Annotated in this window: 97 protein-coding genes and 6 pseudogenes (1 of these 103 running past the window's edge); 47 read left to right on the plus strand and 56 right to left on the minus strand. The window is 58.1% G+C overall.

Annotated features, from left to right (window positions below):
- Positions 1–322 carry the 3' portion of a fumarylacetoacetase gene (gene fahA, locus NG898_RS16880; RefSeq protein WP_252693523.1) on the plus strand. Its footprint begins 950 nt before the window's first position, so 322 of the gene's 1,272 nt are visible here — the last part of the coding sequence; the start codon falls outside the window, past its left edge; the stop codon is at positions 320–322.
- Between the two features lie 39 nt (positions 323–361).
- On the opposite strand, the gene NG898_RS16885 is transcribed toward fahA, so the two are convergent.
- Together NG898_RS16885 and NG898_RS16890 are read right to left on the minus strand one after the other, a co-directional pair.
- Complete coding sequence (locus tag NG898_RS16885; RefSeq protein ID WP_252693524.1) at positions 362–1,000, minus strand: FMN-binding negative transcriptional regulator; 639 nt, start codon at positions 998–1,000, stop codon at positions 362–364.
- Positions 1,001–1,104: 104 nt separating this feature from the next.
- The gene (locus NG898_RS16890; protein WP_252693525.1) at positions 1,105–2,262 is read right to left on the minus strand and encodes an acyl-CoA dehydrogenase family protein; all 1,158 of its coding nucleotides are present in this window, start codon (positions 2,260–2,262) and stop codon (positions 1,105–1,107) included.
- Positions 2,263–2,375: 113 nt separating this feature from the next.
- Between NG898_RS16890 and NG898_RS16895 the strand changes: the two genes are divergently transcribed.
- The gene (locus tag NG898_RS16895; RefSeq protein WP_252693526.1) at positions 2,376–3,296 is read left to right on the plus strand and encodes a LysR family transcriptional regulator; all 921 of its coding nucleotides are present in this window, start codon (positions 2,376–2,378) and stop codon (positions 3,294–3,296) included.
- On the opposite strand, the gene NG898_RS16900 is transcribed toward NG898_RS16895, so the two are convergent.
- A complete protein-coding gene (locus NG898_RS16900; protein ID WP_027680114.1) occupies positions 3,297–4,214 on the minus strand; it encodes a LysR family transcriptional regulator in 918 nt (305 codons plus the stop codon).
- A 124-nt stretch (positions 4,215–4,338) separates the two neighbouring features.
- On the opposite strand from NG898_RS16900, the gene metE reads away from it, so the two are divergent.
- Positions 4,339–6,660, plus strand: coding sequence for a 5-methyltetrahydropteroyltriglutamate--homocysteine S-methyltransferase (metE, locus tag NG898_RS16905; RefSeq protein WP_252693527.1), 2,322 nt, complete (start codon positions 4,339–4,341; stop codon positions 6,658–6,660).
- A 464-nt stretch (positions 6,661–7,124) separates the two neighbouring features.
- The gene (locus tag NG898_RS16910; protein WP_252693528.1) at positions 7,125–9,155 is read left to right on the plus strand and encodes an ankyrin repeat domain-containing protein; all 2,031 of its coding nucleotides are present in this window, start codon (positions 7,125–7,127) and stop codon (positions 9,153–9,155) included.
- Positions 9,156–9,209: 54 nt separating this feature from the next.
- Here the strand turns inward: NG898_RS16910 and NG898_RS16915 are convergent, their stop codons facing one another.
- The 5 genes from NG898_RS16915 to yddG form a co-directional block, all read right to left on the minus strand.
- A complete protein-coding gene (locus NG898_RS16915) occupies positions 9,210–12,305 on the minus strand; it encodes an efflux RND transporter permease subunit (protein ID WP_252693529.1) in 3,096 nt (1,031 codons plus the stop codon).
- Positions 12,302–13,450 (minus strand): efflux RND transporter periplasmic adaptor subunit, encoded by a 1,149-nt coding sequence (locus tag NG898_RS16920; RefSeq protein WP_252693530.1) that lies wholly within the window; start codon positions 13,448–13,450, stop codon positions 12,302–12,304. Before NG898_RS16920 ends, NG898_RS16915 begins: the two co-directional genes overlap by 4 nt.
- Positions 13,447–15,006 carry an efflux transporter outer membrane subunit gene (locus NG898_RS16925; protein ID WP_252693531.1) on the minus strand — a complete coding sequence of 520 codons (1,560 nt, stop codon included), beginning with the start codon at positions 15,004–15,006 and terminating at the stop codon, positions 13,447–13,449. The genes NG898_RS16920 and NG898_RS16925 overlap by 4 nt, the downstream gene beginning before the upstream one ends.
- 142 nt (positions 15,007–15,148) lie before the next feature.
- A complete protein-coding gene (locus tag NG898_RS16930; RefSeq protein ID WP_004634893.1) occupies positions 15,149–15,304 on the minus strand; it encodes a DUF3309 family protein in 156 nt (51 codons plus the stop codon).
- 172 nt (positions 15,305–15,476) lie between these two features.
- Complete coding sequence (yddG, locus tag NG898_RS16935; RefSeq protein ID WP_252693532.1) at positions 15,477–16,397, minus strand: aromatic amino acid DMT transporter YddG; 921 nt, start codon at positions 16,395–16,397, stop codon at positions 15,477–15,479.
- A gap of 177 nt (positions 16,398–16,574) precedes the next feature.
- Here yddG and NG898_RS16940 point away from each other — a divergent pair, with 177 nt between their 5' ends.
- Both NG898_RS16940 and NG898_RS16945 read left to right on the plus strand, forming a co-directional pair.
- A complete protein-coding gene (locus NG898_RS16940; protein WP_252693533.1) occupies positions 16,575–17,453 on the plus strand; it encodes a Rossmann-like and DUF2520 domain-containing protein in 879 nt (292 codons plus the stop codon).
- 93 nt (positions 17,454–17,546) lie between these two features.
- On the plus strand, positions 17,547–18,773 hold the full coding sequence (locus tag NG898_RS16945) for a CynX/NimT family MFS transporter (RefSeq protein ID WP_252693534.1): 1,227 nt from the start codon (positions 17,547–17,549) through the stop codon (positions 18,771–18,773).
- Positions 18,774–18,795: 22 nt separating this feature from the next.
- Here NG898_RS16945 and NG898_RS16950 read toward each other — a convergent pair whose 3' ends face one another.
- From NG898_RS16950 to NG898_RS16975, 6 genes are all read right to left on the minus strand, one after another.
- On the minus strand, positions 18,796–19,341 hold the full coding sequence (locus tag NG898_RS16950) for an NADPH-dependent FMN reductase (RefSeq protein WP_252693535.1): 546 nt from the start codon (positions 19,339–19,341) through the stop codon (positions 18,796–18,798).
- 73 nt (positions 19,342–19,414) lie between these two features.
- Positions 19,415–19,972, minus strand: a complete 558-nt coding sequence (locus tag NG898_RS16955; RefSeq protein WP_252693536.1) for a DNA-3-methyladenine glycosylase I — start codon at positions 19,970–19,972, stop codon at positions 19,415–19,417.
- A gap of 10 nt (positions 19,973–19,982) precedes the next feature.
- Complete coding sequence (locus NG898_RS16960) at positions 19,983–20,954, minus strand: magnesium and cobalt transport protein CorA (RefSeq protein ID WP_252693537.1); 972 nt, start codon at positions 20,952–20,954, stop codon at positions 19,983–19,985.
- A 29-nt stretch (positions 20,955–20,983) separates the two neighbouring features.
- Positions 20,984–21,481: a MarR family winged helix-turn-helix transcriptional regulator gene (locus NG898_RS16965; protein ID WP_252693538.1), complete on the minus strand. Its 498-nt coding sequence runs from the start codon at positions 21,479–21,481 to the stop codon at positions 20,984–20,986.
- Positions 21,482–21,551: 70 nt separating this feature from the next.
- Positions 21,552–23,144: an MFS transporter gene (locus tag NG898_RS16970; RefSeq protein ID WP_252693539.1), complete on the minus strand. Its 1,593-nt coding sequence runs from the start codon at positions 23,142–23,144 to the stop codon at positions 21,552–21,554.
- Positions 23,145–23,408: 264 nt separating this feature from the next.
- A complete protein-coding gene (locus tag NG898_RS16975) occupies positions 23,409–23,618 on the minus strand; it encodes a type 2 periplasmic-binding domain-containing protein (RefSeq protein ID WP_252693540.1) in 210 nt (69 codons plus the stop codon).
- Positions 23,619–23,698: 80 nt separating this feature from the next.
- On the opposite strand from NG898_RS16975, the pseudogene NG898_RS16980 reads away from it, so the two are divergent.
- Positions 23,699–23,845: pseudogene (locus NG898_RS16980) on the plus strand (MFS transporter); the annotation flags it as partial.
- A 261-nt stretch (positions 23,846–24,106) separates the two neighbouring features.
- Here NG898_RS16980 and NG898_RS16985 read toward each other — a convergent pair.
- The 3 genes and pseudogenes from NG898_RS16985 to NG898_RS16995 all read right to left on the minus strand — a co-directional run bounded on the left by NG898_RS16985 (position 24,107) and on the right by NG898_RS16995 (position 26,603).
- Positions 24,107–24,328 (minus strand): hypothetical protein, encoded by a 222-nt coding sequence (locus NG898_RS16985; RefSeq protein WP_252693541.1) that lies wholly within the window; start codon positions 24,326–24,328, stop codon positions 24,107–24,109.
- Between the two features lie 245 nt (positions 24,329–24,573).
- Positions 24,574–26,129, minus strand: a pseudogene (locus tag NG898_RS16990) (hypothetical protein).
- 33 nt (positions 26,130–26,162) lie between these two features.
- Positions 26,163–26,603: a type III secretion system chaperone family protein gene (locus NG898_RS16995; protein ID WP_252693543.1), complete on the minus strand. Its 441-nt coding sequence runs from the start codon at positions 26,601–26,603 to the stop codon at positions 26,163–26,165.
- Between the two features lie 133 nt (positions 26,604–26,736).
- Between NG898_RS16995 and NG898_RS17000 the strand changes: the two genes are divergently transcribed.
- Together NG898_RS17000 and NG898_RS17005 are read left to right on the plus strand one after the other, a co-directional pair.
- Complete coding sequence (locus NG898_RS17000; RefSeq protein ID WP_252693544.1) at positions 26,737–26,982, plus strand: hypothetical protein; 246 nt, start codon at positions 26,737–26,739, stop codon at positions 26,980–26,982.
- Between the two features lie 18 nt (positions 26,983–27,000).
- Positions 27,001–27,290: pseudogene (locus NG898_RS17005) on the plus strand (transposase); the annotation flags it as partial.
- Here the strand turns inward: NG898_RS17005 and NG898_RS17010 are convergent.
- Together NG898_RS17010 and NG898_RS17015 are read right to left on the minus strand one after the other, a co-directional pair.
- A complete protein-coding gene (locus NG898_RS17010; protein ID WP_252693545.1) occupies positions 27,261–27,671 on the minus strand; it encodes a LysR substrate-binding domain-containing protein in 411 nt (136 codons plus the stop codon). The pseudogene NG898_RS17005 and the gene NG898_RS17010 overlap by 30 nt on opposite strands.
- A 281-nt stretch (positions 27,672–27,952) precedes the next feature.
- Complete coding sequence (locus NG898_RS17015; protein ID WP_252693546.1) at positions 27,953–28,240, minus strand: H-NS histone family protein; 288 nt, start codon at positions 28,238–28,240, stop codon at positions 27,953–27,955.
- A gap of 24 nt (positions 28,241–28,264) precedes the next feature.
- Between NG898_RS17015 and NG898_RS17020 the strand changes: the two are divergent.
- From NG898_RS17020 to NG898_RS17030, 3 genes and pseudogenes are all read left to right on the plus strand, one after another.
- Positions 28,265–28,594, plus strand: a pseudogene (locus NG898_RS17020) (integrase core domain-containing protein); the annotation flags it as partial.
- A gap of 466 nt (positions 28,595–29,060) precedes the next feature.
- On the plus strand, positions 29,061–29,729 hold the full coding sequence (locus NG898_RS17025) for a prolyl hydroxylase family protein (protein ID WP_252693547.1): 669 nt from the start codon (positions 29,061–29,063) through the stop codon (positions 29,727–29,729).
- Entirely contained in the window at positions 29,722–30,336 is a 615-nt protein-coding gene (locus tag NG898_RS17030) for a hypothetical protein (RefSeq protein WP_252693548.1), read from the plus strand. The genes NG898_RS17025 and NG898_RS17030 overlap by 8 nt, the downstream gene beginning before the upstream one ends.
- Before the next feature lie 1,880 nt (positions 30,337–32,216).
- Here the strand turns inward: NG898_RS17030 and NG898_RS17035 are convergent.
- From NG898_RS17035 to NG898_RS17085, 11 genes are all read right to left on the minus strand, one after another.
- The gene (locus tag NG898_RS17035; protein ID WP_252693549.1) at positions 32,217–32,759 is read right to left on the minus strand and encodes a hypothetical protein; all 543 of its coding nucleotides are present in this window, start codon (positions 32,757–32,759) and stop codon (positions 32,217–32,219) included.
- Positions 32,760–32,769: 10 nt separating this feature from the next.
- A complete protein-coding gene (locus NG898_RS17040) occupies positions 32,770–33,279 on the minus strand; it encodes a hypothetical protein (RefSeq protein WP_252693550.1) in 510 nt (169 codons plus the stop codon).
- 686 nt (positions 33,280–33,965) lie between these two features.
- Positions 33,966–37,316, minus strand: coding sequence for an ATP-binding protein (locus tag NG898_RS17045; RefSeq protein ID WP_252693551.1), 3,351 nt, complete (start codon positions 37,314–37,316; stop codon positions 33,966–33,968).
- Positions 37,313–37,984 carry a response regulator gene (locus tag NG898_RS17050; RefSeq protein ID WP_252693552.1) on the minus strand — a complete coding sequence of 224 codons (672 nt, stop codon included), beginning with the start codon at positions 37,982–37,984 and terminating at the stop codon, positions 37,313–37,315. The genes NG898_RS17045 and NG898_RS17050 overlap by 4 nt, the downstream gene beginning before the upstream one ends.
- A gap of 453 nt (positions 37,985–38,437) precedes the next feature.
- A complete protein-coding gene (locus NG898_RS17055; protein WP_252693553.1) occupies positions 38,438–39,028 on the minus strand; it encodes a disulfide bond formation protein B in 591 nt (196 codons plus the stop codon).
- An 11-nt stretch (positions 39,029–39,039) separates the two neighbouring features.
- The gene (locus NG898_RS17060) at positions 39,040–39,384 is read right to left on the minus strand and encodes a DUF5993 family protein (RefSeq protein ID WP_252693554.1); all 345 of its coding nucleotides are present in this window, start codon (positions 39,382–39,384) and stop codon (positions 39,040–39,042) included.
- A 66-nt stretch (positions 39,385–39,450) separates the two neighbouring features.
- Positions 39,451–40,227 (minus strand): hypothetical protein, encoded by a 777-nt coding sequence (locus tag NG898_RS17065; protein ID WP_252693555.1) that lies wholly within the window; start codon positions 40,225–40,227, stop codon positions 39,451–39,453.
- A gap of 261 nt (positions 40,228–40,488) precedes the next feature.
- Positions 40,489–41,790: a hypothetical protein gene (locus NG898_RS17070; RefSeq protein ID WP_252693556.1), complete on the minus strand. Its 1,302-nt coding sequence runs from the start codon at positions 41,788–41,790 to the stop codon at positions 40,489–40,491.
- Entirely contained in the window at positions 41,777–44,278 is a 2,502-nt protein-coding gene (locus NG898_RS17075) for a TcfC E-set like domain-containing protein (protein WP_252693557.1), read from the minus strand. Before NG898_RS17075 ends, NG898_RS17070 begins: the two co-directional genes overlap by 14 nt.
- Positions 44,279–44,706: 428 nt before the next feature.
- The gene (locus NG898_RS17080; RefSeq protein WP_252693558.1) at positions 44,707–45,261 is read right to left on the minus strand and encodes a hypothetical protein; all 555 of its coding nucleotides are present in this window, start codon (positions 45,259–45,261) and stop codon (positions 44,707–44,709) included.
- A gap of 2 nt (positions 45,262–45,263) precedes the next feature.
- On the minus strand, positions 45,264–45,782 hold the full coding sequence (locus tag NG898_RS17085; protein WP_252693559.1) for a hypothetical protein: 519 nt from the start codon (positions 45,780–45,782) through the stop codon (positions 45,264–45,266).
- A 584-nt stretch (positions 45,783–46,366) separates the two neighbouring features.
- Here NG898_RS17085 and NG898_RS17090 point away from each other — a divergent pair.
- Positions 46,367–47,074 (plus strand): integrase core domain-containing protein, encoded by a 708-nt coding sequence (locus NG898_RS17090; RefSeq protein ID WP_252693560.1) that lies wholly within the window; start codon positions 46,367–46,369, stop codon positions 47,072–47,074.
- A 171-nt stretch (positions 47,075–47,245) separates the two neighbouring features.
- Here NG898_RS17090 and NG898_RS17095 read toward each other — a convergent pair whose 3' ends face one another.
- Entirely contained in the window at positions 47,246–51,154 is a 3,909-nt protein-coding gene (locus NG898_RS17095) for a M85 family metallopeptidase (protein ID WP_252693561.1), read from the minus strand.
- A 325-nt stretch (positions 51,155–51,479) separates the two neighbouring features.
- Positions 51,480–51,617 (minus strand): annotated as a pseudogene (locus NG898_RS17100) (IS3 family transposase); the annotation flags it as partial.
- Between the two features lie 281 nt (positions 51,618–51,898).
- Here NG898_RS17100 and NG898_RS17105 point away from each other — a divergent pair.
- On the plus strand, positions 51,899–52,387 hold the full coding sequence (locus NG898_RS17105; protein ID WP_252693562.1) for a hypothetical protein: 489 nt from the start codon (positions 51,899–51,901) through the stop codon (positions 52,385–52,387).
- 804 nt (positions 52,388–53,191) lie between these two features.
- On the opposite strand, the gene NG898_RS17110 is transcribed toward NG898_RS17105, so the two are convergent.
- From NG898_RS17110 to NG898_RS17135, 6 genes are all read right to left on the minus strand, one after another.
- The gene (locus NG898_RS17110) at positions 53,192–53,776 is read right to left on the minus strand and encodes a lytic transglycosylase domain-containing protein (protein ID WP_315862500.1); all 585 of its coding nucleotides are present in this window, start codon (positions 53,774–53,776) and stop codon (positions 53,192–53,194) included.
- Complete coding sequence (locus tag NG898_RS17115) at positions 53,773–54,012, minus strand: acyl carrier protein (RefSeq protein ID WP_252693563.1); 240 nt, start codon at positions 54,010–54,012, stop codon at positions 53,773–53,775. Before NG898_RS17115 ends, NG898_RS17110 begins: the two co-directional genes overlap by 4 nt.
- Positions 54,013–54,083: 71 nt before the next feature.
- Positions 54,084–57,290 (minus strand): hypothetical protein, encoded by a 3,207-nt coding sequence (locus NG898_RS17120; RefSeq protein WP_252693564.1) that lies wholly within the window; start codon positions 57,288–57,290, stop codon positions 54,084–54,086.
- Between the two features lie 248 nt (positions 57,291–57,538).
- The gene (locus tag NG898_RS17125; protein WP_252693565.1) at positions 57,539–58,396 is read right to left on the minus strand and encodes a hypothetical protein; all 858 of its coding nucleotides are present in this window, start codon (positions 58,394–58,396) and stop codon (positions 57,539–57,541) included.
- Positions 58,397–58,436: 40 nt separating this feature from the next.
- Entirely contained in the window at positions 58,437–59,711 is a 1,275-nt protein-coding gene (sctE, locus tag NG898_RS17130; RefSeq protein WP_252693566.1) for a type III secretion system translocon subunit SseC family protein, read from the minus strand.
- Between the two features lie 125 nt (positions 59,712–59,836).
- Positions 59,837–60,370, minus strand: coding sequence for a SycD/LcrH family type III secretion system chaperone (locus tag NG898_RS17135; protein WP_289813055.1), 534 nt, complete (start codon positions 60,368–60,370; stop codon positions 59,837–59,839).
- 183 nt (positions 60,371–60,553) lie between these two features.
- Between NG898_RS17135 and NG898_RS17140 the strand changes: the two genes are divergently transcribed.
- Positions 60,554–61,543 carry a hypothetical protein gene (locus NG898_RS17140; protein WP_252693567.1) on the plus strand — a complete coding sequence of 330 codons (990 nt, stop codon included), beginning with the start codon at positions 60,554–60,556 and terminating at the stop codon, positions 61,541–61,543.
- A 64-nt stretch (positions 61,544–61,607) separates the two neighbouring features.
- Here NG898_RS17140 and NG898_RS17145 read toward each other — a convergent pair whose 3' ends face one another.
- From NG898_RS17145 to NG898_RS17170, 6 genes are all read right to left on the minus strand, one after another.
- Positions 61,608–62,306: a hypothetical protein gene (locus NG898_RS17145; RefSeq protein ID WP_252693568.1), complete on the minus strand. Its 699-nt coding sequence runs from the start codon at positions 62,304–62,306 to the stop codon at positions 61,608–61,610.
- On the minus strand, positions 62,290–62,892 hold the full coding sequence (locus NG898_RS17150) for a hypothetical protein (protein ID WP_252693569.1): 603 nt from the start codon (positions 62,890–62,892) through the stop codon (positions 62,290–62,292). The genes NG898_RS17145 and NG898_RS17150 overlap by 17 nt, the downstream gene beginning before the upstream one ends.
- Complete coding sequence (gene sctJ, locus NG898_RS17155) at positions 62,889–63,629, minus strand: type III secretion system inner membrane ring lipoprotein SctJ (protein ID WP_252693570.1); 741 nt, start codon at positions 63,627–63,629, stop codon at positions 62,889–62,891. The genes NG898_RS17150 and sctJ overlap by 4 nt, the downstream gene beginning before the upstream one ends.
- Positions 63,629–63,958, minus strand: coding sequence for a type III secretion system inner rod subunit SctI (sctI, locus tag NG898_RS17160; RefSeq protein ID WP_252693571.1), 330 nt, complete (start codon positions 63,956–63,958; stop codon positions 63,629–63,631). Before sctI ends, sctJ begins: the two co-directional genes overlap by 1 nt.
- 135 nt (positions 63,959–64,093) lie before the next feature.
- Positions 64,094–64,387, minus strand: coding sequence for an EscF/YscF/HrpA family type III secretion system needle major subunit (locus tag NG898_RS17165; RefSeq protein WP_252693572.1), 294 nt, complete (start codon positions 64,385–64,387; stop codon positions 64,094–64,096).
- A gap of 128 nt (positions 64,388–64,515) precedes the next feature.
- Positions 64,516–65,631: a PrgH/EprH family type III secretion apparatus protein gene (locus NG898_RS17170; protein WP_252693573.1), complete on the minus strand. Its 1,116-nt coding sequence runs from the start codon at positions 65,629–65,631 to the stop codon at positions 64,516–64,518.
- 249 nt (positions 65,632–65,880) lie between these two features.
- On the opposite strand from NG898_RS17170, the gene NG898_RS17175 reads away from it, so the two are divergent.
- From NG898_RS17175 to NG898_RS17245, 15 genes are all read left to right on the plus strand, one after another.
- A complete protein-coding gene (locus NG898_RS17175) occupies positions 65,881–66,207 on the plus strand; it encodes a hypothetical protein (RefSeq protein WP_252693574.1) in 327 nt (108 codons plus the stop codon).
- Positions 66,186–66,974, plus strand: coding sequence for a helix-turn-helix domain-containing protein (locus NG898_RS17180; protein WP_252693575.1), 789 nt, complete (start codon positions 66,186–66,188; stop codon positions 66,972–66,974). The genes NG898_RS17175 and NG898_RS17180 overlap by 22 nt, the downstream gene beginning before the upstream one ends.
- Before the next feature lie 360 nt (positions 66,975–67,334).
- Positions 67,335–69,047, plus strand: a complete 1,713-nt coding sequence (gene sctC / locus NG898_RS17185) for a type III secretion system outer membrane ring subunit SctC (protein ID WP_252693576.1) — start codon at positions 67,335–67,337, stop codon at positions 69,045–69,047.
- 85 nt (positions 69,048–69,132) lie between these two features.
- Positions 69,133–70,155 carry an HrpJ domain-containing protein gene (locus tag NG898_RS17190; protein WP_252693577.1) on the plus strand — a complete coding sequence of 341 codons (1,023 nt, stop codon included), beginning with the start codon at positions 69,133–69,135 and terminating at the stop codon, positions 70,153–70,155.
- Complete coding sequence (locus NG898_RS17195) at positions 70,148–70,453, plus strand: hypothetical protein (protein ID WP_252693578.1); 306 nt, start codon at positions 70,148–70,150, stop codon at positions 70,451–70,453. The genes NG898_RS17190 and NG898_RS17195 overlap by 8 nt, the downstream gene beginning before the upstream one ends.
- A 27-nt stretch (positions 70,454–70,480) precedes the next feature.
- Positions 70,481–72,556 carry an EscV/YscV/HrcV family type III secretion system export apparatus protein gene (locus tag NG898_RS17200; RefSeq protein WP_252693579.1) on the plus strand — a complete coding sequence of 692 codons (2,076 nt, stop codon included), beginning with the start codon at positions 70,481–70,483 and terminating at the stop codon, positions 72,554–72,556.
- Positions 72,557–72,564: 8 nt separating this feature from the next.
- On the plus strand, positions 72,565–72,969 hold the full coding sequence (locus tag NG898_RS17205) for an InvB/SpaK family type III secretion system chaperone (protein WP_252693580.1): 405 nt from the start codon (positions 72,565–72,567) through the stop codon (positions 72,967–72,969).
- The gene (locus NG898_RS17210; protein ID WP_252693581.1) at positions 72,966–74,273 is read left to right on the plus strand and encodes a FliI/YscN family ATPase; all 1,308 of its coding nucleotides are present in this window, start codon (positions 72,966–72,968) and stop codon (positions 74,271–74,273) included. Before NG898_RS17205 ends, NG898_RS17210 begins: the two co-directional genes overlap by 4 nt.
- Positions 74,257–74,718, plus strand: a complete 462-nt coding sequence (locus NG898_RS17215; RefSeq protein WP_252693582.1) for a hypothetical protein — start codon at positions 74,257–74,259, stop codon at positions 74,716–74,718. Before NG898_RS17210 ends, NG898_RS17215 begins: the two co-directional genes overlap by 17 nt.
- Positions 74,715–75,923, plus strand: coding sequence for a SpaN/EivJ family type III secretion system needle length determinant (locus tag NG898_RS17220; RefSeq protein WP_252693583.1), 1,209 nt, complete (start codon positions 74,715–74,717; stop codon positions 75,921–75,923). Before NG898_RS17215 ends, NG898_RS17220 begins: the two co-directional genes overlap by 4 nt.
- Positions 75,920–76,837: a FliM/FliN family flagellar motor switch protein gene (locus NG898_RS17225; RefSeq protein ID WP_252693584.1), complete on the plus strand. Its 918-nt coding sequence runs from the start codon at positions 75,920–75,922 to the stop codon at positions 76,835–76,837. Before NG898_RS17220 ends, NG898_RS17225 begins: the two co-directional genes overlap by 4 nt.
- Entirely contained in the window at positions 76,834–77,529 is a 696-nt protein-coding gene (locus NG898_RS17230) for an EscR/YscR/HrcR family type III secretion system export apparatus protein (RefSeq protein ID WP_252693585.1), read from the plus strand. Before NG898_RS17225 ends, NG898_RS17230 begins: the two co-directional genes overlap by 4 nt.
- Positions 77,530–77,533: 4 nt before the next feature.
- On the plus strand, positions 77,534–77,788 hold the full coding sequence (sctS, locus tag NG898_RS17235) for a type III secretion system export apparatus subunit SctS (protein ID WP_252693586.1): 255 nt from the start codon (positions 77,534–77,536) through the stop codon (positions 77,786–77,788).
- A gap of 14 nt (positions 77,789–77,802) precedes the next feature.
- The gene (gene sctT, locus NG898_RS17240) at positions 77,803–78,570 is read left to right on the plus strand and encodes a type III secretion system export apparatus subunit SctT (RefSeq protein WP_252694156.1); all 768 of its coding nucleotides are present in this window, start codon (positions 77,803–77,805) and stop codon (positions 78,568–78,570) included.
- A complete protein-coding gene (locus NG898_RS17245) occupies positions 78,567–79,691 on the plus strand; it encodes an EscU/YscU/HrcU family type III secretion system export apparatus switch protein (protein ID WP_252693587.1) in 1,125 nt (374 codons plus the stop codon). The genes sctT and NG898_RS17245 overlap by 4 nt, the downstream gene beginning before the upstream one ends.
- A gap of 34 nt (positions 79,692–79,725) precedes the next feature.
- On the opposite strand, the gene NG898_RS17250 is transcribed toward NG898_RS17245, so the two are convergent.
- The 3 genes from NG898_RS17250 to NG898_RS17260 form a co-directional block, all read right to left on the minus strand.
- Positions 79,726–80,319 (minus strand): hypothetical protein, encoded by a 594-nt coding sequence (locus NG898_RS17250; protein ID WP_252693588.1) that lies wholly within the window; start codon positions 80,317–80,319, stop codon positions 79,726–79,728.
- A gap of 148 nt (positions 80,320–80,467) precedes the next feature.
- Positions 80,468–80,668 (minus strand): carbonic anhydrase family protein, encoded by a 201-nt coding sequence (locus tag NG898_RS17255; protein WP_252693589.1) that lies wholly within the window; start codon positions 80,666–80,668, stop codon positions 80,468–80,470.
- A 118-nt stretch (positions 80,669–80,786) separates the two neighbouring features.
- Positions 80,787–81,473 carry a hypothetical protein gene (locus NG898_RS17260; RefSeq protein ID WP_252693590.1) on the minus strand — a complete coding sequence of 229 codons (687 nt, stop codon included), beginning with the start codon at positions 81,471–81,473 and terminating at the stop codon, positions 80,787–80,789.
- Positions 81,474–82,045: 572 nt separating this feature from the next.
- On the opposite strand from NG898_RS17260, the gene NG898_RS17265 reads away from it, so the two are divergent.
- Entirely contained in the window at positions 82,046–83,323 is a 1,278-nt protein-coding gene (locus tag NG898_RS17265) for a hypothetical protein (protein ID WP_252693591.1), read from the plus strand.
- Positions 83,324–84,077: 754 nt separating this feature from the next.
- On the opposite strand, the gene NG898_RS17270 is transcribed toward NG898_RS17265, so the two are convergent.
- The 3 genes and pseudogenes from NG898_RS17270 to NG898_RS17280 all read right to left on the minus strand — a co-directional run.
- Positions 84,078–84,515 (minus strand): hypothetical protein, encoded by a 438-nt coding sequence (locus NG898_RS17270; protein WP_252693592.1) that lies wholly within the window; start codon positions 84,513–84,515, stop codon positions 84,078–84,080.
- A gap of 434 nt (positions 84,516–84,949) precedes the next feature.
- Positions 84,950–85,402: a hypothetical protein gene (locus NG898_RS17275; RefSeq protein WP_252693593.1), complete on the minus strand. Its 453-nt coding sequence runs from the start codon at positions 85,400–85,402 to the stop codon at positions 84,950–84,952.
- A gap of 587 nt (positions 85,403–85,989) precedes the next feature.
- Positions 85,990–86,172 (minus strand): annotated as a pseudogene (locus NG898_RS17280) (ATP-binding protein); the annotation flags it as partial.
- Positions 86,173–86,673: 501 nt separating this feature from the next.
- On the opposite strand from NG898_RS17280, the gene NG898_RS17285 reads away from it, so the two are divergent.
- Positions 86,674–87,431, plus strand: a protein-coding gene (locus NG898_RS17285) for an IS5 family transposase (RefSeq protein WP_252693594.1) whose coding sequence is annotated in 2 segments (ribosomal slippage) — positions 86,674–86,995 and positions 86,995–87,431 — 759 coding nt in all. Because the reading frame shifts where the segments join, the coding sequence is not laid out codon by codon here.
- A gap of 111 nt (positions 87,432–87,542) precedes the next feature.
- Here the strand turns inward: NG898_RS17285 and NG898_RS17290 are convergent.
- Positions 87,543–88,730, minus strand: coding sequence for a TniQ family protein (locus NG898_RS17290; RefSeq protein ID WP_252693595.1), 1,188 nt, complete (start codon positions 88,728–88,730; stop codon positions 87,543–87,545).
- A 935-nt stretch (positions 88,731–89,665) separates the two neighbouring features.
- On the opposite strand from NG898_RS17290, the gene NG898_RS17295 reads away from it, so the two are divergent.
- Genes NG898_RS17295 through NG898_RS17310 form a run of 4 tightly spaced genes read left to right on the plus strand, consistent with a single transcriptional unit; the run spans position 89,666 to position 95,011 of the window.
- Positions 89,666–90,685 (plus strand): PDDEXK family nuclease, encoded by a 1,020-nt coding sequence (locus NG898_RS17295; RefSeq protein ID WP_252693596.1) that lies wholly within the window; start codon positions 89,666–89,668, stop codon positions 90,683–90,685.
- Positions 90,685–92,703, plus strand: coding sequence for a hypothetical protein (locus NG898_RS17300; RefSeq protein ID WP_252693597.1), 2,019 nt, complete (start codon positions 90,685–90,687; stop codon positions 92,701–92,703). The genes NG898_RS17295 and NG898_RS17300 overlap by 1 nt, the downstream gene beginning before the upstream one ends.
- On the plus strand, positions 92,700–94,052 hold the full coding sequence (locus NG898_RS17305) for an ATP-binding protein (protein WP_252693598.1): 1,353 nt from the start codon (positions 92,700–92,702) through the stop codon (positions 94,050–94,052). The genes NG898_RS17300 and NG898_RS17305 overlap by 4 nt, the downstream gene beginning before the upstream one ends.
- A 56-nt stretch (positions 94,053–94,108) precedes the next feature.
- The gene (locus NG898_RS17310; RefSeq protein ID WP_252693599.1) at positions 94,109–95,011 is read left to right on the plus strand and encodes a Fic family protein; all 903 of its coding nucleotides are present in this window, start codon (positions 94,109–94,111) and stop codon (positions 95,009–95,011) included.
- Positions 95,012–95,156: 145 nt separating this feature from the next.
- Here the strand turns inward: NG898_RS17310 and NG898_RS26245 are convergent, their stop codons facing one another.
- On the minus strand, positions 95,157–96,224 hold the full coding sequence (locus tag NG898_RS26245; RefSeq protein ID WP_420803702.1) for a TniQ family protein: 1,068 nt from the start codon (positions 96,222–96,224) through the stop codon (positions 95,157–95,159).
- 242 nt (positions 96,225–96,466) lie between these two features.
- Here NG898_RS26245 and NG898_RS17315 point away from each other — a divergent pair, with 242 nt between their 5' ends.
- The gene (locus NG898_RS17315; protein ID WP_252693600.1) at positions 96,467–96,793 is read left to right on the plus strand and encodes a hypothetical protein; all 327 of its coding nucleotides are present in this window, start codon (positions 96,467–96,469) and stop codon (positions 96,791–96,793) included.
- Between the two features lie 708 nt (positions 96,794–97,501).
- Entirely contained in the window at positions 97,502–97,846 is a 345-nt protein-coding gene (locus NG898_RS17320) for a hypothetical protein (protein ID WP_252693601.1), read from the plus strand.
- 317 nt (positions 97,847–98,163) lie between these two features.
- Here NG898_RS17320 and NG898_RS17325 read toward each other — a convergent pair whose 3' ends face one another.
- Complete coding sequence (locus NG898_RS17325; protein ID WP_252693602.1) at positions 98,164–99,066, minus strand: hypothetical protein; 903 nt, start codon at positions 99,064–99,066, stop codon at positions 98,164–98,166.
- A gap of 344 nt (positions 99,067–99,410) precedes the next feature.
- Between NG898_RS17325 and NG898_RS17330 the strand changes: the two genes are divergently transcribed.
- The 6 genes from NG898_RS17330 (at position 99,411) to NG898_RS17355 (ending at position 106,574) form a co-directional block, all read left to right on the plus strand.
- Positions 99,411–99,911, plus strand: a complete 501-nt coding sequence (locus NG898_RS17330; protein WP_252693603.1) for a hypothetical protein — start codon at positions 99,411–99,413, stop codon at positions 99,909–99,911.
- A gap of 557 nt (positions 99,912–100,468) precedes the next feature.
- Positions 100,469–101,683, plus strand: coding sequence for an ABC-three component system protein (locus tag NG898_RS17335; RefSeq protein ID WP_252693604.1), 1,215 nt, complete (start codon positions 100,469–100,471; stop codon positions 101,681–101,683).
- Positions 101,683–102,195 (plus strand): three component ABC system middle component, encoded by a 513-nt coding sequence (locus tag NG898_RS17340; RefSeq protein WP_252693605.1) that lies wholly within the window; start codon positions 101,683–101,685, stop codon positions 102,193–102,195. Before NG898_RS17335 ends, NG898_RS17340 begins: the two co-directional genes overlap by 1 nt.
- Positions 102,192–104,138, plus strand: coding sequence for a DUF3732 domain-containing protein (locus NG898_RS17345; protein WP_252693606.1), 1,947 nt, complete (start codon positions 102,192–102,194; stop codon positions 104,136–104,138). Before NG898_RS17340 ends, NG898_RS17345 begins: the two co-directional genes overlap by 4 nt.
- An 85-nt stretch (positions 104,139–104,223) precedes the next feature.
- The gene (locus tag NG898_RS17350) at positions 104,224–105,192 is read left to right on the plus strand and encodes a bacteriophage abortive infection AbiH family protein (protein ID WP_252693607.1); all 969 of its coding nucleotides are present in this window, start codon (positions 104,224–104,226) and stop codon (positions 105,190–105,192) included.
- 56 nt (positions 105,193–105,248) lie between these two features.
- Complete coding sequence (locus NG898_RS17355; protein WP_252693608.1) at positions 105,249–106,574, plus strand: hypothetical protein; 1,326 nt, start codon at positions 105,249–105,251, stop codon at positions 106,572–106,574.
- A gap of 459 nt (positions 106,575–107,033) precedes the next feature.
- On the opposite strand, the gene NG898_RS17360 is transcribed toward NG898_RS17355, so the two are convergent.
- The gene (locus tag NG898_RS17360) at positions 107,034–107,975 is read right to left on the minus strand and encodes a LysR family transcriptional regulator (protein ID WP_252693609.1); all 942 of its coding nucleotides are present in this window, start codon (positions 107,973–107,975) and stop codon (positions 107,034–107,036) included.
- A 177-nt stretch (positions 107,976–108,152) separates the two neighbouring features.
- Here NG898_RS17360 and NG898_RS17365 point away from each other — a divergent pair, with 177 nt between their 5' ends.
- The 3 genes from NG898_RS17365 to NG898_RS17375 all read left to right on the plus strand — a co-directional run bounded on the left by NG898_RS17365 (position 108,153) and on the right by NG898_RS17375 (position 112,006).
- Complete coding sequence (locus tag NG898_RS17365; RefSeq protein ID WP_252693610.1) at positions 108,153–109,109, plus strand: dihydrodipicolinate synthase family protein; 957 nt, start codon at positions 108,153–108,155, stop codon at positions 109,107–109,109.
- A 195-nt stretch (positions 109,110–109,304) separates the two neighbouring features.
- On the plus strand, positions 109,305–110,747 hold the full coding sequence (locus NG898_RS17370; RefSeq protein ID WP_282562275.1) for an MFS transporter: 1,443 nt from the start codon (positions 109,305–109,307) through the stop codon (positions 110,745–110,747).
- A gap of 155 nt (positions 110,748–110,902) precedes the next feature.
- Positions 110,903–112,006, plus strand: a complete 1,104-nt coding sequence (locus tag NG898_RS17375) for a porin (protein ID WP_252693611.1) — start codon at positions 110,903–110,905, stop codon at positions 112,004–112,006.
- 263 nt (positions 112,007–112,269) lie between these two features.
- On the opposite strand, the gene NG898_RS17380 is transcribed toward NG898_RS17375, so the two are convergent.
- Together NG898_RS17380 and NG898_RS17385 are read right to left on the minus strand one after the other, a co-directional pair.
- A complete protein-coding gene (locus NG898_RS17380) occupies positions 112,270–113,742 on the minus strand; it encodes an APC family permease (RefSeq protein WP_252693612.1) in 1,473 nt (490 codons plus the stop codon).
- Between the two features lie 270 nt (positions 113,743–114,012).
- Positions 114,013–114,975 (minus strand): helix-turn-helix domain-containing protein, encoded by a 963-nt coding sequence (locus NG898_RS17385; protein ID WP_252693613.1) that lies wholly within the window; start codon positions 114,973–114,975, stop codon positions 114,013–114,015.
- Positions 114,976–115,343 lie beyond the last annotated feature (368 nt).

Here is a 115,343-nt window from a genome sequence, read left to right on the forward strand (position 1 = left end):
CATCGCCCGCACAAACTTCCGCGCGATGTACTGGACGATGGCGCAGCAGCTCGCGCACCACACCGTATCCGGCTGCAACGTGCGTGTGGGTGATCTGATGGGTTCCGGCACCATCAGCGGCACGACACCGGATTCCTACGGCAGCCTGCTGGAGCTGACCGTCAACGGCAAGCAGCCGCTGGACCTCGGCAACGGCACCACGCGCGCCTTCCTGGAAGACGGCGACGAAGTCACCATGACCGGCTGGTGCCAGGGCGATGGCTATCGCGTGGGCTTTGGGGAAGTGCGCGGCGAGATTCTGCCGGCACGCAATGTGAAGTAAGGCAGTGCGGAGCGACGGATTAACAGTCCGCCGCTCCCATCATTCGGTCTTTGCCGCCAGCGCAGCGAGCATCGCGTCGCCAACGACATGCGCACCGTTTGCCTTGAGCGCCTCGCCCGCGCCGCGTGCATCGCGCGCTTCCCGGTTCTGGCCGAGCTTGAGCTTGCCCTCAAGGCGCGTGATCTCGATCTCGATGCCCACGATCATCTTCAGCAAGTCATCGATGTAGTCGGCCGGGGCGTCGGACATCTTCCACGGCGTGGGTTGCGATGCCTCATGTGTGCGCGTCAGGCGTGCCACCACGCCGCGCACAAAACGCTCGTCGTCACGCACGGTGATACGACCATGCGCATGCACGACGCGGTAGTTCCATGTCGGCACCTGCCGGTGGGCTTCGTGCTTGCTCGGATACCACGTTGGCGAGATATACGCATCGCCCGCTCGGAAGATGACCAGCACCTCGTCGCCATTCGCCACGTCTTTCCAGACCGGATTGGCGCGTGCCACGTGGGCATGCAGCGCACCAAGCTTGCCCTCTTCCGGCAGCAGCAAAAACGGAATGTGGTTTGCGTCCAGCCCATGCTCGCCATGCGTGACAAGCGTCCCGAACGGGTTCTGCGCGATCAGGTCGTGCAGCGCGTCAGGGCGCGATTCTTCAAAGTGGGCGGGAACGTACATGGCAACTCCGGCAGCAACCGTGCAATCGAACAGGAATGCGCCCATTCTGAACCAGAACGTGGCTCCAAAATAGAGCCAGATTCGAGCAGATTGTTAGGGCCAGCCTAGTCGCGCAGCAGGTTCTTGGCGATGATGAGCTGCTGGATCTGCGTGGTGCCCTCGTACAGACGCAGCAGGCGCACATCGCGATAGAAACGCTCGGCCTTGTATTCGGCAATGTAGCCCGCGCCACCGTGAATCTGCACAGCACGGTCCGCTACTCGGCCGACCATCTCCGTGCAGAACATCTTGGTGCACGAGGCCAGCATGCTGACTTCGTGGTCCTGTTTGCCGACGGGCTTGGCGTCGTACCGGCGCGCGCAGTCGCGCACCATCGACATGCCGGCGTACAGCTCCGCCTGGCTGTCGGCCAGCATGGCCTGGATCAACTGGAAGTCTGCGATGGGCTGGCCGAACTGCTTGCGCTCCTTGGCATAGGCCACCGCGTCGGTCAGCAGCCGGTGCGCCATGCCGCATGCCAGCGCCGAGATGTGCAGGCGGCCGCGGTCCAGCACCTTCATCGCCGTCTTGAAGCCCTGCCCCGCCACGCCGCCAATGATGTTGGCCGCTGGCACGCGCACGTTATCGAGCATCACATCGCAGGTCTTGGTGCCACGCTGTCCCATCTTCTTGTCGGGCTTGCCGAGCGTGATGCCTGGCGTGTCGGCCGGCACGATAAAGGCTGAGATGCCGCCCGCGCCTTCGTCGCCCGTGCGCGCCATCAGCGTGAACGCCCCGGCGCGTGGCGCGTTGGTGATGAAACGCTTGGTCCCGTTGATGACGTAGTGATCGCCGTCCAGCGTGGCGCGCGTCTGCAGCGATGCAGCATCCGACCCCGCGTTCGGTTCCGTGAGTGCAAACGAGATGATCAGCTCGCCGCTGGCAATGCGCGGCAGGTAGTTGGCCTTTTGCGCATCGGTGCCGTCCATCAGGATGCCCTGCGAGCCGATGCCGACGTTGGTGCCAAACACCGAGCGGAAAGCCAGCGCCGTGTGCCCAAGGTCGTACGCCACCTCGCACTCTTGCGCCATCGCCAGGCCAATCCCGCCGTGCTCTTCGGGAATCGACAGGCCGAAGAGACCCATCTCCTTCATGTCGGCAACGATGTCGGCGGGCACGTCATCCTCTTCCTCGAGAATGTTTTCCGCCGGCACAAGCCGTTCCTGGATGAAACGCTGCACCGATTGCTGCAGCAGGCCGAAGGATTCGTCGTCGAGCGCCATGTCGCTGGTTCCTGTGGGATGTTCCGGCTGATGTTACCGAGTTGGGACGTTTTGACAATCCGGGCCAGCATCAACAGAATGTCGATTCCTATTCACCAATCTCGCTGGCCGCCATGGATCTCAACGCGCTCAAGCTGTTCGTGGAAATCGTCGATGCGGGCAACCTGTCGGCGGCGGCGCGCCGCCTGCAGACCACGCGTTCCAACGTAAGCCACCGGCTAAAGGCGTTCGAGCGCGCGCTGGGCGTGCAACTGCTCCGTCGGACCACGCGCCGCGTAGAACCCACCGAGGTGGGCGCCGGCATTTATGAACATGGCCGCAGCATCCTGCGCGAAATGGCCGCTGCCGATGCGCTCGTCTCTTCGCTGGGCAAGTCGCTGCAAGGCAGCGTGCGCCTGTCGGTGCCGACGGGGCTGGGGCACCTGCTGGTGTCGCCGCTGCTGGTGGCGTTCAAGCGGGCGTATCCGGACATCCGTCTCGATGTGCGGTTCGACAACCGCGTGTCCGACCTGATTGGCGAAGATGTGGATGTGGCGCTGCGCATCGTCTCGAACCCGCCAGAATCGCTCGTCGCCACGCTGCTCGATGAGGTTGACTGGGTGCTGTGCGCGGCGCCGGATTACTTGGCCGCGCATGGCATGCCAAAAACCCTCGACGCGCTGGGCGAACACACCATCGTCAGCGCGCCTGCGGTCGGGCAACCGCTGCGACTATCGGCGCAACTGGGCGATGAGCGAACGCTCGTGACGCTCGACCCCGGCGTCTCGTCCGACAACTATCTGTTCCTGCAAGCCGCCGTGCGCTCTGGCAATGGCCTGGGGATCCTGCCCTATTACGCCGCTGCTGATGATCTGCGCGAAGGGCACGTCAAACGCGTGCTGCCTGGGTACCGGTTTAGCGTATTTGGCAGCCGCCTTTACATGCTGGCGATGCCCAGCCGATACCGGACGCTGGCCACTCGGCATTTGCTGGACTTCCTCAAGGAGGGGCTGCAAGGCAAGCTGCCACGCCTGCCCCAGAAGGAACGCGCCTGATTACGCCTCCAGCGGCATCAGCCCCGGCAACTGCGCAAAGCAGATCGACTTGGCCGTCTCGATAAAGTCCTGCGCAAACGGCGCCTGTGCGTAGTCCCGCGTCATGGCCGCGTAGAGATCGCTCCACAGGCCTTCCTTGCCGACACGCTTGGCGACCACGTATTCGTAATCGACGTAATTCTTGATGCCCCAGCTCGGCAGCGCGGCCAGCCCGCGGCGGCTGGCAACGAGTTGCAGCACAGCAATGGTCAGCTCCGCCGTTCGGCGGTTGAATGCGATTCCGGCTGGCGTCAGGACCTGCCGGATCAGATCGATGCGCTCTTCGGGCACGGGGTACGTGATGAGCGTCTGGTCCGTAAAGTCCTTTGCTTCCAGCCACTTCTTGTTGCGTAGCGCGTGGTCAACGGGCAGCACGGCGAGGATCTCGAAGCGGAACAGCGGCGCAAACACCACGCCGCGTCGCATCTTGGCATCGGAGCCGATGATGACGTCGGCACGGCCGTCCTTGAGCAGCGCGAGCGGATCGGTATGGAAGCCCGACACAAGATCCATCTCGACTTCGGGCCAGCGCTGGCGGAAAGCGTCCATCACAGGCATCAGCCAGTCAAAGCAGGTGTGGCATTCAAGCGCGATGCGCAGCGTGCCGGCCGCGCGGCCCTTGATGCGTTCAAGATCGCGCTCGGCGGTCTGGATGTCGGCAACGACCTTTTGCGCGAGTTCAAGCATGCGCTCGCCCGCTTCGGTCAACTCCACCGTCTGGCCCTTGCGACGCACGACGGCCAGCCCGTAATGCGACTCCAGCGCGCGCAACTGATGCGACAGCGCCGATTGCGTCAGGTGCAGCCGCTCGGCGGCGCGCGAGACGGAGCCGCCATCGGCCAGGGCGATCAGCGTACGTAGGTGGCGGATTTCAAGCATGTTGGTGCGGCTTCCAATATATGAATATGATTCAACTTTAGCGAAAATAATATCATTTGATTCATGATGGAGGGTCGCCGATCATCGCTGGACTGAAAAACGAATCGCCTCTCCTGCGAACACCATGACGACCATCCATACCCTCGGCTACCCGCGCATCGGCGCACAACGCGAGCTGAAGTTCGCCCTCGAATCGTTCTGGAAAGGCGCCTCGTCCGAAGATGACCTGCGCGCCACCGGCCGCGCTTTGCGCGAGCGCCACTGGACGGCACAGCGCGATGCTGGCCTCGATTTTGTGACCGTGGGCGATTTCGCCTGGTACGACCAGGTGCTGCAGACGGCCGCGCTCCTCGGCGCCATTCCCACGCGCTATGGCTTTGACGCCGCACAGCTGACGCTGGCGCAATCGTTCGTGCTCGCGCGCGGCAATGCCGACCACGCGGCCATGGAAATGACGAAGTGGTTCGACACGAATTACCACTACCTCGTGCCCGAACTCACGCCGGACCTGCACTTTGGTCCCGGCACCCAATGGCTGTTCGACGAAGTGCGCGAAGCGCAGGCCGCCGGGCACCGTGTGAAGGTCGCACTGATCGGGCCGGTCACGTTCCTGCATCTGGCCAAGGCCCGCAACGGCCTGACCGACAAGCTCGCGCTGCTGCCGCAAATCCTGCAGGCCTACACGGCCGTGCTCAAACGCCTGGCCGCGCTGAATGTGGAATGGGTGCAGATTGACGAACCTGCGCTGGTGCTGGATCTGCCGCAAGCCTGGGTAGATGCATTCGGCCCCGCTTACCAGGCGCTGGCCGCCGCCAAGGGCCCGAAGCTGCTGCTTGCGACCTACTTTGAAGCCGCATCCCACCACGCAGCACTGATCAAAGCCTTGCCGGTCGATGGCGTGCATCTGGATCTGGTGCGTGCACCGGAACAGCTTGGCGCCTTCGCGCCGTGGCCTGCCGACAAGGTCCTCTCCATTGGTGTGGTGGATGGCCGCAACATCTGGCGTTCGAATCTGGCACGCGTGCTGGAAAGCGTGGCGCCGCTGGCCGAGGCCTTTGGCGATCGCCTGTGGGTGGCGCCGAGCTGCTCGCTGCTGCATGTGCCGGTGGATCTGTCTGCCGAAACCAAGCTCGACGACGAACTCAAGGGCTGGCTGGCCTTCGCGCGCCAGAAGCTGGACGAACTGGCGATCCTCAAGCTCGCGCTGGTCGAAGGCCCCGCTGCCGTGCAGAAGGCGCTCGATGACAACCGCGCCGCCATCGCCTCGCGTACCGAATCGCGCCGCGTGCACAACGCAGGCGTCAAGAAGCGCGTGGCCGCGATCCGCGCAGAAGATGCCGACCGCGCCGCGCCCTACGCTGCCCGCGCTGAAGCACAGCAAGCTCGCCTGAACCTGCCGCTGCTGCCGACCACCACCATCGGCTCGTTCCCGCAGACGGCGGAGATTCGCCAGGCACGCGCACAGCACAAGCGCGGCGAACTGCCCGCACTGGATTACCTGCAACGCATGCGGGCTGAGATCTCCGATGTCGTGCGCCGCCAGGAAGCCCTGGGCCTCGACATGCTCGTGCACGGAGAAGCCGAGCGCAACGACATGGTCGAATACTTCGGCGAGTTGCTGTGGGGCTACGCCTTCACCGCCAACGGCTGGGTGCAGAGCTATGGCTCGCGCTGCGTGAAGCCGCCGGTCATCTACGGCGACGTGTATCGCCCCGAAGCCATGACGGTCGAATGGTCCAAGTACGCGCAGAGCCTGACCGCCAAGCCGATGAAGGGCATGCTGACCGGCCCCGTGACGATGCTGCAATGGTCTTTCGTGCGCGACGACCAGCCGCGCGAGCAGACCGCGCTGCAGATCGCGTTGGCCCTGCGTGACGAAGTGTGCGATCTGGAAGCGGCCGGCATTGCCGCCATCCAGATCGACGAGCCGGCTTTCCGCGAAGGCCTGCCGTTGCGCGCATCTGACGTGCCGGGCTACCTCGAATGGGCGGCGCGTGCGTTCCGCGTGTCGGCCTCCGGCGTGCGCAACGACACGCAGATCCACACGCACATGTGCTATTCGGAGTTCAACGACATCCTGCAGGCTATTGCGTCGATGGATGCCGACGTGATCACCATCGAGACGTCGCGCTCGAACATGGAACTGCTCGACGCGTTTGGCGAGTTTGCGTATCCGAACGAGATCGGCCCGGGCGTGTACGACATCCATTCGCCGCGCGTGCCGCGTGTAGAAGAGATGGAAGCGCTGCTCGACAAGGCGGCTCAAGTCGTGCCGGTGCAACGCCTGTGGGTGAACCCCGACTGCGGCCTGAAAACGCGCGGCTGGCCGGAAGTGGAAGCGGCATTGCAAGGCATGGTGGAAGCCACGCGCCGCTTGCGTGCCAAACACGCAAACGCGGCACATGCTGGCAGCCAGCATGTTCACGCGGAAACCGCATCGGCCTGATTGTTGCGCGGCCCCAAAAGACGCCGGCTGGAGCCATCCAGCTGGCGTTTTTTTTCGTCATCTCTTGCCACAACGTGCACCAGGTGCCACAGCGCTGTCGCAGCGGAGCAATTGTCAACCAACAAGGCGGCGTCGCTTCGCACACGCGCTCACCATTTCGCAACTCGGTACGCGGCTGACACGTGCAGAAAACAATATTGAATCCAGTGATTCGTGTTTTCTAATATCGATGGGACGATCCCATGAAAAGCCCGGTCTCCCTTGTTCGCACTTGGCTCGGTTCGTCCGCGCCCACAAACCGCGTGGCCGATGCCCGGCAGATGCCGGAGCAGACGAGCAGCAGCACGGGGCGTAGCCCTCGCAAAGTTGCGCCTCAACTCAGCCGGCTGCCCGCACGCAAGCACACTGGAACACTGCCTGCCATTAGTGCCGCTTCCACAAGCAGCCCAAAAGCTGCTGGGCGCATGTCCGCAGACCCGGAACTGCACGACGCCATCAAGGCGATTCGCGCGGGCGCGCAGTGGTCGCCAAGCACGAGCCGCCGCCAAGCGGCGTCCGCAACGTCGCCAAAGAGTACTAGCGCTGCACCGGCGATTCCACCTGGTGACGGCTGGGGGATGACCTTCCTGCACCAGGCCGAGCATCGCGCAGAGGTGCTCGACATGGTGTGGCAGCACGATTTTTCATCTGAGCGGCTCGACGAGATTCTCGCCAAGCATCCAGACCTCGTAAATGCCGTTGACCACCATGGCGACCCGCTGCTCGTGAGCGCGCTGGGCTGCGACAACTTCAGGCTGGCCAAGGCGCTGGTCGCGCGCGGCGCGAATGTCAATGCACAGGACGACGTGGGCAATACGCCGCTGCATACCGTGGCAGGACGCGACACGGCGCTCTTGGAGCAATTGCTCGAAGCCGGTGCCGACGTGCACGCGACCAATAATCAGGGCGCAACGCCGCTTTTTAACGCCCGCTCTGCGCATGCCGTCGATCTGCTCGTCCGTGCCGGCGCCCCAATCGATGCCCGCGACGCGCGCGGCAATACGGCCGTCATGCGGCTCGCCCAGGCTGCGAACAAAGACACGGTGCTTGCCATGCTGGCGCATAACCCTGATCTGCGCACTCCGAACGGAGCGGGCCGCACGTTCGCGCGCGTGTTGACGATGCGATTTGGCGGATCGCCAGACACCATCCCCAAGACGGGCGTGGCGGCAAAGGCGTTTCTGGAACTGGCCAAACGCGAGACCTTCACCGGTAACCTTCGTGACCGAAAGCCCCTGTCCACCGGCGCGGCAGCGGCCAATACGCGGCGCGCAGGGCTGACCGCGACTCCGTTGGCCGAGCTGCGGGTGGCGCCCGATCTGCGGCTTTCGCCAGCGCGAGCACGCACGACCACGCCTGCAATCAACGATCTGAAATCGGGGCACAAGATCAACCTCGTCCACGACGCGCTGCGCACGTTCGACGAATTGCCAGATCGGGATGCCAGCGCGCTTTCCGAGGCATTGGGATTCGGCGCCCTGTCGTCGGAAGATACGAACGTGCGCGCCCAGCAGCGGGACGCCATACGCGAGACGTTTTCGAAGTTTGCCAAGGAAATCGGCAGCAACTTCGGGAATTACGGTCTCTCGGCGCTGGAACATCCCGCCTTGTCCGGAGCCCTGACAGAGGGCGAGCACGCCGAACTGGTCAAGGCCATGAGAATCGCTCACAGCAGTGTTGCGCTGGAGCCTGCGTCCGCCAACGACGCTGAAGGGCCGCAACGCATGCGCATGTTCTTCGGCGGCACGCAAAACTTCCGGGATGTGCGCCAAGACATCAGCAGCGCCTTCGGCCGGATTGGCGATGTTGACCGTGCGACCAAGCGGGCGGGCGAGCTGTTCGCAAAGATCCTGTCCCGGCCCAACCATGTCGAACTCGATTTCATTTCTGGCGCGTCAATGGGCGGCGCCATGGCACAAAGTTTTCGCGCGACGGTTGAGAGCCGTGTCCTGCTGCCCAAGCAGCCGTCCATGATCTTGCTGGATCCGCAACTGCTGAACAATAACCAGGGCCGTCGCGCCACCAAGGGCGGCCCGCTCGATGCCGATTACGGCAAGCCCCGCGGCGTGGCGCTCACGCTGGACTATGCCCGAGCGCCACATCGCGGGCTGATGGGCGTCATGAAGGGCCCGGGCGGGTACCGATATCCAGGGCTCGTACAACTCAAGCTTGGCTTGACCGACACTGACGGTCACAACGGCAAACGCCCCCAAACCAGCGGCCCGCCCGGACTCGGCTATCACGCAGACGCAACGCAGTTTGCGGCTGCTCTCTCGCGCTTCTCGGTAGATCACGAGAATGCAGTCATGGACAACCCAGCGTTTGACGCAGTGCGCGCGCCGCGCTGGGCGCGACAACAAGGTCCAGTGCTGACCTCTGCGACGCTGCCCGCCGTAGCACGTCGAGGCCGCCGCCCCATGGAATCGATTGCCGAAGACGGCGACGCTTCCGTGTAGCGCCCCGGAGGCCGCAGCTTCGCCGGCCTCCGTGAGGCCTGGGCGACGCCACCGTTACCGCTGCTCCTGCTGCGGTACAGGCTCAGTGCTCTGCCCGTGATGGCGCACGCCACGGAACTTGCGCAGCGTCCACTCCTTGAAGTCATCCACCTTTTCGAACACCACCGGCACCACCAGCAGGCTCAGCAGCGTGGAAGTCAGCAGGCCGCCGATCACCGCCACGGCCATCGGCGCCCGGAAACCTGCATCGCCTTCGAGACCGAGCGCCATCGGCACCATGCCGGCCGTCATGGCCACCGTGGTCATGACGATGGGGCGTGCGCGCTTGTGGCATGCATCGATGATCGCCTCGGTGCGAGACATGCCGAGATCGCGGCGCGCAACGATGGCGTATTCGACCAGCAGGATCGAGTTCTTGGTCACGATGCCCATCAGCATCAGCAAGCCGATCAACGCCGGCAGCGACAGGCTGAAACCGAACAGCGCCAAGAGCCCAAACGCTCCTCCCACCGACAGCGGCAGCGCCGCCAGGATCGTCACCGGCTGCGTGAAGTCGTGGAACAGCAGCACCAGCACCGCATACACACACAGCACCCCCGCGAACATGGCGAGGAAGAAGCTGCTGAACAGCTCCTGCATGCCCTCCACGTCGCCCGAGGCAATGCGGCGAACGCCTTGCGGCAAGTTCTTGATGGACGGCAGCGCCTCCACCTCCATGTTGGTGTCGCCCAGCGCGCGCCCTTCCAGCCCGACGCTGATGGTGACGTTGCGGCTGCGGTCATACCGGTCAATCTGTGCGGGGCCGCTGCCGATGGAAATATCGGCAATGTTCTCCAGCGGCACCGCGCCGTTGCGCCCCGGCACGCGCAACTGGCGGATCGTGTCGATCTGGTTGCGCGCCTTCGGGTCGAGTTCAACGCGGATGTACACCTGCCGCTCCGGCAGGTTCAGCTTCGGCAGGTTGACGTCGTAGTCGCCGGCGGTGGCCACGCGCACGGCCTGGCCGATGGCGGCGGCTGTCACACCTTGCTGTGCCGCGCGCGCAAAGTCCGGGCGGATGACGATTTCGGGCCGCAGCAGACTTGCCGACGAGGTCACCGCACCCAGCCCCGGCACGGTACGCAGATCGCGCATCACGTCGCGCGCTGCCTGCTGAAGCGTGGCGGGGTCGTCGCCGGTCAACACCACCTGGAGTTGCTCGCCGGAGCCCACCGCACCGAACGAGATTCGCACGCCCGGCACGCCTTCGAGCATTTCGCGCAACTGGCGCTGAACGTCCTGCTGCTTGATGTGCCGATCGTGCCGGTCGGTGAGTGAGATCGTGAGCGTGCCGTTGCGCACCTCCCCGCCGCTGGAGCCCGGCACGCCAGCCATCACGCCCGAACCGATGGCCGTATAGACGTGACGGACTTCCTTGTGCTGCATCACGATCTTGCGCACACGCTCGGTGTTGTCGCGTGTCTGGGCGATCGTGCTGCCGGGCGGGCTTTCCACCGTCATCTGGAGCTGTGCCCAGTCTTCGGGCGGCAGGAACGTTGCGGGAATCAGCCCGATGATGGCAACCGACACAACGAAGAACGCCGCCGCCATACCGCCCGTTTTCCAGGGGTGCACGAGACACCAGCGTGCCGCCTGCAGATAGCGCGTCATGATCCAGCCGTCTCGGTTGGGCTCATCCTGCGGCTTGAGCATGTAGGCCGCCATCATGGGCGTAAGCAGCCGCGCCACCAGCAGCGAGGCCAGCACCGCAAGCGAAGCGGTCCAGCCGAACTGCTTGAAGAACTTGCCCGAGATGCCGCCCATGAACGCCGTCGGCAAGAACACCGCCACCAGCGTGAGCGATGTCGCTACCACGGCCAGGCCAATTTCCTGCGCGGCTTCCATGGCGGCTTCCAGCGGCTTCTTGCCATCGCGCAGGTGGCGCACGATGTTCTCCACCTCCACGATGGCGTCGTCGACGAGAATCCCGACCACCAGCGTGAGCGCCAGCAGCGTGATCCCGTTGAGCGTGAAATCGAGCAGCTGCATGGCCGCGAACGTCGGGATGATCGACAGCGGCAACGCCACGGCTGACACAAACGTAGCCCGCCAATCGCGCAGGAACAGCCACACCACGATCACGGCCAGGATGGCGCCTTCGTACAACGCGTGCATCGATGCGGTGTATGCGTCCGAAACCGGCTTGACCATGTTGTAGACCTCGGTCACATGCACGTTTGGCCGCTCGGCCTGCAACGCGGCAATTGCTTCGCGCACGCCCTTGGCCACCGAGATTTCGCTGGCGCCGCGCGAGCGGAACACCTGGAAGCTCACGACGGCCTTGCTATCGAACAGTGCCATCTGGCGGGGCTCTGCGGCGGTATCGCGCACATCGGCCACATCCGACAGGCGAATGCGCCGGCCGTCCGACAGCGGGATGTCCATCTGCGCCAGTTCGCGCGCGCTCTTCACTGTGCCGAGCGTGCGGACCGCCTGCTCCTGCCCGCCAACGTTGCCGCGCCCACCCGGCGCTTCCTGCTGCATGCCGCGCACTTGCGCACTGATATCTGCCGCCGAAACGTTCAACGCCTGCAAGCGCACTGGGTCAAGCTGCACGCGCACTTCGCGGTCCACGCCGCCCTGGCGCGTCACCTTGGCCACGCCATGCACCGACAGCAGCCGCTTGTTGACCGTGTTGTCGACGAACCAGGAGAGGTCCTCCGCATCCATGTCGGACGCTTCCACGGCGTACGTCAGCACCGGCATGCTCGCGAACGTCACGCGGGAGATGACCGGCTCCTGCACGTCGGACGGCAATTGCGCGCGGATACGGCTGACCGCATCGCGCACGTCGTTCACGGCTTCCTGCACATCCTTCTCAAGCTGGAACTCGACCATCGTGGTCGAGCTGCCGTCGTTGATGGTGGACGTGATGTGCTTGATCGCGCCGATGCTCGCAATGCTGTCTTCGATCTTGCGCGTGACCTCGGTTTCCATCTGCGTGGGCGTGGCGCCCGGCAGGCTGGCCGTCACGGATACGGCAGGAAAATCGATGTCCGGAAAGTTCTGGATCGACAACATCTTGAACGACACCAGCCCTGCCACCGTGATCAGGATGAACAGCAGGATCGAAGGGATCGGCTTGCGGATCGCCCAGGCAGAAAAGTTCATGGCTTGGCTCCGGCTGTGGGCGCCGATGCGGCGGGCGCGGAGGCTGTACCGACAGCGGCCACACGCACCACATCGCCATCGCTCAGGAATGCTGCGCCGGCAGCGACCACGCCGTCCTTCGCGCCGATGCCCTGCACGATTTCGACTTGCCCGTCCTGGCGGCGGCCAGCTGTAACCTTGGTCTGGCGCACGCGCCCTTGCTGGCCGATCACCATCACGTAGTCGTAACCATCGCGAGAGAACACGGCGGTCTCCGGCACGGTCGCGGCCGGCGCATCGCCCAGCAGCACATCGCCCGAGAGATACATGCCCGCCTTCACGCCGGACGTTGCAGCTTCCGGCGGCAGGTCGACATAGACGAGGCCATTGCGCGTGTTGGCATCGACCGTGGGGGCGACCTGGCGCACACGGCCGTTCACCACGCCGCCATCCATGCGGCGAAGGCGCGCGGCCTGGCCGGGCTGAATGCGGGGCAGGATGTCGCCGTGCATTTCGGCGCGCCATTCCAGGCGGTTCTTGCGGATGAGTTTGAAAAGCTCGGTGCCGGAAGACACCACGGCGCCCACGGTGGCGGTGCGCGCGCTGATGACGCCGTCGTCCGGCGCGACCACACGCGTGTAGCGCAAGCGCAATTGCTGGCTCTCGAACTGCGCGCGTGCTGCGGCCAGCTTGGCAGCGGCGGTCTTCGCCTGGGTGTCGTACTGGATCAGATCCTGTTGGCTGATCGCTCCGCTCTTGTCGAGTTCATGCGCGCGATGGGCCTCGCCGGCAGCTTGCGCGGCCGAGGCCTCGGCTTCGGCCAGGCTGGCGCGTTGCGCAGCCACATCGGCGCGCACGGTTTCATCCGACAAGCGCGCAAGCAGTTGCCCTTGCTTGACCACATCGCCCACGTTGATGAGCACTTCCGCCAGCTTCAGCCCGTTCACTTCGGCGCCGATGCTGGCTTCCTGCCACGGCTGCACGGCACCGCTGGCCGTGGCGGCGCGGGGCCACACGTGCTGCGCCAGATGCGCAACGTTGACGGCAAGCGCCGGCTTGGCAGGCGGCTGCTCCTTGTTCTTGCTCTCCGCAGATTTGCCGCACGCCGCCAGCGCGCCGACCAGCATCACGGCCAGCGCGGCCATCCAAACTCGTTGTCCTGTCATGAAGCACTTCCGGTATGCGTCCGGCCCTGAGCGGTCGGCGCAGTGGTCTTGTTATCGGGATGAGGATTGGGCGCATCGTCGCGCCAGCCGCCGCCCACGGCCTTGTACAGCGCCACCCAGGCTTGCGCGCGTTCAAGCTTGACCGCCGCCAGAGACTGCGAAGCCTGCAACGCAGTGCGCCGCACGTCTTCCAACTGAAGCAGGCTGCCCGCGCCCAGACGATAGCGGGCGTTGGACGCTTCCAGCACCTTTGCGTATTGGGCGTCGGCCATGGTGGCTGCGTCGACACGGCGGTCGGAAGCGTCCAGGCGCACCAGCGCATCCTCCACTTCCTGCACAGCCTGACGCACCTTGCTGCGATAGCTGGCCAGCGCCTGGTCGTAACGGGCGCGCGCTGTTTCTACGCGCGCCGCACCCGAGCCACCGTCAAAGATCGGCAACGATACCGATGGCCCGAACGACCAGGACTTGGTCGTCAGCGATTGCCCGCCAAGGCGATACGAATTGATGCCGATGGAGCCCGCCAGCGTGATCGACGGCAAGCGGCTCGCCACCGCCACACCGATATCGGCGCTTGCCCCCGCCACCGCGCGCTCGGCCGACGACACATCCGGCCGTTGCGACAGCACCTGCGCCGGTACATCGGGCACGCCGGCATCGGGCGGTGCCGGGATCTGCGCGCTGGCCTTGGACAGCAGGCCGTTCAGCGCATCGTGGTCAATGCCTGTGAGCGTGACGAGCTTGTCGATGCCCTGCGCACATTGCGCACGCTGGCCTTCCAGCGCATTGACGGCATCCCCCACCGTGGCTTGCGCTTGCGCAAAATCGGCCGGCGCGACAAAGCCCGCGCGGAATTTGCGTTCGGTCAGTTGCAGCGTTTCCCGTCGGGACGACAACGTTGCCGCGCCGATGTCGACCAGCGCCTCACACTCGCGTCGCTGCAAATAAGCATTGGCAACCTCGGCGGCGAGCGACACCCGCGCGTCGTGCCAATCGGCTTCGCTGGCAATCAGGCGCGCATCGGCGCCTTCCAGGCTGCGGCGTTTACCGCCGAAGAGATCGATCTCCCACGACGCGTCGGCCTGCGCCGCCAAAGTGGTGATCGTGCCCAGGCCCAGCGTGGGGCTCAGCGCACCGGCAGACAACCCGCCCGCGCCACCAGCAAACTGGCTGCCGCCAAACCCGCCCTGCCGCGTGGCAGAGCCGGAGCCTTTCAGTTGCGGGAACAGCGCCGCCCGGCTGGTGGAAACGCTCGCCCGCGCCTCGCGCACGCGCCCGACGGCCTGCGCGATTGTCGGGCTGGTCGCATCCGCTTGTTCCACCAGTTGTGTCAGCACCGGGTCGTGAAATTGCTCCCACCAGTGCGCCAACGCCATGCGGTTGCCGTGGTGCGGCAGCGTGGCGTGCCAGCCTTGCGGTGCTTCGGTGCCGCTCAGTGGCGGCGCGTGGTAATCGGGCCCGACCGCGCAGCCAGCCAGCAGCAAGGCCAGCACCAGCGGCGCGACTCGGGCACGACCGCCGGGCGCGCGGCTGCCGGCGTGTCGACCTGTCTTCATGGAAAGTGTCCTTCGGGAACGCAGCTGGGATTATGCCCAGTCAAGCGTCTGCAAGACACTCGCCCCGCTACGGTGCTCAGCCAACCCTCGGAAACCGGTCAGGCGATGCTCAGAACCATGCGTGCATCGGCGTTGGCTGGCGTCAGATATAGCCCAGCAGCACAAGAATGACCACGATCACCACAATCAGCCCGAGGCCGCCCGTCGGCCCGTAGCCCCAACCCCGGCTGTACGGCCAAGACGGCAGCGCGCCGATCAGCAGCAAGATGAGAACGATGATGAGAATGGTGCTCAACATGATGCCTCCTGTTTCTGTGTTGGTATGCCGCCGTTCCCTCGTGGCGCAGCGGCTTACCCGGCATCTAGCACGCCCCGTTCCCGTGCTGGCTATATCTGCGGTTTTTCTTAAATCTTGGCGGTTAATTGCGAATATGAAATACCGCGGATGCGTGGGTGTGCCCGTTCTTATGTCAGGCGGAAGACTTGGGCGAAGTCAACGTCTTTGCCCGACCCCCACGCGTCGCAAGCCAGCACAGGATCGACCCCGCAACCACCATCAATGCGCCCTTCCAGAACGCGAACGAGAGCGGGGCATGCAACAACACAGCGGCCAGGGCAGCAGAAAACACAGGGATGAAATATGACGCGGTCGCCAACACCGTGACGTTGCCGTGCAGGATGCCGACGTTCCAGGCCGCATAGCCAAACCCCATTGCAGATGCCGCCAGCGCCAGGTAGATGATGGCCGAGACACTGAAGTCCATGGTGCCGCCACCCGTGGCGAAGAACTTGATCCACAGGGCCAGCGCCGTCAGGATGAAGAACAGCGTTGCGCCATTCTTGCCCTCGGCAATCCGGCTGGTGACCGTGCAATACGCCGCCCAGATCACCGCGCCCGTGAACGCCAATCCGTAACTGAGCGGGTTGTCTTTGATGTTCTCGGCCATGCCGACGATATCGAACCCTTGATCACCGCCAAGCACGAAGCAAATCCCGAGGATGGAAACAAGGACACCCGGCACGATCAGGGCATTCGCCCGCTGCTTGTTGAAGGCAATGGCCGACAGCATCGTGAATGTCGGCCACAGGTAATTGACCATCCCGACTTCGATTGCCTGCCGCCCGCTGTTGGCATAGCCGATCGACAGCGAGAGGCACAGCTCGTACGACACGAACAAGAGGCTGCCCCATACCAGATAGCGCCGCGGAAACGTCTTCAAGTTATTGAAGCCAACGGTGAATACCAACAGCATCGACGCCACGGTGTAGATCATGGCGGCGCCACCCACCGCGCCCAAATGCTGGCTCACGCCCCGGATCAACCCGACGATCGAACTCCACAGCAGCACCGCGATGAGCCCGATGAGGGTTGCCCTACTTTTGCTTTGCATAACGCCTGCCTGCACCGACATGTCCGCCTGAAAAAACCATTGCTAACGCCCGGCCAAACGCTGCCGGCAAAGGCGTGCAGTTTACCGGCCGTACCGCGCGACCGCCTGATGGGTGCATCTCGGTCTACTGATGTGGCTTCGCTATAAGATGCAGGCGATGAAAAATCGAGATTTGCCATGACGTCTTTTGCAATCGAAACGCCGGTTTCGGTGGGCTGGATTGGTACGGGCCGGCTGGCACGGGCATTGGCCACGCGGGCGCACGGCACGGGCGTACGCACCGTGGCGGTCGCTAACCGTTCAAGCGCACCCGCCGCGTGGCTCGCGCAAGCCACAGGCGCCAAGGCAGTCGACCCGCAAGGCGTGGCAGATGCCGCCGACTGGGTGTTTGTGACCGTGCCGGATGACGCCATCCCGAGCGTGGTCGACAACGTGCGCTGGCGCCCCGGCCAACTCGTCATCCACTGCAGTGGTGCCGGCGAGCGCGACTTGCTGAACGGTGCCCGCCGGTGCGGCGCGGATACCGCCAGCTTTCATCCGCTGTTTCTGTTTGCCGGCTTGCCCGACGATGCCGAACGTCTGGGCGGCGCCTCCATCGCCATTGACGCCGATGCGCCGCACGACGCGGCACTCGCCAGCTTTGCACTGCGGCTCGGCTGCACACCGTTGAAGGTGCGTGCTGGGCAACGCGCCCTGTATCACGCCGGGGCCAACTACGCTGCCAGCTTCCTGCTGTGCGCACTCCATGAAGCCGCCACGTTGTGGGAGGCTGCGGGCATCGACCGTGAAGCCGCCGTGGCTGCCATGTGGCCGCTGGTGGACGGCACGCTGGCCGCAGCACGCGCACGTGGCCTGGCTGGCGCATTGGCAGGCCCAGTGTCGCGCGGAGACGGCGGCGTCATCGACAAACATCTGCACGCACTGGATGCACTGGGCGCCGATCACGCCGCGCTTTACACAGCGCTCACACGGCGTGCGCTGGCGTTGGCGGCCGAACGCGGCGCGCCTTCCGCAGACGTACTGGCCGACCTCGCCGCGCGCCTTGATCCTACGTAATTGCGGAGTCGGATCGTTGGCATTGGGTGGCGCGTATGCGCCAATCCGGCGCGCGGCCTACAATCGCCAGCTTGCTTGCATGCCTGTTCTGCCATGTCCCAACGTCAACACACATCGCCATCTCCTGCTGCGCATGACGCTGCAGACCGCCGTTCGTCCGGCGCGCTGATCCTGCTCGTTGTCGGGCTGGTGCTGGTGGGCGTGAACCTGCGGCCCGCGCTATCGAGCCTGTCGCCCGTGCTGAAACAGGTGGCGGCTGGCACAGGGTTGTCAGGCGCCACGGCGGGGTTGCTGACGACCCTGCCGGTGTTGTGCCTGGGCCTGTTCGCGCCTGCGGCGGCGGTGTTGGCTCGGCGCTTTGGTGCAGAACGCGCCGTGGGCGGCCTGCTGATTGCGTTGGCTGCAGGCATTGCCTTGCGCAGCGTGGGCGGCGTTGCACCGCTCTTCATCGGGACGCTCGCGGCGGGCGCTTGCATTGGCGTGACGGGCGTTCTGTTGCCGGGCATCGTCAAGCGGGATTTCGGCCGCCAGGCTGACCTGATGACAGGCGTCTACACCATGGCGCTGTGCTTTGGTGCGGCGGTGGCAGCCGGGGCCAGCGCGCCGCTTTCGGCATGGCTGGGCGGCTGGCAGCCTGCATTGGCGTTCTGGGCCCTCCCCGCGCTGCTGGCTTTTGTCGGCTGGTGGCCGCATATGCGGCATGCGCATGGCAAGGGCTCGGCCACTCGGCTGCAGCGTGTGTCACTGTGGAACAAGCCGATTGCCTGGCAGGTGACGCTCCATATGGGGCTGCAATCGTCGCTGGCGTATTGCGTGTTCGGCTGGCTGCCGGTGATCCTGCAAGACCGCGGGCTGTCTGCCGTGCAGTCCGGCGTGGTGGTGGCGGTGTCGATTCTCGTGCAGCTCATCACCGCGCTGGGTGGGCCCTTTGTGGCGCGGCTGGGCCGCGACCAACGCCCCGCCGTGATCTTGATGATGCTGATGTGCTGGGCCGGCCTGATGGGCTGCCTGTATGCGCCGCTGTCGACGCTGTGGTGGTGGGCGGTCTTGTTGGGACTCGGCCAGGGCGGCAATTTCAGCGTGGCGCTGTCGTTGATCGTGCTGCGCTCGGCCGATGCGCGCGTGGCGGCAAGCCTGTCGGCCATGACGCAGGGCATTGGCTACACCATGGCGGCCGCGGGGCCGTATCTCATGGGCGTGCTGCACGATCTGACCGGCAGCTGGGCCGTGATGGGCTGGCTGTTCAGCGCGATTGCGCTGGCCTCGCTCGTGGCGGGCTCGCTCGCCGGGCGCAACCGCACGCTGCACGCCGGCGAGTGAGATTGCTACCGCAAGGCTTCGATCAAGCCTTGTGCTTCAACGTCCAGTTGGCCAGCGCCTGCATTTGCTCGGTGATCAGGCCGGCAATGCGCTCATCCGTCAGATCGCCATCGGCGTTAAAGCCACCGGCGAACGCGTTGGCGAACACTTCCGGCTTGTTCAGCGGATGCAGGTCCAGATACACGCACACCTGACGCAGGTGGTATTGCGCGCGCGACGTGCCCATACCGCCGCCCGCGCCCAGGATCGCGACTGGCTTGCCTGCCAGCAACGCGTTGTTGGGCTCGCGCGAGGCCCAGTCCAGAATGTTCTTCAGCGCCGGCGCCAGCGAGTAGTTGTATTCGGGGCAGGCCAGCACCAGCGCATCGGCGCGCCCGATCTGTTCCAGCACACGCACCACCGCAGCAGGCTTGTCCGTGATGTCGGCGTTGTAGAACGGAATATCCGTCAGATCGGCCAGGTCCATTTCCACGCCAGCGGGCAGCCGGGTGGACGCCGCGCGCAGCAGGCCCTGGTTGGTGGATTTGCGGCGCAGGCTGCCGGCAATGCCGAGAAAATTCAGCGACATGAAGAACGACTCCATCAATGTTGGGACTGGCGAGAATAACGGACATTCGCCGGATCAAGAAGAGCCTTGAGCGTTATGCCTTCCCCGCGCGAAAGCACCCGGCCTCGTGGTCATCGACCATGCCGGTGGCCTGCATGAAGGCGTAGCAGATGGTCGGGCCGACGAACTTGAAACCGCGCTTGACCAACGCTTTGCTCATCGCCTTGGACGCATCAGTTGCGGCGGGTGCGTCGCGATAGCTGTCCCAGCGATTGACGATGGTCTTGCCATCGACGAACGCCCACAGGAATGCGTCGAGCGAACCCATTTCTTCCTGAAGTTCCAGCACCTTGCGCGCGTTAATGACCGCGCCTTCCACCTTGGCGCGATTGCGCACGATGCCCGGATCAGCGAGCAGCTTTTCGATGCGTGCCGGCGTAAAGCGCGCCACGCGTGCCGCATCAAACCCCTCGAACACTTCCTGGTAGCGCGCCCGCTTGCGCAGAATGGTCTGCCACGACAACCCGGCCTGCGCGCCTTCCAGGATCAGCATCTCATAGAGGTGACGATCATCGTGCGAGGGCACGCCCCATTCGGTGTCGTGGTACGCGATCATCTGCGGGTCTTCGCCCGCCCAGCAGCAGCGCGCCATGTGTTGCCTCCTAGATCCAGCCTGATTTGCGCAATTTGCGATACAGCCACACGCAAGCGGTGGCCGTGCACGCCAGAACGATGGGATACCCCGCCGGATGCTCCAGCTCCGGCATGCCTTTGAAATTCATGCCGTAGTTGCTGAACACCACGGTCGGAATTGCCAGAATAGCGCCCCACCCCGCCAGCCGCTTCACGATGTCGTTTTGCGTGACCGACACCAGCGCCACGTTCACCGAGATGGCCGTGGTCAGCATTTCACGAATCACGTCGAGCGCGCCCACCGCGCGGTGCGCGTGGTCTGCGATATCGCGGAAATACGCGCTCAGCTCTTTGGGCACCACGTCTTCATGCAGACGCACGAGCTGGCCGGCGATGTCTTCCACTGGCAGCGCGGCGTTGCGCAGGCGCAGAAGCTGGCGCTTAAGCGTATAGAGCCGCTCGATGGCCGCGCGATCGAACGTGTCGCCAAAGATCTGGCTTTCGATCTGCTCGAATTCTTCCTGCAGGCGTTCCAGCACGGGCTGATAGTTGTCGACCACGAAGTCCATCACCGCGTACAACGCAAACGGTGCGCCCTTGGCCAGCAGTTGCGGCGTGCGCTCGCAGCGCTCGCGCACCGGCGAATACGACGCCGACGGCCCGTGCCGCACAGAGACGAGAAAATCCCTGCCGACAAACAGGTGCGTCTCACCAAAGACGACGTTGCCGTTTTCCATTTGCGCGGTGTTCAACACGATGAAGAGCACGTCGCCGTATAGCTCGAGCTTGGGCCGCTGGTGCGCGTTGCGCGCATCTTCAATGGCGAGATCGTGCAGGCCGAATTCCTCCTGCACGCGGTCGAGCATGGCGTTGTCCGGCTCATGCAAACCGAGCCAGACGAACGAGCCCGGCGTGTGCAGCACGTCGCTGATGGCCTCGACGGACAGGTCACGCTCGCGCTTGCCGTTACGGTACAGCGCGCTGTTGATCACCATGGACATGGTTGTCTCCGGAACGCATTCAGCGCGCATTAGCGGTCTGCGGGCTGATCTGCTGTCTTGATATCGGATGCGGTGGAGGCCTGGGCGGCCAGCGCCGGCACTTCGGCCAAGCGTGTTTCGATCTGCGCCAGCGCTTCGGACAGCGCGTGGACGAGATCGTCCGGCAACCCGTCGAGCGTGGCATTGATGAAGGCGATGCGGCGCGGCATGCATTCGAGCACGATGGCCAGGCCGGCATCTGACAGCGACACGTTGGTCAGGCGGTTGTCGCGCGCATCGGTTGTGCGTTCAATCCAGCCGAGCTGCTCCAGCACCTTGAGCTGGCGGGTGAGCGCGCCAGGGTCCATCTGCAGGCGCTCGGCGAGCTGCTTCTGGGCCATGCCGCCGCCGGTGTTGTCGTGCAGCGCCAGCAGGATGCGCCAGCGCGGCATCGGCTGGCCGACATGCGCCTCGAAGGCGGCCATGAACGCACGATAGGTGCGCCCAAACTGGTGCATGACGGCGAAGCGTTCGCGTTCAGAGGTCATCGATCAGGGCTGAGATTGCTAGGAAACCGCGCATCCTAACCGCTCCGGCTTGTTCTCGCCTATCCCGCGCCTATTCCGTATGTTGCACAGGCTCGACATGGTGCAGCACCACGGGCGGCACCCGGCGCACATACCAGAGGCCAATCAGCGCCACCACCGTCGCCACGATCAGACCGATATGAATGGCACTGACCAGCACATGTCGCGCGGCCTCGAGCAGCGCCGCACCGTCGTGGCCGGCAACATGCAACTGCGAGAGCAAGGCGGCTTGCGAATCATGATCGATGAGAATTTCGGGATCGGCAAGCTGGCGCAGCCATTGCATCGCGTTATCAGCGCCTAGCGCATTGGCAACGCCCGAGGCATAGCGCTCGCTCACCAGCGTGCCGACCAGCGCCGTACCCACCATGCCGCCCACCATGCGCAGCGATTGCAGAAGCGCCGTGGCAATGCCCAGATGCGCGCGGCCGGCCGTCTGCTGCGCAAACATGGTCAGATTGGGCAGCACGAAACCGAGCCCCAGACCGGCCAGCAGCATCAGCAACGTCAGCACCGCGTGCGGCATGCCCTTGGACGACATCGACATGCCTGCCACCGCCACGGTCAGCAGCGCAAAGCCGGCATACAGCATGGCGTTGGGCTTGGGAATGCGCGTGACGATGCGCCCGTTGATGATGCTGCCCAGCGTGATGCACACCACCAGCGGCGTAATCACCAGGCCGGCTTCCTGAGGCGACATGCCAAACCCGCCCTGGAACAGCAGCGGTGCGTAGAACAGCACCGCAAACATCGAGAAGCCCGACAGCAGCGCAAGCATGAACAGCGCGGCCAGCGCCGGATTGCGCAACATGTCAAACGGCAGCAACGGCTGTTCGGCACGCTGCTCCCACCACCACAGCGCCACGAATGCGGCAGCGGACAGCACCAGCCAACCGAAAAGCGGCAGCGACAGGCCATGCCGCGGCAGCCATTCCACGAATAACTGCAGCGCGCCAAGCGCCACCGTGATCAGCACCGCGCCCTGCCAGTCCAGCCGGATACGCCCGGTATGCGCGTTCTGGCGCAGATGCGGCAGAAAGCGCCAGGCAAACCACAGCCCCAGCACACCGAACGGAATGTTCACGTAAAACACCGACCGCCAACCGAACGCTTGCGTCATCCAGCCGCCCAGCGTCGGGCCGATGGCGTTGGCAATACCAAACGACGCGCTCAGCATTACCTGCCAGCGCAAACGTACACGCGCATCGGGAAACAGATCGGGAATGCACGCGTAAGCCGTGCCGACCAGCATGCCGCCACCAACGCCCTGCAGCGCCCGCGACCACACCAGAAACGTCATGCTGCCCGCCATCCCGCACATGACCGACGCCAACGTGAACACAACGATGGAGGCAATCACAAACGGCTTGCGTCCGTAGAAATCCCCCAGTCGGCCAAAAATCGGCACCGTCACCACTGACGTCAGCAAATACGACGTTGCCACCCAGGCGTACAGCTCAAAGCCTTTGAGTTCCGCCACCACCGTCGGCAGCGCCGTGCCGACCACGGTTTGGTCGAAGGCGACCAGAACAACGACAAAGCAGATGCCGATCATCGCCAAGAGCGATTCCTTGAACGGCAGAACCTGAGTATGGGAGTGCGGGAGCGCGGTGTGGACGGCCATGGCGGAGGGCGGGAATACAAATGATACATCAACGATTGATGCGTCAACGATATTGTAGCGAGGTCCGGGATGGCTTGCTGAGAGTTGATCGGAAGAAATAAAGTCCGTCGGATGGAAATAAAGTCTGTCGAGGTTGCTTGCCGTCCACATATAGAAACCGGACGGGCCAACCCATGAGCAGTGCAGTGCACTTGCTCTGCGGGACAGCGCACGTGAAAGCTTCACGCGTCCCTCTCGACGCGCGGCGTGCCAAGCTAGACTTCGTTACTGGCCATGCTCAGAAACCGCCGTTCCCGTTTGGGCGATCTCCTTGGTGAGTTGCGTCACCGTGCGGCTGGCAAGCGTCAGATCGCCATGCCGCGACATCGCTAGCGCGATATATCGATAAACCGTCGGGTCCACCATCTTGGCCGCCTGCAGCCGCCTTTCCCGCACAGCGTTGGCGATGGCATATGGGCCCAGCGGTGCATACATGCCGCAGTCCTCGACGATGCGCGGCTCCAGGGTGAGAGAATCCGCTTCGACTACGACGTTAAGAGAGATGCCGCGCTGGATCGCAGGTGAGTGTGGTGCGCGCGTTTGCCGGTAACTTTCAGATGCTGTTCCTGTGCCGATTCCTGCAGGGCATCGGCGTGGGTGGGGAAGTGCCGGTGGCGGCGACCTACATCAACGAGCTGTCGCAAGCGCAAAGGCGCGGTCGGCCTTCTGCCCCTCAGCCCCTCACGGGCCGCCATCACGAACTGGATCTCGCCCACCGCTTCGGTCTTGAGCACCTTCTGCCAGAGCCTCTCACCACCGTCAGGCTGCGTCGTGCGTCGAGCGGATCAGCCAGTCCACCGGTCTCCCAAGCTCGTCGGCACGTCGCATCAGCATCGTGATATCCGCTTCCAGATCGGCCACAGACATCAGCCGTGTGTCCGCAAGCTCCGAGGCAAGTTCGGCAAGCCGTTCGCATCCCTCGATCAGCGCGTGCTCTCCTTGATACCGTAGCGCTTGCTCTCGGCATCCTTGAACTCGCGCGCCCACACCCAGGCATCCAGCACACCCTGCTCCACGCGATCCGTACTGACCGCGTACGTCGGGTGGAGATACATCCCGCGCTGCGCCTCGTAGTTCAGCGGCCCCAGGCCGCTGATGTCCTGGCCATGGAAGTCCAGCCCCGTCGCATCGTTCGGGCACAGCACGACAGCGTGCGCGCGAAAGCAGCACCTTCGCCCGTTCGTTGCATCGTTCGTCGCCAAAATCCACGCTGCCCAACTCCTTGTATGGCCAGCCGTCCGACTCTCGTGCCATTTGCCTTCGCCGCAAATTGCGAGAGTAGACGCCGATTCGTTTTCGTTTACAACCCAGACGCCGTCTCAAACTTGCCGCCAACCCAACGCCATCACCGTTTTGCGGACTGTGTATAGCGAGGTGATGCAAACAGACTCTAGTCTAGTTTGCTCGATTGCGAGCGCCATGCGAGTGAGGTGTCCTGTTCCGGATCATTCCCAGCGAGGCGGTGATAAATTCCGGCAATCGCCGATACGCATTGTCGCTGCTAATCTTGCCCTCTAGCGGATGTTCGCCGACCACGTCCGACACGAACAATCCCGGAAGGACTTTGACGTTAGGTCCGGCTTCCGTGAGTGCGCGAAGGATATGTGCGGTTTCAACATCGACGCTGCCTGTCTCCTGATTCTCGTCAAGCCACCGCTGCGTTTCTTGCAATGGCGAATCGACGGTGACATTGCTCGTTAGTTTCGCATTCTCGAAGAGTTTGGCGCCCGGCACGTGGATGCATTCCTGCGCTAGTGAGATGCTTTGATCTCCATATTGACTGCGCTCTAGCAGCATGTAGTCGCCGACCTGCGCATCGCCCGCCAATCGACCGCCGGCACCGCACATGATGACCTGGTTGAAGCCGTGATCAAGGAATCCTTTCATTGCATCGTATGCCAAATCGCCATTTGGCATACGCAGTGCGGCAACGAGATGCTGACGTCCATCGAGATTGAGTGTTGCGGTATCGAATACAAAATCGGCAACTTTGTGTTTTTTTACGTCCAGCTTGTCATATCCCGTACCTTCTTCCGCTGAATCGTGGACATTGAAAATTTGTTTTCCGAGAGATTCCATAATTTGCCAACGGGCGCCGATGAAAAGCGTCTTGCTTTGGATCGATGGAAGCTGCGACAACTCCTTACGTAGATCGACCCCGCTTTTTTCTTTTAGCGAATCGATGTCGCCCACGAGTTTGACTCGATTTAGATCGACATCGGCAAAATTCAACTGTAAAAGTTGATGCTTGATTCTCGTTGTGCCGCTCATGCCGCTGAGGACGAGTAGCGATTTACCATTAGAAGAGTTGGAGAACAAGTCAAACTTTGTCGAGGTGTTACTGGAAATGCTGATGGCGCGATCGAACCCGAGATTAGCATAGTGATTAAGCATTTCTTCTCGGCCACCTCCACAGAAAAATTCACAGCCGTGCTGCTTCGCTTGCTCCACAGCGCCGGACGAGAGCCGATTCGTCAAGTATTTATCAATCGGTATCGTGTGCTTTTCGTTCTTATCCGGGATCTCCAATAGAATTGCATCCAAGGCATTGCGCACTTCCAGGGAATAGGAATCCGCTTTCTTCGGCAAATATATTTCACTAATTCTCATGCGATCTAATTGAGATCGGATGTTCGATGCGTTCTCGTGGTCGATTTTAACGTTGTGGGAGTAGCGAACAGCTGTCAGTATCTTGTCTTCTGCCAGCGTAACGCCATTACGTTCAAGATGGTTAAGCCGGTCTCCCGCCGAGCTAATGCCTAGCCTCACGCCGGCCATCTTTGCGAGATGCTCGGGTGGCACTTTGACGAGATCGCCGGTACTCAATATCGACGGCTGAACGGTGAGCGTTCGTCCGCCGACATTGCTGGTGCTGGGCGTTGCAGGTCCTACGACAGGAGCGTATTGTTCCGGCACGGTCGCCCCCATGATGGCCATGTTCGGCATTTTTTGAAATATCCTAATTTAAATGTTGTTAATTCAAAAGAATGATTGCTTCGGGCGGAAATAATTTACTGCGTCAGCGCGACTTTCTGCATTTATTTCGTCAATAATGCGATCGGCATATTGTGTCACCTGCTCGAACCCTTCGACCAGTGCTGGAAGGTTGCACCCGTTAATAGGCATATCGATCCAGCATTGCCAATATTTATCATCCCGCAATGCAATTTGCGGTTGCATGGCTCGCGATGTGGGTTGATTTTCGTTTAGTACTTTCGTGAGAATTACTTCTGTTATATTTAAAGCAGGCCACTCTGCGATCAGCAGTATCTTTTCATTGTTTGCGAGGCAACAGTGGACATCGAATCGATCGTCGACGTTAATCGTTAATGGATTAGAGCTGATATCTTGCGTCTTTGCGAGCCCGAGGAGTTTAAGCCATTCATTGACTAGGATACGGTAGATTGCTTGTTCCGCCACAGTCAAATCCTCTAAGATGAGTAAATTTCATAGCTGACAATACTAGACGCATTGTTTGCTACTGGCTTTCAAATTTCGGTCAACTATTCCGCTTTTTCTTGTGAGCCGACCCGAGTTTTTTGTGCATCGCCTTATGCGCAAGTCTGCCCTGCGCAAGCAACGTCAGCGTCAAAGCGTATCGCCGCCAAATCAACTCGCGCACAGCATGTCGCGTCCACAACGCGAACGACATCTTCAACTGGTCCGGCATCTTGTCGCGCAGCGGCGCGCGAATGTCCTCAGCAGCCGCATGACGTTCGGCACACCTAAGAGGCCAGTTAAAAAAAAACCTGAGGGGACTATTTACATTCCCGGCGAGCTGTTAACCTCGACCTCCTGAACAACTAGGAACCAAGGGATGGAAGCGCTGGTCATCGATGAGAGCTGTGGACACAGATCGAACCGCTATTGCCACCACCCAAGGCACGGCGCAAAGAGCATCCTGGCCGCTCGCGCGTATCGGATCGGGCGGCGCTCAATGGCATCTTGTTCGTGCTGAAGACGGGCTTGCGATGGAACCATCTGCCGACCCTAATGGGCTTCGGCTCAGGCACAACTTGCTGGCGGCGTCTACGCGATTGGCAGAAGGCCGGCGTATGGGCGCGGCTGCACGAATTGCTACTCGACGGGTTGCGCGAGGCAGGCCAGTTTCGGCTGCGCTCTCGTCTGCTGGAACACTTTCAGATGTACGGAGCAACCTTTTTGAACTGGCCTCTTAGTGAGTTGCATCACCGTGCGGCTGGCGTGCGTCAGGTCGCCATGCCGCGACATCGCCAGCGCGATATATCGATAGAACGTCGGGTCCACAACGTCGGCTGCCTGTAGCCGCCCTTCCCGCACGGCGTTGGCGATTGCATATGGGCCAAGCAGCGCATACATGCCGCCGTCCTCAACGATGCGCGGCTGCAGACTGAGGAAATCCGCTGCGACAACGACGTTAAGAGAGATGCCGCGCTGCGTCGCGAGGTGGTCGAGCCAATCGAGCCAGCTGCTGGGCCGGCAGAACGAAACCAACGGCAAGCCGTTCACAGCCGCAAACGGCGCGATGGGCTCGGCCAGAAGCGGATCGCCGGGTCTGCAACCGGGTATGTCGCGGCTTGGGTGAGATAGATGTCCCCATCCTTGGGTGTCGGGCTATGCCGGAACGACAAGGCAAGGGAAGAGCGTCACTGGATATCTGGGAACGCAAAATCCGAGCGGGTCAGATTCCCAATTTCTTGCAGCGCTCATACGCCTAGTGCGGCGTAGAAAAGCCGCTGTATTCAGCGGCTTTTCGGTGCCAGAAGCGCATTGAACTCTACGGGCAATCTTTACTTAATGAGGTACCGGTCAAAGTTCTTGCCGGCAATCCATGCTGGCGCGCGACCTCGGCCGGACCACGTTGCCCCAGATTTCGGGTCCTGATACTTGGGCGGGACAATTCCTCCTTTGCGTTTCTTTGCCCTGGGTGCGAGCCCGAGATCTTCTGCCGTCAAACCGTACTCAAGCACGATTTGACGGACCTGCGCGATAGCCGTCTCAACCTCTGCCGCGCGTGCAGCCTCGAGTTGTTCGTCCAACTTAGCTTTCTGAGCCAGCAGGTCTTTATATGTCGCCATAGCCTTCCTCTGGTGTGTGTGGAATACGAAGGATACTCGGACAAACTGCGCCTGGACAACGGCTCTGAGCTCATCGCGCCGGCGCTGGCCGAATGGGCGCAGACCCAGGGCATCACGCAGGACTTCATTGAGCCGGGGCGCCCGATGCAGAATGGCCTCATTGAAGGCTTCAACGGCAGATATCGACGTAGCGTGTTCGACATGCACTCCTTCCGCACACTCAGCGAGGTGCGAGCCCGCCGGGTGATGGCTGATTACAACCAAGAGATTCCTCATGACAGCCTCGGCGGGTTCACGCCTTTCGAATGTCGCATTCCCGACAACCCGGATACCTCTAATTTAGCTTGGCAGTGATTTGTGTGGAGTCGGCACCTGCCCAAGGCGTTCGCGCAACTCAACTGAGCGTCCTGTTTCGCCCCTTTGTGGCGAACCTCCGCTGATAGTGATCGATTTTTGAAAGACATTCTTTGCAAAAAACTATACGTTCCGTCCTTGTCCGAAAACGATCAGGCGGAAGTTGAACGCTGCGCAACTTGCGCAGTGACCTTAACAAGTTGCAGCTTCGCGTGTACTGCTGGTCGGATGTCAAAGCGCCGCTTGATGAACTGCGAGACGGTAGCGCGTTAATGGGCGTCTCTTGTGTTGTACGGAGTTAGAAAGCGATGACGCTCAAGGTGTGGGCAGGCTACTGAGACTGGCTTCGGAATTATCGATCGGATTGCCGCCCCCAAAAGAATTTGGGCTCATATCTGGTGGGGGCAGAAGAATTCCGACTACACTTTCCTCTGAAAAACATGAAATCCGTGCCAAATAAAAAATCATGAATTTACCAGGACCAAATCTGGAAGGATCGCCATCGCATATTGATATTGGCGACCGCAAAATAAAGATCATTGCACGATCAACCTATCCTGATATAACAATTATGGATAATATCCTTGATGAGGAGGAGTGCTGTTCGTTGATTGATATGGCATCCCATCGACTAGAAAGATCAAGGGTGGGCGATGGAGAACCTGGCGGATACATCGATGAGAGGCGAACCAGCCATGGAGTCTTTCTCCCTGGAGATGAGTGCAATTTAGTAGATAAGTTGGACGAACGGATCGCGAAGCTGCTCAATTGGCCAATTAACCAGATGGAGGATCTTCAAATTCTTCGCTACAGAACGGGCGAGGAGTACATGCCTCACTACGATTTTTTTGAGGCCGCTCCTCGCAAAGTACTTTCCCATCGATCCCAGCGGATAGCGACTCTCGTTATGTACCTCAAAGAGCCAGAATACGGCGGTGGGACAATATTCCCAATGATACCTCTGGAGATTTTCCCTCGACGAGGAAGTGGCATCTTTTTTGTTTATTCAGACCCTAACACACATCAATCAAAGCGAACACTCCATGGTGGCTCTCCTGTAATCAAAGGATCCAAATGGGTGGCAACAAAATGGTTGAATATTGGAAAATCAAACGAGGGCGAAAGCAATGTCTGAGATATCGGTTATTGACAATCGATTTGCAAATTTCGGAAATTTCGTAAAAGAGGAGAATATTTGCAAAGATTATAATGATATTTTTTGCAAAATTCTTGGCAGCGCCTCTGTGCGTGAACCATTGGACGTGCTGGTGTGGCCAAGCAGCACCGACGATGAGAAGAATATAGCCTCACGGAATCTTTTTGACAAAACGAATGCGGCGGTTGCTTCATCCGAGACACCAGAATTTCTTCAGTTGCTCTTGATTCTCGACCTCACACGCAATTTCGCAAAAGAGGCAAATATTAACTTAGATTATAATGATCCTCTTTGCAAAATGCTTGACAACGCCTCTGTGCGTGAATCGTTGGACGTGCTGGCGTGGCAAAGCAGCACCGACTATCAGAAGAATATAGCCTCCCGGAATCTTTTTGACGAAACCAACGCGGCGGCTGCTTCATCCGAGACACCGGAATTCCTTCAGCTGCTCTTGATTCTCAACCTCGCAGACGGCCTTGACGGGCCTGCCTTCTGCTTCCCTCCTCCCTATCCTCCTCCTCCCTATCCTCCTCCTCCCCCCTACCCGGTCCCCACCTCTCCCCCCAGCAGAAAAGTGGGTAGGTAGAGCAGCTAACAAAGCCATGCCATCGAAAACGGCCGAAGCGACATTAGAGATGGCATGGCACCATAGTGCCACCACTGACTTCACTGGATTTTCCCATTCCTCGGTTTTAGTACGAAGCGCACATGGAGGCCGAGGCTAAAAACGCTTTCTGCTCATGCCCCGGCGCGAACTGCGCCGGACCGGAGTCGGGTAGCCGAGCGAGCTTGAGGCCGCCCGGTGTTGTACTCGATACGCCATCCCTCAATCAGTTACTTGGCGTGGCGGATTAAGACGAACCAGTGCTCGTCAGGCATTCAGCGCGGAACTGCCCTTTGAAGCTCATTGGCCGAACGCAAGAACCTTCGGTAGGCGGTTGCATTCTCACGGGCGCTGACCACGTTCGACCATCACCCGAGATCAGACGCTCAGCCTCTTTGCGGAAAGTCCTGTAGCCCGCTGGCGATCAGCCCCCTTGTGCAGCCTCGAGCCGATATTTGCAATAAGAGCGCAGGTTTCGCGCGGTGTAGGGAATCGTCCTTGTCCGTCAACCTCATTCGGCAGGCGCTACGAGGAACACGCTGGATCGGTCTTGCCGTGACCTTTCCTAAAACCGCCGAAGTGGTTGCTGTGTCCGGGCGACAAAAGCTGGCGCTCGCCGAGTAGCGGCGACACAGCAGCTCCCATTCGCGAACGGTGCTCGCCTACCCAGCCGGGATTTAGTTGACATTGAACCATCTTGGGACTTAAAAGGCAGCCTACCGCCTTCCCTTCTCGACGCTCGTTAATTGACGACTTCAGTCGGTCAAGCGAACGTGACGCTCTAGCTCCACCCGCGCCAAGACATTGGGGCGCACAAAGCCAGCTGCGGTTGACACCGTTCCAGTCGGTGCCTGACGGGTTTCTTCAATCATAGCTGGGCGGTCGTACGATAGGCCCGGGATGCGACCTGTCTTAGCTGGCGACGCTGTGCGCCCAACGACACGGGCAAGACGGCGCGGCTTGACCGTTTTCACCTCAGTTGCTGCTCCAGGGACGATCGGCGCAACTCTTGCAGGCGTTTCAACAGTCGGGGTGAACACAGCTGCTGACCCGACAGTAGCACCTGCAGATTCCGCAATACCTGTCGACGGTCGCTCGAGCTCGGCTTCGGAAACAGGCATCTGAGCAACAGACCACGCAGGGGCACCTTCATGCTGTGTCAGGGGATGTCTATGCTGGCTGGTGTATGAGCCAAGCATGGCAGCTGCAACGGTGCACATCACGCCGATGGCCGCAACGGTGATACGTGGGCAGAGCGCTTTCGGCATCCACCGGCGTGCAAACGACTGGTTGCGCATGCGCGCACCGGCGGCCTCGAGCGCGCGAACTACCTCGCGCGGCGTGCCAAATGGCGGAGGTAAACGCAGGCTAAGAACGCGTGGCATTCCCAGCTGTCCTTCGACGGTGATGTTCATAGGGTTCATGTCGCTTCAGATGGATAGTCAATCGGCGTGCGGTGGACATCCTGAGCATGTCGACTAATCTCGCACCGGATATAACGACGTTGCGTTCGCATCATCACTGAGATGATCGAGGGCAATAACCGCCGCTGTGGTTATGTCGGGGCGCTGGCTTTGATGCCCGAGTTCTTCGCCCAGAGGCGAAGCTCGATGGGATGAGGCATCCGCTTCGACTACAGGCGCTCTGTAAGACAGTCGCCCCGTGGCATCGCTTGGTCTCGCTGACGGGGCTACTGCCGCCAGCAACGGGTAAGCCAGTAAGATCAGCAACAACGACCAACCGCTACGTCTTCCGGTCATCAATCAACGCGCGCGTCCGGACATACAAGGGCGACACGCCTGGCTTGGTCATAGCTCAACCCTTTTAAGAAAAGGGTAGCCAACAGCAAAATTCCGTGCGGCTCAATTACTTATCGTTTCAAAAATCGCCGTGGTCGTCGCGGTGTAGGAATGGCCTCGAACGGCACCTTCCGTATTATTTAAACCGCCAACCATAATCTTTGCCGTTACTCTATGCCCCAAGGCAGCTTGTTTCCTTGTTGCAACAGGTAAAGCCGAGCCGTTCAACTTAAGCCCATTCGAGTGCGTATGGAAGTGAGGATAATAGCCGACGCCTGATGATTCATGAGATGAGACATTTACCATTCTTCCGTAGCCGTCGCTTACGCCTTGGTCAGTTACGAACCTAACTCGAACAGCGCCATAGGTACTCTTCACCTGCCAACTGATCTCCGCCATAGAAACGGCATCGCGCAAGTTCCACCCAGCAGGAATTTTCAATTCAATTTCATCCCCGGACTTCCAGCGGATTGGCGTAACTTCAAAAATTCCCTGAGAAGGGACCTCACCCATAAGTTGCACATTGAAATCTATCGGTGCCGGAATGCCAGCATGGGATGAGATCGCACATGTTCCTGCAGCAATAGCTAAAACAAACTCTTTCACACCACCTCCGTTATTCGATCACGGTCTCAAATACCAGAGGAAATTCGCTGGAGTAATATCCAGACCGAGGTCCATTCGCCATCTTCCCGTTTGGGACCGGTGTGACTGTCAATGAGACATCCTTACCGTCCTTCGCATCGGCCCTCGCCACCACAACGACGGATTCCGTACCGATATTTTTATCCTCCACCTTCACGCCCAGCACGTAGAAGGCTTCCTCATCGTCTGCGTGGGTGAGGCGCGGATCGTCCGTGCTTCCGAACTTGGCCTGCACGTCACCCACCCCACTCTTTAGATTCAAGCGCCGCGTCAAAGGCTTAAACTGCATGCGAGAAGCGTCCCAATTAACAAACTGCGGCCTACGGGGGTCCCAGCCTATCGGAATGACCTCCAGGTCTACCGCGGTTGGCACATCCAAGCGTAACTTCATGTCGCACTCTTTCGAAATCGGCGCCGCCTGCGCAGCGCAAGCGATTGCTAAAACTCCAAAAGGACATGCCAAGGAGTTGAATGAAGGCATAACGAATCCAGGTTTATAGCGATGTGGCGCGTTGGCGGAGTGGCGTCGCAATATTTCAAGTCTCGCTCGACGAGAACCGGACGAGATAGTTTTTTTGACTATAGGGTCACCGGAGTTGCCAATGTGTCGTCACCATTTACTACAGCGGATGCCACGAGATATGCGCTTAGAAGCATGAGCTCGGAGGTTGTATACCCTAGTTTTTGGGCAGCCCGCTCGACATGTTCGTAGTCGCCAGGATGCATATCCAGAACAACTACCTTGCTCTCGCGTCGAACATCGCGCACCAAAGATCTCCTTTCGCCGTTAGTTGCGAAGAATCGCAATCCCGACCTTCACGATTAGATTCGCATTTGATGGTACCGGCCGCAGCCAGCGAGGTCGATAAGAAATATCGCAAAGTTAGCTCTGAGCCAGGGCAAGGTTGGCCGACGCAGACACGGTGTTCTGAGTGCACAGTTTTCTTCTACCGTGCGGAGTCGTACGCTGGTACCGTCGTGAGTAGTTCGGCCTGCGCGACATGGAAGGAGGCTCTTTCAGTACGGCTTGGGAAGGCCACCAGTCAACTAGCGGCGGGTCGACAAGGAGGCCCACCCGTGGCCATGTACAAGACTGTGCGCTATTCAGTTAGCCACACTTGGTGGTTGGATGAGTTGCAGCCCTCGCTGCAGAGCCGGACTTACCGCTCAGGAAAACGAAGCGCGCTGTGCCAACCACGACTCCACCGTACCGATAAAGGCCTCACAATCTGCCTCCGCAACGCATTCCGACTGCGCTATCGACGCAGCCCAGCCCTCTAGCTGACGAAGCAGATACCCGCCATCAAGAATCATGAGCGCCCCTTGAATCCTGTGAAGCAGTTTTAGCACCTGAGTCGCGCTACCCGTTTGCACAGCAAGTCGAAGCTCTTCCTTATCGCCAATCCACGATTCGACAAATACATCTAGCAGCCGATCACGGGTGGGCGCGGCCGGCCTCACTGGGTGAGCGTCGCCCCATCCGAGCACTGTACCCAGCGCGTGCGATAGATCGTTCAACGACGATGGTTTGATAATAAGTGCATCGAACGAGGTACTTACCGTCGTGGAAATTGTTGCGTCAGCTGTACACAAGATGACGGGCCACGATATCCCCTCCGCCCGCAAGTACGACAGTAGCTCCGGCCCGCTCTTGTCCGGCAGGTTGGAATCTGTAATGACGACGTCGTAGGTTCGAGCTAAGCAGCGTCGGGCGCCGTCCTCCGCTGTAGAGACAACATCCACCCGCGCGATACCGAGCATCCGCAACTGATCGCTCATCAACAAAGCACTCACTCTGTCGTCCTCGACAACCAGAATGCTTGCATGCCTCCACCGACTAGCGCTGACTATCTCGGAACGTGTGGTGCCATTTTGGTCGTCGTTGCGCGCGTTGGACGTCGATATCTCAATTGCATCGCGAAGAAGCTGACCACTATAAGCACTGATGACAATGGTGTTGCCGTTCACAACCGGATCGAGTGGCCCATCCAGGGCGAGCGTAATGCGGCTGCAGGTTTCGATTGGCCCGACCGCACTATCGATTTCGAGCCAGTCTCGCGCGTGGATGAATATCGTCGATGTACCCGTTCCGGCCCTGTTCCGTTTCTCAGCATCGCTGACGTGAGCCTCCGGGTACCACGCACCCAGCTGTGCAACAAGTTGATCGCGCCAACTCGGAATATCGCAATTCACCACGAAATCGAAGCGACCGGCCATATCATTGACGGATTCTTCTGCATCGCGGCGGAGTGGCAGCACAACGGTAAAAATCGATCCGACACCAACCTCGCTTTCGACGACGATGCTACCGCCCATTGCCGCAGCAATTTTTTGGCACAACGCCAGGCCGAGTCCGGTACCAGCACGCGAACTTCTCGGGCCAGCCGAACCTTGGACGTAAGGGACAAAAATCTTCTCGAGCTCGTCCTCGGGAATTCCTCTACCTGAGTCAGCAACGCGCAGCCGAACATGGCCGTCCTCGGTGGAGCTAAGTGAAACTGTTATTGCCCCTTGCGAAGTGAACTTGACAGCGTTTCCAATTAGGTTGGTGGCAATTTGCGTGAACCGGGGGGCATCGCAAATCCACGTACCGCGCATCTCCGGACCGATCAAGCATCGAAGCCGCAACCCCTTCTTTTGCGCTTCTACCGCGAATGTCCGACTTGCCTGCTCCACGAGTTGATCGATGTGTGCGGACTGTTCGTGGAGAAAGAGCTCGCCTGCCTCGATTTTGGACAGATCTAGCACGCCGTTGATCAACGAAAGGAGTGAACCGAATGAATCCTGCGCAATGAGCAAGCGTGAGCGTTGCTCTTGTGTCAACCCCATTTGGGACAGCAACTCGAGGTTACCCAATGCGCCATGCAATGGCGTCCTAATCTCATGGCTCATTGTCGCCAAGAACATTCCCTTCTCATGGCTTTCAGCCTCAGCGCGCGCTCGAGATTCTCGCAACCGTCGCTCGATCTCCTTCCTTTTCGCCAGATCGACCATCCCGATCACGAATACCTCGTCCCCGCGATACTTTGCCTGCGCATAAGCAATCTCGAGAGCTGGCTCCATCTCGAATCGCTGCAGCATAGAGGAGCCTGCCGCGATCTCCGCGTGATGCCTAACCAACGCGCCTGCACGTGCAAGGATGTTGTCCGCGCTGGAGTCACTTTCCGCATTGCCGGCAAATGCAGCCTGAAGGCTCTGCGCTTCGCCGTTCTGCAAGAGGACTGCGCCATTGCTTCTGGCAACGACAATCAAGCTCACAGGAGCCACTTGGATGATGGACCGACTAAACGCTTCGCTCTCCAAAAGGCTGTGCAATCGCTCTTTGGATGGCCGAATCACCTCACGGTTGAACCAAAACGCGCCACTAATGACTAGACCGCATCCGCCTGCCGTCACAAGAAAAACACATAGCAGTGGCAGGGCGATTGCGTCTAAAAGATCCTTCCAGGTGTACGCATACACCGCCACCCAACGCGGGCCCGGCACGCGCTGAATAAGGAAGAAGCTTCCCTCGAGCAAGAAGCGTTGAGGCCGCTCATTCGCCACCTGATACACCCACGGGGCTCTCAGTATGATCTGTGCCCAATGCATTTCCTGGGCGCTCGCTTCATTGATGCCCAAGAGTCGCTGGGACTCGCACGAGACGGCGAAAAAATGCGGATCACCGTCGTTGTGTAGAAAATATTGATTGAAGCGATTACAGGGAATCGACAAGACGATCGCCGCCTTCCGCTGTTCGCCGTCGTAGATGGACGTTGCCAGATACGTAGTTGTCATGGCGGTGAGCGGATCAATCAATCCGTTCACCCACAAGACCTTATCCGGAGCGCTGCTGGCGGCTTGGCGCTCGACTTCCTTCTCGACAACAGCCACCCGCTTGCCAATGAAGTCCTCCGTAGCTCCAGGGGAATTCAATGCAGCAACTTGATGTTGTGACAGTGGTGGAAACGTGGCCAGAAAGCGGTTGTCTGGCGTATAGATAAATCCCTGCGACAGCGCCGGAGAATGATCGCGCTGGGAAAGCGCAAATGTCGACGCATATCTTGCAAGCTCGATCAACTTAGTCAAGCGAACGGAGTCGACGGACGAAGTCAGTGTCGATGCGACCGAAAATTGCGGAGTCACCTTTGACCCAGGCACCGTCTGGACCAGCTTGCCTTTGTCGGGCACTTGACTGATCGGCGCCCGCGTATCAGCTAAATCCAGGTATTCCTTAGCAATTTGGAACGTCACCGCCAACTGCCGAATGCGGGCCTCGTGCCGGTCGACCTCCTCCTTGACAGCCTCTCTACGCGCAGAGAACCGCTGGGCAAATTCTTCGTGTTGATGGGATATCAGGAGTTCCGTTACGCCCACGGCGCATGCCACGAGCAGAGACGTCAGTGCTATGGTTACCGCCACCAGCTGACGCCTTGAAAACGTCAGCCTGAGCGGAGTCTTAGCATGCCCGGCCGTAGGCGGTACCTCACTGGAAATATCGTGACCTTCGTCGGCACCATTGCTAGGCTGCTCGATCAACCGAAATGCTCCGTATAGACCCTGTAAAGATCCGCATCCGACCTCAGTCCAAGCTTGTGCATCGCTTTCATCTTTTGGTGACTTATCGTCTTGATGCTGCGATTCGTATGCATTGCGATTTCCGTGACAGACATTCCGCGCCCGAGCATTCGAACGACTTCAAGCTCACGCTCGCTGAGCGATTCGATCGAAGTTTGCGTCGTCTTACCGATCTCAAGCAGCTCTGCTGTCACGGTCGGATCGACGAACGTATCCCCCCCATATACGCTGCGGACTATCGCAGGCAGGCGTTCGAAATCCGGGCTTGATTTCCTCAGAAAACCCGCAACCCCCGTGTCCAAGATTCGCGACACAAACATGGCGATATCCTGATGCGCCGTCAGCACGATGATGGAGATATCCGGATGGTTTCGCCTTAACCGTTTGAAGAGGGCTATCCCGTCTGGCAACTGATCACTGCTGAATGAATAGTCACAGATCAAGACATCGCAACGCTGCTGTTGCAGCAGCTCCAGTAAAACCGAAATCGTTGGCGCGACACCGACCACATTGATATCCATCTCGGCTGACAGGACCGCGCTAACGCCGGCAGAAACCACCGGATGGTCGTCGGCCACGACAACGTTGATAGGACTGTGAGGCGAGCTACTTCCAATGAATGCATTCATCACTATTTTCTCAAAAACAGTGGTTTGCCCAGCCCGACGAATGGAACCCGCAGCAGCGACGAGAATATTGTCCCATCGGTCAGGTTGAAGTGTCGCGCCGTCGGAACGCGGACGTTCCCATTATGTCCATGCCAACCGTATGGTACGTAAACACGTGGCTTTATGTTGCGCGTTTGTCACGGGCGCAGCACGGGAAGACCGCCGTACGCTGACATACCGCTGCCCCGGACTTCACTGCAGAGGACCTAACACAGAACTTTGGGGGGGAGATCGCCTCCCCCCGTCTCTGCTCAGCATTTCATGCTGCGCTGCAGCAATTCTTCGCGCCACAAACGATGTATTCGAGCGAACTGTGCATGCGTGACGCCACCAGCTCCGCGCCGCACGAACGATCATTGGGGCCGGCCCCTGCCTGGGCTTCAGCTTCGATCAATCGCGCGGTATACCGAATGCTCAAATATTGCGCAAGCGATCGAGCAACTCATAGCTGACCGGATCACTGGCGCACTCACCGCCACCGCATTCGAGCACCGTCGATACAAGATTCGCCATAGCGGTGAACGCAAAGATCGCTATCGCAGTTCGACCGCAGATACTCATTGACACCGGCCGCACCCTCTCATTGGCACGGTCTACCATAAGAAGTAGCGCCACGAACAAAACGATCAATACCGACACGACCAAGCTCCACGTGTAGAAATGGAGCCCCCACAGCGCAGAACCGTAAGCACCAGCATCTGGCGAGATGTGCAGCAATATTTGCCGTACCGCGATCACTGCCGTCGCTACCGCACTTATTAACACGCAGCCATAATGCAAACCGCGCACACCGAATCGCAAGTTCATTGCAAATCCAATGCCAATGAGGATAAACCCGGCACGCTGCAAGAGACACAGCGGACAGGGCAGTTCGTCGAACGCAAGCTGATAGTAGAAGGCGACAAGCAGAATTGCGCCAATCCCAGACAACGCTACCGCATTTAGCGACAGGCTCGTGAGAACGGCGCGATCGCCATTGCCTCGGCGATTTTCTATATTCATCATCGGCACGTTCTTCAGAACGAAAGGTTAAGCGAGTCTGTCGCGTGATGGGAAAACGAGGCAAGCGTCGCGATTAGCGCGGCGAAAAACAACCAGGTTGCCAAATGTGGACGCCTGCCGCACATCATTGCAACGATCGATGCAAGTGACAGGAGGAACGGAAGAAACATAAACATATCGAGTTCTCCGGATGAGCGACTTTGCAGAGATGGTATGAACGTGCGTGGCGCAATGCCGTCGACGGCCAGTCCGCCGCGGCACACAACGTCGTTGATCTCGCCCGGCGAGCCGTATGTCACCACTGATAGCCACAGCGGCAGCGAAGCCGCCAGCCGGGGCATGCGGCGACCAATCGCCAAGTGAGGAGCCGCCGAAACAGGCCGAACAGGGCGAAGTGCGCGAGGTCTTCACACCCTCACCCTTAATCACGATCCCGATGCAGCCTGGCCAGCTTCGACATGCATCTTTGTGCGCTTTTCGCCTTCCCGGAGGTCGAATTCACAACGCGAGCCACTTTCACATGGAAGCTCCCTCGACTTCCCTGGGCGAACGTAATAAGCCGTCGGCTCGCCACACGTGCCAGTGTTTCCCTTGCACACGCGGTACCCCTCAAGCGTCACCATGGAGCTCCCCTTGTTTTCAATGGTGCTCTTCCCATCCTTCGCGCCGAACTCTGTTTGATAGTGCTCGTCGCTCGGTCGCACAATGACCATGCCACCATACCCAGTGAGTACGTTGATGCCAGCGGAAAGCGATTCCTTGTATTGCTCGATTTCCTCGTTGCTGAGGACAAAATCGTCTTTCGATTTCGGCACGACGGGAACGAAGCGCACGCGGTAGTAGCGCTCCGCATCTCGCTTACCCCGGTACAGCAGGCGAACAGACTGGCTACCGTCCGCAGGCACGATCAAGCGGGATGGACTGGCGATCAACCCTTGGCCGTCGGGCTTGGTCAACAGCGCGGAATCGAGAGGGACCTCCTCCTGCTTGCCGTTTGCCTTGAACACCACCTCGCACACCTCGACCCGCACAAAGGCGGTTGCGTCGCCTTTATTGCGGATACGCTTCAGGATCGAAGACTGCTTCCCGCCCATGTACTCGAACATGGGCCCGATGTTGATCGAGGGCGCGGCCGCATTGGCCACAAGCGCGGACGTTGCCAATAGGCCCACACACAAAAGCTTCGCGAATTTGGCTTGCATTGCATACTCCATTGTTGGCACCGTACGCGATCGCTCCCGTCGCCACCGGAGTGCATTTTTTCGCCCATTGAATGGGTGCCAGATCAGAAAATCTGCAGCGATCGCTTGGGGATCGGCTGCGCGTCAGAAAGTCAATTTTCGTGACTTCGCGATGCGGCGGATATCAGAATAATCTGGTTTCGGCGCCAGAGAATTCTGGGCATACGCGTCTGGTTTGAGGGAATAAGGGAGGCTCCCGCTCCGCAGACGCACCCTCCAACGTCACTCGGAAATCGCATCGAAAACGATGGACACTCTGCCCGAATAGGTTGTACCGGGGTTCTTCCCCATCTCCGACACCCCCTTGTCGTCGACCGCAACATGCGCAATGGCGTGTCCATTGTCGAGATACCGATCGACATCGAGTGCAGCAGGTGTGCGTGTCGTCAGAGGAACCCTAGAAAACGCCGATTTGTTTTCAGTGATTGCTCCAGTCACGGTCAATGACAAGTCGACTGGCACTACCGAGTCTCGCGGGTTCTTTATCAAGCAGCGCCCTGCTGAATCGTCACCCTCCTCGCACCGCAAGCTCACCCGCAGTGGTTCGCCCGTAGACAGCCCGAACGTGACATCACGATCGATTTTGGCGGCTGGTTTGCCTTCGGAAAACCAGTTCAACCAACCCTGGGCGGGGGCAAGTTTGACATCGCTACCGGCACCCGAATCCGTGACCATGAATTGGTGGCGTACCTTAAGGACAAATTCAACGTCAAAGGTCGATCGTGCAACGTGCGCATGATTTCCGAAATCGAAGTCCTTGCCGGGGCCAACGGTGAATGTCTGCACCCCCCGGTACACGCCGTTGGGCAGCGTCACCGGATCCGGTGTTGCCAACTCATAGGCAACGGCGAGCGACCTTCCGTCGAGGACGATTGCCCCTGCGGGGATCGGTTGCCGAGGAACCTTGGAACAGCCCCCACCTGAGTCACGAGGCAAACGCCAGCCAAACCGGTATGCATTCGCCGTAACCGTCGGTTGAACCGATAGTGCTGTACATCCTGCTGGCGGTTGCTGCCAGCTACCACCCGTCCACAGGGCAGCATGTGCCGCCTCGGCGTTTCCCACCGGGTTACCCGTCAACTGGTACACATCGGGGTGCAAAGAATACTGCCCGGCAATGCCTGTGACCCGAAACGTCGCCGCGGTGACGCGGTTCGTCCGCTCGTCTCGGAGTTCGACACGAATCGGGCTACCGGGCCCCCGGAAATGGACTGCGTTTTGCCCACTGGCATCAGCCGCTAACGCGTCATAGCTCACGTCCCCGACTGGGAGGTCGATGGTCGTCACACCTGCGCAACCACCAGAGTCCGCAGCGCAAAAATTTGCCGGCTTTGTGACGTTGCGGAAACCATTCTCAGACTGAGACTGCATTCCCGGCGCGTATTCGGCAACGATCGACACATCTGCGGCAGATGCAACAGTCGCGCCGAGAAGCGTTAAAAGCGCTAGCAGAGGCGCTGCTACGCGCGCAGCGTATTCACGCGCAACATGCTTGCGCCTGTTCTTTTTACTATCCGTGTTCATTGCGACGCTCCCCTGTTTCGACATTGACCTGCTCCGCTTCGCACTCCAACTCACCGACAATCAGCGAGTCCCCTTCCATCTGATGTTCCTGTGGCTTCAAACGAAGCGTGCTCAGGTGCTTGCCGCCCTTCTCAACCTTGATGGTCGGATTGGCACGACTGACTTCAAGCGCAAAAAATCCATCCGTTTCGGTCACCGATCGGCCTGCAGGACTAGATAGATGTGCTGCCCGCACCGGCGAGCGCGCGTGGTCGACCAGTCGACCAACGACTGTCATCGTCTTCATGACGTGGACCTTTTCATACCCGACACCACCCTTGTTGAGGTGGTAGTTACTCGCCGACGGCTGCAGCGTTGCGGCAGGTGCCTGCGATCGGTCGAAGAAGTACTGCAGCCGTCCCGAGCGGTAGGCCGAGACGGGCACGAGATTGCGGCCCGGCCGCAATTCCATGCTGCCGCCCTGCGAGTCTTGCGCACGTACCGTGACGTCCTTGAAATCCGACTCCAGATCGACGATTACGGCAGAACTGCCGTTGAACACATTGCTTTTGCCCGAGACTGCAGCCGACTTGCCGTTCGTACCGACGGTGCTAAAGAGATTCATCCCGCCGGCAATTCCGCCTTCCTTGGATGAGCTCTGGACAAACGTATCGCCGCGAACCGCTGGATGCTCGAATTGCGTGTTGGCGCCTACGCTCAGCCCATATCGATCGACAGTAGCGGTCCCCCCGACGGAAGTGATGAAGCTGTTCTGAAGCTCCTGCCGAACGCCCAACGAAGCGTAGTGATCCCGTCGGCCATCCGAGCCCGTTCGCGTTCCAACGTTCACGCTGTAATTGCGCTTTTCCTTGCCAAGCGCAATGCTCAAACCAACTTCGACACCTCGATTGCGGGTCCTCGCAACAGTGCCAGTGGGCCGGTCGAACGCGGCCACCCGCCAAGTCAGGTCGGTACCGCGCACCCTATGCTGGTGCGACACGGACAGATCCATACCCAGGCCCTTCGTCGCGCCGTTGGCGTATGAGGCGCGCGCCATCATGCTGGTCTTCGGAGTGAAGCGATGGCTCCAGGTGATCGCCGAATCGTGCACTTTGCCGTGCCGCACGTTGGTGCGCACATTTCGATACGCCCGATCACCACGTTGCCAACTCTGGCTATGGCTGAATGACACACTCCCATCCCGATACGGCACGAGAATCTGCAAATCGCCCCCGACTCCGTGCTTTGAGGAGTGGTAGACGTTCCCATAGGCGCGGGCAAGATCCGAGAATTGCCAATCGACGGACGTGCCAAATACGTTCGCTTCGGCCGCACGCTGCGCCGACGCGCCGAGCACGACTCGCGGATGAGCGAGGTAGTTGATCGCAGCGCCCGCGGTGAACGCATGGGGCCGATCCTGACCCATGAGGTTGCGTTCCTGCCCCGCAAAGGCAGCGTATTTGAGCCGTTGATTGGGATCGTTCCAGGCCGACGGTTTGGAAATGAGCTCGTTCCGGGCCGAAGTGACCTGACCGTCCTCAATCAGCTTGACCTCGACTTCATAGATACCGCTGGGCAATGGGCGCGTATCGACAACCTGCAACCCCGGTTGCACTTGTTGACTGTGGAGCAATGCGCCATTGCGATAGATCTCCACCATCCCCTGGCGGTTGGCGGTGACATAGACGGGATAGAGACTCGGGCGCGCCCCATCGACTTCTCGTGCCTCCGAGGTGCCGACCATGACCCCAAGTGCCGTTGGTGCTGCGCCGCCTGGCATGCGCGGAGGTCGAACTCCCGTGGCCATGTCCGGCGTAAAAAAACCCGCCCTTACGAAGGTCCCTTCGAACTCCCGCTGCGCATACAGGTTTGGCACGGAATACTGAACGTCCGCGGCTCGTCGCATGCCACGATTCTGTGTTGCCTGAAATCCGCTGTTGATGGACCAATTGCCCACGCTGCCGACAGCATCAAACGAGTACCGCCCCGTGATCTCACGGCCTTGCCCGCCAGTGAGATTCAGGTAGTTGTACGTGATCAGACCATGACTTCCACTTGCCGGAAGCGCGTGATATTTCTTCTGCTCAGCGTCCTGTTCCGCGCGGCCTGTCACGATGGACAGCACCGAATCCTGAAGGTTGTAGTGAAGTGCGAGCACACCCTCGCAGTTATTCTCGCAAGTGCCGAGTGGACGCGGTTCACGCAGAAATTTCTCGATCAGTTCACGATCGCCTTGTGCGATGTCGCCGCGTTGCTCATCCGAGAGTGCAACCAATTGGATTTTTCCATCGCGACTCAAAGTCACCGTGGCATCGCCGGCCGACCGGCCGTCAAAGTCGATGCGCACAACAAGCGGAGAATCGAACAGTTGCTCCACAAAATCCGCGGGAAGCCGCTCGGCCTGCTCGAACAAACTAGGGCCGTTGACAGCAGCGCCCGAATGCGCAGCCGCAGCCTGTCGGCACAGCATGCCAATGGCAAGAAAAACGGCACTGCTGATCTTGCTCATTCTTGGCATGATTTAATCAAATCCTCGTAAAATATTGTTAGCCGAGTAACGAGCAACGGTATCAATGGTTTCCAGATAAAATCCAATAATCTGGAAATTTGCCCCCACAAAAAGCAGACTACAATCGTTCGTCGTTAGGTGATATTTCCCGGCATGCCTCCACCTCGGGGAAGTTGATACCCATAGCATCATTTCTATCGATATCTTAAGAATCGGCAAACCAGAAAAACCAACTCAGCGTGGGCGAAGCACGACTCCAATAGCGAATGTTGGAAATATCCAGATCTTATAAAATATAAAAAGTGAGATCCTGCCCCAGGATTTCGTCACTCTGCATTTAATATCAGCGTCAATAAAAATTCGGCGCCAATAAATTAGCGCCGAACGCAATAACGCCGTACGCCCTCGCTTAATAGGGCGAAAAAGCGTCAACTCTCAAAACCCGTCTCAAAGATAGCGGTTGCTGTGGCCCCATAGGCATGGCCGGGAATAGCTTTGCCCTTAGACGGCCCCTCGACGATGATGTGTACATGAGCAACCGCACCGCTTGCAGCCTTGTCAGCCGATGTAACGGTGACCGCTTGACCCATATCCGAACCCTGGCCTCCGATCCAACCGCTACCGTAGTGCGGGTAGAACCTCAGGGGCTCCCCACTTGCATCCGAAACATCCGGCATGAGTCCGTAGTAGCCGTCTCGTTTCTCAGTATTCAAGGTCAAACGAACGGCCCCATGGGAACTGCGTACATTCCACTCCAGCTTTGCCGTCTTGAGGCGCTTTTTCAAATCCCAGTCCTCGGGGATCGCCAGATCGACCTGATCACCAGACTTCCACTCGATTGGTGTAACCTCAAAGAACTCCTGCGCAGGCACTTCGCCCTTGAGTTGGACATTGAAATCAATTGGCTTCGGGTCTTCAGCATGCGCCGAGATTGCGCATACCCCCGTAGCAACCGCCAAAATAAACTTCTTCATTTTTCCCATCTTTAATCAACGTTAGATTCGAACACAAGCGGCAGCGTGCTCGTGTACTGGCCTTCCAGCGGTGCGTTGGCGATTTTTTCGCTCGCATTGCCGGGCGTGATCACCAGCGCAACCTGCTTGCCATCCTTGGCTTCGTCCTTCGTGAGCACAGTGACCTTGTCAGCACCAACATCTTTGTCGCCGACCTTTGCGCTCAGCGCGTAGTAGGCGTCCGCCTCCTTTGCATGCGAGAGTTTTTGCACGTCCCCGTTCGCAAACTTGACGTGCACGTCGCCCACGCCACTCTTCAAATACACCTGCAATTCCTTAGGCTGGAACTTCTTATTCTCTGTGTCCCAGTCAAAGTTCTGTTGCTCCTCAAGTTTCCAGCCCACCGGCTTAACGTCAAAGGCACTGACAACCGGCACTTCAGCGTGCAACTTGATCTGGAATTCCTTCGATTCCGGCGCCGCGTTCACCACGCCGGCCACTGCAACTGCAACAGCGCCCAGCAGACCGGCGCGAATGATGGATTGATGCATGCACATTCCTCAAAAATAGATGACAACGAATGCAGCGAACTCGAACGCTGCTGACACAATTTTCAACAAATCAACACCGGGGGCATATCAGAGGATTCTTGTTTTCTCTGGGCACTATCGGGCCGCCCCGCCTGCGTCGTGATAGCGGCGTGGCGGAGTGCCCGCACGGTCACTTGCACAGAATGGAGATGGGACGGTACGGGGATGGTGCAGAGGTAGCGCAGAGGTAGCGCGCAACAAGCCACGACCGCAACCGGCTATTCCTCGGATATCAGCGAAATCTGATCGAGCGGGACAGAGACGCAGGAGCAACGCCTGAGGCAGACCAGAACGCCCCATGTTCAAGGAAGGGCCAGAGCTACTAACGAGTGTTTCCACCCCTCCGGCAACAGAGCGCATCCAGCTGCACGGCATGCAGCGCAAAACGGAGAACGCCCGAGCTCACGGTTGATGGCCCACACCATCACGAATGCCTATAAGTTCCGACCTACCTGTTCAGAACTGAGTGAACCTGTCCGAAGGCAAGCCGCGTCTGTCGCTGCAGATTGGATGCGACGCCTGGCGTGATGGGAAATTGTGGTGACTTGACTCGCTATGCCAATTGGCAGGTTCGCAAACGACAGATTGGCTTCCGTCCAGGCGTTCACGCACTGCCGTCGGCGGGCACCGCACCGAACGAGCGCTGGCCGACCGACATGTGTCGCGTTTGGGCTGGCCGTGACGGTTGGGCCACGCTGGCGCTGCTGATTGACTGCCACACGTGGAAGTTGCTGGGCTGGCGTCTATCGCGCAGCGGCCGCGCCAGCAGGGCGTCGAGCGCGTTGGAGCATACGCGGATCGCCTGGTGCGGCCCGCTCGGACGCATGCCGAAGCCGTTGCTACTGCGAAGTGACAACGGCCTCGTTTTTACCAGCCGCGACCACACAGCCTTGGTCCGCAGTTATGGCCTGCGCCAGAAGTTCATTACGCCGCACCGCCCACAGCAGAACGGCATGGTTGAGCGCGTGCTCCGCTCGCTCAAAGAGCAATGCGTGCACCGCCCTCGCTTCGAAACCCTGCAGCATGCCACCCTTGCGATTGCCGATTGGATTCAGTTCTACAACCATCCGCGGCCACACCAACCGCTGAAGACGAAAGCCCCGGCAGAGGCGTTTGCTTTAGCTGCTTCACCTGTCCAGGTTTCGCTAGGTCATTACCCCTTAGGGCAACTGGCGCCGGATCGACTGCGGCAATTGCATCAACCGCAAACCGGCCAGCCCACTAACTTACGAATTGTTTGCTCTAAGGGGTAAGGTCACCAGCGAGACTTTCGACTTGCGTGGCATACGTTCTCCGAGGCCCGCAGCATCATCAATGCGTGGGCCCGACGAATACTCAACGAACTCAATCTCCTCTCGCCGAAGGCTCCGCAACCGCCAGTTGCAGAGCCTTCCGCAGCTCATCGCTGGTTTTCTTTCATCGTGTCATCTTTGAGGACTCTTGTTGGTCTCCCAGAGAGTCGGCCCCTTCCAACCTTCTCTCCCCTTTTCGGACAATAGCTGCGGCTTTGTCTTTTCTCGGATTTGAACGCCGCCTTGAGGAGGTCGAGACAACTCGGCGAGTCTTATCTCGGTCAGGTTCTCGTCAACCTTATCCAAGTCGCCCAACCATAAGTCCGTAGTTGATGGTGCAGCTTTCATCATGTTTTCTACTTCCTCCTCCGTGTACGACCGGAGCTTGTCCTCCACTTCTTCCCTGGCGACCTTCGCAGCTTCCTTCCTCATTTCTTCTTCCGCAGTCTTCGCAGCTGCTTTCCTCATTTCCTCTTCCGCTGTCCTCGCAGCTTCCTTCCTCATTTCTTCTTCCGCGACCTTCGCAGCTTCCTTCCTCATTTCTTCTTCCGCAGTCTTCGCAGCTGCCTTCCTCATTTCTTCTTCCGCAGTCTTCGCAGCCTCCTTCCTCATTTCCTCTTCCGCGATCTTCGCAGCGATCTTCGCAGCTTCCTTCCTCATTTCTTCTTCCGAGATCTTCGCCGCTGACTTCTTTATTTCTTCTTCCGAGATCTTCGTAGCCTCCTTTCTCATTTCCCCTTCGGCGATCTTCGCAGCTTCCTTGTTCGTCTCGTCCTTGGTGGTTCTTCCAGTCTCGCTCTCGGTAGCTTCCCGCCCCGTCTCCGTGACTGGCGTCGCGATCACCTCCCCACGCCCCTCCAATGTCCTCGTTGGAGAACGCCCCGCTGCTCCATAGCTGATCTCGTCAAGAACCGATTTCACAAGAGACGGCGCATTCTCGAGGAAATGCAAATAGTCGAGTTTTTTTGTTCTATATTCAATGTATTTCTGTTGCGACAAGAATATCTGCGCGGATTTCAATACCATTGGAACAATCTGCTTGCACGCCAACTCAATCACTTTTTTTTCATCAATTGAAATCGGCCCATTCGGATAAGCTCGCCATCGACCCTTAACTTTTTCAATTGCATCCCGGATGATTTTTTTGGATTTCTCACTTTGGCATATTTTTTTTACCTCCTCAATATCGTCGTTAGATAACTTGAATTTCTCGTAAGCATCAATTCTCTTTAGAGATAATTCATGCTCAATCACTGCCTTGTCTTTATTCGAAATTTCCTTGATGCAATCAACGATTTCGCTCGTTAGGTTGCTTTCCGAACTTTTAGATAAGACCAGACCTCTGCCATATAAGACCGTCTTCGCCACGCGGATCAATGCGCCCATCTCGTCACTTATTGCGGTTTTGAGAAACTCTGTATACGCCGCTCGCACAAATGCGTGAAAATGGTCGGCATCAAGCGATATACCAGCGGGTTGGCTTTTTATTTTTCTCATAAACTCTTCATAACGAGACGTTTTACTTCTTATTTTGTCAACAAGAACGTACCCCTGCTCCGCCGCGCACCTCTCCTCGATCGTATTTATAATTTTTTTGAAGGCTAGAGCAAATGTTTCACTTGGAAATTGGCACCTCAAATTTCTATAATACCCCCGCAAAGCGGGCGCCTCCCCCCATTTCCATATCTTAATAAACTCCACCATTTTCTCAATAATTGAATCATTTCGCCGAAGAATTCCAGCAACCTTATTTGCAAAATATGGTGTTGTATTTCTATTAAGCAATGATTGCAATGTTGCCAAATAGGCGAGATCCATAGATTCACCATATAGAGCACGTGCACTTCTAAGTAGGGACTGAACCTCGTTTTCATTGTTGCTGTATCTTTTATTCAAGTACCCCAATGCACCTTCGTCATTTATTTTGCCATCAACGATAAGCTTCATATTCATGAGCAGAGTAATGTAATCCCTGTTCTTGAACGATTCACGGCCGTTATAGTCTTTGCGACTCAAGAGCTGGTCCCACTCCTCAAAAGAGGGGGCAGAATTAGGTTGGCGTTCGCTAGGCATAATTGACGCATTCCTTGGCAATCCATGCCCCTCCCGCGCTCCTGCAAGTGATGTCTCCGGAGCACTAATGGAGCCTCTCTCCAGGAGCGACTGCTCTGGCGCCACGCTTTTTTCAGCAAGGTGGTTGTTGCTATCCAGTGAGGCACCTGGAATTTTTGCCCTCACTTCTGCCCTCCACTCCGATGGCCCCGCCAACTCTCTTTGGCGCCGCATTATTGTTTGAGCGTGCTCCCAACGCTGCGCGAGAAATTCCGAGCGTGAGATGTTGTGACGGGAGCAATACTCCTCGGCAATTCCCTTGTCACGATCAAGTTGATGCTGTATGCGAGATGCAGCATCGTATCCCCCAAACTCCTCTATATACAGATTCATCTCCTGGACGATCTGCCGAGCTATTAATTCAGTAGGTCCGTAATGCTCAACTCCATACTCCATGGTGCTGGGATCATTGGAGCCAGTTAATTGGTGCACGGTTTCATGTATTAAACTCAACTTCCAGGATGACATCCATTGAGATCCAAGTTCAGGAGCTATACCGATATTAGTCTGACCATCCCTAGCTTCAGCAACCACAGAAAATGAAGAGTTAGCTAGATCAATTTCATACTCATTACTATATTTTATATTCTCCAACCTCTCCGTCGCTCTATCATTTTCATTGCGGCTGTAAGCAACAAGTGCGCGGAAAACGCTTGATTTATCTAGTGCATCGCACAAAGTCTGACTAATCATGTCATTAGTGTGCTGGTCAGCGAGAAGTGGCGCACTTTGAAAGCAAGCCTCCTTGATCCCTTCTTTAATTTTTATGATATCGCTACCCGACAAAGGCGGTAATAATCTTGCTTTTTCCAGGATGACGCTCGCATATTCATCCCGATTTTCTGCATTTTCATTTTCAAAATCACTCACGTCTTCTCGAACTGCCGAATCGCTGAAGTCGTCCATAAAAGCCGGGAGTGTTGAATTGGATGCCTGGGGGTCACTCGTCGAGGCTCTTGAGTTAATTATCCTATGGAAAAGATTGGAGGGATTTAAGCTCTCCGGTAGCAACGACGAAATACCGCTCCAGTTTCCGAACCATGATGAAGCCGGAACATCTGAAGTGCTCATTGGTGTATCACCGCCTTCATCTGAACCGCTTGTTGATTCACTCTCCGCCCGGTCCAAGAGAGCGGTGATTTTTGCCTGAGATACCATCTTTATGTCTCCTTCGATATGCGCTTCTTTAAGCATATCAACAAGACGATCGCGAACATCACCGGATGTTGCGCAGCGGTCGAACCTCATAATCTTGTCCGTTCCCCAGGGGTTGAGAATGACGGTATCTGACTTTGAGTCAAGAATGTGTGCGCAGATATCATCAAGACAAAAAGGTTTGTAATTCGTGTCCGCTGGAGAATCAAACTGCGAAATATTATGGGTTGAATATAAAACTACGCTATGCGCATCTTGCGGATCGGAGTCATCATCAGTATCAACAAGAAATGAGACCATGCGAAGCGTGTGTGGCGGGACACCGGCGTCAGTCATCGCCTTATGCATTATCGCGCTGCACTCTCCACAGAACGCTTCTGTTTGATTTGGATTTCCAGCAACCCTGGCATATCCATCATATATAACCTGTGCATAAATGGATTCCTGTTCTTCCAGCGGCAAATCGCCGGCCTGCGGATAATCCATCTGTAGTTCTTTTATGTATCCATCCCGCATCTGTTGTACGGTATCGTTGGCCAGCGCTCTTCGATCGTCTCGATTTGATGGAAGCAACCCGAAAGCGCTTATAAGATTAAGACCATTTTTTATTCCCGCCAGGAGCGTTCGCTTTTCTGGGGCTTGCCAGTATGAGTCCTTGGATGTGTCGATACCTTCAAGTTGATTTAAATGATCCTCCACACTGTCCCACCGATTTAGCGCTGCTTGCTGAGGCTGGTTGCTTATCGAATATGTTGAAGTGGAGTTTCTGTCCATATGTCTTTTTAGTTAGGTGACGCCAATTTTCTGGCCGCTCATGGGCCAGCTCAATAGATATCCGTCCGGGATTCAAAACAAAGAACCGACGTACCTCGGCCTAAACCGCGGACCCTAATATGCTCCCGCCGGTGCGGAGACAGCACTTTGAGCGCCTCAGCACCGAAAGGATGTTTCTTCTGCCGTAGCTCCTTTAAATTTGCGCGACATTCCCTACGCGTTGTGCAGGACACCATATTTGCGACGGGGAGGTTTATTTTGATCACCCTGCGCTGTGGTGCCGGACGTTTTTTTCAATGACATCCTCGCCGTGGTCAACCAATCCCGGACACTGCGTTGACTTATTCAGACAATTCGGAATATCCACGCGCTCGATGGTATCCCGCTTGTAAGCGTGGCTGCCCTGTTGTTTGCTGATCAGTTCAAGCTCTGCCATCAAGCGACCGACTTTGAAACGCCCGATCTATGGTGGCATCGCTCTCAACGATGAGCGAATTCAACAAGTATTCGACTCAAATATGATGTCTAATTCACCTGGCATTTCCATCTTTTCCCATCATTGTGAAAAGTAGGTAATGAACATATGGCAGAGCATTTTTGGCGCGCGCTGTCCAATCGCTCAAAGGCAATGCTCTCTTGCGGCTTTCTTGCTTCGATTGGGGCACTTCCTCCACGTTGCTTTTCCGAAGGTTTCTCAGCAAACGCAGTACCTCCCCCCAATTAATTCCAGATTTAGGAGTATTCATGTCACCAAATTCGATCGGCACACTTCCCTATGGGGGCCTCGACAGTCTGCGAATCACGATGGCATCACCAAGACAATTTCGCCCAGGGCTGATGGCCAATCTAGATAGCGTGAAAAGCGCAGAAAGAAAGTACGCCGATTTCGCCAAGGATATTGAAGATACAGAAAGAGACTTGGACAGAGCAAAGTCCAGCCTATCGGAAATTAAAAATATACTTCAAAAGAGTGGCCCAGACACCCGTGTCAGATTGAAAAATGGAGCATTCAAAGGGGAAAGTGGAGTGGTAAGAAATCTAGCATTCCAACGTCGATACAATCAAGAGCGCAAAGAGGCAGCTAACATTTTTGGGGTACCTGGAAATAGAATTTCCGCCGCCAAAGCGAAATCTATCCTAAAGGGAAGAGTAGATTCTCTGGAAGTGTATCTTCAAATTTTGAGTGCCTATCAGGAGGGTCAAGCGATTCACGAGCAATTGGGCACCAGATGATCTTGCAAAGATCACTGCAAAAAAATATAGCGAATAGCATTGCAGACTTTTTGACCTTAGCCCTTCGATTACGCCATTCGTAAGTTAGCTGGCCGGCTCTCGGTTGATGCAATCGCCGGAGTTGGTCCGGCCAGTTGCCCTAAGGTGTAATGACCCAGCGAAGCCTTCACAGGTGAAGCGGCTAAAGCAGACGCCTCTACCCGGGTTTTCGCCTTCAACGCTTGGTATGGCCTTCGATAGTTGTAGAGCTGAATCCAATCGTCAATCGCACGCCCGGTCGAGGAAGCGCGAACAGGGCGCAGAGCAATGCTTTGGGCTTGCCGTGGGCGAAGTGCTCAATCAGCGTGCGCGTTCGATTCCGTCCGACAGTCAGAGCGCAGTCGCTCTTCAAGTATCAAAGCAAGATGCAACAGCGGCGTTGGATTATGGTTGCTTCCTCTAGCGCCATCTTCACGATCATATTGTCCGTCGTCTCGGTTGAATCGACCGTTGCGTACATAGCTCTTCCAATCAGGGCCGCGTTGGATTGAAATTCCGTTGGAGATGACACCGTGTCCCGAAAATTGCTCGCTGAGAAATTGTACCGAGCGGTGACTTCGCCGCCTTCTGAACTGCAGATGCTTACGTCGCTCCGCCGCCCAACAGAGACGGACGTCGCAGCGCTCACTGCGCGATCTGTCTCGCGTGAGAGTGTTTGCTGCCAGCCCCTCATGGTTGGCAGACAGTGCGCATCGACATAATTTATCGCAGACCATTCCAGCGTCGTCATTTGTCACTCTCCTGGTTCAGCCGGGACTCAAGGGGCTACGCGCGGTCCCTGAGGCCTTTTCGTATCATGGTTGCGTTGCCCTTCTTCTTGCGTCGATCAGAGCTACGTACGGCTCCCTGCGTCGCACTCTCCCGGGCGGAGATCATTGCGGCATAGCTAGCCCAAACCTTTGTTGCGTACGCGTGCCGAGCCGCCCCACGCGTCGCGCTGCTGCCAGCGTTGTACGCGCCGACGGCCGCCCACGTATAACCATGCCGGCTTATCAGTTCCGCCAAGATGGACGCCCCCACATGGACGGCGACACATGGCTCATCGAGCAATCGACGCTCGTCAATGCCGACGGACTTCAACTTTGACAGATGCAAACTATTGATTTGCATCACGCCGTAGTCGATGCTTCCATTTCGGTTTCGATTTATTGCGGAGGGGACAAGATTAGATTCGACCTCCGCTATCGCGTATAGGAGCATCGGATCTATGCGATAACGTTGCCCTGCAGCGACGAAGCACTGCAGGGGCAGCTCACTCGCGCTCGCGGCCGGCGCTTTTGGCGTTGCGAGCGCTGCTTCAGCACCGGCGAGCATCGCCAAAAGCAGCGCCGCGCGAAGTCGGCGAATCATATGGAGCCCTTTTCCACCTGATCTGCCAACGCCGCTGCGACCAATCTTGCCAGGTCGCCCACCGTGTATGGCAACCGCAACATCTCAGCGCTCAAATCGACTGGGAATTGGTCGGATAACACCATTCCGAAGTCCACTAGATCAAGAGAATCGAGGGCAAGATCCTCGTCTAGCCTCGTCGAAAACGAGATCGGCTTGCCGGTCAGTCCAAAGTGAACGACCAGCAATTCGCTCACGCGATCAAACACGGGGGGCCCGGCGATTGCGCTCTGCGCGGACGCCCCGTAACGCAAGTCGTGTTCCCCTATCATGTCTCTTGCGGCCTTTGCGCGGCTTGACGCAGATTCGGCTCCGTCACGGCCGTCGCCGTTTCTCGATTATCGGGCTTACCAGACTTATTAGGCGAGTCGGCGCGAAGCGACTCGAGTTCGCTCTGAAAGTCGTCGACAACGTATTGCGGCGTAACGAATTTATCCGTGTCCCACCAGAGCCCCTTCTGAGTAGAAGACTGTGTGGTCTCTTTCGGGAACAAGTGGACATTAAGTTCGCTCTCCTGGGCCGTCAGCTTCTTGGGAATGTTCGCTCCGCTTGATTTCGACAGCATCATCGCCATGCGTCTCCAATTCTCCGGCCCGTTCGCTTCGTTGGTCACCTTATTGCGCGCGCTACCGCTCGCGTCAGAACGCTGCGCGGCGGATTGCGATGACACGAACGCTCCTCCGCGCGGCGCCGACGCTGCCTTAGGCTCATCTTTCACCGCACCTGTCGGTTGCGGCAAAGTTTCGCGCGAAACACGTCCGGATGAGCGGTTCATGTTCGCCCCCCCAACCAAAGGCCCTACATCAGGGCCATGACGGTTAACCACGGTTGCTGTGGACTTTCGCGTTGCCCTCGCCAACTCACCGCCGGCGCCGCTGTCCAGACCAGCGTCATACACATTCGGCATCCGCGACGGTGCAACTGCACTCCCCGAGCGCATCGGACGCTTGTCACCGGCATCGATGTCATCCATCGAGCGCATTTCAGCGACGTCCACCTCGTCCTCACCTTGCGGAGCGGCGGAGATTGCGTGGGGAATATGGCGAATGGGGGTACCGAGACTACGGTCAGCACGCCAATCGATACGACGAGGGGAGCCCTCGGAAACCAAAGGCTTGCCCAGAGAGTGATGCAGCGATCCCCCCACGCGGCCGCTCATGGAACGATGTCCGAGACTTAATAAGTCCTCACCGCCGTTCCTATTCTGCGTCTTAGCGTCGACCACGCGAGGGATCGTATGACTCGCGGGGCGAATGAAATCGTTTGGATCATATAAACGTGAGGCAACAGCAGCCGTCGCCGACTTCTTCCCAACGGTTTGCTCGCTATTCTGTGTTGCCACCGGCTTCGACGAAGCATGCGGAGTCGATGTTTTCGCGGTGAATACTCCCTGCGTCTGCTCCGCCAGCGAAATGGTAGCGGGGGCGTTAAGGGAGGCCTGCTCGACGCGGCGGGCGCTTCCTCCCGTGCCAGCGATACCCGCTTCAGCATTTCGAGGGAGTGTGCCAGCGCTCTCGGCAACATTGGAAGTTGCCGTGCGGCTCGTCGCATCGCGACGGGCGACGTGCTGTCGCATCGTCGTCGGCGCGATGCTGCCCGACGACGTTCCGGTGGTGTTCCCTGAACCCAGGCTACCGAAGGTTGAGCGCTCATCGTCTTGCTGCACTTGCGCACTGGCGCTGGCGGAGCTGGCAGGCTCCCCCACTTTTTTCGAAGGCACAGCACTAGCGGTCACGGCTGATGGCGAAGGCAAGCTTGCTGCATTGCTGGGGTTCGCGCGCGATGACACCGTCGGCGGGGCGATGCCGTCCGACGACGCTTCGGCGGTGTTCCCTGAACCGAGGTTACCGCACGTTGAGCGCTCACCGTCTTGCTCCACCTGCGCATTAGCGCTGGCCGAGCTAGCAGGTTCCCCCGCTTTTTTCGAAGGCACAGCACTAGCGGTCACGGCTGATGGCGAAGGCAAGCTTGCTGCATTGCTGGGGTTCGCGCGCGGTGACACCGTCGTCGGTGCGATGCCGTCCGACGACGCTTCGGTGGTGTTCCCTGAACCGAGGCGGCCGAACGTTGAGCGCTCACCTTCTTGCTCCGACTGCGTTTTAGCGGTGGCCGAGCCAGCGGGCTCCCCCGCTTTTTTCGCAGCCGCTGCACTGGCGTTCGCGGTGGAAGGCGTAGGCGAGCTTGCCGCATTGCTTTGGCTCGTGCTGGGGGACATCGTCGGGGTCGTCGAAGCGTCGGAACTCGACTGTTTCGGAGCGACGTGTCCTTGATTCTGCTCAGACGGCGAAATCACTTCGGCATTTGGTGCCGACACGCCGGTTTCGGTCGAGTCACGGGTTACGCTGGCTTCAGACCAAGCGAGATCCGTTGCACGAAACGGCAAAGCTGCCCCGGCGCTTGCCGCTGTCGTCGTGAATCCTAACGAAATGTTGTACGTCGTATTGTGATTAGTGCAGTGCGTCGAGTTATCCGTAACGACGTTAAGCGTACCAATGAGCGGCGCGCGTGGCGTTTGTGCAGCGTCCGCAGTCGGGCCGACAAATGTCTCGCCGACGCCGGGACCAAACGTTCCGTCGATGTCGTCGGTAGGGCGACCAGCATCCTCAGGCCTGGAATTTCCGTTCGCGCCCGGCCGAGGCCCAAGCCCCGGTGTAGCGGCTTGGCCAGCGCCTTGCCCCGGAGATCCGCCCAGAAATGACGCCCCCTGCTCATCACCGGGAACAGTCGACTGAAGGGCTTCTTCCGAAGGCAGGAACAGTTCAAATACCTGCCCAACGACAAAACCAAAATCCGTGAGCGGCGCGTTGGATGCTGGGTCGAACTGCGCAAATTTCGCCCTGCACGCATCCAAACTCTGCGCGATGATGTATTTAAACGCGTCGCCCTCCGCGGTCTTCATCTCCTTAGCGATAACCGGTGCCAAAACGTGGTTGACCATCATGTCGCTCAGGTTCAGCTTCCAGCTCCCGCTTTTTCCTGCTTTAGCCGAGATATCGTTGACGAGGCTTTCAAGGCCTGACAAGAACTTCCGAGAGGCCTTTTCATAAGCCTGCGCGGCTTTAGGCTTTTTCGACGTGAGCGATGCCTCAAGATACACCGGCGGTAGCTTAGCGCCCCCGTTCGGCTTGGCTTGCATCATTTTCCGAACACTGCCCAGCTCTTCGAACAAAGTGCCTTTAAGCGCGTCGATTTGAGCCAATGTCTTACCGTCCCCAGCCATACCCGCTTTGACCGCAGCAGTGCGAACGGCCAAAACAGCTGCCTCGCAAAGACGCACCCTCTTGTCAAGGGCGGCAATGTTCTCGTTCAGGACGCCTTGCGTCGATTTGCTCTGGGACCGAAGCTGCTCATACACGTCTGCACCGTCTCGATCGGCGGGCGTATCCGTGTCTAGCGCTTTGCTTAGCAATTCTTCGCGAAACAACGCACCGACTCTCTTCTGATCATTCCAGGACATCGACGTCGACTTTGCCATAGCTTTACGGCCGACACTCGAGCCGCTAGGGGCGCCTCTCGACGCGCTCACTGCCTTCGCAAAACCGACGCTGCTGTGTTGGGTAGTGGGACTCCCTGCAGTCTGCGCCACGCGTGGCGCGACCACCCCTCGAATTTGATTGATTCCAGCAGAAGGTGTGATAGACATACTAGTTCAGGCGATGAAAGCTACGGGGTCGTTGCTGGCGAGCGATTGGAGACTGAAGCGGGCGGACAACGCGAGGATGCTCACTTCGCTCGGGCGATGTGCGCGGATGCGTTGTCTTGAGACTGTGCCACCGCATCTCGCACTGCGAGAAGGCGATTTTTCAACTCCTCCATCGAACTGCTGTCCTTGAAAGATGCTTCCGTCGTTCGCGCAGCAATAGACGCCTCGCCTTGCACGACGGCTTGGTCCGCCCGATGCCCACTAACAGCCACGCTCTGACCTCCTTCCGCCACCTTCGTAGCGGCCGCGCCGACCCCCTTGATGGCCTCGGATTGCGTGTGCATTTTCGAAGCCTTAAAATTCCCTTCGTGGTACCGGGACATAAGGTCCCCCTGATATTTTGCAAAATCGCCCTTTGCGCCTGCCAAGACATTTGGCGATGCTGCAGAAACACCCGCGCGGCCAGCCATCGGCATATTCACCTTCGCTGCGTGGAGTTGAAGGCTAGTCGCCTTAAAAGCCCTTTGGGCGGACATTCCCGCGCTGCCGACCATGATCGAGGACTGCGACATTGCACCGGACATCTCCGCAAGACCAGCACTGCGCTGCGTCCTTGCAATGCTCTCCGAATGGGTGCGTTCCAACTTTGAATTCGCGCCAATCTGCTCACGCGCATTGGACTGCAATTTAAGGTTCACGGCCAGCAGTGTCCGAATAATGTCTTCAACATCGCGCCCGCCACCAGTCGCCTGACGCTCCACATGCGGCTCGCGCAACTCCGGGACGCCGAGCGCTTTCGCCTTACCTTCATCGAACCGCGCGAATTCCGCCGCACCACGAAGCGGTGCTGCCTTTCGCGCCTCGCTATCTCCCATGGTCGACGCCGAAATACCGACGGCTGCAAGTGAAGCACCTGTGTTTTGCGTAATGGTCGTCATGTGTTATCCCAATAAAGTGTTCAAGGTAGAAAAACGGAAATCAAAGCCCGCGTGCTGTCTTACGCGTATTGGCGAGGATGCGAAGACTGACTTCCTGTTCAGATTGGATTCTGTCTGTGAGCTGATTCGCGACATTGCCGAGCATCTGCATCGTCGTCTGCCAGTGCTCAACCGAAGTCTCGAGCATCCGATTCATAATTGGGCTCTGAGCAAGCACGAGCGTCATCTCCGCCTCGATTTGCGCATTTTGATAGTTCGTCAGGCCAACCCATCCGGTGACGCCCGCCTGGCCCACAGCGTCTACGCCTCCCGCAACAACGGCGAATCGCGAGGCCTGCAAAGCCGCTACCTTTGCGTTGGTAATACCCACTTTCCCGCCCAGTTTCGTCGCGGCTTGCGAGACTGAGCTACTCACCTTGCTAGCGCCGCTCGCCAATGCGCTGCCCAACTTACTGCCGGCCCCAGAAATCAGTTTCGGCATCATCTTGCCCATCGACTTGATCAGTGGCCGAGACATCGATTGAATCGCCTTTCCAATAGGAAGCGACTTCGCAACGACAGCGGCGGCAACGATCGCGATGGCAGCAGCCACCGCCCCCGCGATGGCTCCAATGGTGTCGGCCATATCCGCGTCAACGCCAATTTTTTTTAGTACATCGGCAATGGCGTTACCGATCAACTTCGCCATCGGCGAGAAGACTTTTTCCATGATGGGATTGAGGAGGCGCCCCGTCAGCGACTCTCCGGTCGCCTTTTCCACGATCGCATCTGCCGCGATCACGCCGAGCGCAATGCCCGCCAGCACCGCACTGGCCCCCCCTGTGATCAACGCTGATCCAATAGAGATGACCGCAATTGCGCCGCCGACGATCTTGCCGAGACAACCCATCACCTCTTGTGCTTTACGCGCAGCCTCTTCTTTCGCCTGCAGCTCTTCCGACCTCTTCTGCAGAGATTTTTGCTCCGACTGTTTTGTCTCCGTGAATCGCTTTGTTTCCGATTTCAATTCCTCTGCGGCCGCCGCCCCCAGCTTCTCGTCAAGAAGGTTCATCAACAGGCGCCAGCGCACCGATCCCGTCAAGGTTTTATCGATTGCGCCAGCATCGCCAAATGGCATCCCATTGATGGACTCGGGGCCACTACGTGGCGCTCCGGGCTGGTCCTCGTAGGACATTGCTTGCTTCATCGCCTCAAGTGTCGGCGGGGTAAGTTCAGGCCTCTCGCCTTGCATGACGGACGCCCACTGCCGTGCCGGTCGACTGTTTCGGGCGGCCTGCAATTCGGCCGCCACCTGCCCCAACAAAGGCTTGCGCATCTGTTGAGGCTCCCTCTTTCCCTCGACCGCCTTGCCTTGGCCGCAATCCGGCTCGCTCAGAACCAACGAATCGCCACGAAGCCCCACACTCTGCGCTACCACGATTTATTCACTCCAGATCCTCGTCAATCACACCTGCCGTTACTCCCGCCCGCCAACGCATCCAGATAAGCTTGCGCCTTGGCCGCGAACCGCGAATCACCGGCATCTTCGAGTACGGTCTCAAAACAGCGACGGGCTTTGCCCAGCCTGCGAAGAAGCAAATTGCACTCGCCCGCATAAAACATGGCTCGCTCATCGCGACCGCCGCCGATCGTGTATGCCATTGCATAAACATCCAGCGCCTTGTCGTACCGCTCTTTCAATTGAAAGACGGCCGCCAGCCCCAACGCGTAGTCGGCGTTATGGAAGTCGTAGACACACAGAAAGCGAAACAACGATTCGGCCTCATCCAGGCGACCCTGCTGGTAGAAGCCGTACGCTTGCGCGTAGATTTCCTCCATCGTCTCACTGGAAATTCCATACATGTCCTTGAAGGTAGCCCCCTCCTGAACGCCCTCGAGAACTCGATCAAATAACGCCTCCAGCTGCTCCTCGCTCATGGAAGGAAACGGCTCAACGGCACTTGGCTGCCTGTCCATTGATTCTGACTGATTCATACCGATTACTCCTTGCTTAGCTGCGCAAGATACTTGGCAGCCCGAAATTTAAGTTACAAAAATTGGCCACCACCATGCCTCACCCTGTGGCACAAAAAATATGACGATTACTGGCTCATTTTTTGCAAACACGCACACCAGTAACGCGTCACCCTACAACTACTTTATTAATATGCCTTAATCATGACTCAAGCCATATCATTTCACGCATCCAATTTCATCCTTGCTTCAAAGTACGCGCCACTGAGCCCCCCGCACGATGACACGGAGCCTCTCCACAACAGCGAGACAGAAGAGTTTGAGTCATTTAAATCTGCCATGCTATTAATCGAAAACGCTGTAACTTCAATCGAATTCGATCAGCACAAACCTTACGATAATTCAAGTCCAAACCGCGACTTGATGGAGAGCACCGTAGCGCTGATTGGCTCGCGCGCAAAAGTTATACAAAAACTGAACACTCATCTCCCTCGTCTCGTCGAGCACCTCGAGAATCCCCCCCCGCAGGAAGCGGCTCGCCGCGACGCGTTCGACAAAGTCCTCGAATGGGCGAGAACCCGCATGGCCGGAAGCAAATTGGACTTGGTGGAGAGCTACACGAGATACATCGTGTCGCTTAGCGACCTCGTCACGACGATCAATAGCCTCGTCAAGTCCGAGGCCGATGGAAAACACCACCTTCACGGCGTGGAAATCCTGAAGGAGCTGGAAGCGCACTGCCATCGATGGAGCGGTAGCCGCGGTGTTATTGGGTCGTTCGACACGAAGGAAGAAGCCGATAGGGTCGCAGGACGATTCAGCGGAGGAACGGTTCGAGTCGTTAAGTCTGCAGATCAGGAGGGCGGTCGATTTGAGGTTCGAGTTTCATTTTCCAAACTCATCCCGATCGCACGAGCTGTCAATGCACCGGACACAGTTATTCAAGCTTTGGAGAACAACAGGCCACTCTTTGAAGTTGCTGCGAATATGAAGAACGTCCTCGGCAGCAAATGCAACTCCTACCAGTGGCAGAACTTGCAACTGGCCTATCAAGAAGTTCAAAAGATTCATCAGACCGACGTCGAGGTGCTCAATCACGAAATGGAACGAGCATTCAAGTACCTGGACACCCTGAGGACAGCGAGTACGACCCATTGGTCGTCAATGAAAGACCTGCTGCTTGCATTTCTATAAGACGGTGACGCCGGTCACCGCTCTCCCTTGTGGCGAGAACGGCGCCGTCACTCTTGCGGCGCCGCTAGTGATCTTGGAGAAGCCGCTCGGCAGCGTCGATCAATGCCGCCCGGCATTCTTCCCGGACCTCAGAAGCCTCAGGCACGACGATGCCCTGCAGAGATTGACTCAGAACAAGCGCCTTAACATCCGCGAAATGCGCCTTCCATACGTGCCCCCCCCACTCCACCGAAAAGGTGCCCGCCTCTCGGCCCAGTTCCACAGAAGCGGAAACGCCGAGCATCTCGCATCGGGACAGCAATGCGGGAATAGCCTCCACCGACGGCGCACAGACGCGTACGCCCCCGGGCTCCTGGGGTAAACGCTCGCTCAATATGACGTCTAGCAACGCGCTCAGCACCTGATCGTTCTTAAACAAGTCTTCGACGCAGTCTTCCAAAGCGCTAACGATCTTGTCCCGCAATGCCCGATGCACCGCCTCCCACTGCGACACCATCGTAGCCATGGGCGCAAGCGCAGCCGCCATACCCTCGGCCACGCCTTCACGAAATGCATTTGCGCGTATTGCGACAGCATCTCGCTCAGCACAGGCGATCACGGTGGACGCCTGCTCCTCTGCTTGCGACAACACGTCGGCGGCGATACGCGCATGATCAATTTCCGGTCGCTTGATTAGCGCGGATAAAGACCGTGTCCGTCCCCCGCTCCTCCCTTCCGTGTCGGAGAAGGAAGCGCGGCACGGATCTTCAATGGTTCTCAGCATGATAAAAATGGATGGAAGATTGCAGCAGCTTGAATGCAACGCTCGGGGCAAGACCAATGTCCGCCCCTCCACTGTCGGCGTCGGTTCGCCAACCACATGAGCACGGCAATCTCAGACGGATTCGCTGCTGCCAACCAGGCGACAGTGCTCGGGTCGCGATCGCAACACAACTTGCTCCGCTTGCCAGCGCAAGCTGATCCGCATCGACACCGCTTTGCACTGGCGGCGCGGGCCGGCGACCGAGCAGCACCGTTCGATCAAGAAGCGGAATAGGCAGCGACAGGAAACCGAGCGCGTTGAATTGAAGCTTCGTCAGGCCATTTCCCGCAGCGAGCTGTTGTCGAGCCAATCGCGCCCCGGCGAGGTAGGCCACCGAAGGGAGGTGCGCCCAATGCGAAACCAGCCACCTGACGAGCGCGCCATCGCAATCCTCACGCCGAACATTCGACAGTTCGGCGCGACGCAGCATGACGCGATTGGCAAAGCGCCGAGGCCAACGAGCATCCACGCCAAAGCGGGCGAGCCACTCGGGATCGCTCCAACTGACCGGATCGTAGAGAACGTGGATCAGTGCACTTGAAGTCATCGCGATGCGACCTGATTTGCCGGCCTCCTACGTCGCCAGAACACGACACCGACCACCACACTCGCCGCGACCACCGAAAGGACGATAGGCAGCCAACGCCCCCCTGCCGACCAAAGCGCCTGCGAATGGGCAAGCGGCGTCGGCTGCATTTCACGCGCCTGGAATACGACAATGGAAATATTGTCGAAGCTCAACGCGTCGAAACTGTTCTTAAGCAGTTGTTTCAGGCGTTGAATCAGGATCGCGTCATCTTGAGGACCGTCGTAGGTGACCATCACGGACGCATGCATCGCTTGCCCCGAATGACTTCGGTCCGAGAGCGGATAGCTAATGTGTACTCGAGCGGAAAGCACACGCTCGATCGACTGAATGGTCTGCTCCAGTCGATGCTCGATGCCCGAGATCAGGCGTGCACGCTCGGCCGCAGGTGAGTTGACGAGCGAATCCGTCGGGAAAAGGTCCGCGATCGACACATCGTCACGCCGCGGCAACCCATGCCGATCGAGCAAACCGACTGCGTCAGGGAAGTCGGCACTGTCGACTTCAATCTTGTAGCGCCCTTTCCCCAACTCTTTCTTCCGCGCTTCGATGTCATGACGCTGCAAGAGCGCGATGGCTTCATTCGCCTGTCGCTGGCTCAGACCGGTCAGCAGCTCAGTGCGACACGCCGCAAGCGCCAACAGCAGAAGTAAAGACATCGCGACCGCCACGAGACGACCGCGACCCAGGGTGTCCATCAAGCCTTCACCAGAGTTTCAACGACCGCAACGCCCTTGCGCGCGAGTGCACTGCTCAACGACATCTCGATATGAAAGTTCGTGAGCTCCGCCTGCACCTTCAATAGTCGCATGGGGTCATCGGAGCCACCGCGTCCGACCTCGCCGATACGATCCAGACGACTCGACGCGACTTCCGAGTATTGAGCGAACGCATTCAGCATTCGCCCTTCAGGGGAATCGTCGACCGAGTCGACTTTCGGAAGCTTGACGAACTCACTTTGCATTCGCCCATCAAGCGACTGCCGCCCTGCGCCGGCTTTTGCATCCGACACTGCCGTCAACGCCATCACTGGCCCACTAATATGTGACATCTTAAAAACGATAGTCTCGGTTGAAATATCAAAACAATGCCGCAGTACGTGGCTTCACCATGCCGCATAGAAGACCCCGAAAAACGGCGCCCTCTAAGCAATAGTCTGTTTTTAGTTAAAATCGCGAATAATACCCTTGTCCATATCGCCGATACCTTTAATCGTCGACGCCTGTGTATTGGTATGCACAGTGAACATCATCATCGCCTTTTGATACATCGCAAGCTTCTGCGGATTACTACTATCCCCCTCACCCAGCGCCTTGATCTGATCTTCGAGGTGCTGGAAGAAGCTTCTTGTCTGCTTTGTTGTTTTCCCGTCCTCTCCAATGACATCGACCTCAATCGTAGCGTTCGAGAACTCATCGAAGATTTTATTAATGAAAATACCGCTGGCGTCAGCCATCATCAACCTCTAAAAATTTACCTTACTACTTATGTCAAAAAAAACGTCACGCATGCCCCAGGAAAATTTTTCATCCATTTAAACCGACAAGACATGCTAATTCCTCGCAAATCCGTCATCTACATTATTTATCGCCCCCCAAAAAATAAATGCCGCACTCCGCGCAATTCGTATCCGAAGTGCCCGGTTTTAATTCCGTCAATTTGAGAAAGATCGCGTTGGTTGACAAAAAATTGCACGTATCGCGCCCCCCAGTTTTTTCGGAACGCATACAGAGCGTCTCCCAGCGCGTCCAGCTCCGTATCGCTCAAGTGGTCATTTATCGAAACCGTGAACCGGTCGGATGTCGCGCTGTAGCTGGCCGTCAACCCAAGATCCCGCACGAGATCCCTCGCCGCGCGCTGTGCATCTAGCTCGCTACGAAGACGCACTTCGACGTTGTGGGTATAGCCGATTGCATTGCCGAGTTTGGCCTTCACCCCATCAGGGAGATGGGTCGGCAACGTCAGTACCGGTCGCTGCGGGTCTGACAAAGCCACGGAGAAATAGGGAATACCGGCCCCCTCGAGCACCCGCTCAATGGCATCGATCACTTGCCGACGGGTCACCACCTTCACGTCGACCGGACTGCCAGACTTTTGAATGGCTCGGCGAATCACGCCTGCCGCTTCAACGCTGTGAGCGACCACATACGGCTTGCCTGTAGCGCTTTCCAGAACCACACCATGAGAGCCAGTCAGACGATGAACCGAGTCATCAGCCGAGGCCATTGGCCAGGATAGATGCCACATCGTAGCGAGAGCTGCCACGATCAAGATAACGGTCAAACCGATACACGCAAACATCCGCGTTCGTCCGCTGTCATGCCCTACGGGAGCGCCGCTAGTTCGGCAATCTTGGAGAACGGCATCGGACCACACGTCGGTCACGCGACGAAGGGCGATACGAAGCGCACCGATCGCGATAGCGACATTGAGCTCGACCTCCCGCTCAGCCACTTCACGTTCTCGGTCGAAAACCTCGATATGCAGTGTGCCGTCCTTCGGCTTCAGCATGAAGCCCGGGCATGGGCCCGACAATGGAATGGTCAGTACTTCGTGGCGTGCCATTACGTCCACGGCACGCTCAACGTCCGGATCGATCGCACGGATATACGGATCCACCGTCCTTACAAAGCACTCTTCGGCAGGTAGCGCGAACTCTGCCCCAAACAGGGGGCCGTTCAACACTTTCAGTACGAACAAAAAGCCTCCGAGAATTCAGGCGCCCCGCTTGCCGCAAGGAACCGCGCATGACTAATTGGTTAAGCCTTTCTCCGACCGGTGGGAGCTCGAAGTCTATTGGTCGTCTCTCTCAGCCCCGGTCGGCAGAACGTCATATGGGAATGTACCCGCGCCCCTAGAGCCCAACTATCAGAATTGTCTTATTTTGTGGAGAGTCTTACTTTTCGATAATTGAGCCCACTGAACATTCAAGGGAACGAGAGGAGGGATATGAGAATCCGGATCGCAATTTCCGCCTTAGCGTTCGCCCTTTCCTTGGGCGGCTGCGTCTCGACCGGTGGCACCCCGTTCATGATCGACTGCGAAGCGATGGCAAGCGAACTCAACAAGAAAGTCATCGATTGCACAGCACCGTTCCTAGAGGCGCACGCCATCGCCAAAGCAAAAATTTCGTACCGGTATCGGGACGGTTCGATCGCATTCAGTAGTGACATTCCGAGCCTGACCACACATCTGGGGCAATGTGCAACGCCATCGAGCGGTCCCGACGGAACCTTTGAGAGGGAGATCGAAATATGGTCGACGAACAAACAATGATTCAACGGACTGAGAAAGATAGCGCGACTACGCCCGCAGGCTTTGCGGAAAATGTCGTTTTCGGAGCCGGCGACCTTCTGCTTGCGCTAGGTGGGGATACCTGCAACATGCACTTCACCACTGCTCACGGACGTCCGCTAAAAGCGCGTACGGTGGCACTGGACAGCGCGAGTACCGTCATCGCCAGCGCCAAGCGGCTTCGAGCGACATTGGACACCCAACGCGAATATCGCGTTGTTCCTGAAGGGGATTTGTGCTGCATTCTGGCTTTTATCGATGCCGCACTGAACCCGGACATCGAGGAGATGCCACCGAGCGAATCGATTTGCCTGCAGACAGCCCCGTCGGGCGCACTGGAAAGCGCTGACCGACTAAGTCATTGGTTGGTGCTGGAAGTCATGCAGCGCTCGCCGGACAACGTGCTCCTGCACTATTTGCGCCGGCAGGAATCGTATGCACTCACCAAATACCTGCTGCAAAGCCGCGGTGATTACGCGCATCTGAACGAGCTGTGCGTTAACTACGGCCTGTCGTATTCGCACTTTCGCAGACTGTGCCGCCGCCCCCTTGGACAAGCGACTAAGGCACGGCTTCGTGCTTGGCGTGCCGCGCGTACCCTACTCGAAATCATCGAGACCGATCGAAAGATCTTCGATATTGCTGTGGAGAATGGCTACACCTCGTCGTCGCACGTCAGCAACGATATCAAGCAGCTTTTCGGATTCACACCGAGGACAGCGAGAAATGCAGGATATCTCTTGCTCTGAAGACCTGCGTGGAGAAGCCGTTGAGGTTCGCCGCGACGATTCCGATGGCTCCATTTCCGTGAGCCTATGTTTTGCGCCCAACGGGGTCTGCGATGTCGACGACGTGCTCTCACTATTGTCATGCTGGTGGTTGCGATGGGTCGCCGCGATCGACTGCCAGTTTCATTATGACGGGCGGGCCTGGCAGGTGCACTGCCACTTGCAGATGGATGCCCACCGAATTCTCCCCCAAGTGCTACGCGACCTATTGACCATAAAAACTGCCGTATGTTCTTAGATTCCACTCCGATCAAACATAGTTGTATCGGATTCCTACTTTTTGTCGTTGCAGCGTCCGCCTATTGTGCGCCCAGCGCCGACATGCCGCAGACAGCCGGGGCTGATGCCGTGCATTCGACCTCGGCTACCGACATCGACGTTTCGGCTAGCGACACCTCGCGCGCACGCTTCATTGCGCGCAAGGAGCCGGTGGAACAATTATTCAAGGCCATTGGTTCGGAAATCCACAAAGCCACGCGGCTGAGCAACAAGGCTCGCCAATACCGTATTAGCGGCGAATTCGATCTGCGCAAGCCTTTCGCGCTTATCGAGCGCGTTACGTCGAGTCTCGGCCTGATTTGGTACTTCGACGGGCAGATCATCTATGTGTACGACAACTCGGAAGTCGCTTCTGCAATGCTGGCGGTCGCCTCGGACACCGTCGACAGCCTGGTGTCATCGCTGAAAAAATCCGCGCTCTACGACAATCGATTCCCCATCAGGCATGCTGTGGGGACAGATTTCGTCTATGTGTCGGGGCCACCGAAGTATGTCGAGGTCGTGCAGGCCGCCGCCGCGCTGCTGCACACGCAAACTGCAGTCACGCAGCGGAGCGAGCGCCACATCGAATTGGTGAAGATTCGTCATGTCTCGGTCGGGGATCGAATCTTCACGCAGCGAGGCGTTCAGTCGTCTGTGGCCGGGCTAGCGCAGGTGTTGGCATCGGTCCTCGGAAGCGGTGCGTCTGTGACGGTCGCCCCGCCAAAGAACCCGGGGGCCCCGTCCAAGGACGATGCCTCAAGAGAAGGCGGTCTTCCGTTGCCTCCCGGCGTGCGGGAAATGCCGCCTTTCGACATCAGTACGCCTGCCCCGCCGTTTCCTGTGGCAAATGCCATGCCGAATGCACGGCCCTCGCAGGAACCTGTCGATCCCCCACCGACTGCGGCCATAGACTCAGCGCCGATGAACATTGTCGCCTATCCATCTAACAATAGTCTGCTGCTAGAGGGTACCGGGCAGCAGATCGCCACGGCGCGCCGCCTGATTGATCAACTCGATGTCGCCAAAGACCAGGTGGAACTGTCACTGTGGGTTATCGACATTCAGAAAAGTAACTTCGACGTGCTCGGAGCCACCTGGTCCGCGAGTGGCAAGGTCGGCCCCGTGAATCTGGGCTTCAACACGCCCGCCACATTGTCACAGTCGCAGACCATGCAATTCATGGCATCGGTGACGGCGTTAAGCCAAGACAAAAAGGCTCGGATCGTATCGCGCCCCATTTTGCTGGCTCAAGATAACAGCCCGGCCGTGTTCGACAACAGCAAGACCTTTCTCGTGCGCGTGAGAGGCGAACGTGTTGCCGCACTGGAAAAATTCACGTACGGCACCATGATCAGCGTTACGCCGCACGTCGTAGCACCGGATGGGCGCATCGAGATGGAGCTTACGATCGAGGATGGTAGTAGCGATGCCCCGACCAAGGCTTCGGGACTTGATCTTCCCGTCGTTTCGAGTACCAAGATTTCAACCGTCGCTCGGGTCCAGCACGAGCAAAGCCTTCTGATCGGCGGCTACACGCAGAGCCACAATACGGAAGGCGTCGACAAGATTCCGCTGCTCGGCGACATTCCCGTGCTCGGTCGGCTGTTTCAGTTTAGAAACACGAACGACCAGCAGTCTGTGCGCCTTTTCCTCATCCAACCGCGCATGCTTGCCGAGGACGCACGTTTCGAACGCGAGCGCGTGCGCACGCCGGTGGATATCACGGACGCAGTGGAAGCTTTGAAGATTCAGGTGGAGCGCGTCCGTGGGTAACGTCGGCGCGACACCTGTCGCTTCCGTACCCCCCGTTGCGCAACCGAGCCCCGTTGGGAACGCCGGGGTCGGCAACAAACCGATCATGACGCCGAACGTGCGTACATCGCTCCTTGCCGGCAAAGACAATCTGTCGTCACTGCTGAGTGCCATGGCGCAACGGCAGGCCGTCCGTCGCGTGGAAAAGCCCGCGAAGGGAGGGCCGTCTAAGCACCGGGACGCGATGTCCGACCCGCAGAGGGCCGAAGCAGGTCGCATACGCGCGATGATACAAAGCGGCGGAGCAAACTTCGGCGCCGCTTACGAACAAGCGCGCGACCTCTTTCCGGCCCCGGAGGAGCTCGCACTGGTACTCGCGGGTCTCCTTGAGGACGAGGAAATCGACGCGAAAACGAAAGCGGAGATCGACGAGGCTCTGGCTGCATTGATTCGCGAATACGGCCGGGCGAAGATAAGCGCCGGTCTCAATACCGGTCACGTTGTCAACGCGTTCGCTTCGCGGATGAACATCGACGGCAGAGATCTTCGTCGCGTCTATCGCATCTTAGTTGGGGCGAACTCCGGTGAGGCCGTTACGTATCGTCACCTCATCGACACGTTCGGTTTTGAGCGACGTGGTCTGGCGTTGGAGTTTCTTGAATGTGCCCTGGCCGCCGACATCGCGTCGGAAGCGCCATCACATCCGCCAGAAGCCTTTCAGCCGTTGCTCGACTTGCTGTTTCAATTAAGGTTGATCCGGTCTGCGGACGATTTGCTGCTGTCAAGTTCCCGCGAACGCCATGGACACCCAAGCCATGTGGCATTGCGCGCTGAGCTGGACCTATTCGATCAGGTGCTGGTCGATTTTCTGATCACCAGCCTTGTAGACATCCACGCCGCTTGCCGGCAGCTCCTGCATTGTTTGCAGCGATGGCGGGAATTCGCCAGGGCGGAAAGCGTTGCAGACTGGGTCAATCGAATCTTGCGCGCAATGTCCGCCATGCCAGTGGAGCTCTTTCCTGACCTGGCTTACCGGGAAGCGCTTTTGAGCGCTTTGTTTAGCGCCGTTGACGGCGTCTTTGTGCATCGCAGGGGAAACGTCGCGCGTCTCGGAGGAATCCATGGCTGACGACGCCTGGCTCGCGGTGCTGGAGCATGCGCAAACCATGCACGAAGGGGAACACATCAGCGCCCGTAGCGGTAATGCCACGCTATATCTCGAGCGCCGCGCCGACGTGTTGATTGCCATGCGCGAAATCGCTTCTTCCGTCGACGATGTCACGCCATTTGAAATGCAGACGCGTCTGACTACGCACCTGTCCCATTGTCAGGTGCTCTCCTTTGGCGAAACACGGTACTTGTGCACCTGGCGCCGTCGCCCGGCCGACACCCATTGGCTTGAGACGCTCGCTGCCATCGAAATTTGAGAAAGCGTCACGCGCACCCCGCCCCTTATGAACATGATCTCTAAACGCCTGATGCGGCCCGAGTTGCTGGTACTGGTTCTGATGACGACCATCATCGCGATGCTCATCATTCCATTACCTACGTGGCTCATCGACGCACTGATCGCCGTCAACATGGTCACGGCCGCGTTGATCTTCGTGGGTTCGTTTCACATCCAGTCGATCGTTTCGTTTTCCTCGTTTCCCGCGTTGCTGCTCGTCACAACCGTGTTCCGACTCGCGCTATCGATCACTACCAGCCGCATGATTCTCCTCGAGGGCGATGCAGGCGCGATCGTGGCGAGCTTCGGCCACTTCGTGATCGCCGGCGATCTCGTGATCGGCATGACGATCTTCGCCATCGTGACGCTCGTGCAGTTCATGGTCATTACTAAGGGGTCGGAGCGCGTGGCCGAAGTGTGCGCGCGTTTCTCGCTCGACGGACTGCCCGGCAAACAGATGAGCATTGATGCCGACTTACGAGCCAACGTAATCAATGGGGACCAGGCGAGAAGTCAACGGCGTCTGCTCGAACAGGAGTCTCAGCTCTATGGTTCGCTCGACGGTGCGGTCAAGTTCGTCAAGGGCGACGCATTGGCCGGGATTCTCATCATCTTCGTGAATTTTCTGGGCGGCGTCGCCATTGGCGTGCTGCGCAACGGCGACAGCTTCAGTCAAGCGTTAGAAACCTATACCCTCCTGACGGTCGGCGACGGGCTGGTCACCCAGATCCCGGCGCTGCTCATCTCCATCGCTACTGGCTTTATCGTTACGCGTGTGAACGCGGACGACGAGAATCTGGGTACCACGATTCTCAAGCAGCTCGGCGCCAAGAACGAAGTGCTGCTCACCGCAGCCGCCCTCTCGATTGGGGCTGGCTTTCTTCCCGGTTTTCCGTTTGCGGTGTTCGCACTGATTGCCATGGGCCTCGTCGGCATTTTCGTCGTGCGCAAAGGAGGGTGGCGCAAGGCGCTCAGTGCCGAAGGCACCACAGGTTCCGGCGAGTCTCTCTCGGGTGCCAAAGAGTTACGCGTAAAAGGGGCCGGTGCGGGCGATGGTCCCACAACCGGGGTGGGAGACGTGATGCCCGAGGCGGTGGCGTTGGCCGTTCTTTTGCCGTCTGGTCAAAAAGCGTGGGCCTCCCGCGTCAGTCTCGGCGTGAAACTCGAACACGAGGTGTTCACACAATTCGGCGTCAAGATTCCAGAGGTTGAGATTAAGGAAAGCGCCACTTTAGGCCCCCATAGCGCCCTGATTCTCGTCAACGAAATCGGCGCAGGCGAAATTCGGGTGAACTTCGGCAAGCACAAAGTCACCGACGGTGCGGACATGCTACTGGCTTGCGGCACAGAGCTCACCGACCTATCCGATGGAAAAGATGCGTCGTACTGGATCGAAGAATCCGCTGCCGAGCGCGAACGTCGAAAAGAAGTGCCCTCCTTCTACACCCGCTCCGATGTTGAAGAACTGGTCGAAACCTTTTCCGTCATCGTTGCGCGCCACATTGGCGAGATCTTCGGCATTCAGGAAGCAAAGAACCTGCTCGACCAGTTGGAAGGCAAGTATCCCGAGCTGGTCAAGGAATGCCTTCGCAATGCTCCCGTGCAACGCATCGCGAATGTGCTTCAGCGGCTCGTACTTGAGCGCATCTCCATCAGAAATCTGAAAGGCATTCTCGAAGCGATTGCGCAGTGGGCGCCAAAAGAAAGAGACAACATCATGCTGTGCGAGCACGTGCGCAGCACGCTGGGAAGGTATATCACCGATAAGTTCAGCCGCGGTCGTCGCCTGAACGTGCTGGTGCTTTCTTCAGAACACGAAGAGAAGGTACGCCGCTCCGTACAGCAGACGGCGAACGGCGTTTTCGCCAACTTGTCGCCAGACGATACGCAGTCCCTTATCGACGCGATATCGGCGCGCCTGAAAGGTATCTACCTTTCATTGGACGACATCGTACTCCTGACGTCTGCCGATACGCGGCGCTTCGTCAAACGCGTCATCGAACAGCAATATCCGCAGCTCGACGTGCTTTCCTACACGGAAATCACCGACCAATCTCTCATCAATGTTATCCACGCCGTATAGGTGATTTCATGAACTTCGACCTCATTTCGCTTATCAAGGAAGCGCTCACTCAGGCGAATTGCATCGACAAACTAACCGAGGAATTAGATCCGCATTCCGCAGTGGAACTTAACTTCAACGAGGTCCCGACCATCTGCATCGAAGCCGTGGACGACGCCGTCGTGCTGTCGTGCTGTCTTTCCGAGCAGGTTGTCAACCTGCGGAATTGTCCTACCACGGTAATTCTCGATTTGGTTGCACCTAAAGCACTGTGGGCACGCCACCACACCGTTTCTTTGCTCGAAGACAACGGCGACCTCTATCTGACAGCAGTCGTCGCGGATTCGCACCTGCGAGGCGGTAGAGAATTCTCTCAATCACTTGATGGGTTTTACGAACGAGCCCGTCAACTGTGCGAGGTCGCCAGAGCATGAACAAGCATCGTTGTTCATTATGGATACGTCATAGCGCTCAACTGTCCAAACTTCATGGTTCGGTCATTCATGCCCCGCTGCGTCGGACATTCATTGGTGAGCGGTGCGATGTAGTAAGCGATCCGCACCAACCGGCAACGCGGTTTTGCCAGGCACAGACCATCGGCTTCAACCAGCAGGATGCCATTCTGAGCATTCTCGGCAATACGCAAGACATTCCGCGTGGAGCGTGGGTCGTCCCGTCTGGACGCAGAGCGATGCCGCAGTTGCCTGAGGACGCATTGGGTACCGCGATCGACGGCGAAGGCTGCGTGATAGCAAGACTGGCGCCGCCGAATTACCGGCTGGCACGAAACGACTCGCTGGATCTCGATGCAGCCCCTCCGGCGCTCGCGCGCCGTCGCCGCATCGCGCACGTCTTCGAGACGGGCGTGCGGGCCATCGATGGACTTCTCACCTGCGGTATCGGACAACGCATGGGCATCTTCGCCGGTGCAGGCGGCGGGAAGACAACGCTGATGTCGATGTTGATCGCCCACGCAAAGGCCGACGTCTACGTCGTGGCCCTGGTCGGCGAGCGGGGGCGCGAAGCGAGTGGATTCATCGACCACGGCATTCCCGAGGACAAGCGAGCCCAAACGATCCTCGTGTGCAGCACTTCGGACCGCCCTGCCGCCGAGCGCCGCAACGCCGCGCATTTGGCAACGGCAATCGCGGAGCGCTATCGCGACGCCGGACTTAACGTTCTTCTGATCGTTGACTCCATTACGCGCTACGCGCGCGCACTGCGCGATATCGCGTTGTCTGCAGGCGAACCACCCGCCCGGCGTGGCTTCCCAGCCTCGGTCTTTGACGCGCTTCCCGCACTTCTGGAGCGCCCTGGCGCACTCGACCAGGGGGCGATCACAGCGTTCTACACCGTATTGCTGGAAGACGAAGATCTGGGGGATCCCATCGGAGAGGAAGTTCGCTCGATTCTCGATGGACATATTTACCTTTCTCGCAAGCTGGCCGAGCGAGGTCATTACCCTGCCATTGACACGTTGAAAAGCGTAAGCCGGGTCATGACTCAGATCGTAGACGCCCAGCATCACGGTGCGGCCTCCGGGTTACGCAGCAAGCTGGCGAAGCTGGCGGATCTTCAATTGGCGCTCGACCTTGGCGAGTACCAATCCGGTCAGGACGCCGAGGTTGACGCCTTGTTGGAAGCCAGACTCGAGATCGATGCATGGTTAATGCAGAGCATCGATGACTACGTCACCTTCGGCAGCACATTAGAGGGACTGCATGCACTCACGGGATAAGCGCGCCCAGTTAAAGGCGCTGCATGGATTGGGGCAGATTCGCATGCGCGGCGCACTTAATGACTTGCAGCGTGCACGCGCCCATGTTCGGGCGCTAAAGCAGCAACTCGAAGATACCCAGCATCGCATTGCTCAACTGGATCGCGAGCGGGAATCGCTATTCGAAAAGCATCGCGGCTTTACGGACAGGAACGGCCTGTTTTCGCTCCGCCGCCGCGCCAGCATGTTGGATATTCAACGCGTAGATCTCTCGCTATCGCGAGTCCAGTTGCGTTCGAATATCGAGGTTGCGGTGCAAGAGGCGTCAATCGCTCAATCCGCGGTCGCACGCGCCCATCGCGAACGCGACAAGCTCGAACACGTCTCTCGCCTTTGGCATAGAGAGGAAACAATCAGCATGCATCTTCAAGAAGAAATCGATGGTTCCGCAGGTGTTCCGGTATGAAATTTGACACAGCACGCGCGTCACAGTGTGGCGACCTCTTCGTAGGCGACGCGGCGTCCACGCCTGAACTCCCTGAGCGAGTGCGGGCGGCCGTCGTACAGATGTCCGAAAGTCAGTTGCGCGATCTCCCACAAGCAGTATCGACAGACACGGATGCGGACACGAACACGCTCGTTTTCAGGTTCTATGTGAGCGCGTCCATTCCCCTCGAACTGGACGACGATGAAGATGAATGGAAGGCGCCACTGGCACTTCCGATGCATATCGACATCCCGCTTTACCACGCCGCGTCGGGGCCGACGGCCCCAACGGCATGCCACAGCGCCACGGGTGCGCCAGCCGGTGAGGACACTTCCCGGCAGATGGCAACATTGCCGTTCGACGGGTTCAACGGCGTTGTCGGCAACGCGTCTCAACAGTTGACGATGGGGTCTCTCCCGACCCCAGCGCCCCGTGTAGCACCGGAAAGAAGCGGCGAGTCGCCGAGGCACGAGCAACCTGTGGAAAAGGTATCCCACAGCAGTGCCAAGTCCGCGCGCGTTCGCTCACACGGTCCAGGGCTGGTTCAACGCCCCGTTAGACGCGCATCGCAAATCGACGAGGCAGAGCTTCAGGCCGATGTCGCGGCGATGCACGAGCACCATGTGGCCGAACTGGGAACGGGGAGCGAACGCGGGCGTCATCACACCGCCGCTCGGGACGAGGCGACCAAGAATTGGCATGCGAATGAGGAAAAGGTGCATACGCCTGTTGTGGGCGCGCGAGTCCCGAAACACTCGTTGGCCGTCACCCCCATGACCATGGATCATGACGCTCCGCAGGAGCGGCCCCAGCCCCGAACGGTGCGGCAACAGATCAAAGCCGCTTCGCAAGCCCCCGTCGAACCGACGCCTGTCGAATCGGGCAATGGAAGCGAGACGTATGAGGTCACCTATCGCTTCACGTCCTGGGGCGCTGACGCCGCGGTCAAGCTTAATCTCGACGGCGCGCAATTCGGGCGTTCCATCGTGGCTACCCCATCGGATTCACGCGTGCACAACGCCCTTCGTGCCGGCATGGAAAAAAAGTCGACGGACGCGGGGAAAAAGACCACAGCAATGCCGATTCACCTTGAATCCCCCTTGGCGCTTGCGGCTTCCGACAGCGCACAGGAACGTCAACGACGTGGAAAACCGCAGGTGCCATTCGAAGAGCAAGAGTCATGAGTCGGGATCTCAAGCTTCGTCAGGTCGATCCCGCCATGATCGAAATGCGCAATTCGATCTTGGCCGCCCGGCTACAGGGAGTTCGTGCAACGCGGCTGAGCGCGGGTACTGACTATATCTCGCTGGAGGCCGAGTGCGGCGCCCAAACGCTTCGAGTCTTCGTGCCGCTACAACAACTAGTCGACTTCTGGCTTGGCGACGCGTCGATTCCTGCAGAACAAGTCGATCGCGACCTCGCCGAACTGCTCGTGGTCGATGCCTTCTCGGCGCAAGGGCTGCCATCGCCATCGGAGGAATTTCTGTGGCGGCACGTGTGCGGTTTTGCGCAGAAGGACGATTTCGCCACACCCAAAGCACTGATTTATACGGGCCCCTTCGATCTATATCTCGAAGCGTTGCCCAGGTTGTTTCACATTCCGGCGCCGTTACATCCGACCCTTCCCGTCGATGTGCAATGGCTTCTCGGAAAAGTGGTGCTTCCCGCCTCTGCAATTGCCGGGATCTCCCGGGGTGACGTGCTGCGACTTCCACCTGAGGCCGGCGTGCTGTCCTCAGGCGCCACCTCATTATTTTCTTTTCATTTCTTTGGAGATTATTTGATGCTCGATGAGCGCCAAAACACCAACGACGACGCCAGCCGCTGCGACGGTGAATCCGAGATCATGCCGGCGGCAAGCACCGTGCTCGATGATTTGCCCGTGACGATTACGTTCGTTCTTAGCAAACGTACGATGTCCGTGGGGGACATCGCCGCACTACAGGAGGGGATGACCATCCCGTTGGCGCACTTCACACCTCAGGTCGATTTGGTCGCGGGAGGCGTGCGGCTCGCCCAAGGCGAGTTGGTTCGCATCGGAGAATCGTTTGGCGTCGAAATCATGAAGACTCCCAATGAATCCGGCGTGGGATCATGACGCAGAACCCCGTCATACTTATTGCAACACTCGCGTTCGCCACGCTGCTGCCGTTCATCCTGGCCGTGGGAAGTTGCTTCATCAAGTTCTCCATCGTGTTTTCGCTCCTGCGAAACGCGATTGGCTTGCAGCAAGTCCCGTCGAATCTGGCCCTCAACGGACTGGCCCTCATCATGTCGGCTTTCGTCATGATGCCGATATTCAACCAGGTGCATCAGTACTACAACGAGCATCACGTCGATTTTTCGAATCAGGCGTCAGTGCACGCATTTCTCGATGAGGGACTCGGTGCCTACAGAAAGTACCTGGCAAAGTACGCCGAACCTGAGCTGGTGGATTTCTTTACCGAGCTACAGGATGCACAGTTGCGTGAAAATGCGGCCGGTGATGATGTCCCTCGCGCCAGACGTGACGTAGAAAGCGTTGATGTCGAACAAGCGTCGGTTCTCGCCCTGCTTCCCGCCTACGCACTCAGCGAACTGAAGAGCGCTTTCAAGATTGGTTTTTATATTTACTTGCCGTTTCTGGTCGTCGACATGCTCGTATCGAACATCTTGCTGGCGTTGGGCATGATGATGATGAGTCCGGTCACGATCGCGCTGCCTATCAAGTTGATTCTTTTCGTTCTGATGGATGGATGGGAAAAGCTCGTGAAAGGCCTGATTCTTCAGTATATCGATCTGGCAAGGTAACCATATGAGCGATTTACTTCATGCCGCAGACCGAGCGCTCTTCCTGATCGTTGCACTGTCGGCCATTCCGATTGCTGTCGCGACACTGGTGGGTCTTAGCGTCGCACTGGTGCAGGCCGTGACGCATTTGCAAGAGCAAAGTCTGCCGTTCGGCATCAAGCTACTTTCGGTGTGTCTTTGCCTGTATTTGATTGCAGGCTGGCTTGGCGCACGCGTTCTCAATTTCGGCGACGATATCCTTCGGATGGCGCTCAGGTAAGCATCGTGGACATCATGACACTCCACCTTGAGCAATCCGTATTGTGTGTCGCTGTCGGGCTGGCCCGCATCGGCCCCGCGCTGATGTTCATTCCCCTCTTCGGGGAGAAGGCGCTGACGGGCATCGTGCGTAGCGCGATGCTCGCGCTCACCTCCCTCGCGTTCCTTCCGGTTCTCGCGCCCTCCGCGCAAGAGCTGCCGAGCCTCCCATTGCTAGCAACGGTGCTCAAAGAAGCCTCCATTGGACTCGCTCTTGGCTTCGCGTTCGGCGCCCCATACTTCGCTGCCCTGGCTTGCGGTGAAATACTGGATAACCAGCGCGGCGCGACGCTGGCGAAAGCTATCGATCCCGCCGCAGGCGTTGAGGCGTCAATATTGGCCACGCTCATGGGCCTTGTTTGGACCATCATCTTCGCCTTCGGCGGCGGCCTGCTCCATTTACTCGACACGCTTGCAGCAAGCTACCGACAGATCCCGATAGAGAGCGCGATAACACTGGATGCGAAGACCGTGTACGGCTCCGCAAGGTTGCTCGGACGAGCGTTGCTCTCCGGCATCGCCGCCGCCATGCCGGCGCTGTCCGCAATGTTACTTGTGGAAATATCGCTTGGCGTATTGTCTCGCTTCGCACCACAACTGAACCCATTCTCCGTGGCGATGACGCTCAAGAGTCTCGCCGCTTGTCTGGTCCTGCTTATGTACTTCAGCAGTGAAGCGCCGACATTTATGCATCACCGGTTCGATCAGTGGCCGCTCCCCGCCATGTTCACGGGAGGCGCGTGAGCTCAAGCGCCAAGACGGAGAAGCCGTCAGAGAAGAAAAAACAGAACGAAAGCAAGCGTGGAAAATCCTGGCGCAGTCAGGATCTCGTCGTACTGATCACGCTGCTGGGTGGCGCGTGCTTTATCCGCTTTGGCATCTCGGCTATAGCGGTATTCGACAGCATGCTCCGCGCGGCCGAAAACGGTTTTGTCACCCCTTTGCACGATTACACCAAGAATTTCGTCGAGCTATTCATCGTCGCGATTGCAGGCTTCATTCTGGTGGTGATCGTTCTGGCCGCGATTCCCAACCTCCTGATGTCGCGTTTTCGCTTTGCCACCGAGGCGATACGGTTGAATTTTTCCGCCATTAGCCCGGTCTCCGGATTCAAGCGAATCTTCAACTTGAAAACGATCAAGGATGCGGCCAAAGCATGTTTATATCTGGCTGTTTTTGCTATGGCGATGGGAATATTTTGGCGCACCCATCGCACCGAGATCCTCAGCCTGTCGAGGCTCCCATCGATAGGTCTGCTACCGACGTTAGGGGAGCTCGTTTTTTCGTTAGTGCTGACGCTCCTAGTGGCCGCACTGACGATTGTGCTGGCAGACGCGTTTCTCGAATATCAGCTCTACATTCGTGAGCTGAAAATGACGCGCGAAGAGGTGAAGCGTGAGAACAAGGACGAGAATGGTGCGCCAGAAATCAAGAGAGAGCAGCGACGACTCGGGCGCGAAATGTTATCGGGTGATGTTCTAGCGGACGTTGAAAAGTCGACATTTATTGTCGCCAACCCGACTCACATCGGCATCGGACTATATATCAATCCAGAAATCGCGCCGCTGCCGTTCATCTCGGTAATGGAGACCGACGAGCGAGCTGTCGCAGTCATTCAACACGCGAAGAAGATGAAAATCCCTGTGGTTCGGAATATTTCACTTGCCCGAAAAATCTTCTCTACACACCGCCGTTATTCATTCGTCTCTGAGGACTGCCTGAACGACATTGCCGAAATCCTGATGTGGTTTGTTGAGCTTGAGAAGAACCAGCGAGACCAGTATGACGCTGAGGACATCGAGGTCGCCCCGCCTGATGCTGAGGACGCAAAAGATTTATCTACATCACAGATAACCGCACGATAACGGATGTCACGCGCGTTGCCCGCCGTAGCGGCGTCTATTTAGTCCTTTGATATGTGTTCCGCCTGGAGCCGGAGGCTTCGCGGTCATCATGCAAAGACGCATCGCAAAGCTTCTTCAAAATCAGGCTCGCACAAACCACTGCGGAAAAAGATTCCACGCCACGATCTTCCGCCCACTTGTCAACGAATAGATCTTGGTTACGGGTCAGCGCTTCCCTCAAAGCTTGCTTGTCTTCCTGCGTCATGCGCCTTAGCCCCGACGAATTCCGTGGCACCGCCGGCAATCGAATTTCAATCTCCGGTTTCCGGGCTACCTCCAGTACCCAACGTTCTCTGGTGTTGGCGGTCGCGTCTTGTTCTTTCAACCGGTCAATCGCGGCGGGGTGAGGCGCAGGGGATGGCTCGCCATTCCACCTATTGGCTTCGAAGTCAAAGTCCTCGAGATACACCTGATGGTCATGTCGGGGCATAGGGAACGGCATATTGGCACGGGACGCAATGCCGCGACTGACGCCAATACACGCCCCCGCCCAACGCGCGGAGGATGGCTCGCCATTCCACTTATTGGCTTCGAAGTCAAAGTCCTCAAGATACACCTGATGGTCATGTGGGGGCGTAGGGAACAGCATATTGGCACGGGGTGACTCAATGCCGCGAGTGACCCCAATACACGCCCTCGCCCAATCTCGCCCCCCCTGTTCGGGAGCCGATCTTCTGGGAAACGGATCACTAGAAGCACTGATGCGGTGCGGTGTTGGTATCTTCATAGCGTGGAAATTACATGCCGCCGGGATCGATCGCACGATCGTTCAGCGGCTGTGTGGGACAGGCGATCATGGGATAGTGCGCGGCGAAGCGTTCGATCTGCGCTTTAGAAGCTTCCACCGGCGTCCTCAACACGAACCAACTTACCCCCTCGGAGCAGGGCGTAGTTAGAAAAGCCGTGACAAGGAATTTCACGCGCAGAATCTCCGACATGTCTCATGGACAAGTGCGTCCAAGAGAAGATGGGAAATCGGCCCCGTAGGGCCGGAGGTCACTAGCCAAGAGATTATTGGCCGGAGGAAAAGCCTCGTTAGAGGTATTGGGCCGACTCCTAGTATGAGAATCGCTTGTTCTCAATGCCCAAATGAGTGCGAACAGGAGTCAGATCTTGGCCTGGCGCCTTCTCCAATCGGGCTTTGGCTTTGTCCGGATCGGGTTCGAAGTGAGGCATAACCATAGCAGGAATACGCAGGGATTTCGCTTCCTCTAGTTCCTTCAACGCTACGCGACCTCCGCCGAGAGCCAGGAACTCACCGGTTTTCCCGAACTCCTCCATGTTGCGTGCGAGGTAGACCATATATGATTCGTTTCGCGCATTGACCACCTCCCAAGTTCCTTTGGGATCATCTACATAAATGACCTTATTACAATGCTTCGATATGGATTCTGGATTACGTTGAGCCTCTACCGAAACAACGCCGATTGTGTCGACGCCCATCTCCGCTGCCACCGCGTAAACCATTCCAATACCGTCTGACGTTGCCCCAGCCGCCACGCATACCTTTTCCGATCCGTAGCTCACTATTGCCTGGTCCAGCTGCTCCCTTACCGTCTCTTCAAGCTTCGACGGATCGCTATAACCGAGTTCGGAGAAGCCGCTATATACCATCACGTGCTTCCCCCTGGTATATTCGTCAATCTGCCTTGTGACATCATCACTGAAACGAGATGGCTCGGAAAACGAGCGCATTCCTAGTTCTACCGGGCCGTTCTGCCACTGAGATTGAATCGGACGCATTGGACCTCCTTCGAAATATGTTCAGGGCGCTTTCAGCACTTCTCTTCAGCTGCAAGTGCGCCCAGGGGGAGTAGCAGCATGAAGGTCATCAACCGTCCGGCACCAAGTACGTTGTGAACGCGCAATTTCTCCAGCGGCGTCCACCATGCCGACAGACCGTTGTTCGCTGGATGCTAGCGCGCACACCATCTCCACCATTGCAAAAATCGGCCGAAATCGGCGCCTACGTTCAGTTACGTCTTGGCGGTTCGCTGCGGATTTTGAGTCGCACTCCGAAACTCGACGGAAAGTTGTGCGTCGAATCCCTGGCAACAAACGAGACTTCGGATTCAAACTCAAATTCAACGCTGGTTATCTGCGATGCCTATTGCAATTCGGACGTTTTTTAAAATTTCCGAAAACGGATCTGTGCTAGCCTGATTGGGCTATCGAGATTCTCGAGGCTAGCGAATCGCCATATGCCGACACCCCGTTAATGCCGCGCCTCAAAAGGCGTAAATTCGCCGTGAGCTCGCGTAGATGCGGCATTTCGGCATGGCAGGTAGAGTCACCACAACTCTTCGAGAGAATAAATGGACGCAGTCACGATTAACATCACCCCAGGCGTCGCGTTCGGCACCGGCATACGCCCGCCATTCGAAACGCCTCCACGGGACGGAAACCAAATCGGCGCCAACATCACCATGGTCCGAAGTGCTTCAAGACGCGACCAGCATTGGACATCCTCGGGTGCCCCCCACGTACCGAGCAGTTCGACACACCACCCACTGAACGGTCCCACCGGCCGCACAGCGCAGCCGGATCCAGCGGATTATGAAAATATTCGCGAAGGCATTAACCGCGCGAAGCATGGTTTGGAGTCCGCTTCTTCACAACTCCAGAATTGCCGAGAGCTGGTGGTTGGGCTCTTGACGGCGTTCGCCATCCCCCCGGCCAACGCATCGCATTCATTTGATGAAGTTTTCGCCACCATCATAGGGGCCGGCGATGCATTGAAAGAAGTGGAACAGGAATTGGGGGGAAAGAAATCGGAACAGTCGCCACCAGCGCCCCAATCCCCCAGCCCGTCTCCGCATCGCCCCGCAGACCGACCCTCCACACCTCGCTCCCACACGCGTGCTGCTCAGGGCGCAAATGCAGGTCTGGCCCAGCGGCGCCACTTACCGTTGCCCGGAGGCCCTCCCGCAAAGAAGCCGACGGTAGCCGAAGCGACGCGCGAAACGATAACCATACCGAAACACATCGCCGCACCGCCAACTCCTCTAACTACGTCCAATGAGGCATCCGCAGAAAATCTCGCCGACGAGACTACTTTCGGAAGGCATGCTGATACCAGGCGAATCGACCCCGACCAGCAAGTTGATTCGTACTATTACCTAAATAGGAGATTTGAGGAATTCCTGAATAATAATGACAAAAAGGTTATTGCCAACACGGGGATCGGCCACAACTGTGCGATCTACGCACTACTCCAACCTTTGCTCCCCGAGATCGGCGCGATAGCAATGGACGACCAAGTGAAGGCGGTCCGAGCCGAGTATGATCGGCTGCATCCGAACGACAAGGGAAAGATGCTGCACATGGATGGCGGCCCTGAGAGCGCCGTTGACGACCTCATTGACATCATCAACAAGCGCTACAAGACGAACATTCTGGTCAAGGTCGTTTCAGCGCCCCTCGATGACGAGCCATACATAGTTCATGGAACTTTCCCCAGGGCCACAAAGCCGAGCAAAGCGGCCTCGCCAAGCCACCATCTCACGGTCTGGGATCAACAAAAACACTACGTGGCTGTGGTCGACCCCAAGGGCGACAACCGACGGAATTTTGCTCTGCAGGAGATCAGCTGACCGCTCCGCAATGCCGCCTGCACGCTTCGTTACGAGATATTTCTAAACCCCAGAACACGCGTGCGGCCGACATCGAAGTCCGTCCCACACGGTTCTCGTCGACCGCACGACAGCCCATGTTTTGCGGTACGCATATATGCGCGGGCTCGCCGCGCCCCCCCCTCCCCTGCGCGAACGCACAGATGCTTCGATCCACATCAATTACGCCAATCAGGTCCTTTCGTCCGGTGAATGCGCCCCGAATCTTCCATGAATAAATACTCAATAGACGACGCGCAACGTTCGACAGCTACTTCATGACAGCCCTGCCCCTCTCAATTGCAGTGAGCCTCCAAGCCGGAGTAACTTTCGTACGTTATCACTATACGAATCAGACAAGTCTGATAGGAAACTTATTTTAGATAAATAAAATAGGATGAGATTTAAGAAGAATGAATCGAAAGTAAGGCGCTTTCAACGGCAAACCATGAGGGAACATCGTGCCGACAATCATTGTTGAAATGCATCATACGGATTACGAAAACCTCAAGCGTGCTGCAACAGCACTTGGTTATTCGAACATCGACATGATGAAACTGAGCTCGCATTTGATCGCGACCGCGGTGAATCTCAACAAACAGTTCGTTCGCGCACCAGCACCTTGCAACCACAGAAATATTTAGCTTGGCAGCAATGCAGACGGCCCTCCCAACAGATACAAATTCATCAAACTGGTCGCCGCTCACGTGTAATGACCCAGTGAAACCTGCACAGGTTAAGCGGCTAAAGAAAACGCCTCTGCCGGGGTTTTCATCTTCAGCGCTTCGTGTGTCCGTCGATGTTGTAGAACTGAATCCGATCGGCGACGGCGGTGCGCGCATTGCTCCTTGAGCGTGCGGATCACGCGGTCACCCATGCCGTTCTGCTGTGGGAAGTGGGGCGTAATAAACTCCTGACGCAGGCCATAACTGCGCCCCAAGGCTGTGTAGTCGCGGCAGGTAAAGACGAGGCCGTTGTCACTTCGCAGTAGGAACAGTTTAGGCACGCGTCCGAGCGTGCCGAACTGGGCGATCAGCGCATGCTCGAACGCGCTCGGCGCCGTGCCCGCGCGGCCGCTGCGCGATAGAGTCCAGCCCAGCAACTCCCACGAGTGGCAGTCAATCCCCAGCGCCAGCGTTGCCCAGTCGTCACGGCCAGCCCAGACGCGGCACATGTCGGTCGGCCGGCGCTCGTTCGGTGCCCTGGCCACCGACGGCAGGGCTTGAACGCGTGGACGGAAGCCAATCGGTCGTTTGCGAACCTGTCAATCCATGAGCTGAAAGATCCGTTGACCCGTGTTCTTGTTGAACCCGGCAGATGCGCCACCGTTCGGTAGCCAAACGATGGGGACTCCCCGGTCATCGCCTTGATCGGCTCCGCGGAGCGGGCCTGGACCTTCGGCTCTGACTTTACGGACCGGCAATACACGGTGCGCCGTGGCACCTCGAACCAACGGCATAGCTTTGAGATCGAGGAATGCGCTACTCAAATCGCGGGAAGAGGGAGGGGAGACGTCGAGACGAAGCTCAAGCAATCGTGATGGAAAGTTTCAGCCCTTGCTATCAAGGGCCGAAACTATATTATTAAATTTCTATTTCACTCAACCCATTAACGACGCGAATACGCCTGAATTTTATATGAGGCTTCCGTAATTTTACGAAGGTTTTCTTGGATTTTCGATGCAGCGCTGGCCGCGGAAACAGTATCCCCAGAAAGCCCCAGATGTCTGGCGGCCTCTCGGCGCTCCGCCTTGTAGCGGGATTTAAAAATTAATCTCTTTACAATTCCGCCATCACTCTTAAGGCATCCATTTTTTAGCCTGACGATGGCGTCGCCTCCGCGATTTTGCGAAATCTCCACGACTCTCGACAGGCGATTTAATTCACGATCTGTTTTTTCATCAGCCTCACGCATGAGACTCTTTAAAATTTCCGGCCTGCAAGATTCAACCTTATTAAGACCCTCAGAGAATCCCACATGGCCATCATTGTCACGCCATGAAACAGCATTGGAATTGCTAATTTTATCAAGTCCAGAATTATTTAAAATACGATCTAACACTACAAATACTCTTTTCAAGTTTCAATAGAACTCCACCGAGGCCGATAGAAGTGAGATCCCGAAGGCTGTGCTCATTGGTGCCACAGTGCAGAGGGCCTCACAGCACGAAATTTGGGAATCCGGCACAGAAATCACCCCCCCTTCCATCGCGCCAATTTTTATCTCACCTCTACTTCGATAGTAGAATCGACGCTAATGATCCGCATTTTGAAATTTTGACCATTTTTAGTGGCTTTTCCCCAATCGCTTGATATAGGCACGGTCAATGCCCGAAATCTGGACGCCATCCTTCGCCTACCTGATGTCACCGCACTCCGTCGTGGGCTTTACGTCGGGGGGGGCTGCGTCGCCGGTTTAGTGGCCCTTGACAGCCCGGGTCTGAAGGCGACCCTGCCACCTGCAAAGGCCAGCCGGATTCCAGTAGAGGTGGTTTCCGGAGCAGAAGACGCACATGAAGAAGCGCTTTACGGAACAGCAAATCATCGGGTTGTTGATTTGCACTGGACCCCGACCCAGGATTTGTATCGAAAACTGCCCCACCCTAAAGGCTGTTAGGTGTCGCTTTGTGTGGGTTGTTTGACGGTGCGTTACTCCTTCTTGGGCTGGGTGATGCTGGGCTTGAAACGATAGCTATCATTGCCGGTTTCAACAATGTGGCAGTGATGCGCAAGGCGGTGCAATAGCGTGGTGGTCATCTTGGCGCCCCCGAAGAAGCTGGACCATTCGCCGAGGCTCAGGTTCGCGGTAATGAAGAGGCTGGTGCGCTCGTAGTCCGGCGCATCTCAGGTCATCGAGCTCGCAAGCGAATACTCGCTTCGGGGCTTCGATCTCACTCGTTGCGGTGGCATCCGGTATGTGGAAACGGACCTTCTTGGAGTGATGCAGACCAAAGCCCACCCTGCTCGAAGAGATTCGCAGGCACCACGCCATATCATCCAACACGAAGCACGTTGTGACGGCAGCCGGCGCGCTTGTCTTCGAAAAAATCCACGCAAGCGCGCCGTTTCTTGACCCAGAAGCGACGCTGACCGTTTTGTGCAAGGCCTAGTCGCATATTTGCCCAAAGATCAGACAGAGGTGCCCGCTCGCAAAATATCCGCCGGCTGCTCGCAACGATGGGGGGCACTGACATTGGGCCGCTCGGTCGACGACATCAAGCCTTCCGAAGCGATACGCGAAGCGGCGCGGGATCACCTGATCCCAGCCGACTAGGGTCTGTTTACATTTGCTGAGATGTGTTTACATCCTGTTTTTTGCGCGAGCCGAACAGGATGGTCCGAACACTGCTGAGTGATGAGGCATGGCAGAAGGTCGAAGCGATTTTGCCGGGCAAGGAAGGCGATCGTGGTCGAACGGCGCTGGACAACCGCTGGTTCCTCGAAGCGGTGCTATGGATTGGCCGCACGGGCAGTCCTTGGCGCGATCTGCCGGCCGAGTTCGGTCGCTGGCATACCGTGTACATGCGTTTCTCCCGTTGGCGTCGCAAGGGTGTCTGGCAGCGCGTCGCGCTCGCAATGGCTGGCGAGACGGAGATCGAGCACCTCCTGATCGACTCGACCATCGTCCGAGCACACCAGCATTCGGCTGGAGCATCAAAAAAAGTGGTCCGCAAGCGCTCGGACGTTCCAGAGGTGGGTTGAGTACCAAGCTGCATCTGGCCGTGGACTCGATGGGCAAGCCTTTGCTATTGATCGTGTCCGAGGGACAAGTGCATGACATCTCATGCGCCAACGCACTTGTCGAACATCTGCGCGCCAAGGCCGTCAACGCCGACAAGGGTTACGACTCCGACGCCTTTGTGCAGGCCATTCGAGCTACCGGCGCAAAGGTCGTCATCCCGCCACGATCGAACCTCAAGACGAAGCGCCGCTACAGCTGTGCGCTGTATCGAACGCGCAATCTGGTCGAGCGCTTCTTTTGCCGCATCAAGCATTTCCGTCGCGTCTCCACTCGTTACGACAAGCTCGCTGACAGTTACCTCGTGTTCGCCTCGCTTGCCTGCGCGTTTGGTCCCTTCGTGAAAATGTGAACAGACCCTAGCAAATGCGATGTGCCACCCCGTACAAAAAATTGTTCCGACCTCGAACGCCATCGCAGCTTACGACTATCCGAGCGGCAGACTCAGTATCGCTGCCAAGCGTCATCCGCCTATGATGGCATGGACATTCGAGCCGGCCGCAATCCAGTGGTCAATTTCGTCCTTTGATGCTCTCGATAAAAATGCGATGACCCTGCATCGTCCTGGCCGAGCAAGCCTACCAAGAGAAGGCAAGCCCACCCCTTTCAGCCACCTCAATGCCGTCGGCTCACCAACACCGAGCTTTGCCGCTACGTAACTTGCCATCCCTTCACTTGCAATATAGTGAGGAAGAAGATCGTCGCGACGCTTCGATGTCTCTACAGAATCGCACATTGATGCATGCGGCATCTTCCTCCTTTGGCTCGGTGCTGTGTAGAAGCAATGGACGGCCTCCTCGCTCGTCGAAAAAGTCGCCGCAAGCGCCATCGCATACACCATCCCGCTAACGATGGAGCCACCACAAAGCCCGTTGACTGACTGAACGTTTGCACAGTCTCCCAATAATCTGGGGTAGTGCGCCTCCAGCCATGCCTCTGGAAAAGCATCACGAATGCGATGCGCTAGCTTGGACCGCTCGATGTGCGTACCGATCGGAAAGCTCATTGCCTCAACCTTAGGACGAATACACTGAATAGCAGCAATTCTTGAAACCCTCTGGCCCTTCGCCATGAACGCGTAGGCAATCTCTGCATAGCGCGCAACAACAGGCATCGCTCGCAGAGCGACAAGTTCATCGTCGACAGGCTCTGCCGCCGTACCCCACGAGCCAGGCAGCCTATCAAAAGCACCGTCCACATAGACAACAGCAAGAGCCGTCGCATGCTTCGGACAGGTGTCGATACCAGGCAACTGGTGAAACGCGCGCCAGTACGAAAAACCCAGCATCCGCTCATCTTTCGCGACACAGGTCGGACACAGGTATGCCCCGCGCTTTGGCTGCATCCACGCCGTCTGCGACTTCAAATTGGCCAGCCTCTCAAAGTCAAACATCTCATCATCACTGCGAGCTCCAATCCGGCAGAACGGGAGCAATGAATGTTCCTTCAAATAGGTTGCGGAATCCAATCCACCGAAACGTGCCGTCAGTCGATAGGTATGACCCGGTGCTCTGACGTCGCCATCGCCACGAGTCTTCCGATCTAAGACAGTGAGCAGCTCTTCCACCGATAGAAATCCGTTCCACAATCCTAGCCGCCCTGCGTGTCCACGAATGTACTCACCCTGCTGCGGCGCAACTGTCCTCAGCATGACGGCACCACACCAGAAGCAGATCGGCTAGTCGCAGAGTGCTTGCCTATTCGGACCCCCTCCCGATCCGCACCGCAATCAACCGTACCGCTCAAGATATCTTGCGGAGACCAAAACGCTCCGCCAAAGAAACGATTTGACCTAAAACCATAAGCCATGAAGTCATCTCCATATGCGCGCATGATCGGCAATTTACATGAATAATTTTAAACACATACCAATTAAATATCAACACAAATAGATTGAACAATGATATAGTCTAAAACATCAATTCAATTCGCAATCACTGCAGCCAAATTATTTAACGTACGCAAACACATCAAGTTAAAAAAATCTCCACAAATTTGCGCGAATGTCTATACTGGCCTCGAATGGAATTGCTCAATTTGAGCAAAGCATGTCTCGCTCGATGAGCGAGATCAGCGCCAAGGCAACTCACACGGCCCAGAACAAAGTCGCTCTAGTTAAGCGGCGGAACGCTCTCAGATCCAGCGTGATGACACCCGTGCCCTGCGGAGTGGCAGCGCGGGCGGACATGGGGCGGAAGTGCATTTAGGGGCACCAGAATCCTGGGGTGCCGCAGAGTTGGCACACAAGAGTGCCGGTGAAGTGCGCTAGACACATGAAACACCGTTGCAAGCGCAAACACAGAAGAGTAGGAGGAAACATGCACGAACCATGACGGTACACGCGCATGAAGCCTGGAATACGGAAAGGGCCACTACCTCGGCAAAGGAGCGGCCCTTGAACTGCAGTGTCGGTTGATAGCCTGACGCTGTCATTCTGTGACGCCCCCAGACGCCTGTCAAGGTGGCTGGCGGGGGGGGATGTTCGCCCCTATGCGTCGCATCTGTCCCTTCCTGTGCGTAAGTGGCCCTATCCAAGCCGTTACTGCTCTGGCAGTCAACGGCCTGCTCACTTGACAAGGAAGAATCATGACAGCCTCCTCCATGCTGGGTTCGATTTTCGGTCCGATTGCACGAAAATTGGGCTTCCCGCAGTATCTCGCTCGCCTCAACGCTGACACCCTCAGCGGATGGACCAACTCCTATCACCCCCCGATTACCGCCTTCTCCAAGGAGGCTCCAACCTGCTCGCGCCGGTCTTGTATCTATTCAGCCAAACTGAGGCGCGACATCCATTTCCTGTCGACGCCCGAGCAGCATGCGGGCCTTCTTGCCCTGTATCACCCCAGACTGTTCGATTTACATGAGCAACGCGTCCTCTCACCCGGTCCGGCTTACCATCCTTTGAGTGGTCACCGCGATACACGCGGTCTAGATTTGCCAGCGTTTAAGGGGACAGTCAGTGCAGCCGATCGCCTTGGGCAACTTAAGCTCCATCCGACAACTGTCGTTAGCGATCCAAGCGATCCGGACACCAATCTCCGTGCGCCCATCCCGCTCATGGGCGACCTGCTTCTATTCCTGCGGGATGATGACAACACGCCGTTTTGTATCAATTGGACAGTGAAGAAGGACGAGGATGGATTCAAGCGGGGACTGGGCCTGAAAAGCACTCGAACCCGAGAAGAAAATCGGCAGAAGCGCTTGGAGTTCCGCCATGAATTGGAACGCGTTTATTACGAAGATGCCGGCATTCGAACCGTACGAGTGACACAAACGAAGATCGACTTCAACGTAGCGTGCAATCTGCGGCAGCTCTACGGGTACCACCAGCGCTCTATAGGCGTTTCTGCCAGAACCCGTCAGAAAATTGAAGAGAGATTCCGATCAATCATCGGCCAGCGCGTAACACCGCTTGATGTATCTCGCGCGATCATCGACGAGCTGGGCTGCGACCTCCACGACTGTCGAACGATCTTGTATCAAGGCATCTGGAATAGACGGTTACGCGTCGACCTGTTTAGTCCAATCAACTTTGATCATCCACTGAAGCCAGAGTCGCGGGACGTTCTGCAAGTTTATGGAGACTGGTTTGGGGGAGCAGCGTGATGATGATTGGAACACAACTGGTTGCACCGAACGGCTACAAGAGCCTGGATGCCGACGTCACTTACTACTTTCTGAGCAACAGCGCCTCCCTCCCACAGGTTTACCTCGCTCGGTTTTGGGAAAGAACTGAGAACCACTTTGACAGCGCGATCATCGGTATGCCTCGCTCAGAATTTGAAGAGGGCCTACTCATTCAAAGCATCATCCGCGCACCTCAACAGAGAGAGACGCCCCCTTGGTTCAGAGATGATTTGAACTACGAAGATCTGATGGCTGCCGATGCTCATCGGGCCAGGGCTAAGAAGACTCTGAAAGATCGTGTTGATGAGCGTCATGCTTCGATCACCCCACTTCTCGACAGAGAGTCAGAAATCCTTTGCTCGGAAGCGCCGAACACGACCATCAACCGTATAGCAAGGGAGTTGGGGAAGAACGAAACGCGCACGCGCCTCTGGTTCATTGCGTATCTTGTTTTTAAGCGTGATCCTTGGGTTCTTTGCCCCAACTACCCAAATATCGGGCACTACGACAGAGAGCGACAGACGAGAAAGGTCGGGCGATCGTCGCTCTCACGAGGCAAGGAACATGGCTGGCGTGTTGACAAAACGATGGCGAAAACCATTCAAAACTCATACGTGGAGTATCGTGGGGCGGGAAAAACCCTGGCATCCATCTACAGCAAGGCAATGCTCCACACATTCGGATGCAAGGTCGCCAAAAACGACCGCGCTGTTAAACGATATTTCCACCCTGAGGGAAAACCGTTCCCGAGTTACGGACAGTTCAGGTATCACGTCAACAAAGCATACGATCAAGACGAGGTGAACCGTTCCATCTACGGTGAGGTTCGCACACGCAACAGGCTACGTCCATCCGAAGGCAAATTCTCCTATGCAGTGGCCAACCTGATGGAGAAGTTGGAAGCCGATGGGCGATTCACGAAGGACTATCCGACGTCGCCATACTGCAAGACACTACTGCCACCATTATGTGTCGTCGTTATTGTTGACGTTGCATCCTCTTGCACCGTAGGCGTCGGCTTCTCATTGAACAGCGAGACCTCAGAAGCGTACCGAATGGCGCTGTTCAGCATGGCCATCCCGAAGACGCGTTTCGCCGCATTATTTGGGCACACGCTTCTCGACGGGGATTGGGACTGCGAAGGTCTTCCACCGTTTTTGATCTCGGACAACGGTCCAGGAAAGAAGTTGCTGGCCGTCAAGTTCGATGAGACCAGTATTCCCATGCGGGAGTGCACTCCTAGTTGGTTTGCCCAATCCAAGGCTACGGTGGAGACTTCGAACCCGCGGAAAATCAAGGTCGAGGGCCGGCCAACTTACGTCCAAAGTGACCTTAGCCCTGTTCAGATGGCAGTGCGCGAGATCGAGCGTGTGGTGACAGGCAACCACAAGCGAAACGTATCGGCAAAGCTGACGCCCGACATGATCGCTGCGGACGTACTGCCGACAGCAGCTGGAATTTGGAACTACTTATCTGCCCGCGGGCGCACCGACGCCAATCCTATTAGTTTCGAAAGGGCCGTTCGATCCTTTCTGTCACCCGTCACACTCCAGCTCCGGAGCGACGGAGCTCACTTGCTACACCGATGCTTCAATTCCACTGCACTGCGTGAGACGGGGATTTTTAAAAGCCTCGCGAACAGTCAAACCATCGATGTTCAGGGTTACGTTTTGGACATGTGTGTACGCCACGTCTGGCTTGATATTAACGGACGAATCATCCAGGCTGACTTAGCGCTTCCGATACGCGAACAGCAAGATCCGCTCACATTCACAGAGCTGCAAGATCTCGCATGCCAACAGACGAAGCTGGAATCGGAGCTTTGCGAACACACACATGCCGCCGACAGCGAGGGCCGACTGCGGTTTAAGCAGACGACGGGTATGGATTGGGATGTGGGCAAGCGAAAGAGCGGCCGCCCCAGCCCTCGATCGAAGGCGTCCCGGCAAGCCTCGAAGGAAGCGGCCGTCGGCACAGCACATCGGAGCGCGCGATGAGTACTATCAAACAGGACCTCTATGATCGAATTGCCCCTTTGCTCGATGACTCGGTCATTGCTGCAAAGACACGCATCCGGCCGGCAACAGCAAAAGCGATCGCGGGTGAGCCGCCTGCGGCTGCGGAGGAAAGACTACGTATCTCGCTCAAGAGCGTGTTCGTGCCAACAGCCCAGGTACGTCAGATCATCAAACAGCTGGTTGGGGGATCGATCGGCTTCTCTGCTAGCCGCTACGAGGACCGCCTTGAGTATCTTCGCCTCGTGTACAACCGCAATTTCGCGGATGATTTTCCGGACGCGTCAGCGATTTGCCTCACCGGCTTGGCAGGATCCGGGAAGAGTGCATTGACACAAGCCATCGCACGACTGCTTCAGATCGAAGAGCCCATCGCCGTTGGGGGCGGCCATGATCCATTTCGTGCAACACACTGCATCAATTTGAGCTTTCGGACTCACCCTACGGTAGCGGCATCGCTGAGGAAATGCGCCTATCCCGACGAGGAGTCCGCGCCGGCTCGATCCCGACTAGACGAGCTCACAACGCGTGCAAGATGGCGGGCATTTCGCGATTTCTCAGTCTTGATGTTCGCCGACGAGTGCCAGTTCATCACCCATGGCAGCACCTCCAGCGCCAAAGCTACGTCCACATTGCTGACACTGCTTGGACTCAACGTGCCGCTCGTATACGTAGCCAACTACAGCCTGTGTCACACCTTGAAAACGCGGCCCCAACAGGATCAACACCGCCTGCTGTCTCGGCCCATCGTCCTGCAACCTGAGAGTGCGGGAACCGATGACTGGCGCGACTATTTGAAGGAGTGCAAACGCGTGGCCGGTGACTGGTTTGGGGTGCCGGTCCTGAAGTGGGAACGTGAGATCTTCCAGATGACGTTCGGCTTGAAGCGAATTGTCATCGATCTCATTTGCCTAGCCTATCGCCATATGAGGCAAGAGGGACGTTCATCAGTCACCATCGAGCATCTGCGAAAAGCCTATCTTTCTCCTCACAACCTGCACCGATCCGAAGTCGAAGAGCTGCTCGCCCATATGGTCGATGGCATACAACCACGCAAGGATCTGCTTTGTCCGTTTGAGGTGACATCGCCTTTTGCATCGGTGGCTGCTCAAATGCGAGAGGAGCGGCAAAAGAAGATCGTCGAGTCTTACACCGAGGACGCTCTGACCGTGCAGGAGCGTAAGACGCTGGACGGGCTGAGGAAGGTGGACGACTCTATTGGCGCGGAGAACAAGCCGGCCAAGAAGCTGTCCAAAAAAGCCCCTCCAGTATCAGTGGAGGCGCTTATGGCCGGCAACGCAAAGATGCGTGCGATGGCGGAAGTAAGGTGAGCAGTCGTGGGGCGCCATTTTGAGAACGGCATCATCCAAACACCGCAGAAATCATCATGTCAGTCACCGAGCCGAACCCTACTCCTGCCCGCCCCCTATCGCGAGCGGGAGCTGAGCTTGCGCGACAGCTCGACCTTCCCTTGGCTGTTAGGAGCGCGGCCACGTACCAACGCGTATTTCTCGACAGCTACGTTCCTAACGCATCTTGGCTGATACCACCGGAAGTGGCTGAAGACCTTTATCGTTTGGGACATCTAGGCGAGGCGGAGCCTCCAGGCACCTACGCGCGGAAGGTGTTCGTGCAGATGGTGGTCGATCTTGCCTGGAACTCGTCTCGCTTGGAGGGCAACCAGTACAGCCGGCGAGCCGTGAAAGAACTGTTCAAGGGTGGAGACACCCCTTTTGATGTCGATGCCGTGATGTTGCTCAACCACAAGGTTGCCATCGAATTCCTCGTGGAGGACGTCCCGAGAGAAGGTCTCTCCGCTTACGTCGTCAGAAACCTGCACGCGGCACTCATGCAAGATCTCTTAGCAGACAGCCGCTCGCTTGGCACGATTCGCAAGACCCAAGTCAGCATCACCGACACACGCTACGTACCAATCCAAAGCCACGGTCTTCTTGAGCAATTGCTTGATTCGGTCATCGCTAAAGCCTGCCGGATCAGGAACCCGATCGAGGCCGCACTATTCCTCTGGGTGCACCTCGCATATCTACAGCCCTTCCTCGACGGCAACAAGCGCACCAGCCGCCTGGCCGCCAACATCCCGCTACTGCTCCATAATTGCGCGCCGCTCTCGTTCGAGGATGTCACTGCTATTGACTACGCGCGTGCAGTGCTCGGTGTATATGAATTCCAGAATGTTGCGCTCGCGGTAGACCTATTTTCGTGGACTTATCACCGCTCCGTACACATGTATAGCGCCCAGATAGAGTCTCCTCCGACCATGGGAGACTGACGTCGAAGCAACAGATCGTTGGCGACGCCGGGTCCAACGGCTGCGGCCTGCACGCATCGCCGGCATGCTCGTCGTTACCTTCGCTATGCCGCAGTTAGCCAGGGCCTTTGTTGTACCCCGGCAGTTACATGAGCCTCTCTCACATCTAGAAGAAGATCCGGACAGCTTGCCGCGTCCGACTCTCTGCGCAGCTCCCCCCGGGAGACTTCTGGTCCTGATAGGCGCAAAGGAATGCTGCCCAACTGCCGTGCATGCATGACACAGCAAGCATAAGATCCAAGACTGACAGCCGAAACTCGGATTGAAGCATGCGCCGGGCCATCGAGGTAACTCGCCGCTCATCTCGACAAACAGCACCCAACTGGGGGACGGAAGCAGATATTTCACTTATCTGCATTAGGAGCTGTGCACACTTGTGGAAATCCAGCTTGCCAGCATCATCCACGGCGCCGAGTTGAACGGCTTGCGCCGCCAACACACTGCAGACGCGGCATCGATCAAGGCAGAGCTGTGGGGCGCTCTCCATATAGGCGGCCGAGGTCCGGGCCACACGCATCCATGGCCGCAAGACTTCCGCGCCCTTTCCTACCATCGCTGACGGTGACCGCAGATACGCCGGTTCTGGTAGACAAAGCACTGTCCACACGCCTCCGCTCTGCCCACGGACACACTCGAGCAACGAAGATCGGTGTTTGGGGCAGACCCATACGCTTGGTAACTGGTGCAGCCGATGCCAGTAGGCGACGCCGAAACTCGCTTGATCCTCTGCCATGCAGCCCGCGCAGGCTTTCAGCGGGTGGTGAGCGCAAAGCCGTCCGGTGAGCCGTCCGAGTGGATAACGAAAGGACTGAGGTTCATCAGACGTCAGCTGTGCCCATACATCAGCCCGAATCTTGGCACTTGCAAGTGGCAAGTAGTACGGCAGCACCGTGTGCTGCAACAGAATCTCTCCAGCCGAGCCGTACCGACCATGGGTCGCGGCGACAAAGGCGCCGGGGACGCTTGGTATGTTCGCCTCCGGCCCCAGTCGATCCACCCCAAAAGCATCGCGGCACGTCTCAGAGGCCCTCACATTTCCGGACAGTTGATGCTGCCGTGACACTAAGCTGAATAGTGTCTCGTCAGGTAACCAGCCGCTCACCACCAGCCCTATAGACATCGCACTCACACGAGCAATTGGCAGGGCCTCACGGAAGCCCTTTACCGTTGCCATAGCAGCCACACAATCAGCAACGTAGGCTTGAGCGTCAGGATTGGCGAACCCGTCTACTTATCCTTCTGTGGAGGGACTCGATGGTGACTCTTACCAAGAATAGAACGGACGCGTGGTATGTGGCCATCGACCTTGACCGCCGGTAGGCCATCAAGCAGTTCCGCAGCTGTTTGTCGGCGAACCGGCTCGCGCATCAGCGAGAGAAGCTGGGCTTGGCCCAGGAGGACAAATGGCTCCCCTCTATGGGTGATCACTTCAATCGAGCCGTTCCTGACGCGGTTGAGAACCGCGATGTAGCTGCTTCGGAAGACGGACATGGGGGTGAGCACGGCGTTGGGGTCTTCTGCACCGACACGCGCCGCGAGCGTCTGCACCGCAGCTTGGAAAGCGACCGCATCCTGATCCGAAGAGTCGCTCTCTGCTCTTTGTGGGATTGGCTGTTTGGGCATGATCTGGTCACCTCCCGGTTAGCAATCTCGGCCGATTTTATCGCCAAGACGTTCACCGGAATTCGCGCCTCGCTGCTCGTACATGGGCGGCGGCCACCTTCAACGCCGTCGAGAATTTGAGTCGCGACATGCACATCATCCCTTCCCTCGGTCGATATGGCGCTGCCTAACGCGATGTTGTATAGCTACCCTCGCAGACGACAACGGGGCAGTGCCCCAAGTAGCTGGTCTTCTGGCGGCAGACGCGAAGCTGCGTGAACGCCTAAGAGCACGCTGAACGATCAAAGGATCTCGACTCAATACCGGCGTGTCATTCGCGACGCCAGGGTATGTAACTTCGAATATTCGTTGCATGAGGATGGCTTGATGCTCAGAGGGCCCACAATGCCGGTGGCTCCTGTGCCCTCGAACTCGTCCGGCATGGATAACGCACCAATGCGTTACACCGCAGCGACTAAACTTGGATGTGCGTGGCCCCAGCTCTAACTTCCCGCCAAACCGTCGAAGCCCAGCCCTAACGGCGCTAGGCGTGTCTCGACCATGCTGCCTTCCCTTCGACGGAATCGATGCGGATTCAGCGTTGCTCGAGATCCTGCTTAGGTATTTGACGAATGTGAACTCGCAAACCGCATGGGGGAGGGTGAACGCCGCCACGAATGAGGAGCTAACGCATGCAACCGTGTCTTTTCTCGCAGTGATCATGACGCTGCTTGCTGCTGCATCTTTCTGAGTAAGGCCGAACGGTCCCATTCTGCTTATCGGAGACCCCGTGATGCCCCATCTGCGTGCGCACTCATGGACTCTACGTAAAACCTGGAGGCTAGCGTAATGTCAAACCAAGCGATACCTGTCGATTTTCCGCGTGATGTCCCTCCTGCCTCGGTGCCAGGTGCGCAGCCCAAGCTCAGCGTGCGCCTCGTCGACGGCAAATACATCACCGGGCTTACCGAAGACGAATGGCTGGAGCGGTACGAAGGCTGCGAGGACCTGGCGCAACAGTTCGTTGCATACTTCACGCGCAAGATTTCTGAGAGTCCTGCATTGACTCGAGAACTCTGCCTGACGCGTGCGCGCAAGGGATTCGCGCTGAAGGTACAGCAAGGCGAGTGGGACTTCTCGGAAGCCGAGCAAGACTGGGTAATGAAACGGGCTCGCGAAATGCTTGGTTGGTAATCCAAAGGCACTCAACGTCGCAGCGACAACCCCTCTGAAAGGCGGAGCCCAGACCAAGGTTTGCGCCTTGTGACGCATCCCCAGCCAGCTCAAAAGTCGGTACCGTGCGCAGAAAGGCTTGCATCCAGATCGGCCGCATCCCAAATCCTTCGCAGAGATCCCGGCGAATCGACATGCCATGGGTCGGATCCCCGTAACCTCGAGACATTGACCAGGGTTGGAACGATCAGCGTATCGATTCGTTTGAATGGCTAGGTATTTTGAGCAGTGAATTCACCCTATCAACCCTACTTTTCGCGTTTGCGCAGACGCCGCGACTAGCCTCTCGGACATGTCTGCGCCAGAGTGGACAGCGGCCTGGCTTGTGACTCAGGGAGATTGAACGGGTTATCCCCGAATGAGCGTAGTGAGGAACCATTCTGACCGAGCAGCACGAAAGTGCTCCCCGCGCCCTGCAAGACATAGAAAACTTCCTTCTTCCCGCTGCTGTCCGACTCGACGGGCAGCTCGACAGTTCGATACGTAGCGAGCATCGGCACGCCTTCGCAAGCCCAGCTCTTGAGTCTATCGGCTGAAATGGAAGTCGCTGTGTACTGGTAAGGGATATGACCTGTGACTGCCACGTAGACTTTGGCAAAGCTCTGTGCGCCGTCCGCCATCGCCGGCTTGAGGAACACAACGCGAACCAGAAAGTAGATTCCTCCGAGGCACACCGTGGCGAAGATCGTTAGGAACAATGCCTGAGTAATCCGTCGTACCGGCTTCGCTGGCACTTTGGGAGCTTCGAGCAGTGCCTTGCGATGCCGCCCTCGCAAGCCAAGCACTTTCCATCGTAACCACTCCGTGTTGGACGACCGGAGAACAACGGGAACGCCTTTGGTCGAAAGGCGAGCCTCTGTTGCAAAGCGCTGGCGCACCCCTAGGTGGTCACGCCCATCTTGCCGTCGTCGCTTTCGGCGTATGGTGGCATTTCTTTTCGCCCACCAATCCGGAATGACCGCGCTAGCCCACACGTATGCCACCGAAACGACAATCAAAATTGCAGCCGTTCGCCAGATGATCGGGCGCTGCGCCCCGATCAGCATCGTGTCGTAGAAATCAGTGTGAAGGACGGTGACCGGAATTCCAGCAGTCTCCGCCCAGGCGTCCAGAAGAGTTCTGCCAATGGCGTAGCTAAGGGTCCCAAAAATCGTAAATGCGACTGCGATCCCTTCAAACATGTGGTCAACGCAATACGCCCAGACCTTTGCGAACCCACTCTTCGCGCTAGAGCCAGCAGAAGATTCTGACCCTCGTTTTCCCCTCCTACACTCAGGAACGAATGGGCGTCTGCGACGCACTGCCCCACCCTCACCAGCCTGAAGAATTATTACCTTGCTGTTATCTATTTGTACGCTTACTTGCTGCGAGCTCATTGTTTTCCAGGGATGCTATCTTCTTTCGGTCGAGAAAATAGTCTATGGTGGCAATAGTCGGACATCTACCCTGTCGAAGTAGGGTGCAATTCTATTTTTAAATGCGTGCTGACGACATTCGAACGCAAGGTCCATTCGGATTGCTGGTCATGTATTCCACCGTCCTGTACGCACTGCAGCGCCAAGGCGTCATACGCTCGTACAACAATCCGGTCGGCGACGTTGCGGAATGGATGGTTTCCAAGCACCTGAAGCTGACATTGATGCCTCCCTCGTGGAAGCATTTTGACGCAACCGATGCTTCTGGTGGGCGATATCAGATCAAAGCCCGTCGGCTATGGGGAAAGAATCGATCCTCGCAATTCACGGTGCGCGGTATAGAAGCGACTCCCTTTGATTATCTTGCCTGCGTCATTTTTGAGGGTGATTTTTTCGTTCGCCGCGCGGCGGTCGTTCCCATGGAACTGCTACGGTTGATCTGTAAGCCAACGAATGATCCGAACGTCCAACGGTTCAACTTTTCGCGAGATGTCATCACACTGCCCGGCGTGTTTGACATATCTGTACTGTTAAGCACCCTCCCCCTTACAGAAAGCGAGGAGAGGCTAGTTGCGAGACTTCGTGCCGTGCGATTACCCCAGAGCAAGTAGCGAGAAGCAGGAGGAGAAGCCCTAGGACTACTGCGCCTAGCCGAAAGACAGCATTCCGGCACCCAGACTACAGCAGCAAAGAACTTGAGGATGTCCATATCAACGACACCTGGTACGGCGCCGCGATCCATATGATTAACACCTGATATAAGAAACCTTCAGGGCGATTCCCCGCCCGATGAGGGGTGCGCTACACACCGTGTTCCTCTACCATCCCGCCTTAAGTTCAAGAAGGGGCGCCTGACATCTCCCGTTGATGCTCATGGAGCGACCCCACTAAATGATAGGTTGGGGAGTTTTGCAATGCGCCAGCCGTGGACAGGGCTGCTAAGTACTGGTTGTTTCGCTCATGGCTCCGTTGAGCCGACGGCGCATCGACGCACTATGGCGCCGAGTTTCGCCTTCTGGCGTACTTCCCAGGTCGCTCGACGGGTTACAACATCGCAGCGGTCAATGGCGAGCCGGCGAGTCAGTCGAAACTGGCTGTGTCTGCTTGCAAGACGCAGAGTCGGCAAGGTTCGACAAGATGAGCCCACAATAGGCGGAGTGGTCAAGTCATGACTAAACCTAGTGTGTCCACTTTCGGCGCCGGCGCATCGATGGTGGGTTACCTCTACCAGATCAGAATCGCGCTGCTGTGGGCGATTCGCCGTAGCCGCACCGGGGATTTCACAATCAGCATCGAGACCCTGGACGATGTGAGCTTTGAAGTCGACGGCGAACCCGCGGCCGTCCTGCAAGCCAAGCACTCGCTCAACGCTGCTGCTACATTGACCGATCTCTGTCCTGAGCTGTGGAAAACGCTGCGTGTTTGGATGGTCGGACTGGCCAGCGGCGAAATTCCTGTCACCACGGCACGTTTTCTAATTGCCACGGCTCAGGCGCCAGAGGGGAGCGCCTCGGCCCTGCTGGGTACCGAAGGAAATAGTCGCAACATCGCTGAGGCTGCTAAACGGCTCAAGCACGCCGCCACCACTTCGAGCAACAGCGACCTCAAAAGCGCATTCGACGCGTTCCTTGCCCTGGACGAAAGTGAGCGGGAACAACTGCTCTCGCGCATTTACGTTGTGCCGGCGCAGCCTGACGCAGCTGCAATCCTTCAGCAGTTACAGGCAGAGCTGTATCACGTCTCGTTACATCACCAAGACCTGTCAGTGCAAATGTTGGAAGGCTGGTGGTTCAGGCGCGTACTGAGCGAGTTGGTGCTTCCCGACGGGGGTATCCCACGCGCCGAAATCGACGCTCAGATATCGGAGATTCAAGAATCGCTCAAAGCTGATTCGCTGCCTATTGACGAAGAGCTCGACGCACTTATGGTTGCGCTCGATCAATTGCCTGCGTTCTCGACACGGCCGTTCTATAAACAGGTGGAGCTAGTCGGCGGCAGTCAACCTCGCATCCGCAACGCGATCACAAGCTACCTACAGGCCTTCCGACAGCGTTCGGCATGGACTCGTAACGATCTATTGTTCGATGCCGACCTGCAGAAGTACGACAGGCGTCTGCATGCCGAGTGGGAGCTGCAATACGCACAGGTCTGCGACGAACTCGGCCCGAATGCTACCGAGGCAGCGATGGCTCAAGCGGGACGCGCAATTCTGAAGTGGGCTGAAGACGCTCATCTCCCCATCCGATCTGGCGTCAACGTACCTTGGGTATGTCGCGGCTCGTTGCACATGCTTGCGGAGGACCGTCGCATCGGCTGGCACCCAGACTTCGCGGCTCGTCTGAAGGCAATTTTCGATTCGCCTGTTGGGGGAGCCTCGGTGTGATGGCCTGGCAGGAACGTACCATTGAGCAGCGCAACCTGCTCAACCCGGCATTCTGTGCCATTGCAGTATGGCACCTTGCGCGCGGCTACAGCGCCGAATCGGCAGCGCTCGTGGCACCCGCTACTGGCTTGCCTCTCGAGCTTGCGTTTGTGGGCTCTAGCATCGTGCTACGCGGCCAGACGCGGGATCAGCTACCTCGCACGACTGCCACCTCGGTCGCCACCTGGGTGAACGATCATCCGCTGGAGCGTTCGGCAGTCGCGAAGGGGGTGGTTGTACTTCGGGAAATCGTGCGTGAAGCCCTTATCTTCGGCGCGCAACATGGGGTTCTGTCGCTCAACGGTCGTCGGATCGACGCGAGTGATGCACAGACGAAAAAAATCAATGCCTACTTCCGCGCATCAAGCGAAGAGGCGAGGGACTGCATGCGCCAGGCCCTGTTCGTCGGCCGCTGGCTGTGCAAAGCCGGAGCGCCTCCGACCGTACTGGCGCTATTGGGAGTTCAAGCATGATCCAAATCCGTGCCATCGCGACCTACAGCCACGATGGACGTCAGCGCGTCGTCCCCTTTGAACCCGGCCGCGTCAACATCATCTCTGGGGACTCGCGCACCGGCAAGTCGGCCATCCTCGGCATCATCGAGTACTGTTTTGGCTCCTCGGAAATCGACGTACCTGAAGGCAAAGTCCGGCGTAACGTCGCGTGGTTTGGGCTCTTGCTGCAGACGCGTCGGGGTCAGGCCTTTGTTGCGCGGCAATTGCCGAAGGGGGACAGAAAATCCAATGAAGCAGTCTATGTCCAGACCGACATTGAGGTAGAAATTCCACCGGCGAGTGCACTGCGCCAGACCACCAACCGCGAAGGCTTGCGCTCGTTACTGGGCTCCTGGGTCGGTCTTTCCGACTACTTGCATGAGCCGCCCCCCGGCCAGACACGCGTGCCGCTAGCAGCCACAATCAGCCACGCACTCACTTTCTGCCTGCAGTCGCAAAACGAGATAGCGCAGCGACGCCATCTGTTCCACGGATCGAGCGACCGCTTCCTCGCGCAGGCGATCAAGGACACTTTGCCCTACTTCTTGGGCGCGGTCTCCGACGACTATGTGGCGCAGCAGCAGGAGCTCAAGCGCGTACGCGTGGAAATCCGCCAGGTTGAGCGCAGGCTCGCTGAAGCTGCCGCGATCCGCGGGGAAGGTGTAGGTCGAGCTGATACGCTGCTGGCTGAGGCAAAGGCCGTCGGCCTGACGAAGCTCGACGACAGTGCGCCATGGCAGGAAAAGATCAGCGTCCTACGCATGATCCAAAGTACTCCAATACCCTCCGAGGCGACAGAGGTTGGCGAGGATGCCGAGTTCCGTCGACTGTCTGTCGTGCGCGGTGAACTTGTGCAAGAACAGCGAGCGCTGCAATCGACGCTGGAACGCGCCCGCAGCTTTGAGGGGAACTCCGTGGGCTATTCGGCCGAGGCCCGCGAGCACGCGTCCCGCCTGAATGCGGTGAGTGTCTTTGAACACGAAGCGCCGGGGCACTCGTGCCCGCTCTGTCTGCAAGGTTTGCCCGAAGACTCGCAGGTACCGTCCATCGGCGATCTTCGTGCCGCGCAGAACTACATCGATGAGCGTAGCGGTGCAATTGATTCCGCGACGCCCCGTATCGCAACGGCGATCCAGGACGTTGAAACGAAGCTCGCAGACGTGCGACGCCGTATTGAAGATAACCGCGTCATGCTCACAGCGGTTAAGCGGGCCAACCAGCGCCTGCAGTTGGCCACGGACATCGAGGCCCGGCGCGCTTTGGTTCTCGGGCGAATCAGCCTCTACATGGAGAACATCCCGCAGATGCCGGACGTCAGTGAGCAGCAGGCGCGCCTCAAGGAATTGCGAGTGAAAGAGGCAGAGCTTGACGAGGCCGTGAGCGCCGACACCATACAAGCGAAGATGGAATCCTGTCTGTCCAACGTCAATCGGTACCTCTCGGATTACGCCGAGCGAATTGATCTGGAGTACTCGAACTTCCCGCTTCGCCTGGATCCCCGTGCGCTCTCCATTGTCGCTGACACGCCCGACCGGCCGGTGCCCATGCGCGAGATCGGTAGCGGCGAGAATCATGTGGGTTACCACATCGTTGCGCATCTTGCGCTGCATACATGGTTCGCGAACCGCGACAGACCTGTGCCAGCTTTTCTGCTGCTCGACCAGTTGTCGCAGGCGCATTTCTCGCCCGACAGCGCCCCAAGCGAGGGTGTGACTCAAGAGAAAATCGACGCGGACCGCAAGGCGGTGAAGCGGCTCTTCGGACTTATCTTCGACGTGGTAGAGAGCCTTAACGGCAAGTTTCAGGTCATTATTACCGACCACCCAGATTTCAGCGACGACACGCGGTTCCAGAGTGCCGTTCGAGAACGATGGCGGAACGGACTCAAGCTAGTTCCAGAAGACTGGCCAAGTGAGCTTTGACCTGCCGCCCGCGAGCATCTGCCCGCCAATGTGGTATCTCAACGAGGTCGGGACGCCATGACATCTGAACACGAGGAGGAGCGAGGTGTACACGAAGCATGAACTCGGATCGAGCAGCCATGCTGCGCCGTCGATACCTGGCGGACAGATCCTCTACATCGTCGGCAATGGTTTCGACCTGCACCATGGCGTCCAGTCCTCTTACGCGGCCTTCGGCAAGTATCTGAAGCAGGTCGATGGCGACACCTACGATGAACTGGAGCGCTACTTTTCTGTCGACGACGACTTCTGGTGGGAATTTGAGGAACAACTCGCCCATTTGGATGCCGACTCGCTCATCGACGATGCTGGAGTTTACTTGGCCTCCTACGGCGCTGACGATTGGAGCGACTCAGGACACCACGACTACGAGTACGAGATAAGGCGAGTGGTGGTCGCGATCTCCTCTACGCTGCGCCGTCGCTTTGGCGAATGGGTACGGCAGCTCGTCATTCCGTCGTCGGCGATGGTCAAAAACAAGCTGCTGCCGTTGCGACGGGACGCCCGCTATCTCACCTTCAACTACACCGACACGCTGCAGCGTTTGTACGGTATTCCGGATGAGAGTGTGCTCCATATTCATGGGACGGCAGCGCGCGAGAGGGATCAACTGATACTTGGACACGGCTGGGAGCGCTCGCCGGCCGATTACTTTTCACACAATATTGATCCTGAATCCGATGATGTCCGCGTCATTGGTGGCTATGAGATCGTCGATCAATACTTCACCGAGACGTTCAAGCCCACAGCGCGCGTAATCGAGACGCATCAGCCCTTTTTCCAAAGCCTGTCAGGTATCAAGAAAATATTCATCATGGGGCACTCACTCTCGCACGTCGACCTTCCCTATCTGGAGGAGATGCGTCGACATCTAGGTGACGGCGAGATTCAGTGGCAGGTGAGTTTTCACGGGTCTTCGGAGGGCGTCGAAGCTGGCATGGAGAGGATTGGTGTCAATGCCAGCGATGTCCGCTTCGTGCCGCTAACAAAGCTCGCCCAGTGGGCCTGTCCGTGATGGCGTCGCGTGTCGTGCCTCCTGTGCCTCGCCCCCGCATCCCCACGGGTGCGGGTGTGGAAAATGATCCCGAGATCGCCGCTGCATTGGCCTGGCTTGCCGCTTGCTCTGGAGACGCTCAAGCTTTCTCTGCCAGGTTGGTCGGCGCGCAGCAGCGCTACCGTGAGATTACGTCCGATGCTTCCGCCTACGGCAGGGATCCATTGTGGACCGATCTCGGCCCGGACATAGTGGCCGCGTACCTTGCTCAGGGAAAGTCACTGCTTGATGACCGCCGGTCATACGACTTCGCACTCGTGTCCCACGTCGCGCCCTGGCTCAAGCAGCTCGGTGCGAATCTGCGAGCCCTAGCAAAAGTCGAAGGCGCGTCGGACCGGGCGCTGCGCATGCTTCGTACTAGCCAAGTCCCTCCCGACAGCGCACTGTTCGAGCTGGTGATGGCGAGCAACTATGCAGCGGAAGGCTTTGACGTCGAGTTTATCGAGGAAGGATCGAGAAAGACGCCTGACCTGCGGCTCTCCGGTGGCGAATTGGGCCGCGAACTGTTCGTGGAGTTGAAACGCCTGCAGCGAGGAGACTATGAGCTCGAGGAGCGGCGCCGACACGTGGAAATCTTCCGCCAGCTCGAGATATTCCTGCATGAGCAACGCTTATCTGTCGATGTCGATGTGACCTACAACAGGGAGCTGGCCGACGTGCCAGTCGACTACCTCCGTCAGCACGTGGCCCGTGCTATGGCTAGCCCCATCGTTGTCCCCGACGGCTACCCGTGGTGCGATGAGTTCGGCAGCGGCCACATCCGCGACGCCAACGTGGCTGCCGTACATCGCGACACTCGAGAAAGCTATCTCTATTTTGGAACAAAGATGGCGCGACTCCTGTCGGGGCGTGTCGTGTCAGAGAATGGCTATCACCTCGCCGCACGAGCCTCGCCCAGTCCGAAGGACCCTAGGTATGTTGAACGAATGGAGTATGGATCCGTTGTGACGTGGAAGTGCATTGCGCCGGCCTCAATCGATCGCAAGGCCAAATATGTTCGCAGCAAGCTTGCGGAAGCAGACAAGCAAATTGCCGACTACGGGCGGGGCATCATCCATATCGCGATGGATGCCACGCTGCACAGCGAGGCATCGGATCTTCGGCAGCGACGTAACCAGGGCACGGTCGGCACGTTTCAGATGAACTCTCAGGCTGTCATCGTCTACCTGCACTATTTCGTCCCAAGGGTGTCTGAGGAGCACTCGTGGCTCATAGACGAAACGGTCGACGTATTCAGCCGGCTCGAGCCGCCGCCCCCACCGTTTCTAGCATTTCCCAGCTCGAAGGCGCTCAACAATGATGAACCCGCATGGCGGCAGCACCTGCGACCATCTAAAGCATAGAGAATCCGTGTCAACATCGGAGCGATGGCTTCCTGCACGCGGCCGGGCATGCTGTACGGGGCGGCAGTAAGGCTGTTCTGGCGGAAAGCAGCGGAGGATGGCTTCTTGCTCTCTTTTGGATGCTCGTGGTGCCAGCGAACGATCAGAGTGCGACGCACAGGCGCTTTCCCAATCGAGCTTCCCCGCAAAGGCTTGTCACACCTAGCCTCGACAGACTATTGCTAAATTTCGCTGGGACCACGAAGCCAAATTCAGGGGGGCTCGACATACTTGCTGCCTTTTTTTTAAGCACAACACCTTCTTAGAAATCAACGGGTTAGCAGCGCCCTTTCCGACAGACTTTATTTTTTTGGATCAGAGTGATCGGTAAAAATAAAGTCTGTCGGATGTAAATTAAGTCTGTCGAGGTGGCTTGTGGTTCGCATAGGCGCAGGCGCGCCAAGGCGGCTCTCCTTTTCCTTACTGGCCATGCTCGGAGACCGCCGTTCCCGTTTGTGCGATCTCCTTGGTGAGTTGCATCACCGTGCGGCTTGCAAGCGTCAGATCGCCATGACGCGACATCGCCAGCGCGATGTATCGATAGACCGTCGGGTCCACCACCTTGGCCGCCTGCAGCCGCTCTTCGCGCACGGCGTTGGCGATGGCGTAGGGCCCCAGCAGCGCGTACATGCCGCCGTCTTCGACGATGCGCGTCTGCAGGCTGAGGGAATCCGCTTCCACCACGACGTTCAGAGAGATGCCGCGTTGGGTCGCGAGGTGGTCGAGCCAATCGCGCCAACTGCTGGGCCGGCAGAACGAAACCAGCGGTAAACCGTTCACCGCCGCAAACGGCACGGTGGGCTCGGCCAGAAGCGGATCGCCGGGTGTGCCAACCAGGTATGTCGCGGCTTCGGTCAGATAGATGTCGCCGTGCTTGGGTGTCGGGCTGTGCCGGAACAACAGGGCAAGATCAACGCTGCCGTCTTCCAGCCAGGTTTCCAACTGCGCGCCTTGACCTTCTCGCACGCTGAGTTGCACGAGCGGATAGCGCTCGCGCAAGCGGTAATACAGCGTGCTGACCAGAGGATGCGCCGTAGAGGGAATGATGCCCAGACGTACGGTCCCGATCGGTTTGCCGGCTGAGCTTTGAATGTCATTGGCCAACTGCTCCGTGCCCGCCAGCCATGCCCGCACCTTCGGTGCGATGCGCTGCCCCAGTTCCGTGAGCACGACGCCCCGGCCCGTCCGCTGAAACAATCGGCCGCCGGCTGCCTGCTCCAGCTCTGCAATCTGACGGCTGATATGGGGCTGCGTGGTGCCGTGCGCCAATGCCACCTTGCTGAGGCTGCCAAGCTCGGCGGCCTCGATGAACAGTTTCCAGCCCGCGTAATCCACCGTGTCCCCACGCTCTTGATATGTCAATTTAGTATATCTGAAATGCCGGAATTCATCCTTCCGGCATGCCTCGTGCCTCCCTAGACTGCATCGCAAGCACGTTGACCACCCAGGCGTTCCAAGGCTTCGCCGGCGACGAGCGCTCCCCGGGCACAGGCATGACGCCCCCGGGAAGACCTATCGATCCACTCGTGAGGAGACTCCATGAAAGACATTGATCTGCGCGGCCTCGTACCCGCCCCCGTCACCCCGTTCACCCGCGATGGTGCCGTCGACCACGCGGCCATCCAGCGGCTAGGCAAGTGGCTCGGCAGCTTTGACGGCGTGAAGGGCCTGGTCGTGCTCGGACACGCCGGCGAAGGCACCTTCCTTTCACAGGATGAACAAACCGCCGTGATCGAGAGTTTCGTGAAGTCGGTCGACGGCAAGCTTCCCGTCATCGCCGGCATCACGCTCGAAGGAACGCAGGTGGCCGCGGCCGCGGCCAAGCGCGCCGTCAAGGCCGGAGCCTCGGCTGGTCTGGTCTATCCGTCGCACGGCTGGCTGCGCTTCGGTTACCAAAAAGGTGCACCGCAGGACCGCTATCGCGCCATCTATGAGGAAAGTGGCCTACCGCTGATCCTCTTCCAGTATCCGGACGTGACCAAGGCAACGTACAACCTGGAAACACAGCTCGAGATTGCCGCGCAGCCGGGCGTGTTCGCCATGAAGAACGGCGTACGCAACATGCGCCGCTGGGATACCGAAATTCCCGTGATCCGCCGCGAGAACCCCGATCTTCAGATCCTGACCTGTCACGATGAATACCTGCTGCACACCATGTTCGATGTAGACGGCGCACTGGTGGGATACGGCAACATCGCGCCCGAACTGCTGATCGAACTGATCGCAGCGGGCAAGGCCAAGGACTACCCTCGCGCGCGCGCCCTGCATGACAAGCTGTTGCCGATCACGAAGAACGTCTATCACCGTGGCTCGCACATGGAGGGCACCGTCGCGCTCAAGCACGCGCTCGTCGCACGGGGCATCCTTGAGCACGCCACTGTGCGCCCTCCGCTGCTGCCGCTGGAACCCGGCGCGGAGATCGACATTGCCAACGCGATGCGCTCGGCCGGCCTGAGTAGCCCGGGTGCCGGTGTGGTGCAGCCTCTTGCCGCATAAGGCAAGCAGGCTGCCGGCAACGCCTTAAGGGCGTGCGCACACCATAAGCGGTACCTGTCCGGGCGTGATACAAGCGCTATCAAAGCGCCACGCCCGGCGCCACAGCCGACCGACGGCTGCCACCAGAACAACAAGATCATCGATGCAGGGCGCAACCCGCAGCCTCGCATCAGAACAATGACATCTGGAGACAACATGACCATCACCACGCCCGCCCTGGCACACCACGGCGTGCAGGAGAGCGCGCGCGCAGCGTCGGCCGATTCCGGCTTGCGCGCCGCACAGCTTCTCTTTCGTATCGAGAACGTCCCCTTCAGTCGCTGGCACACGAAGGCCCGCATCATCATGGGCAGCGCCACGCTGTTCGACGCCTTTGACGCGCTATCGCTGGCCTTCGTCATGCCGGTGCTTGTGGGACTGTGGCATCTCTCACCGGGCGAGATCGGCGTGTTGATCGCCGCCGGTTATCTTGGACAGGTGATCGGCGCGCTGGTGTTCGGCTGGCTGGCTGAGCGTCTGGGCCGAGTGCGAAGCGCCACCATCACGGTCGGACTGATGTCCGTCATGAGTGTGGTGTGCGCGTTTGCCGGTAACTTTCAGATGCTGTTTCTGTGCCGGTTCCTGCAGGGCATCGGCGTTGGGGGTGAAGTGCCGGTGGCGGCGACTTACATCAACGAGTTGTCGCAAGCGCACGGGCGCGGACGCTTCTTCATCCTGTACGAACTGATCTTTCCGCTGGGGCTGCTGGCGGCGGCCCAGGTTGGCGCGTTCCTTGTGCCCCGCTTTGGCTGGGAATACATGTTTCTGGTCGGGGGCATCCCAGGCATTCTCGTGGCGCTGCTGATCATGCGCTTGCCGGAGTCGCCGCGCTGGCTGATCGGCAAGGGCCGCTTTGACGAAGCCGAACACGTGATCCGGGACATTGAAGCCAGCACGCCCCGCCGCAATCTCGACCCGCAACGCGACAGCACCGAAATCGATACGCGAGTCGCCACGCTGCTCGAGGGCATTCGCACACGTCGCAAGGGCTCATGGAAGGAACTGTTCTCGCCACTGTACCGTGGCCGGACCCTCGTCGTGTGGGTGCTGTGGGCCAGTTCCTACTTTGTTGCCAACGGCATCAATAATTGGCTTCCGAGCCTGTACAAGACTGTGTACCACCTGCCGCTGCAGGAATCTCTGCATATGGCGTCAGTCTCAAACGTCCTGAGCACCTGTGCAGTGCTGGTGTGCGCCCTCCTGGTGGATCGCGTCGGCCGTCGGCGCTGGGCTATGGCGTGCTTCCTGATCAGTGGTGCCTTGCTGGCTGCATTGGCGGCGATCGGTGCCGGCAGTGCGCTGTCCGTGATGATCCTGGCGTCTTCTGCCTACGCTGTGATGGGCACGACCACCGTACTGCTGTATCTCTACACGCCTGAAATCTATCCAACCCGCATGCGTGCCATCGGCACCGGGCTGGCGACGTCATGGTTGCGTGCCGCATCGGCTGCAGCGCCGGCCATCGTCGGAGTGGTTCTCGCCGGCTACGGCATCGCGTCGGTGTTTGTCATGTTTGCGCTGGTGAACGTTATCGGCCTGCTGGCGGCCATGCGCATGATCGAGACCACCAACCGGGCGCTCGAAGACATCTCGCCCTAGGTATCGAGGCGCCGCCGCGCGCCATCCCCCTGCCTTCCTGTATTGCCCCAAGAGGGTCGCCATGTGCGACCGCCTCTTGGCGGAGCGCACCCAAAAAACCATACAAAACCCCGTCGCGGTGCCACGCACGGGTACAACACAGAGGAGACCTCACCATGAAAACCACGTCCTGGCTGATCGGCATGAGCATCGGTGCAGCCACCCCGATGATGGCCGCCGCACAGTCCGTCACGCTCTACGGCCTGGTGGATACCGGCGTTGAATACGTCAATAACGTTGGGGCCGCGAAAAGCGGGCTGGTGCGCATGCCGAACCTCACAGGCACCGTGCCGTCGCGGTGGGGGGTGCGCGGCAAAGAAGACCTGGGCGGCGGTCTGCATGCCGTCTTCACGCTTGAATCGGGCTTCGCGCCGGACTCCGGCGTCTCGAATCAGGGCGGACGGCTATTCGGCCGGCAAGCAAACGTGGGGCTCAGCGGGGCGTGGGGCGAGGTGACGTTTGGCCGACAGAACACCATGCTGTTCTGGGCGATTCTCGACTCGGACATCCTTGGACCCAACGTCTATGGCGGTAACGCATTGGACAGCTACCGCCCGAATGCGCGTGTCGACAATGCCATCGCTTACAAGGGCAAGTTCGGCGGCCTCACCGTGGGCGCCACGTATAGCTTCGGCCGGGATACGGTCAATGCCGGTGCCAACCCAGCCGGCACCAACTGTGCCGGCGAACTGGCATCGGACAGCCGCGCGTGCCGCGAGTGGTCCGCCTTGGTCATGTACGAAACCGGCACCTGGGGCATCTCAACCGCGTACGACTCGCTGCGAGGTGGCCCCGGCGCAGCGGCTGGCCTCACCAGTAGCAAACTGAAGGACGATCGTCTGCTCCTCGGGGCTTACGCGTTATTCGACAAAACAAAGGTGGGCATCGGCGCTTCGTTCCGCAACAACGAAGGTGGCGCGCCATCACACAGCCAGTTGTACTACGCAGGCGCGTCCTACGACATCACACCCGCCTTCAACCTTGCAGGGCAGGTCTACTATCTGCACTTCAACAACAGTGCCAACAAAGCGTGGCTAGGTGCCATCCGGGGTACCTACGCTTTCTCAAAGCGGACGTCGGTGTATCTCACCGGTGGGTACATCGATAACGGTGGGCAGTCGAACCTCTCAGTGAGCGCCGGCGGCAGTGGAGGGACGAGCAACCCCGCGCCCGGCGGCAATCAACTCGGGGTGATGGCCGGCATGAAACATTCGTTTTAGCAGCCGCTGTTTAGTCGCCATCACGCTATCCATAATCCGCAGGGACGACAGGCCTTCACCGGTCTGCTGTGAGTGCCGCCCTACAAATAGAAGGCCCCTGCGCGCTTTGGTTTACCGTTCTTCTACTGGGTACCAGTTGCTCCGGGTGTCGATCACCTTGCCCCTGCCTGGATCGTCTTCGAGAACGGTCAACGCACGATAGCTTCGCTGCAATTAAAGTCGGCGTTGATCGGTGCGGTGTGGGCTAGCCTCGTGCCAGCATGCTAGAGCCTGTCTTGCCCCAATGAAGAGAAACGGGTCGGGTCCCGGGTGCTAAGTCGATTCGCCACGATCCACCCTATCGCCGCCGATACCGGCACAAGACAAAGCAGTGCTGCCGAGATGCCTTTGCTGGCACCAGTGAGGACATGAAAGTTGGCCACTGCGAGTGCAAGAACCGTGCACAGTGCCAGACTGGCGGTCACGGGCAGCAACCTCACCCGCGCGAAGCTGTATCCATGCGTCTTGTGGAAGAAGAAGGCAACGACAGCAAATGCAGTTGCGATCATCAGCGTGAGAACACACACCGTCGCGAGATTACTCAACCATGCAAATACCGTCAGTACGGGGTCTGCGTGGATCAGCGCAAACCCCACAACAACGACAGCGCATAGGGCGGTCTGCAAGAGAGATGCAACGTGAGGACTCTGAAATCGTGGGTGTGTCCAGCCAAGTCGCTCCGGTAGAAGGCCTTCGCGCCCCATCGAGTAGAAATAGCGTGCGGTTGAGTTGTGGAAAGCGATCAGCCCCGCGTAGATGCTGGCAATGAACATGCTACGCAGCACAACCGTGAAGGTACTCCCTGCATAGGTCTCCGAGAGCGAGTACAGGAAGTTGGTGGGATCGCTTAGCGCGGCGATCATGCCAACCACCTTGCTGCTGCCGGCTCCAAGTACTAGGCACCAGAGCGAGAACGAGTAAAAGCACCCAACGAGCAGGATCGCGGCGTAGGTCGCAATCGGAATGCTGCGTTTCGGGTCCTTGGCTTCTTCGCTGTAGATCGTAGTCGCCTCAAAACCGATGAACGCGGCAAAGCAGAACAGCAATCCGATGAACGGGTTTCCGCCAGCGACGACACTCGGCGCGAATGCATGCGCGTTGATCCCTTCCGCACCGCCGTGACGCAGGATCAACAGGTCAAGTGTCAGAACAACTAGATATTCCGCCATCACGAATGCGGCAAGGATCCTTGCCGAGAAGTCGATCTGACGATAGCCGAAATAAGCCACGCTTGCCATGGCAACCAGAGCGCACCCCCACCATGGCACGTTCACCTTGAACTCCGCGAGCAGCGCTTCCGATGCAACCGCACCCAGCATGCCGTAGAGAGCGAACTGCAGCGTGACATAGCCCAGGATCGCGACCATCGCCGCCGCCCCTCCGGCTCGGCCGCCCAGTCCGCGCGCGATCATTGCGTAGAAGCCTCCAGCGCTTGTCACGCGAGCGGCCATTGCCGTATAACCCGCGGCAAAGACCAACAAGATGCCTAATGCCATCAGTACAAGCGCAGGCGTTCCGGCACCATTCCCCAGCAGTATTCCGATCGGGAATCCTCCTGCGACCACACTGAGCGGGCTTGCCGCAGAGATCACCAACAGCGTAATGAACGCGGCACTCAGCGAAGAACGATGCAGTTGCGTGGACCGGGCGCCGGCGGATTCTTGCCTCTGCTCCGGCGTTGAAGCCGTCACTTCCATTGTCTTTGTCTCCTTGCACCGCGTTCGATTTGAGGCCGGAGCGCTGCCAATAACATTCGCTTCCGTATGAAGTGAAGGCAGTCTATGGGGTGCAGTTGGAAGGTCGGTATCCCGGATCGGCACGGGATCGCTCAGAAGCCGGCAACAGCAGCCCGACGGCCGCCATATGAATGAAGTACTTCCTGAAAACGTGCAGTGTGCGGCCGCTGCGCTCCTCGCCACGACCTTGTGAGAGCGACGCTTATGCCATTGCGGCGGCGGCAACTCTCTTCATGGCGCGGTCTTTCTGATGTTTCTATCCGCTCGTTTTGTTTGCGAGGGCAACTCACCGAACAACTCGTGGTACTCGGCTGCGAAATGGCTCATGTGATAGAAGCCCCAGTTCGTCGCGGCATCGCCAATGGAAAGATCGCAGGCTTGGGTCGACATCAGTTCCCGCCTCACACCATTCAGCCGGACAGAGCGCAAATAGTTCAGTGGCGTGGTCTCCGCAACCGTACGGAAACTGTTCTGCACGGTGCGACGGCTTATCTGAAGCCGTTGGCACAAATCGATGACGCTTGGCGCGTTCGTCACATCTGACAGCGTCAGGCGATGGCACTTGTCGACGATAAAACTGTGAACGGAGCTACTTTGACGTTGTGCTCGATCGCACGACGGATCAGACAGGAGTTGCAGCATACCGTTGAGCATGACCTCCTCCAGCGCCAACTCCTGAGCGCCTTCCTGATCCGAGCAGCAAAGCGCGTCGGAAAAAACCCCCAGCAATTGATTTCGCCGATCTGCAAGCCTCTGCTCCGGCAAGCGGATCACCGGCTGGCGAAGAAGTGTACGAATCTCTCCAGCCCAAGGCGTTCTTTCCAGCGCGGTCTCGAACAGTTCACGCTCGAACGTGATGGACAGCATGTCCATGCCCATTGGCATATGGAACATGAATTCCTCACCGCCACGCAGAACAAAAATGGTGTTGTCATCCGCCTCACGGCCCTGCACTCGGATGGCACCTGGGACCGCAATGGGTATCGCAAAACAGACCTTGTCTTTGGGCGCCTCACCGTGCTGCACCACCCTCCGGTTGATTTGCTCACGGAACACATGACAGCGGCTGCTATCGAGCTGCATCAACGCGCTTTCAAGCGGGCCGGCGGAAATCTGACTATAGGTCTGGTTCCATTCGCGCACGGCCGAAGCGTGCACGTGCACATCCTGGAATCGACTGATGCTCTGATTCATGGTGCAAACAACCTCTGGGGCGATTGAGGTACAGGACTCTGCGGTGCGGTGAGACGGACCCACAAAGCGCACAAATTGTGCCAATCGGCATCTGAGTTGCTCTACCCGGGAAAACCCGGCGCGGCAACGCTTCGGTGCAGTCTCTAACGCACTCTTCTGCACCATCGGCACGTCACGAGCACGCCACAACGGTGCGCCGCAGGGGTGCCGCTGGGGTGCCGCTCGCACCAAACCGGACATTCCCCGCCCCCCGCCCGGGTAAGTCAACACGGCGCAGGCGTCATCTCCAGCGGTTTCGAGTTGCTCATTTGGGATACCGCCAAGTGCGTGCCCGCCACGACACTGATTCCGTCGCCACCGGCAGGTGG

Origin of the sequence: Ralstonia mojiangensis, assembly GCF_023955645.1 — a bacterium.
Classification (GTDB): domain Bacteria; phylum Pseudomonadota; class Gammaproteobacteria; order Burkholderiales; family Burkholderiaceae; genus Ralstonia; species Ralstonia mojiangensis.

Excerpts from the sequence above, each read along its gene's own strand:
- NG898_RS17260 (WP_252693590.1), bottom strand. The coding sequence starts at position 81,473 with ATGCGTCCGATTCAATCTCAGTGGCAGAACGGCCCGGTAGAACTAGGA.
- NG898_RS17065 (WP_252693555.1), bottom strand. The coding sequence starts at position 40,227 with ATGCAAGCCAAATTCGCGAAGCTTTTGTGTGTGGGCCTATTGGCAACG.
- NG898_RS17325 (WP_252693602.1), bottom strand. The coding sequence starts at position 99,066 with ATGTTTGAAGGGATCGCAGTCGCATTTACGATTTTTGGGACCCTTAGC.
- NG898_RS17365 (WP_252693610.1), top strand. The coding sequence starts at position 108,153 with ATGAAAGACATTGATCTGCGCGGCCTCGTACCCGCCCCCGTCACCCCG.
- NG898_RS16895 (WP_252693526.1), top strand. The coding sequence starts at position 2,376 with ATGGATCTCAACGCGCTCAAGCTGTTCGTGGAAATCGTCGATGCGGGC.
- NG898_RS16885 (WP_252693524.1), bottom strand. The coding sequence starts at position 1,000 with ATGTACGTTCCCGCCCACTTTGAAGAATCGCGCCCTGACGCGCTGCAC.
- NG898_RS16940 (WP_252693533.1), top strand. The coding sequence starts at position 16,575 with ATGACGTCTTTTGCAATCGAAACGCCGGTTTCGGTGGGCTGGATTGGT.
- NG898_RS16965 (WP_252693538.1), bottom strand. The coding sequence starts at position 21,481 with ATGACCTCTGAACGCGAACGCTTCGCCGTCATGCACCAGTTTGGGCGC.
- NG898_RS17330 (WP_252693603.1), top strand. The coding sequence starts at position 99,411 with ATGTATTCCACCGTCCTGTACGCACTGCAGCGCCAAGGCGTCATACGC.
- sctE (WP_252693566.1), bottom strand. The coding sequence starts at position 59,711 with ATGCGCAAGCCTTTGTTGGGGCAGGTGGCGGCCGAATTGCAGGCCGCC.
- NG898_RS17195 (WP_252693578.1), top strand. The coding sequence starts at position 70,148 with ATGGCTGACGACGCCTGGCTCGCGGTGCTGGAGCATGCGCAAACCATG.
- NG898_RS17380 (WP_252693612.1), bottom strand. The coding sequence starts at position 113,742 with ATGGAAGTGACGGCTTCAACGCCGGAGCAGAGGCAAGAATCCGCCGGC.
- NG898_RS26245 (WP_420803702.1), bottom strand. The coding sequence starts at position 96,224 with ATGGCAACGGTAAAGGGCTTCCGTGAGGCCCTGCCAATTGCTCGTGTG.
- NG898_RS17230 (WP_252693585.1), top strand. The coding sequence starts at position 76,834 with ATGACGCAGAACCCCGTCATACTTATTGCAACACTCGCGTTCGCCACG.
- NG898_RS17190 (WP_252693577.1), top strand. The coding sequence starts at position 69,133 with ATGACGCCGAACGTGCGTACATCGCTCCTTGCCGGCAAAGACAATCTG.
- NG898_RS17150 (WP_252693569.1), bottom strand. The coding sequence starts at position 62,892 with ATGACTTCAAGTGCACTGATCCACGTTCTCTACGATCCGGTCAGTTGG.
- NG898_RS17125 (WP_252693565.1), bottom strand. The coding sequence starts at position 58,396 with ATGACGACCATTACGCAAAACACAGGTGCTTCACTTGCAGCCGTCGGT.
- NG898_RS16975 (WP_252693540.1), bottom strand. The coding sequence starts at position 23,618 with ATGTATGCACCGCTGGGCCCATATGCCATCGCCAACGCTGTGCGGGAA.
- NG898_RS17070 (WP_252693556.1), bottom strand. The coding sequence starts at position 41,790 with ATGAACACGGATAGTAAAAAGAACAGGCGCAAGCATGTTGCGCGTGAA.
- NG898_RS17305 (WP_252693598.1), top strand. The coding sequence starts at position 92,700 with ATGAGTACTATCAAACAGGACCTCTATGATCGAATTGCCCCTTTGCTC.
- sctC (WP_252693576.1), top strand. The coding sequence starts at position 67,335 with ATGCCGCAGACAGCCGGGGCTGATGCCGTGCATTCGACCTCGGCTACC.
- sctT (WP_252694156.1), top strand. The coding sequence starts at position 77,803 with ATGACACTCCACCTTGAGCAATCCGTATTGTGTGTCGCTGTCGGGCTG.
- NG898_RS17265 (WP_252693591.1), top strand. The coding sequence starts at position 82,046 with ATGGACGCAGTCACGATTAACATCACCCCAGGCGTCGCGTTCGGCACC.
- NG898_RS17340 (WP_252693605.1), top strand. The coding sequence starts at position 101,683 with ATGGCCTGGCAGGAACGTACCATTGAGCAGCGCAACCTGCTCAACCCG.
- NG898_RS16925 (WP_252693531.1), bottom strand. The coding sequence starts at position 15,006 with ATGAAGACAGGTCGACACGCCGGCAGCCGCGCGCCCGGCGGTCGTGCC.
- NG898_RS16915 (WP_252693529.1), bottom strand. The coding sequence starts at position 12,305 with ATGAACTTTTCTGCCTGGGCGATCCGCAAGCCGATCCCTTCGATCCTG.
- NG898_RS17300 (WP_252693597.1), top strand. The coding sequence starts at position 90,685 with ATGATGATTGGAACACAACTGGTTGCACCGAACGGCTACAAGAGCCTG.
- NG898_RS16970 (WP_252693539.1), bottom strand. The coding sequence starts at position 23,144 with ATGGCCGTCCACACCGCGCTCCCGCACTCCCATACTCAGGTTCTGCCG.
- NG898_RS17220 (WP_252693583.1), top strand. The coding sequence starts at position 74,715 with ATGAAATTTGACACAGCACGCGCGTCACAGTGTGGCGACCTCTTCGTA.
- NG898_RS17255 (WP_252693589.1), bottom strand. The coding sequence starts at position 80,668 with ATGTCGGAGATTCTGCGCGTGAAATTCCTTGTCACGGCTTTTCTAACT.
- NG898_RS17295 (WP_252693596.1), top strand. The coding sequence starts at position 89,666 with ATGACAGCCTCCTCCATGCTGGGTTCGATTTTCGGTCCGATTGCACGA.
- NG898_RS17315 (WP_252693600.1), top strand. The coding sequence starts at position 96,467 with ATGGGTGATCACTTCAATCGAGCCGTTCCTGACGCGGTTGAGAACCGC.
- NG898_RS17210 (WP_252693581.1), top strand. The coding sequence starts at position 72,966 with ATGAACAAGCATCGTTGTTCATTATGGATACGTCATAGCGCTCAACTG.
- NG898_RS17095 (WP_252693561.1), bottom strand. The coding sequence starts at position 51,154 with ATGGACAGAAACTCCACTTCAACATATTCGATAAGCAACCAGCCTCAG.
- NG898_RS16955 (WP_252693536.1), bottom strand. The coding sequence starts at position 19,972 with ATGGCGCGCTGCTGCTGGGCGGGCGAAGACCCGCAGATGATCGCGTAC.
- NG898_RS17385 (WP_252693613.1), bottom strand. The coding sequence starts at position 114,975 with ATGAATCAGAGCATCAGTCGATTCCAGGATGTGCACGTGCACGCTTCG.
- NG898_RS17205 (WP_252693580.1), top strand. The coding sequence starts at position 72,565 with ATGAACTTCGACCTCATTTCGCTTATCAAGGAAGCGCTCACTCAGGCG.
- NG898_RS16945 (WP_252693534.1), top strand. The coding sequence starts at position 17,547 with ATGTCCCAACGTCAACACACATCGCCATCTCCTGCTGCGCATGACGCT.
- NG898_RS17040 (WP_252693550.1), bottom strand. The coding sequence starts at position 33,279 with ATGCCTTCATTCAACTCCTTGGCATGTCCTTTTGGAGTTTTAGCAATC.
- NG898_RS16910 (WP_252693528.1), top strand. The coding sequence starts at position 7,125 with ATGTCCGCAGACCCGGAACTGCACGACGCCATCAAGGCGATTCGCGCG.
- NG898_RS17180 (WP_252693575.1), top strand. The coding sequence starts at position 66,186 with ATGGTCGACGAACAAACAATGATTCAACGGACTGAGAAAGATAGCGCG.
- NG898_RS17120 (WP_252693564.1), bottom strand. The coding sequence starts at position 57,290 with ATGGCAAAGTCGACGTCGATGTCCTGGAATGATCAGAAGAGAGTCGGT.
- NG898_RS16930 (WP_004634893.1), bottom strand. The coding sequence starts at position 15,304 with ATGTTGAGCACCATTCTCATCATCGTTCTCATCTTGCTGCTGATCGGC.
- sctJ (WP_252693570.1), bottom strand. The coding sequence starts at position 63,629 with ATGGACACCCTGGGTCGCGGTCGTCTCGTGGCGGTCGCGATGTCTTTA.
- NG898_RS16960 (WP_252693537.1), bottom strand. The coding sequence starts at position 20,954 with ATGTCCATGGTGATCAACAGCGCGCTGTACCGTAACGGCAAGCGCGAG.
- NG898_RS17015 (WP_252693546.1), bottom strand. The coding sequence starts at position 28,240 with ATGGCGACATATAAAGACCTGCTGGCTCAGAAAGCTAAGTTGGACGAA.
- NG898_RS16950 (WP_252693535.1), bottom strand. The coding sequence starts at position 19,341 with ATGTCGCTGAATTTTCTCGGCATTGCCGGCAGCCTGCGCCGCAAATCC.
- NG898_RS17140 (WP_252693567.1), top strand. The coding sequence starts at position 60,554 with ATGACTCAAGCCATATCATTTCACGCATCCAATTTCATCCTTGCTTCA.
- sctS (WP_252693586.1), top strand. The coding sequence starts at position 77,534 with ATGAGCGATTTACTTCATGCCGCAGACCGAGCGCTCTTCCTGATCGTT.
- NG898_RS17225 (WP_252693584.1), top strand. The coding sequence starts at position 75,920 with ATGAGTCGGGATCTCAAGCTTCGTCAGGTCGATCCCGCCATGATCGAA.
- NG898_RS17335 (WP_252693604.1), top strand. The coding sequence starts at position 100,469 with ATGACTAAACCTAGTGTGTCCACTTTCGGCGCCGGCGCATCGATGGTG.
- NG898_RS17025 (WP_252693547.1), top strand. The coding sequence starts at position 29,061 with ATGAATTTACCAGGACCAAATCTGGAAGGATCGCCATCGCATATTGAT.
- NG898_RS17200 (WP_252693579.1), top strand. The coding sequence starts at position 70,481 with ATGAACATGATCTCTAAACGCCTGATGCGGCCCGAGTTGCTGGTACTG.
- NG898_RS17105 (WP_252693562.1), top strand. The coding sequence starts at position 51,899 with ATGTCACCAAATTCGATCGGCACACTTCCCTATGGGGGCCTCGACAGT.
- NG898_RS17375 (WP_252693611.1), top strand. The coding sequence starts at position 110,903 with ATGAAAACCACGTCCTGGCTGATCGGCATGAGCATCGGTGCAGCCACC.
- NG898_RS17110 (WP_315862500.1), bottom strand. The coding sequence starts at position 53,776 with ATGATTCGCCGACTTCGCGCGGCGCTGCTTTTGGCGATGCTCGCCGGT.
- sctI (WP_252693571.1), bottom strand. The coding sequence starts at position 63,958 with ATGGCGTTGACGGCAGTGTCGGATGCAAAAGCCGGCGCAGGGCGGCAG.
- NG898_RS17080 (WP_252693558.1), bottom strand. The coding sequence starts at position 45,261 with ATGGGAAAAATGAAGAAGTTTATTTTGGCGGTTGCTACGGGGGTATGC.
- NG898_RS17165 (WP_252693572.1), bottom strand. The coding sequence starts at position 64,387 with ATGGCTGACGCCAGCGGTATTTTCATTAATAAAATCTTCGATGAGTTC.
- NG898_RS17175 (WP_252693574.1), top strand. The coding sequence starts at position 65,881 with ATGAGAATCCGGATCGCAATTTCCGCCTTAGCGTTCGCCCTTTCCTTG.
- NG898_RS16890 (WP_252693525.1), bottom strand. The coding sequence starts at position 2,262 with ATGGCGCTCGACGACGAATCCTTCGGCCTGCTGCAGCAATCGGTGCAG.
- NG898_RS17050 (WP_252693552.1), bottom strand. The coding sequence starts at position 37,984 with ATGAATGCATTCATTGGAAGTAGCTCGCCTCACAGTCCTATCAACGTT.
- NG898_RS16920 (WP_252693530.1), bottom strand. The coding sequence starts at position 13,450 with ATGACAGGACAACGAGTTTGGATGGCCGCGCTGGCCGTGATGCTGGTC.
- NG898_RS17145 (WP_252693568.1), bottom strand. The coding sequence starts at position 62,306 with ATGCTGAGAACCATTGAAGATCCGTGCCGCGCTTCCTTCTCCGACACG.
- NG898_RS17135 (WP_289813055.1), bottom strand. The coding sequence starts at position 60,370 with ATGAATCAGTCAGAATCAATGGACAGGCAGCCAAGTGCCGTTGAGCCG.
- NG898_RS17055 (WP_252693553.1), bottom strand. The coding sequence starts at position 39,028 with ATGATGAATATAGAAAATCGCCGAGGCAATGGCGATCGCGCCGTTCTC.
- NG898_RS17000 (WP_252693544.1), top strand. The coding sequence starts at position 26,737 with ATGCGCAAGTCTGCCCTGCGCAAGCAACGTCAGCGTCAAAGCGTATCG.
- NG898_RS17250 (WP_252693588.1), bottom strand. The coding sequence starts at position 80,319 with ATGCTGTTCCCTACGCCCCCACATGACCATCAGGTGTATCTTGAGGAC.
- NG898_RS17270 (WP_252693592.1), bottom strand. The coding sequence starts at position 84,515 with ATGTGCCGCGTCTGGGCTGGCCGTGACGACTGGGCAACGCTGGCGCTG.
- NG898_RS16900 (WP_027680114.1), bottom strand. The coding sequence starts at position 4,214 with ATGCTTGAAATCCGCCACCTACGTACGCTGATCGCCCTGGCCGATGGC.
- NG898_RS17290 (WP_252693595.1), bottom strand. The coding sequence starts at position 88,730 with ATGCTGAGGACAGTTGCGCCGCAGCAGGGTGAGTACATTCGTGGACAC.
- NG898_RS17215 (WP_252693582.1), top strand. The coding sequence starts at position 74,257 with ATGCACTCACGGGATAAGCGCGCCCAGTTAAAGGCGCTGCATGGATTG.
- yddG (WP_252693532.1), bottom strand. The coding sequence starts at position 16,397 with ATGCAAAGCAAAAGTAGGGCAACCCTCATCGGGCTCATCGCGGTGCTG.
- NG898_RS17085 (WP_252693559.1), bottom strand. The coding sequence starts at position 45,782 with ATGCATCAATCCATCATTCGCGCCGGTCTGCTGGGCGCTGTTGCAGTT.
- NG898_RS17345 (WP_252693606.1), top strand. The coding sequence starts at position 102,192 with ATGATCCAAATCCGTGCCATCGCGACCTACAGCCACGATGGACGTCAG.
- NG898_RS17370 (WP_282562275.1), top strand. The coding sequence starts at position 109,305 with ATGACCATCACCACGCCCGCCCTGGCACACCACGGCGTGCAGGAGAGC.
- metE (WP_252693527.1), top strand. The coding sequence starts at position 4,339 with ATGACGACCATCCATACCCTCGGCTACCCGCGCATCGGCGCACAACGC.
- NG898_RS17030 (WP_252693548.1), top strand. The coding sequence starts at position 29,722 with ATGTCTGAGATATCGGTTATTGACAATCGATTTGCAAATTTCGGAAAT.
- NG898_RS17310 (WP_252693599.1), top strand. The coding sequence starts at position 94,109 with ATGTCAGTCACCGAGCCGAACCCTACTCCTGCCCGCCCCCTATCGCGA.
- NG898_RS17320 (WP_252693601.1), top strand. The coding sequence starts at position 97,502 with ATGTCAAACCAAGCGATACCTGTCGATTTTCCGCGTGATGTCCCTCCT.
- NG898_RS17075 (WP_252693557.1), bottom strand. The coding sequence starts at position 44,278 with ATGAGCAAGATCAGCAGTGCCGTTTTTCTTGCCATTGGCATGCTGTGC.